General features: G+C 68.0%; 109 protein-coding genes, 1 tRNA gene and 2 pseudogenes (2 of these 112 only partly in view). 41 read left to right on the top strand and 71 right to left on the bottom strand.

Annotation, left to right across the window (positions count from 1 at the left end; all coding sequences use genetic code 11):
- The 3 genes in view from ABQF13_RS18325 to ABQF13_RS18335 are tightly spaced (at most 7 nt apart) and all read left to right on the top strand, a layout consistent with a single transcriptional unit that may run on beyond the window.
- On the top strand, positions 1-859 hold the 3' portion of the coding sequence (locus ABQF13_RS18325) for an NHL repeat-containing protein (RefSeq protein ID WP_448394199.1). The gene continues 143 nt to the left of window position 1, outside the view; only the last 859 of its 1,002 coding nucleotides appear in the window; the start codon falls outside the window, past its left edge; the stop codon is at positions 857-859.
- On the top strand, positions 856-1,113 hold the full coding sequence (locus ABQF13_RS18330; protein ID WP_448394200.1) for a DUF5703 family protein: 258 nt from the start codon (positions 856-858) through the stop codon (positions 1,111-1,113). Before ABQF13_RS18325 ends, ABQF13_RS18330 begins: the two co-directional genes overlap by 4 nt.
- 7 nt (positions 1,114-1,120) lie before the next feature.
- A complete protein-coding gene (locus tag ABQF13_RS18335) occupies positions 1,121-2,209 on the top strand; it encodes a quinone-dependent dihydroorotate dehydrogenase (RefSeq protein WP_448394201.1) in 1,089 nt (362 codons plus the stop codon).
- A 61-nt stretch (positions 2,210-2,270) separates the two neighbouring features.
- Here the strand turns inward: ABQF13_RS18335 and ABQF13_RS18340 are convergent, their stop codons facing one another.
- Complete coding sequence (locus tag ABQF13_RS18340; protein WP_448394202.1) at positions 2,271-2,807, bottom strand: YbhB/YbcL family Raf kinase inhibitor-like protein; 537 nt, start codon at positions 2,805-2,807, stop codon at positions 2,271-2,273.
- A 25-nt stretch (positions 2,808-2,832) separates the two neighbouring features.
- Complete coding sequence (locus ABQF13_RS18345; protein ID WP_448394203.1) at positions 2,833-4,167, bottom strand: M20/M25/M40 family metallo-hydrolase; 1,335 nt, start codon at positions 4,165-4,167, stop codon at positions 2,833-2,835.
- 81 nt (positions 4,168-4,248) lie between these two features.
- Between ABQF13_RS18345 and ABQF13_RS18350 the strand changes: the two genes are divergently transcribed.
- From ABQF13_RS18350 to ABQF13_RS18360, 3 genes and pseudogenes are all read left to right on the top strand, one after another.
- A tRNA-Leu gene (locus ABQF13_RS18350) sits at positions 4,249-4,337 on the top strand.
- Between the two features lie 272 nt (positions 4,338-4,609).
- A pseudogene (locus ABQF13_RS18355) lies at positions 4,610-4,894 on the top strand (type II toxin-antitoxin system Phd/YefM family antitoxin); the annotation flags it as partial.
- Between the two features lie 3 nt (positions 4,895-4,897).
- Positions 4,898-5,332, top strand: a complete 435-nt coding sequence (locus ABQF13_RS18360) for a type II toxin-antitoxin system VapC family toxin (protein ID WP_448394204.1) — start codon at positions 4,898-4,900, stop codon at positions 5,330-5,332.
- A gap of 18 nt (positions 5,333-5,350) precedes the next feature.
- On the opposite strand, the gene ABQF13_RS18365 is transcribed toward ABQF13_RS18360, so the two are convergent.
- The 4 genes from ABQF13_RS18365 to ABQF13_RS18380 form a co-directional block, all read right to left on the bottom strand.
- The gene (locus ABQF13_RS18365) at positions 5,351-9,073 is read right to left on the bottom strand and encodes a bifunctional nitrate reductase/sulfite reductase flavoprotein subunit alpha (protein WP_448394205.1); all 3,723 of its coding nucleotides are present in this window, start codon (positions 9,071-9,073) and stop codon (positions 5,351-5,353) included.
- An 8-nt stretch (positions 9,074-9,081) separates the two neighbouring features.
- The gene (locus ABQF13_RS18370; RefSeq protein WP_448394206.1) at positions 9,082-10,506 is read right to left on the bottom strand and encodes a nitrate/nitrite transporter; all 1,425 of its coding nucleotides are present in this window, start codon (positions 10,504-10,506) and stop codon (positions 9,082-9,084) included.
- 149 nt (positions 10,507-10,655) lie between these two features.
- A complete protein-coding gene (locus ABQF13_RS18375; protein WP_448394207.1) occupies positions 10,656-11,942 on the bottom strand; it encodes an HNH endonuclease in 1,287 nt (428 codons plus the stop codon).
- Positions 11,943-11,989: 47 nt separating this feature from the next.
- Positions 11,990-13,333, bottom strand: coding sequence for a TIGR01777 family oxidoreductase (locus ABQF13_RS18380; RefSeq protein ID WP_448394317.1), 1,344 nt, complete (start codon positions 13,331-13,333; stop codon positions 11,990-11,992).
- Between the two features lie 63 nt (positions 13,334-13,396).
- Here ABQF13_RS18380 and ABQF13_RS18385 point away from each other — a divergent pair, with 63 nt between their 5' ends.
- On the top strand, positions 13,397-14,074 hold the full coding sequence (locus tag ABQF13_RS18385) for a phosphoribosyltransferase (protein ID WP_448394208.1): 678 nt from the start codon (positions 13,397-13,399) through the stop codon (positions 14,072-14,074).
- Here the strand turns inward: ABQF13_RS18385 and ABQF13_RS18390 are convergent.
- The 20 genes from ABQF13_RS18390 to ABQF13_RS18485 all read right to left on the bottom strand — a co-directional run bounded on the left by ABQF13_RS18390 (position 14,071) and on the right by ABQF13_RS18485 (position 35,036).
- The gene (locus ABQF13_RS18390) at positions 14,071-14,382 is read right to left on the bottom strand and encodes a DUF308 domain-containing protein (RefSeq protein ID WP_448394209.1); all 312 of its coding nucleotides are present in this window, start codon (positions 14,380-14,382) and stop codon (positions 14,071-14,073) included. The two genes, ABQF13_RS18385 and ABQF13_RS18390, sit on opposite strands and share 4 nt — an antisense overlap.
- A gap of 34 nt (positions 14,383-14,416) precedes the next feature.
- Entirely contained in the window at positions 14,417-15,229 is an 813-nt protein-coding gene (gene wag31 / locus ABQF13_RS18395) for a DivIVA-like cell division protein Wag31 (protein WP_448394210.1), read from the bottom strand.
- A 167-nt stretch (positions 15,230-15,396) separates the two neighbouring features.
- Positions 15,397-15,687, bottom strand: a complete 291-nt coding sequence (locus ABQF13_RS18400; protein ID WP_448394211.1) for a YggT family protein — start codon at positions 15,685-15,687, stop codon at positions 15,397-15,399.
- 103 nt (positions 15,688-15,790) lie between these two features.
- Positions 15,791-16,429, bottom strand: a complete 639-nt coding sequence (locus ABQF13_RS18405) for a cell division protein SepF (protein WP_448394212.1) — start codon at positions 16,427-16,429, stop codon at positions 15,791-15,793.
- 65 nt (positions 16,430-16,494) lie between these two features.
- Positions 16,495-17,247 (bottom strand): YggS family pyridoxal phosphate-dependent enzyme, encoded by a 753-nt coding sequence (locus tag ABQF13_RS18410; protein WP_448394213.1) that lies wholly within the window; start codon positions 17,245-17,247, stop codon positions 16,495-16,497.
- Positions 17,244-17,951 carry a peptidoglycan editing factor PgeF gene (gene pgeF, locus ABQF13_RS18415; RefSeq protein ID WP_448394214.1) on the bottom strand — a complete coding sequence of 236 codons (708 nt, stop codon included), beginning with the start codon at positions 17,949-17,951 and terminating at the stop codon, positions 17,244-17,246. The genes ABQF13_RS18410 and pgeF overlap by 4 nt, the downstream gene beginning before the upstream one ends.
- Positions 17,952-17,979: 28 nt before the next feature.
- Positions 17,980-19,137, bottom strand: a complete 1,158-nt coding sequence (gene ftsZ, locus ABQF13_RS18420) for a cell division protein FtsZ (protein WP_448394215.1) — start codon at positions 19,135-19,137, stop codon at positions 17,980-17,982.
- A gap of 207 nt (positions 19,138-19,344) precedes the next feature.
- On the bottom strand, positions 19,345-20,229 hold the full coding sequence (locus ABQF13_RS18425) for a cell division protein FtsQ/DivIB (RefSeq protein WP_448394216.1): 885 nt from the start codon (positions 20,227-20,229) through the stop codon (positions 19,345-19,347).
- Positions 20,226-21,647, bottom strand: a complete 1,422-nt coding sequence (gene murC / locus ABQF13_RS18430; protein WP_448394318.1) for a UDP-N-acetylmuramate--L-alanine ligase — start codon at positions 21,645-21,647, stop codon at positions 20,226-20,228. Before murC ends, ABQF13_RS18425 begins: the two co-directional genes overlap by 4 nt.
- A gap of 41 nt (positions 21,648-21,688) precedes the next feature.
- The gene (gene murG, locus ABQF13_RS18435; protein WP_448394217.1) at positions 21,689-22,813 is read right to left on the bottom strand and encodes an undecaprenyldiphospho-muramoylpentapeptide beta-N-acetylglucosaminyltransferase; all 1,125 of its coding nucleotides are present in this window, start codon (positions 22,811-22,813) and stop codon (positions 21,689-21,691) included.
- Positions 22,810-24,288 carry a putative lipid II flippase FtsW gene (gene ftsW, locus ABQF13_RS18440; RefSeq protein WP_448394218.1) on the bottom strand — a complete coding sequence of 493 codons (1,479 nt, stop codon included), beginning with the start codon at positions 24,286-24,288 and terminating at the stop codon, positions 22,810-22,812. Before ftsW ends, murG begins: the two co-directional genes overlap by 4 nt.
- Positions 24,289-24,293: 5 nt before the next feature.
- Complete coding sequence (gene murD / locus ABQF13_RS18445; protein ID WP_448394219.1) at positions 24,294-25,712, bottom strand: UDP-N-acetylmuramoyl-L-alanine--D-glutamate ligase; 1,419 nt, start codon at positions 25,710-25,712, stop codon at positions 24,294-24,296.
- Between the two features lies 1 nt (position 25,713).
- A complete protein-coding gene (gene mraY / locus ABQF13_RS18450; RefSeq protein WP_448394220.1) occupies positions 25,714-26,793 on the bottom strand; it encodes a phospho-N-acetylmuramoyl-pentapeptide-transferase in 1,080 nt (359 codons plus the stop codon).
- On the bottom strand, positions 26,790-28,295 hold the full coding sequence (locus ABQF13_RS18455; RefSeq protein ID WP_448394221.1) for a UDP-N-acetylmuramoyl-tripeptide--D-alanyl-D-alanine ligase: 1,506 nt from the start codon (positions 28,293-28,295) through the stop codon (positions 26,790-26,792). The genes mraY and ABQF13_RS18455 overlap by 4 nt, the downstream gene beginning before the upstream one ends.
- On the bottom strand, positions 28,292-29,827 hold the full coding sequence (locus ABQF13_RS18460) for a UDP-N-acetylmuramoyl-L-alanyl-D-glutamate--2,6-diaminopimelate ligase (protein ID WP_448394222.1): 1,536 nt from the start codon (positions 29,825-29,827) through the stop codon (positions 28,292-28,294). The genes ABQF13_RS18455 and ABQF13_RS18460 overlap by 4 nt, the downstream gene beginning before the upstream one ends.
- 61 nt (positions 29,828-29,888) lie before the next feature.
- Positions 29,889-31,826, bottom strand: a complete 1,938-nt coding sequence (locus tag ABQF13_RS18465) for a peptidoglycan D,D-transpeptidase FtsI family protein (RefSeq protein ID WP_448394223.1) — start codon at positions 31,824-31,826, stop codon at positions 29,889-29,891.
- The gene (locus ABQF13_RS18470; RefSeq protein ID WP_448394224.1) at positions 31,823-32,797 is read right to left on the bottom strand and encodes a cell division protein FtsL; all 975 of its coding nucleotides are present in this window, start codon (positions 32,795-32,797) and stop codon (positions 31,823-31,825) included. The genes ABQF13_RS18465 and ABQF13_RS18470 overlap by 4 nt, the downstream gene beginning before the upstream one ends.
- Positions 32,794-33,969, bottom strand: coding sequence for a 16S rRNA (cytosine(1402)-N(4))-methyltransferase RsmH (rsmH, locus tag ABQF13_RS18475; RefSeq protein ID WP_448394225.1), 1,176 nt, complete (start codon positions 33,967-33,969; stop codon positions 32,794-32,796). The genes ABQF13_RS18470 and rsmH overlap by 4 nt, the downstream gene beginning before the upstream one ends.
- Positions 33,944-34,375: a division/cell wall cluster transcriptional repressor MraZ gene (gene mraZ, locus ABQF13_RS18480; RefSeq protein WP_448394226.1), complete on the bottom strand. Its 432-nt coding sequence runs from the start codon at positions 34,373-34,375 to the stop codon at positions 33,944-33,946. The genes rsmH and mraZ overlap by 26 nt, the downstream gene beginning before the upstream one ends.
- A 259-nt stretch (positions 34,376-34,634) precedes the next feature.
- Positions 34,635-35,036: an SCO2097 family morphological protein gene (locus tag ABQF13_RS18485; RefSeq protein WP_448394227.1), complete on the bottom strand. Its 402-nt coding sequence runs from the start codon at positions 35,034-35,036 to the stop codon at positions 34,635-34,637.
- 222 nt (positions 35,037-35,258) lie between these two features.
- On the opposite strand from ABQF13_RS18485, the gene ABQF13_RS18490 reads away from it, so the two are divergent.
- From ABQF13_RS18490 to ABQF13_RS18505, 4 genes are all read left to right on the top strand, one after another.
- The gene (locus ABQF13_RS18490; RefSeq protein WP_448394228.1) at positions 35,259-35,843 is read left to right on the top strand and encodes a GNAT family N-acetyltransferase; all 585 of its coding nucleotides are present in this window, start codon (positions 35,259-35,261) and stop codon (positions 35,841-35,843) included.
- 25 nt (positions 35,844-35,868) lie between these two features.
- Complete coding sequence (locus tag ABQF13_RS18495; protein WP_448394229.1) at positions 35,869-36,555, top strand: LppM family (lipo)protein; 687 nt, start codon at positions 35,869-35,871, stop codon at positions 36,553-36,555.
- A gap of 107 nt (positions 36,556-36,662) precedes the next feature.
- Positions 36,663-37,751 carry a bifunctional (2E,6E)-farnesyl/geranyl diphosphate synthase gene (gene idsA2, locus ABQF13_RS18500; protein WP_448394230.1) on the top strand — a complete coding sequence of 363 codons (1,089 nt, stop codon included), beginning with the start codon at positions 36,663-36,665 and terminating at the stop codon, positions 37,749-37,751.
- A gap of 4 nt (positions 37,752-37,755) precedes the next feature.
- Positions 37,756-39,348, top strand: coding sequence for an alpha-(1->6)-mannopyranosyltransferase A (locus ABQF13_RS18505; protein WP_448394231.1), 1,593 nt, complete (start codon positions 37,756-37,758; stop codon positions 39,346-39,348).
- On the opposite strand, the gene ABQF13_RS18510 is transcribed toward ABQF13_RS18505, so the two are convergent.
- Positions 39,269-39,673, bottom strand: a complete 405-nt coding sequence (locus ABQF13_RS18510) for an Rv2175c family DNA-binding protein (protein ID WP_448394232.1) — start codon at positions 39,671-39,673, stop codon at positions 39,269-39,271. The genes ABQF13_RS18505 and ABQF13_RS18510 overlap by 80 nt on opposite strands.
- Positions 39,674-39,710: 37 nt before the next feature.
- Between ABQF13_RS18510 and ABQF13_RS18515 the strand changes: the two genes are divergently transcribed.
- Positions 39,711-40,886: a protein kinase domain-containing protein gene (locus tag ABQF13_RS18515; RefSeq protein ID WP_448394233.1), complete on the top strand. Its 1,176-nt coding sequence runs from the start codon at positions 39,711-39,713 to the stop codon at positions 40,884-40,886.
- A 10-nt stretch (positions 40,887-40,896) separates the two neighbouring features.
- Here the strand turns inward: ABQF13_RS18515 and ABQF13_RS18520 are convergent, their stop codons facing one another.
- The 3 genes from ABQF13_RS18520 to ABQF13_RS18530 are packed head-to-tail and all read right to left on the bottom strand — an operon-like array spanning position 40,897 to position 43,695.
- Positions 40,897-42,303 (bottom strand): class II 3-deoxy-7-phosphoheptulonate synthase, encoded by a 1,407-nt coding sequence (locus ABQF13_RS18520; RefSeq protein WP_448394234.1) that lies wholly within the window; start codon positions 42,301-42,303, stop codon positions 40,897-40,899.
- A gap of 4 nt (positions 42,304-42,307) precedes the next feature.
- Positions 42,308-42,811: a polyadenylate-specific 3'-exoribonuclease AS gene (locus ABQF13_RS18525; RefSeq protein WP_448394235.1), complete on the bottom strand. Its 504-nt coding sequence runs from the start codon at positions 42,809-42,811 to the stop codon at positions 42,308-42,310.
- The gene (locus ABQF13_RS18530) at positions 42,811-43,695 is read right to left on the bottom strand and encodes a hypothetical protein (protein WP_448394236.1); all 885 of its coding nucleotides are present in this window, start codon (positions 43,693-43,695) and stop codon (positions 42,811-42,813) included. Before ABQF13_RS18530 ends, ABQF13_RS18525 begins: the two co-directional genes overlap by 1 nt.
- 84 nt (positions 43,696-43,779) lie before the next feature.
- On the opposite strand from ABQF13_RS18530, the gene ABQF13_RS18535 reads away from it, so the two are divergent.
- A complete protein-coding gene (locus tag ABQF13_RS18535) occupies positions 43,780-45,024 on the top strand; it encodes a glycosyltransferase 87 family protein (RefSeq protein ID WP_448394237.1) in 1,245 nt (414 codons plus the stop codon).
- Between the two features lie 5 nt (positions 45,025-45,029).
- Here the strand turns inward: ABQF13_RS18535 and ABQF13_RS18540 are convergent, their stop codons facing one another.
- The 5 genes from ABQF13_RS18540 to ABQF13_RS18560 all read right to left on the bottom strand — a co-directional run bounded on the left by ABQF13_RS18540 (position 45,030) and on the right by ABQF13_RS18560 (position 48,393).
- On the bottom strand, positions 45,030-45,755 hold the full coding sequence (locus tag ABQF13_RS18540) for a lysophospholipid acyltransferase family protein (RefSeq protein WP_448394238.1): 726 nt from the start codon (positions 45,753-45,755) through the stop codon (positions 45,030-45,032).
- Positions 45,756-45,861: 106 nt separating this feature from the next.
- Positions 45,862-46,224 carry a hypothetical protein gene (locus ABQF13_RS18545; RefSeq protein ID WP_448394239.1) on the bottom strand — a complete coding sequence of 121 codons (363 nt, stop codon included), beginning with the start codon at positions 46,222-46,224 and terminating at the stop codon, positions 45,862-45,864.
- Positions 46,221-47,495 (bottom strand): ArsA family ATPase, encoded by a 1,275-nt coding sequence (locus ABQF13_RS18550; RefSeq protein WP_448394319.1) that lies wholly within the window; start codon positions 47,493-47,495, stop codon positions 46,221-46,223. Before ABQF13_RS18550 ends, ABQF13_RS18545 begins: the two co-directional genes overlap by 4 nt.
- 1 nt (position 47,496) lies before the next feature.
- Complete coding sequence (locus tag ABQF13_RS18555) at positions 47,497-47,934, bottom strand: SRPBCC family protein (protein WP_448394240.1); 438 nt, start codon at positions 47,932-47,934, stop codon at positions 47,497-47,499.
- A gap of 69 nt (positions 47,935-48,003) precedes the next feature.
- Positions 48,004-48,393 carry a polyketide cyclase / dehydrase and lipid transport gene (locus tag ABQF13_RS18560; RefSeq protein WP_448394241.1) on the bottom strand — a complete coding sequence of 130 codons (390 nt, stop codon included), beginning with the start codon at positions 48,391-48,393 and terminating at the stop codon, positions 48,004-48,006.
- Between the two features lie 93 nt (positions 48,394-48,486).
- On the opposite strand from ABQF13_RS18560, the gene ABQF13_RS18565 reads away from it, so the two are divergent.
- Entirely contained in the window at positions 48,487-50,289 is a 1,803-nt protein-coding gene (locus ABQF13_RS18565; RefSeq protein WP_448394242.1) for an AMP-dependent synthetase/ligase, read from the top strand.
- Here the strand turns inward: ABQF13_RS18565 and ABQF13_RS18570 are convergent.
- The 4 genes from ABQF13_RS18570 to ABQF13_RS18585 all read right to left on the bottom strand — a co-directional run bounded on the left by ABQF13_RS18570 (position 50,286) and on the right by ABQF13_RS18585 (position 53,709).
- Positions 50,286-51,422, bottom strand: a complete 1,137-nt coding sequence (locus ABQF13_RS18570; RefSeq protein ID WP_448394243.1) for a glycosyltransferase family 4 protein — start codon at positions 51,420-51,422, stop codon at positions 50,286-50,288. The two genes, ABQF13_RS18565 and ABQF13_RS18570, sit on opposite strands and share 4 nt — an antisense overlap.
- Positions 51,423-51,426: 4 nt before the next feature.
- A complete protein-coding gene (locus ABQF13_RS18575) occupies positions 51,427-52,260 on the bottom strand; it encodes a peptidase (protein WP_448394244.1) in 834 nt (277 codons plus the stop codon).
- The gene (ripC, locus tag ABQF13_RS18580; RefSeq protein ID WP_448394245.1) at positions 52,229-53,308 is read right to left on the bottom strand and encodes a peptidoglycan hydrolase RipC; all 1,080 of its coding nucleotides are present in this window, start codon (positions 53,306-53,308) and stop codon (positions 52,229-52,231) included. The genes ABQF13_RS18575 and ripC overlap by 32 nt, the downstream gene beginning before the upstream one ends.
- A gap of 197 nt (positions 53,309-53,505) precedes the next feature.
- Complete coding sequence (locus ABQF13_RS18585; RefSeq protein ID WP_448394246.1) at positions 53,506-53,709, bottom strand: hypothetical protein; 204 nt, start codon at positions 53,707-53,709, stop codon at positions 53,506-53,508.
- A gap of 104 nt (positions 53,710-53,813) precedes the next feature.
- Between ABQF13_RS18585 and ABQF13_RS18590 the strand changes: the two are divergent.
- A pseudogene (locus tag ABQF13_RS18590) lies at positions 53,814-55,613 on the top strand (DEDD exonuclease domain-containing protein); the annotation flags it as partial.
- On the opposite strand, the gene trpD reads toward ABQF13_RS18590, so the two are convergent.
- A complete protein-coding gene (gene trpD, locus ABQF13_RS18595) occupies positions 55,551-56,624 on the bottom strand; it encodes an anthranilate phosphoribosyltransferase (protein WP_448394247.1) in 1,074 nt (357 codons plus the stop codon). The pseudogene ABQF13_RS18590 and the gene trpD overlap by 63 nt on opposite strands.
- A 68-nt stretch (positions 56,625-56,692) precedes the next feature.
- Between trpD and ctaE the strand changes: the two genes are divergently transcribed.
- Genes ctaE through qcrB form a run of 4 tightly spaced genes read left to right on the top strand, consistent with a single transcriptional unit; the run spans position 56,693 to position 61,040 of the window.
- Positions 56,693-57,304, top strand: a complete 612-nt coding sequence (gene ctaE, locus ABQF13_RS18600; RefSeq protein WP_427056651.1) for an aa3-type cytochrome oxidase subunit III — start codon at positions 56,693-56,695, stop codon at positions 57,302-57,304.
- A 36-nt stretch (positions 57,305-57,340) separates the two neighbouring features.
- Positions 57,341-58,147, top strand: a complete 807-nt coding sequence (gene qcrC, locus ABQF13_RS18605) for a cytochrome bc1 complex diheme cytochrome c subunit (RefSeq protein WP_448394248.1) — start codon at positions 57,341-57,343, stop codon at positions 58,145-58,147.
- A complete protein-coding gene (gene qcrA / locus ABQF13_RS18610) occupies positions 58,144-59,355 on the top strand; it encodes a cytochrome bc1 complex Rieske iron-sulfur subunit (protein ID WP_448394249.1) in 1,212 nt (403 codons plus the stop codon). The genes qcrC and qcrA overlap by 4 nt, the downstream gene beginning before the upstream one ends.
- The gene (gene qcrB, locus ABQF13_RS18615; protein ID WP_448394250.1) at positions 59,352-61,040 is read left to right on the top strand and encodes a cytochrome bc1 complex cytochrome b subunit; all 1,689 of its coding nucleotides are present in this window, start codon (positions 59,352-59,354) and stop codon (positions 61,038-61,040) included. Before qcrA ends, qcrB begins: the two co-directional genes overlap by 4 nt.
- A gap of 96 nt (positions 61,041-61,136) precedes the next feature.
- On the opposite strand, the gene ABQF13_RS18620 is transcribed toward qcrB, so the two are convergent.
- The 4 genes from ABQF13_RS18620 to ctaC form a co-directional block, all read right to left on the bottom strand.
- Complete coding sequence (locus tag ABQF13_RS18620; protein ID WP_448394251.1) at positions 61,137-61,808, bottom strand: DUF2561 family protein; 672 nt, start codon at positions 61,806-61,808, stop codon at positions 61,137-61,139.
- A complete protein-coding gene (locus ABQF13_RS18625) occupies positions 61,808-62,608 on the bottom strand; it encodes an MmpS family transport accessory protein (RefSeq protein ID WP_448394252.1) in 801 nt (266 codons plus the stop codon). The genes ABQF13_RS18620 and ABQF13_RS18625 overlap by 1 nt, the downstream gene beginning before the upstream one ends.
- A 175-nt stretch (positions 62,609-62,783) precedes the next feature.
- Positions 62,784-63,203, bottom strand: a complete 420-nt coding sequence (locus ABQF13_RS18630) for a cytochrome c oxidase subunit 4 (protein WP_448394253.1) — start codon at positions 63,201-63,203, stop codon at positions 62,784-62,786.
- Positions 63,204-63,212: 9 nt separating this feature from the next.
- Positions 63,213-64,247, bottom strand: coding sequence for an aa3-type cytochrome oxidase subunit II (gene ctaC / locus ABQF13_RS18635; RefSeq protein ID WP_448394254.1), 1,035 nt, complete (start codon positions 64,245-64,247; stop codon positions 63,213-63,215).
- 105 nt (positions 64,248-64,352) lie between these two features.
- On the opposite strand from ctaC, the gene asnB reads away from it, so the two are divergent.
- Positions 64,353-66,296, top strand: coding sequence for an asparagine synthase (glutamine-hydrolyzing) (asnB, locus tag ABQF13_RS18640; RefSeq protein WP_448394255.1), 1,944 nt, complete (start codon positions 64,353-64,355; stop codon positions 66,294-66,296).
- A 12-nt stretch (positions 66,297-66,308) separates the two neighbouring features.
- On the opposite strand, the gene ABQF13_RS18645 is transcribed toward asnB, so the two are convergent.
- Complete coding sequence (locus ABQF13_RS18645; RefSeq protein ID WP_448394256.1) at positions 66,309-67,286, bottom strand: carbohydrate kinase family protein; 978 nt, start codon at positions 67,284-67,286, stop codon at positions 66,309-66,311.
- A gap of 131 nt (positions 67,287-67,417) precedes the next feature.
- On the opposite strand from ABQF13_RS18645, the gene ABQF13_RS18650 reads away from it, so the two are divergent.
- Positions 67,418-68,071, top strand: coding sequence for an Rv0361 family membrane protein (locus ABQF13_RS18650; protein ID WP_448394257.1), 654 nt, complete (start codon positions 67,418-67,420; stop codon positions 68,069-68,071).
- 4 nt (positions 68,072-68,075) lie between these two features.
- Here the strand turns inward: ABQF13_RS18650 and ABQF13_RS18655 are convergent, their stop codons facing one another.
- On the bottom strand, positions 68,076-68,438 hold the full coding sequence (locus tag ABQF13_RS18655; protein ID WP_448394258.1) for a HesB/IscA family protein: 363 nt from the start codon (positions 68,436-68,438) through the stop codon (positions 68,076-68,078).
- 178 nt (positions 68,439-68,616) lie between these two features.
- Between ABQF13_RS18655 and ABQF13_RS18660 the strand changes: the two genes are divergently transcribed.
- Genes ABQF13_RS18660 through ABQF13_RS18675 form a run of 4 tightly spaced genes read left to right on the top strand, consistent with a single transcriptional unit; the run spans position 68,617 to position 71,562 of the window.
- Entirely contained in the window at positions 68,617-69,252 is a 636-nt protein-coding gene (locus ABQF13_RS18660) for a DUF3043 domain-containing protein (RefSeq protein ID WP_448394320.1), read from the top strand.
- 5 nt (positions 69,253-69,257) lie between these two features.
- Complete coding sequence (locus ABQF13_RS18665) at positions 69,258-69,779, top strand: bifunctional adenosylcobinamide kinase/adenosylcobinamide-phosphate guanylyltransferase (protein WP_448394259.1); 522 nt, start codon at positions 69,258-69,260, stop codon at positions 69,777-69,779.
- The gene (gene cobT / locus ABQF13_RS18670; RefSeq protein ID WP_448394260.1) at positions 69,776-70,831 is read left to right on the top strand and encodes a nicotinate-nucleotide--dimethylbenzimidazole phosphoribosyltransferase; all 1,056 of its coding nucleotides are present in this window, start codon (positions 69,776-69,778) and stop codon (positions 70,829-70,831) included. The genes ABQF13_RS18665 and cobT overlap by 4 nt, the downstream gene beginning before the upstream one ends.
- 5 nt (positions 70,832-70,836) lie before the next feature.
- Entirely contained in the window at positions 70,837-71,562 is a 726-nt protein-coding gene (locus tag ABQF13_RS18675; RefSeq protein WP_448394261.1) for an adenosylcobinamide-GDP ribazoletransferase, read from the top strand.
- On the opposite strand, the gene ABQF13_RS18680 is transcribed toward ABQF13_RS18675, so the two are convergent.
- Both ABQF13_RS18680 and gcvT read right to left on the bottom strand, forming a co-directional pair.
- Positions 71,563-72,681: a branched-chain amino acid aminotransferase gene (locus ABQF13_RS18680; protein WP_448394262.1), complete on the bottom strand. Its 1,119-nt coding sequence runs from the start codon at positions 72,679-72,681 to the stop codon at positions 71,563-71,565.
- A gap of 22 nt (positions 72,682-72,703) precedes the next feature.
- Complete coding sequence (gcvT, locus tag ABQF13_RS18685) at positions 72,704-73,798, bottom strand: glycine cleavage system aminomethyltransferase GcvT (protein ID WP_448394263.1); 1,095 nt, start codon at positions 73,796-73,798, stop codon at positions 72,704-72,706.
- Between the two features lie 44 nt (positions 73,799-73,842).
- Between gcvT and ABQF13_RS18690 the strand changes: the two genes are divergently transcribed.
- Both ABQF13_RS18690 and ABQF13_RS18695 read left to right on the top strand, forming a co-directional pair.
- Positions 73,843-74,928 (top strand): adenylate/guanylate cyclase domain-containing protein, encoded by a 1,086-nt coding sequence (locus ABQF13_RS18690; RefSeq protein WP_448394264.1) that lies wholly within the window; start codon positions 73,843-73,845, stop codon positions 74,926-74,928.
- A gap of 17 nt (positions 74,929-74,945) precedes the next feature.
- Positions 74,946-76,460: a leucyl aminopeptidase gene (locus ABQF13_RS18695; protein ID WP_448394265.1), complete on the top strand. Its 1,515-nt coding sequence runs from the start codon at positions 74,946-74,948 to the stop codon at positions 76,458-76,460.
- 159 nt (positions 76,461-76,619) lie between these two features.
- Here the strand turns inward: ABQF13_RS18695 and ABQF13_RS18700 are convergent, their stop codons facing one another.
- Positions 76,620-78,386: an SDR family oxidoreductase gene (locus ABQF13_RS18700; protein ID WP_448394266.1), complete on the bottom strand. Its 1,767-nt coding sequence runs from the start codon at positions 78,384-78,386 to the stop codon at positions 76,620-76,622.
- A 53-nt stretch (positions 78,387-78,439) separates the two neighbouring features.
- Positions 78,440-78,784, bottom strand: a complete 345-nt coding sequence (locus ABQF13_RS18705; protein WP_448394267.1) for an oxidoreductase — start codon at positions 78,782-78,784, stop codon at positions 78,440-78,442.
- A gap of 154 nt (positions 78,785-78,938) precedes the next feature.
- Here ABQF13_RS18705 and sucB point away from each other — a divergent pair, with 154 nt between their 5' ends.
- From sucB to ABQF13_RS18735, 6 genes are read left to right on the top strand one after another with little or no spacing between them, the layout of a single operon-like run.
- On the top strand, positions 78,939-80,711 hold the full coding sequence (gene sucB, locus ABQF13_RS18710) for a 2-oxoglutarate dehydrogenase, E2 component, dihydrolipoamide succinyltransferase (RefSeq protein ID WP_448394268.1): 1,773 nt from the start codon (positions 78,939-78,941) through the stop codon (positions 80,709-80,711).
- Positions 80,712-80,715: 4 nt separating this feature from the next.
- Entirely contained in the window at positions 80,716-81,618 is a 903-nt protein-coding gene (locus ABQF13_RS18715; RefSeq protein ID WP_448394269.1) for a TIGR01777 family oxidoreductase, read from the top strand.
- Between the two features lie 10 nt (positions 81,619-81,628).
- The gene (gene lipB / locus ABQF13_RS18720) at positions 81,629-82,315 is read left to right on the top strand and encodes a lipoyl(octanoyl) transferase LipB (protein ID WP_448394270.1); all 687 of its coding nucleotides are present in this window, start codon (positions 81,629-81,631) and stop codon (positions 82,313-82,315) included.
- A complete protein-coding gene (gene lipA, locus ABQF13_RS18725; protein WP_448394271.1) occupies positions 82,312-83,244 on the top strand; it encodes a lipoyl synthase in 933 nt (310 codons plus the stop codon). The genes lipB and lipA overlap by 4 nt, the downstream gene beginning before the upstream one ends.
- A 4-nt stretch (positions 83,245-83,248) precedes the next feature.
- On the top strand, positions 83,249-84,001 hold the full coding sequence (locus ABQF13_RS18730; RefSeq protein ID WP_448394272.1) for a DUF4191 domain-containing protein: 753 nt from the start codon (positions 83,249-83,251) through the stop codon (positions 83,999-84,001).
- A gap of 18 nt (positions 84,002-84,019) precedes the next feature.
- Entirely contained in the window at positions 84,020-85,822 is a 1,803-nt protein-coding gene (locus ABQF13_RS18735) for an amidohydrolase (protein WP_448394273.1), read from the top strand.
- 2 nt (positions 85,823-85,824) lie between these two features.
- On the opposite strand, the gene ABQF13_RS18740 is transcribed toward ABQF13_RS18735, so the two are convergent.
- A complete protein-coding gene (locus ABQF13_RS18740; protein WP_448394274.1) occupies positions 85,825-86,313 on the bottom strand; it encodes an RDD family protein in 489 nt (162 codons plus the stop codon).
- A gap of 158 nt (positions 86,314-86,471) precedes the next feature.
- On the opposite strand from ABQF13_RS18740, the gene glnA (ABQF13_RS18745) reads away from it, so the two are divergent.
- Both glnA (ABQF13_RS18745) and ABQF13_RS18750 read left to right on the top strand, forming a co-directional pair.
- Positions 86,472-87,908, top strand: a complete 1,437-nt coding sequence (glnA, locus tag ABQF13_RS18745) for a type I glutamate--ammonia ligase (RefSeq protein WP_448394275.1) — start codon at positions 86,472-86,474, stop codon at positions 87,906-87,908.
- Between the two features lie 85 nt (positions 87,909-87,993).
- Positions 87,994-88,476: a DoxX family protein gene (locus ABQF13_RS18750; RefSeq protein WP_448394276.1), complete on the top strand. Its 483-nt coding sequence runs from the start codon at positions 87,994-87,996 to the stop codon at positions 88,474-88,476.
- Between the two features lie 3 nt (positions 88,477-88,479).
- On the opposite strand, the gene ABQF13_RS18755 is transcribed toward ABQF13_RS18750, so the two are convergent.
- The 7 genes from ABQF13_RS18755 to ABQF13_RS18785 form a co-directional block, all read right to left on the bottom strand.
- On the bottom strand, positions 88,480-89,337 hold the full coding sequence (locus ABQF13_RS18755; RefSeq protein ID WP_448394277.1) for a TIGR03619 family F420-dependent LLM class oxidoreductase: 858 nt from the start codon (positions 89,335-89,337) through the stop codon (positions 88,480-88,482).
- Entirely contained in the window at positions 89,334-89,966 is a 633-nt protein-coding gene (locus tag ABQF13_RS18760) for a PaaI family thioesterase (protein ID WP_448394278.1), read from the bottom strand. Before ABQF13_RS18760 ends, ABQF13_RS18755 begins: the two co-directional genes overlap by 4 nt.
- Positions 89,967-89,975: 9 nt before the next feature.
- Positions 89,976-92,951: a bifunctional [glutamine synthetase] adenylyltransferase/[glutamine synthetase]-adenylyl-L-tyrosine phosphorylase gene (locus ABQF13_RS18765; protein ID WP_448394279.1), complete on the bottom strand. Its 2,976-nt coding sequence runs from the start codon at positions 92,949-92,951 to the stop codon at positions 89,976-89,978.
- Positions 92,952-92,982: 31 nt separating this feature from the next.
- Positions 92,983-94,323: a type I glutamate--ammonia ligase gene (glnA, locus tag ABQF13_RS18770; protein WP_448394280.1), complete on the bottom strand. Its 1,341-nt coding sequence runs from the start codon at positions 94,321-94,323 to the stop codon at positions 92,983-92,985.
- A 61-nt stretch (positions 94,324-94,384) separates the two neighbouring features.
- Positions 94,385-95,914 carry an alpha/beta hydrolase gene (locus ABQF13_RS18775; protein WP_448394281.1) on the bottom strand — a complete coding sequence of 510 codons (1,530 nt, stop codon included), beginning with the start codon at positions 95,912-95,914 and terminating at the stop codon, positions 94,385-94,387.
- Between the two features lie 77 nt (positions 95,915-95,991).
- On the bottom strand, positions 95,992-97,506 hold the full coding sequence (locus tag ABQF13_RS18780) for an alpha/beta hydrolase (RefSeq protein WP_448394282.1): 1,515 nt from the start codon (positions 97,504-97,506) through the stop codon (positions 95,992-95,994).
- A 45-nt stretch (positions 97,507-97,551) separates the two neighbouring features.
- Complete coding sequence (locus ABQF13_RS18785) at positions 97,552-98,943, bottom strand: WS/DGAT/MGAT family O-acyltransferase (protein ID WP_448394283.1); 1,392 nt, start codon at positions 98,941-98,943, stop codon at positions 97,552-97,554.
- A gap of 160 nt (positions 98,944-99,103) precedes the next feature.
- Here ABQF13_RS18785 and panB point away from each other — a divergent pair, with 160 nt between their 5' ends.
- The gene (gene panB, locus ABQF13_RS18790) at positions 99,104-99,937 is read left to right on the top strand and encodes a 3-methyl-2-oxobutanoate hydroxymethyltransferase (RefSeq protein WP_448394284.1); all 834 of its coding nucleotides are present in this window, start codon (positions 99,104-99,106) and stop codon (positions 99,935-99,937) included.
- On the opposite strand, the gene ABQF13_RS18795 is transcribed toward panB, so the two are convergent.
- Entirely contained in the window at positions 99,934-100,713 is a 780-nt protein-coding gene (locus tag ABQF13_RS18795; protein ID WP_448394285.1) for an enoyl-CoA hydratase/isomerase family protein, read from the bottom strand. The genes panB and ABQF13_RS18795 overlap by 4 nt on opposite strands.
- Before the next feature lie 9 nt (positions 100,714-100,722).
- Positions 100,723-102,531, bottom strand: coding sequence for a fatty acyl-AMP ligase (locus ABQF13_RS18800; RefSeq protein WP_448394286.1), 1,809 nt, complete (start codon positions 102,529-102,531; stop codon positions 100,723-100,725).
- Positions 102,532-102,649: 118 nt separating this feature from the next.
- Between ABQF13_RS18800 and ABQF13_RS18805 the strand changes: the two genes are divergently transcribed.
- The gene (locus ABQF13_RS18805) at positions 102,650-104,149 is read left to right on the top strand and encodes a CYTH and CHAD domain-containing protein (RefSeq protein WP_448394287.1); all 1,500 of its coding nucleotides are present in this window, start codon (positions 102,650-102,652) and stop codon (positions 104,147-104,149) included.
- A 376-nt stretch (positions 104,150-104,525) separates the two neighbouring features.
- On the top strand, positions 104,526-105,677 hold the full coding sequence (gene tcmP / locus ABQF13_RS18810) for a three-Cys-motif partner protein TcmP (protein WP_448394288.1): 1,152 nt from the start codon (positions 104,526-104,528) through the stop codon (positions 105,675-105,677).
- Here the strand turns inward: tcmP and ABQF13_RS18815 are convergent.
- Complete coding sequence (locus ABQF13_RS18815; RefSeq protein WP_448394289.1) at positions 105,674-106,414, bottom strand: DUF5131 family protein; 741 nt, start codon at positions 106,412-106,414, stop codon at positions 105,674-105,676. The genes tcmP and ABQF13_RS18815 overlap by 4 nt on opposite strands.
- A 152-nt stretch (positions 106,415-106,566) precedes the next feature.
- Positions 106,567-106,782, bottom strand: a complete 216-nt coding sequence (locus tag ABQF13_RS18820) for a ribosome modulation factor (protein ID WP_448394290.1) — start codon at positions 106,780-106,782, stop codon at positions 106,567-106,569.
- 96 nt (positions 106,783-106,878) lie between these two features.
- Between ABQF13_RS18820 and ABQF13_RS18825 the strand changes: the two genes are divergently transcribed.
- Positions 106,879-107,577, top strand: a complete 699-nt coding sequence (locus ABQF13_RS18825) for a hypothetical protein (RefSeq protein ID WP_448394291.1) — start codon at positions 106,879-106,881, stop codon at positions 107,575-107,577.
- 661 nt (positions 107,578-108,238) lie between these two features.
- Positions 108,239-109,045: an alpha/beta fold hydrolase gene (locus tag ABQF13_RS18830; RefSeq protein ID WP_448394321.1), complete on the top strand. Its 807-nt coding sequence runs from the start codon at positions 108,239-108,241 to the stop codon at positions 109,043-109,045.
- A gap of 153 nt (positions 109,046-109,198) precedes the next feature.
- Here the strand turns inward: ABQF13_RS18830 and ABQF13_RS18835 are convergent, their stop codons facing one another.
- From ABQF13_RS18835 to ABQF13_RS18875, 9 genes are read right to left on the bottom strand one after another with little or no spacing between them, the layout of a single operon-like run.
- Positions 109,199-109,987: a hypothetical protein gene (locus ABQF13_RS18835; RefSeq protein WP_448394292.1), complete on the bottom strand. Its 789-nt coding sequence runs from the start codon at positions 109,985-109,987 to the stop codon at positions 109,199-109,201.
- Positions 109,988-110,001: 14 nt separating this feature from the next.
- Positions 110,002-110,307, bottom strand: a complete 306-nt coding sequence (locus ABQF13_RS18840) for a hypothetical protein (protein ID WP_448394293.1) — start codon at positions 110,305-110,307, stop codon at positions 110,002-110,004.
- Entirely contained in the window at positions 110,307-110,738 is a 432-nt protein-coding gene (locus ABQF13_RS18845; RefSeq protein WP_448394294.1) for a hypothetical protein, read from the bottom strand. Before ABQF13_RS18845 ends, ABQF13_RS18840 begins: the two co-directional genes overlap by 1 nt.
- A 36-nt stretch (positions 110,739-110,774) precedes the next feature.
- Positions 110,775-111,452 (bottom strand): hypothetical protein, encoded by a 678-nt coding sequence (locus tag ABQF13_RS18850; RefSeq protein WP_448394295.1) that lies wholly within the window; start codon positions 111,450-111,452, stop codon positions 110,775-110,777.
- Positions 111,449-111,622: a hypothetical protein gene (locus ABQF13_RS18855; RefSeq protein WP_448394296.1), complete on the bottom strand. Its 174-nt coding sequence runs from the start codon at positions 111,620-111,622 to the stop codon at positions 111,449-111,451. Before ABQF13_RS18855 ends, ABQF13_RS18850 begins: the two co-directional genes overlap by 4 nt.
- The gene (locus ABQF13_RS18860) at positions 111,619-112,554 is read right to left on the bottom strand and encodes a hypothetical protein (protein WP_448394297.1); all 936 of its coding nucleotides are present in this window, start codon (positions 112,552-112,554) and stop codon (positions 111,619-111,621) included. The genes ABQF13_RS18855 and ABQF13_RS18860 overlap by 4 nt, the downstream gene beginning before the upstream one ends.
- A complete protein-coding gene (locus tag ABQF13_RS18865; RefSeq protein WP_448394298.1) occupies positions 112,551-113,000 on the bottom strand; it encodes a hypothetical protein in 450 nt (149 codons plus the stop codon). Before ABQF13_RS18865 ends, ABQF13_RS18860 begins: the two co-directional genes overlap by 4 nt.
- On the bottom strand, positions 112,997-113,215 hold the full coding sequence (locus ABQF13_RS18870) for a hypothetical protein (RefSeq protein ID WP_448394299.1): 219 nt from the start codon (positions 113,213-113,215) through the stop codon (positions 112,997-112,999). The genes ABQF13_RS18865 and ABQF13_RS18870 overlap by 4 nt, the downstream gene beginning before the upstream one ends.
- The gene (locus tag ABQF13_RS18875; RefSeq protein WP_268785757.1) at positions 113,212-113,421 is read right to left on the bottom strand and encodes a helix-turn-helix transcriptional regulator; all 210 of its coding nucleotides are present in this window, start codon (positions 113,419-113,421) and stop codon (positions 113,212-113,214) included. The genes ABQF13_RS18870 and ABQF13_RS18875 overlap by 4 nt, the downstream gene beginning before the upstream one ends.
- Before the next feature lie 107 nt (positions 113,422-113,528).
- On the opposite strand from ABQF13_RS18875, the gene ABQF13_RS18880 reads away from it, so the two are divergent.
- A protein-coding gene (locus tag ABQF13_RS18880) for a helix-turn-helix domain-containing protein (protein WP_448394300.1) crosses the window boundary here: on the top strand, positions 113,529-113,853 show its 5' portion. 167 nt of this gene lie beyond the right edge of the window; the window shows 325 of its 492 coding nt (coding positions 1-325); it begins with the start codon at positions 113,529-113,531; its stop codon lies beyond the right edge, outside the window.

The raw sequence follows: 113,853 nt of genomic DNA on the forward strand, positions 1-113,853 counted from the left end.
TGTGGTGTATCCGCTGCGCGGCGATGCGTATGCCGCAAATTTCGACCCGGTGACGGAGTCGTTGGTGGTGCTGAGCTCGGGAACGTCGGTGCTGACGGTGATGGCGTCGACGGGCGCCACCCGCGAGTTGGCGCTACCCGGTGCGGCCACGGCCATGACCGGCGACGGCGACGGCCGGATATATCTCGCGACCAAAGGCGGCTACCTCGACGTCGACCTCGCCACGGGGGCGACCACGCCGGTCAGCGTGGCAGGTCAGCAGGACACCGACTTCACCGCCATCGCCCGGCGCAGCGACGGCAGGTTCGTGCTGGGCAGCGCTGACGGCGCGGTGTACACACTGGATGCCGATGCGGGTGTCGCCGCCGAACTCAAGGCCTTCGCCCGGGTGGATGCGCTTGTCACCCAAGGCAATACGGCCATCGTGCTGGACCGCGGACAGACGTCGGTGACCACCGTGTCCGACGACGGTACCCAGGCCGGGCAGGCCCTTCGGGCCGGCGAGGGCGCGACGTCGATCGTGGCCGACCCCGTCGGCCGTGTCCTGGTCACCGACACCCGCGGCAGCGAGTTGCTGGTGTTCGGCATCGACCCGCTGATCCTCCGCCAGCGCTATCCGGTGCACGACGCGCCCTACGGGCTGGCCGGCTCCTCGACGCTGGCGTGGGTGTCGCAGACCGCGAGCAACACCGTCGTTGGCTACGATCTGGCCACCGGCATCCCCGTCGAGAAGGTGCGATATCGAACCGTGCATCAACCGAACTCCCTGGCCTACGACGAACGGTCTGGCACGCTGTATGTGGTGTCGGGCTCGGGAGCAGGTGTGCAGGTGATCGCGAATGCGGCGGTGCCCGGGTGAGTGCCATGCACCGCGGCCGGATGCCACCTGGTTGGGACCACGATCTGTCCGACGATTACGAGTGGATTCCGCTTCGGCTGCCGCCGGACGTGACCCGGGTCAGCGCTTCGATCCGGCTGTCGATCGAGGCCGAATACCGCGGGTGGGAGCTGACCCGGGTCCGGCTCTACAACGACGGTTCGCGGCGGGTGCTGCTGCGCCGAAAAAAGACACCGGCGGACCGGTTCGGTATCGCGGAGCAGCCCGCGCTGTGAGTCGCTGATGTACCGCGCGCTGCGGCGGGCGCTGTTTCTGGTCGCGCCCGAACGCATCCACACCTGGGTGTTCGCGCTGCTGCGTGGGATCACCCATCTGCGCCCGACGCGGCGGGTGCTGACGGCGCGGCTGGCGCCCCGCGATCCGGTGCTGGCCAGCACGGTGTTCGGGGTGCGTTTCGCCGGGCCGCTCGGCCTGGCCGCGGGGTTCGACAAGAACGGAAGCGGGCTACGCACCTGGGGTGCGTTGGGGTTCGGCTACGCCGAGGTCGGCACAGTGACCGCGCAGGCCCAGCCCGGTAACCCGGCGCCGCGGATGTTCCGGCTGCCCGAGGACCGCGCACTGCTCAACCGGATGGGGTTCAACAACCACGGCGCCGGTGAGCTGGCGATGAAACTGGCCCGCGACGTTCCCGACGTACCGATCGGGGTGAACATCGGCAAGACCAAGGCAACTCCGGCCGAGGACGCGGTCGACGACTATGCCGAAAGCGCGCGGTTGCTCGGGCCGTTGGCGTCGTTCCTGGTGGTCAATGTCAGCTCACCGAACACGCCGGGGCTGCGGGACCTGCAGGCGGTGGCCTCGCTGCGGCCCATCCTGGCGGCGGTGCAGGCGCAGACGTCGACGCCGGTGCTGGTGAAGATCGCACCGGACCTGTCCGATTCGGATGTCGACGAAATCGCCGATCTGGCAGTCGAATTGGGGTTGGCCGGCATCGTCGCCACCAATACCACGGTGTCGCGCGAGGGGCTGCGCAGCCCCGGCGTCGACGAGCTGGGGCCCGGCGGCATCTCGGGACCACCGGTGGCGGCGCGATCGCTTTATATCCTGCGCAGGCTCTATCGGCGGGTGGGTGACCGGTTGGTGCTGATCAGCGTCGGCGGCATCGAGACCGCCGACGACGCGTGGGAGCGCATCACCTCCGGCGCCTCGCTGCTGCAGGGCTACACCGGGTTCGTGTACGGCGGCGGCATGTGGGCCAAGCACATCCACGACGGCATCGCCGCGCGCCTGCACGACGGCGGCTTCGCGTCGCTGTCCGACGCCGTCGGCTCGGCCGTGCGGCGCGAGCCTTTTGGCCGCGAGCAGACGTGAAATCCCCCTTTTTGGCAGTGTTTTAGGGGTTTTAGCGTCTGCTCGCGGCAGCGGGGCCGGGCTATTTCTGTTCGTAGGTGCCGTGGATGACGGCGCGCGCGATCGCGTTCGAGAACAGGTTGAAGCCCAGGTACGCCGGGGTGGCGTCGCCGTCGAGCTCGAGCTTTTCCACCTTGACCGCGTGCACGGCGATGAAGTAGCGGTGCACACCGTGTCCGGGCGGCGGGGCCGCGCCGAGGTAGCGCTTCAGGCCGGCGTCGTTGGCCAGGGTCAGCGCATCACCGGGGAATCCGCTGCTGCTGCCGTCGCCGACGCCGGCGGGCAGGTCGGTGACGGTGGCAGGCAGGTTGGCCACCGCCCAGTGCCAGAAACCCGAGGCCGTGGGCGCGTCGGGGTCATAGACGGTGACGGCGAAGCTGCGCGTCTCCTCGGGGAATCCTGACCAGCTCAGCTGCGGTGAGACGTCGGAGCCGCCGGCGCCCATGATTCCGCTGACCTGATCGTTGGCTAGCGGCTGGCCGTCGGTGACTGACTCGGAGGTCAGCGTGAACGACGGCAGCTTGGGCAGGAAGTCGTAGGGGTTGTAGTCAAACGCCACGGGAAAGCCCTTTCTTTGGTTGGAATCAGCAGTTCAGCAGGAAGTGTTCGAGTACGCGGGTACCGAACTTCAACGCGTCGACGGGTACCCGTTCGTCGACGCCGTGGAACAACGATGCGAAATCCAGATCCGGCGGCAGCTTCAGCGGCGAGAACCCGAAACATCGAATTCCCAACCGCGCGAAGTGTTTTGCGTCGGTGCCGCCCGAAAGCATGTAGGGCACGGTGCGAGCTTCGGGGTCGGCGGACAGCACCGCGGCGTTCATGGCGTCGAGGAGGGCGCCGTCGAAGGTGGTCTCATACGACGGCAGGTTGGTGATCCATTCCCGGGTGACGTCGGGGCCGATGAGCTCGTCGACCTCGCGTTCGAAGGCGGCCTGCCGTCCGGGGAGCACCCGGCAGTCCACCACCGCCTCGGCCGAGCCGGGGATGACGTTGGCCTTGTAGCCGGCGTTGAGCATGGTGGGGTTGGCCGTGTCGCGCAGCGTCGCGCCGACGATCTTGGCGATCGGGCCGAGCTTGGCGATCGCCCCCTCGATGTCGGGTGAGTTGGTGTCGAAGGTGTAGCCGGTTTCCTCGGCGACGGCCGTCAGGAACTGCTCGACGGAGTCGGTCAGCACAATCGGGAACTGGTGGCGGCCCAGTTTGGCGACCGCCTCGGCGACGGCGGTGACGGCGTTGTCGTCGTTGATCATCGAGCCGTGGCCCGCGCGGCCGCGTCCGGTCAGCCGCATCCACATCATCGCCTTCTCGGCCGTCTCGATCAGGTACAGCCTGCGCTCACCGCCGTCGCGGCGCGGGATCGTCAGCGAGAAGCCGCCGACCTCGCCGATGGCCTCGGTCACGCCTTCGAAGAGGTCGGGCCGGTGCTCGACCAGCCACTTGCAGCCGTAGTCGCCGCCGGCCTCCTCGTCGGAGACGAACGCGAAGACGATGTCGCGCGGGGGCACGATGCCCGAACGTTTGAAGTGGCGGGCGACGGCGATCATCATCCCGCACATGTCCTTCATGTCGACGGCGCCGCGGCCCCACACGTAGCCGTTCTCAACCGCGCCGGAGAACGGGTGCACGCTCCAGTCGGCCGGTTCGGCGGGCACGACGTCGAGGTGGCCATGCAGCATCAGGGCCCCGCGCTGACGGTCGGCGCCCTCGAGCCGGGCGAACAGGTTGCCCCGCCCCGGCGCGCCTGCCTCGATGTATTCGGTCTGGTAGCCCACTTCCTGCAGCTGCTCGGCCACCCAGTGGGCGCACTCGGCCTCGCCCTTGGTGGTTTCCGGCTCACCCGTGTTGGAGGTGTCGAACCGGATCAGGGTGCTGACGATGTCAACTATTTCGGCTTCGGCTTGCGACGGCGCGGACACGTCACCATTCGTACCATTGTGGGGATGGGTTGGGTTTGGGTCCGGCATCGGTGATCCGATAGCCTTAGCTGCCCAGAACTGGTCCGAGTGGCGGAATGGCAGACGCGCTAGCTTGAGGTGCTAGTGCCCTATTAACGGGCGTGGGGGTTCAAGTCCCCCCTCGGACACCAGCAACCGCGCAACGTCAGGGGTGCGAAACATAGATTCGAACCTAGGGCCGACCGTACTCCCCGATGACGTTATGGAAGTCCGCGTCGCTCGGGATATTGACGGTCACGTCCGGCACTTGCGGGTACCACGGACGGTCGCCGCCTTAGTGACGCGGCTGAGCGCGTTCTCCCGCAGCGGTTTCAACCGCGGCGCTTTCGTTGACCCGTGATTGGATCATCCCAATCTCTCAGGCCCGCCGCTGCGCTCAGAATTAATATGTACAACTATATTGATCAGTGAATGTACAATTCAAGGTGTGGACGTATCTGTGACCCACTTGCGCGCGCATCTCAGCCATTGGCTCGATCGGGCGCGAGCGGGCGGTGAGGTCGTCATCACCGACCGTGGGATTCCGATCGCGCGATTGGTCGCGGTGGACAGCACGGACACCTTAGAACGTCTCACCGCCGAAGGTGTGATCGGCAAGGCCGCCGCCCGACGGCCCGTCGCTACGGGCCGGTCCAAGCCCCGACCGCGACGGCCGGTGTCGGACCGGGTCAGCGACCAGCGGCGCTGACCGGTGCCGCTCGTCTACTTCGACGCCAGCGCCTTCGTAAAACTTCTCACCACTGAGACAGGGAGCTCCCTTGCGGCCGCGTTATGGGACGGCTGCGACGCCGCGTTGTCCAGCCGCCTGGCTTACCCCGAAGTCCGCGCCGCACTCGCCGCGGCGGCCCGCAACCACGATCTAACCGAATCCGGGCTCGCCAACGCCGAGCGTCACTGGGAGGAATTCTGGGCCGCCACCCGCCCCGTCGAGCTCACCGCGACGGTCGAACAGCACGCCGGCTACCTCACCCGAGCCCATGCCTTGCGCGGAGCCGACGCCGTCCATCTGGCCAGCGCGTTGGCTATCGACGACCCGGAACTGATCGTCGCCGTCTGGGACCGACGCCTGCACGCTGGAGCCCAAGCCGCCGGGTGCCGAGTCGCCCCCGCCCAACTCGACCCCTAGTCCCCCTCGGACACCACATCAGTACACGTCGCGCACGTAGCGTTTGGTGGCCACCAGTTCGCGTTTGTAGTTGTGGGCCTGCTCGTGTGACATGCCGCCGTGGCGTTCGATGATCTTGGTCAGCGCGGCGTCGACGTCTTTGGCCATCCGGGCGGCGTCGCCGCAAACGTAGAAGTGCGCGCCGTCGGTCATCCACCGCCATACGTCGGCGCCGTAATCAAGCATCTTGTGTTGGACGTACACCGGTTTGGCCTGGTCGCGGGAGAACGCCAGATCCAAGCGGTTGAGCAGCCCGTCGCGGGCCATGTCCTCGAAATCGTCGCGGTAGTAATAGTTCTCGCGGCGGTGCCGCTCGCCGAAGAACAGCCAGTTGCGGCCGGTGTGGCCGCGGGCGCGTCGCTCCTGCAGAAACCCGCGGAACGGCGCCACCCCTGTACCCGGGCCGATCATGATCATCGGCGTCGCGCCGTCCTCGGGCGGCCGGAAATGCGGCGAGCGCTGCAGAAACACCGGCGCCGAGGCCGCCCGGTCGGCCAGATACGTCGAACAGACCCCGCCGCGCGGGCCGCCGTCGGCCCCGCGGTAGCGCACCACCGCCACCGTCAACTGCACCTCGTGCGGGCTCACCAGCGGGCTCGACGAAATCGAGTAGCTGCGCGGCGTCAGCCGCACCAGCACCTGCTGCCACTCCACCGGATCGGCATGCACGACGAACCGCTGCACTAGATCAAGCCCGTTGCGGCCCACCAGCCACTTGTCGCGCTTGTCCGCCGATGCGCGCAGCGGTTTGGCGTCGCGGCTGTGGTCGGCGATGAACCGCAGCAGATCCGGCGTGACCCGGCAGATGTCGTAGTGCGTCGTCAGCGCGTCCCGCAGGCTCATCTCGGTGCCGTCCACCTCGACGACCTGCCCGCCACGCAGCCCGGTCGCGATCAACCACGCCTCCACGACCGCCGGATCGTTTTCGGCGAACACCCCCAGCGAATCGCCGGTGGCGTAGCTGACGTCGTGCGCTGAGATGTCAAAGCCACACTGGCGCACCTCCTTCCGCGATGTGGACGCGGTCAGCAGGGTGTTGCGCACCAACGGAACGACGATCGGCTGCGCGCGGGTGAACGGTTCGGCGACCGTCGTCACCGGCGCGCTCGCCTTTCCGAGTAGCGTGCCGACGCTATCGGCCCAGCGTCGTATCGGTTCGTCGTCGTGCGCCTCGCATTCGGCGCGCTCGAGCATCCGCGTCGCCCCGAGCGCGGCGAATTTCGTGTCGATCGATTTGGCGTGCCCACAGAAGTTGGCATAGGAGCGGTCGCCGATCCCGAGCACCGCATACCGGATGCCGTCCAGCCTCGGCGCGTCCGGAGATCCGAGACGCGCCCAGAAGCCCACCCCGTTATCAGGCGGCTCCCCGTCCCCGAACGTGCTGGTGACAACAAACACGTCCCGGCCGCTCCCCAGGTGCGTCAATTCCGCGTCGTCCATGTTGACCAGGTGCGCGTCGCCGAGCCGATCGGCCAACCGGGTGGCGACCGCCTCGGCGGTGCCGGTCTGCGACGCCCACAGCACCAGGGGTCCGTCACCGGGATGCGGCGGCGCAGCGACCGTGCGGGCAGCAGGCGCCGGGCCCACCGGACGAAGGGTGACCGCGCACGCCTTGAACTCCGGTTGCAGTGAGTCGGGGTCGACGGCGTCGCTGGTCACTGCGTTGACGGTGAGCAGCTCACCTTGTTCGTCGTTCCAGTGAAACGGCGCGAAGCAGTTGCGGGGCCGCACCCGCTCGGTGATCACCGCTGGAAGCACCGCGAGGCCACGTCGCGAGATCAGCTCCACGCGTTGACCTTCCACGATCTGCAGCTCCGCGGCATCGGCGGGATGAATCTCGACGAACGGGCCGTTGTCAAGCTTGTTGAGTGCGGCGACCCTGCCCGTCTTGGTCATCGTGTGCCATTGGTGCGGCAGCCGGCCAGTGTTGAGTACGAACGGATAGTCGTCGTCGATGCGTTCGGCCGGGTCGACGTGTGGGCGGGCGCAAAACCGCGCGCGCCCCGACGGCGTCGGGAACCGCAGTGCACCGCGGTCGACGTAGCGGATCGGGTTCCGCGGGCCACCGTCCGGCGGGCATGGCCACTGCTGCGGCGTATCCCGCAGCCGCGCATAGCTGATTCCGCGCAGGTCGTATCCGGTGGCGGGGTTGGTGAAACCGCGGATCTCGTCGAAAATCTGCTCGCTGGAGTCGTAGCTGAAGTGCTCTCCGAAGCCCAGATGCGTTGCGACCTCACAGATCAGTCGCCAGTCCGGTCGGGCCTGCCCGGGCGGGGCGGTCGACCGCTGCAGCAGTGTCATGGTGCGTTCGGAGTTGACCATCACACCGTCGGATTCGGCCCACATCGCGGCGGGCAGCACGATATCGGCGTACCGGTTGGTCGCGGTGCCACGGTAGGCGTCCTGGGTGATGACGAGCTCCGCGCGCTGCAGCGCATCGAGCACTGTGCCCCGATTCGCCACGGAGGCAACAGGGTTGGTGCAGATGATCCAGCAGGCCTTGATGTCGCCGTCGGCGGTGCGGCGGAACATGTCGATGGTGCCGGTCCCGACGTCGGACCGGACGGTACCCGACGGCAGACCCCACTGCTGTTCGACGAACGCGCGGTCGGCCGCCGACGTCACCGCGCGTTGTCCGGGCAAACCCGGTCCCATATAACCCATTTCGCGTCCGCCCATGGCGTTGGGCTGGCCGGTCAGCGACATCGGGCCGCTTCCCGGTCGGCAGATCGCGCCGGTCGCCAGGTGCAGGTTGCAGATCGCGTTGGTGTTCGCGGTGCCGTGCGTGCTCTGGTTGAGCCCCATGGTCCAGCAGGTCATCCACTCCCCCGCGTCGGCGATCATGCCGGCCGCGGTGCGGATGTCGGATTCGGCCAGGCCGGTGATCGCGGCGACGGTGGCCGGTGGATAGTCGGCGAGAAAGGCGGGCATGGCGTCCCAGCCCTCAGTGTGCTCGGCGATGAACCGGTGGTCGACGTGGCCGCTTGCGACGAGAAGGTGCAGCAGACCGTTCAGCAGCGCCAGATCGGTTCCGGGTTTGATCTGCAGGAACAGGTCGGCGCGTTCGGCGGTGGTGGTGCGGCGCGGGTCGACGACGATCAGCTTGGCGCCGGCCCTCAACCGGTCGACCATCCGCAGGTACAGGATCGGATGGCAGTCGGCCATATTCGACCCGATGACGAAAAACAGTTCGGTGCAGTCGAAATCGTCATAGGAGCCCGGTGGGCCGTCGGCGCCCAGCGACTGTTTGAACCCGGTGCCTGCACTGGCCATACACAGCCGCGAGTTCGACTCGAGGTGCACGGTGCGCAGGAAACCCTTGGCCAGCTTGGTCGCCAGATACTGCGCCTCGATGGACATCTGGCCGGAGACATACAGCGCGACGGCATCGGGTCCGTGCTCATCGACGATGGCGCGTAACCGCCGGCCGGCCTCGGCGGCCGCCTCGTCGACGTCGGCCGCGACGAGCTGCTCGCCGCGGCGCATCAGCGCGCAGGTCAACCGGTCATCGTCGGCGCGCATCATCTCCGCGTGCGTGGCACCTTTGGTGCATAGCCGACCGGCGTTGGTGGGATGCAGCTTGTCACCGGTGATCCGGGCGATGACGGGTCGGCCGGTGTCACCGTCGGTCCGGGTGTGCACCTCGATGCCGCATCCGACACCGCAGTACGAGCACGCGGTGCGGGTCACGGTGTTCGTCATGGGCGCCGTCAAGTCGCGGTCACCGGCGCCGGTGCCCGGCCGGTCTGCTCGCCCGCACCGGCGCGTGCGGTCTGGATGCGCAGGAACACGAACCAGGTGACGAACGCGCAGACGAGGTAGAAGCCGAGGAACACCCAGAAGGCGTTGGTGGCCGACTTCGCGTCGCTGACGTAGGAGGCGCGCAGCACGACGTTGATGAACACGCCGCCGAGCGCACCGACCGCGCCGGCGAATCCGATCAGCGCACCGGACATGCTGCGCGACCATGCCGCCTTCTCGCTGCGCGTCCAGTCGATGCGGCCCTGGGCCTTGGCCTCGAAGATTGACGGGATCATCTTGTAGGTGGAGCCGTTGCCGATGCCGGAGAGGATGAACAAGCAGATGAAGCCGGCGACGTAGGCGATCATCTGTCCGTCGGTGGCGGCGCCGGCAGTGCGGTCGTCGAGCATGCCTGCGGTGACGAGGATTCCGGCGGCGAAGATCATCGCCACGAAGGTGTACAGGGTGATTTTTCCGCCGCCGATCCGGTCGGCCAGCCTACCGCCGAACGGTCGTGAGATGGAGCCCAACAGCGGTCCGAGGAAGGCGATCTGGGCGGCATGTAGCGAGGCCTGGGCCGGGCTGTCACCGCCGGCGAGGAAGTTGATCTGCAGCACCTGGCCGAAGGCGAACGAGAACCCGATGAACGATCCGAAGGTGCCGATGTAGAGAAAGCTCATCACCCAGGAGTGTTTAAATCGCAACGCCTCTGCCATCGCGCTGAGGTTGGACCGCTGATTGCCGAGGTTGTCCATGAACAGCGTCGCGCCCAAGGCGGCTGTCGCGATGAGGGCAAGGTAGATGGCACAGACGATTTCGGGCGCGGTGTTGCTCACCGTGGCGATCACCAACAGACCGACGAGCTGGATCACCGGAACACCGATGTTGCCGCCGCCGGCGTTCAGTCCCAGCGCCCAACCCTTGAGCCGCTGGGGGTAGAAGGCGTTGATGTTGGTCATCGACGACGCGAAGTTGCCGCCGCCCAACCCGGCGAACGCCGCGACGACCATGAACGTGGTGTAGGAGGTCTCGGGTCGCCCCATCACCCACAGCGTCATCAGGGTCGGAACGAGCAGCAGCAGGGCGCTGACGATCGTCCAGTTGCGTCCGCCGAACTTGGCGGGCGCGATCGTGTACGGGATGCGCATCGCCGCGCCGACCAGGGTGGGGATCGCGACCAGATAGAACTTGCCCGCCGCGTCGATCCGGTAGACGTCCTGCGGCATGAACAGCACCATCACCGACCAGATCGACCACACCGAGAACCCGACGTGCTCGGCGAAGATCGACCAGATCAGGTTGCGTCTGGCGATGTGCTTACCGGCGGATTCCCAGGCCTCGACATCTTCGGCGTCCCAGTGCTCGATGGTGCGCCCGCGGCTCAATGTCTTCACGTGAACAAGGCTGACGCGAAGCCATTCCGCGACCGTTGCACCGTCGTGTCGCGTACATCAACACTGCCTCATTCCGCGTGAGCGGCCGATGCGCGGTCGAGGAAACCCGCCCGAAACAATTGCGAGCCAGGTCACTTTGGGCCGCGACGTTAAGCGGCGTGGAGGTTGGCGAGTTCGATGCTGATGTGCATTTCGACTTCGCTGATTGTGATCGGCGCTGGCCCCGGCAACGGTGGCGCCTTGGAGTGATATCGCGCCCCAGTAGGCGTGATGAACTCGGCTTCATGCGCGCCGTCGACCTCACAGCCGGTCACATGCCAGCCTGGTGCTTCCTTGACGTAATTGCAGTGTTCACACGCGCCCAACCCGTTGACCGCGCTGGTGGGCCCACCCCGATGATGCGGCACCGCATGATCACGATGCCGGATCGGCGCATCACAGTAGGGGGTGCGACATCTCTGATCGCGCAACCCGATAAACAAGGCCAACGCCTTGGGAAACCGCCGTGTGCGTGACTCCATCGCCACCAGCGCCCCCGACTTGGGGTGCCGATACAACCGGCGCAACGTGGCCACCGACTTCTTGTCGGCCACCGCTGCGGCCACCACCTTGCGCGCCACCGACGCCGGAATCGGCCCATACCCGTCCACCACCGCCGGGTGCTCGTCATCACCCAGCAGGGTCTGATCGCTGATGATCATGTTGACTGCTACCGGCTCAGGCTGCTCGGCGGGCCGACCGGTGACGCGTTCGACCAGGGTGTCGGCCATCACCTGGCCCCGCGGTCGCCCGTCGAACGTGGTGTCGGCGGCGCGTCTGAGCGCCGCATACACTCCAACCCCCTGAGCCACCGGCAGCAACGCGGTCACATAAGTCATTGAATCCGGAGCTGGGCGCACGCTGACGTTGCGGTCCTTTTCGGCCTTGGCCATCCGATCGACCACCGCCTGCGGATCGAGCCGATACGCGATCTTTTTGGCCTCGGTTTCGATCCGCTTATCACCCATGCCATCCAGGGCTGCGATATCGGCACACATTTCGGCATCCAGCGTCTGCCGATCCTCGATACTCAGGCAGGCCGATTCGCGCACGATCACCGTCGCCCGCCATTCCGAAAGCGCCCCACACTCCAATGCCGCCAACGTATACGGCATTTCATGCACCAGCGCCTTGGCAAAACCCAGATGCCTACCCCCGCACGTGGGCGCCTCACGGCGGGCCAAAGCCACCTCGCTGGCCAACCCGTTACCTCTCTTGGCCCTGGGCACCCCCGCAGCCGCCTCCGCCGCACGGCGTTTGGCGTCCAACAACGCCGCCGCCCGGGCCTGACCCGCAGCCGCCGCAGACTTCACCTGCTCCAACACCGCGATCCGTTCGACCAACACAGCCTCGTCAGCATGCGGATCCACCGCGGCCAGCTCGGTCAAATCGAACATGACCCAACGATATAGCCCCCCACCGACAAGTTTTGGACTCGCGCCGCTCAGCCTCGTCCGAGTTCGTGCGCCAGCGCGGCGTCGATGCGCGGACGGCGGAACCGGTGCCCCAGCGCCTCGAGCTTGGCCGGCACCACCCGCTGGCTGGCCTCGGCGACTTCGCGGACACCCTGCTGCCCCAACAGGATCCGCGGCCCCAGCGACGGCACCGGTAACACCGCCGGGCGTCGCATTACGCGGGCAAGCGCCGCGGTGTAGTCGGCGTTGCGCACCGGGGTCGGCGCGACGGCATTGACGGGTCCGCTCAGGCGGTCGTCATACAGCGCGCGCAGATACACGTCGAGCAGATCATCCAACCCGATCCACGCCAACCACTGTTGGCCGCTGCCGAGCCGCCCACCAAGCCCGGCCGCGAACAGCGGCCGCAGCAGCCGCAACGTGCCACCGCGCGCGGACTGCACCACCCCGGTGCGGACCGTGACCACCCGCACCCCGGCCGCGTCGGCAGGTGTCGTCGCGGCTTCCCAGTCTGCGACCACGTCGGCCAGAAACCCCGCGCCGCGGTCGCTGTCCTCATCGAGCACGGCGTCGCCGCGGTCGGCACCGTAGACGCCGACCCCCGAAGCGGTGACGAACACGCGCGGGCCGCCCGCAGCCGCCACCTCGGCCAGCCGCCGGGTGGGTTCAACGCGGCTGTCGCGGATCGCGGCCTTGTGCGCCTCGTTGAAGCGTCCGGCGATCGACGCACCGGCCAGGTGGATGACGGCGTCCACGCCCGCCAACAGTTGCGGGTGCGGCCGGTCGGGATCCCACTGCCGCTCGTCGTCGGAGCTCGCCGGCCGCCGCACCAGCCGGATCACCCGGTGCCCGCCGGTGCTCAGGAACGCCGTCAGCGCAGTCCCGACCAGCCCTGACGCGCCGGTCACCGCCACCACCAGCGGTGGCAACCCGGCGGCCGCCGCGTCGCGGTGCGCGGCCAGGTCGTCGGCGAGCTGGCGGTGCCGGTAGACGAACATCGGCCGTAGCGCCGCGCCCGGAACCGGCGCCTCGACCCGGTCACAGACCCGCGTGCCGCCGGATACCTCGCTGAACTCGTGGCTGTGTGTCCACCGCCCGACCACCCTGACCGGCCACGACGTCGGGCCTTCCGACGAAAGCACGTCGACGAAGCGGTACGGCGGCGCGTAGCGCGCCGGATCGTGCTGGGCCACCCAGCGCAGCCCGCCCGGCAGGCCGAGCACCGCCTGGCCGTCAGCCAGCGACTGCGTCTCCGCGACCACCTTCATCGGCTGCCACGGCGGCACCAGGCGGCGCATCGCGCCCGGTCGGGTGTGCCAGCCGAACACCTCGTCGAGCCGGTGATCGACGAAGCTCTGGTACTCGATTCCCATGTTGAGCCATTGGATACCCAATCGTCGTAGGCTGAGAGCGTTCCCGATAGCGAAGTGGCTGCGATGAGCGGATGGGGTGGGCTCGCCCGACGGAATTCGGAGCGGGTCTTTGCGAACCGGCAGGAAGCCGGCGAGGTCCTCGGCGAGGAGTTGTCGTCCTACCGCGGCAAGGACAACGTGCTGGTGCTGGGTTTAGCGCGCGGCGGGGTTCCGGTCGGATGGCACGTGGCGTCGGCGTTGCACGCACCGCTGGACGTGTTCCTGGTCCGCAAGCTCGGAGTGCCGCACTGGCCGGAGCTGGCGATGGGCGCACTGGCCAGCGGCGGCGGCATTGTGCTCAACGACAGCGTGGTGCGCAGCCTCCGCATCAGCGACGAACAACTGCAGGATGTCATCAACCGCGAAACCGAGGAGCTGCACCGACGCGAACGCGCCTACCGCGGCGACCGTCCGCCGGTCGACGTTTCCGGGCGCATCGTGATCCTGGTCGACGACGGCATCGCCACCGGTGCCAGCATGCTCGCGGCCGTGCGCGCGGTGCGGGCCGGCGGGCCGGCGCGGCTGGTGGTCGCGGTGCCGGTGGGCGCGCCGTCCGCCTGCCGCGAGATGGCGGCCGAAGCCGACGAGGTGGTGTGCGTGACGATGCCGGCCGGGTTCGAAGCGGTCGGGCAGGTGTTCCAGGACTTCCGTCAGGTCACCGACGACGAGGTTCGCGAATTGCTCGCTACCCCAACGGTTTAGCGGTTGTTATCGTCGGCCTGTTCGACGACGGTGGTCTCCGCGTCATCCTCGGGTAGATCCCGGGGTGGTTCCGCATCGGTGTCGGGGTACTCGGCGTCGAACTGCTCCGCCTCGGCGGGGGTCTCGGCCTCTTCGGCTTCCTCGGTGCTGCCCCTGCTTCGTTCGCGCACTGCGTCGACGATCAACAGCAGGACACCGATGGCGCTGGCGGCGATACACACCCAGGCGATCAGCTCATTGCTTGTGACGACTGCGGTTACCAGCGCGGCCAGGCCGATGACGGCGAGCACGAGCGCAACGATCAGCATTGATCAACCCTAGGTGGACGGAAGCCTCGGAGCGCTAGTTATTGCCCCGATTGAATTGGTTGAAGCCGGCGCTTTCGCTATTGGCTCCGGAGTCGACCGGTGCGGCCGAGCCGCGCTGGCCGAGTTCTTCGAGCTGGGATTCCAGGTAGGTCTTCAACCGGGTGCGGTATTCACGCTCGAAGGTCCGCAGTTGTTCGAGACGGCCTTCCAACACGGTGCGCTGCTGGTTGATGGTCCCCATGATCTCGGAGTGTTTGCGTTCGGCGTCGGCCTGCAACGCGTCGGCCTTCTCCTGGGCCTGACGCAGCTGTGCCTCCGAGCGGGTCTGCGCGTCGGCCAGCATCGCATCGGCGCGCTGGCGCGCGTCGGCGACGGTGGTCTCGGCGGTCTGGCGGGCTTCGCTGACCATCGCGTCGGCCTGTGCGCGTGCGTCGGCAAGCATCTTCTCGGACTCGGCCTTGGCGCTGCCGGTCAACCGGTCGGCGGTGTCCTGCGCCAGGCTGAGCACCTTGGCCGCGCGCAGATGCTGATCCTCGGTGGACGCGGTGGACGCCGTGGCGGCGGGTGCCTCGTATACGGGCTGCGGCGCCGGCTCGGCGGGCTGTTCGTATTGCGGGACGCTCGGTGCCGCTGCTGCCTGGCCGCCGCCGTCGGCGCGGGCGGCCGCAAGCTCCTGGTCCAGTTCGGCGACGCGCTGACGCAGATCGGTGTTCTCTTCGATCAGGCGGGCCAGTTCGGCCTCGACCAGGTCGAGGAACGCGTCGACCTCGTCCTCGTTGTACCCGCGCTTCCCGATCGGTGGCTTACTGAACGCGACGTTGTGAACGTCGGCGGGTGTGAGCGGCATCGTATGCCCCCTTGGAGTCTGGACCGTCAACCGATCTCAAAGTGTAGAGCCTTGGTTTATCACTGGGCGTAACTGGCGTCCATCCTGTCACACCAGACCCGTCGGTTGCAGGCGAGGTTAATAATTAAGAACGAATTTTACCGGGGCGAAGCGGCGCGGATCGGCGCTCAGGCGGCCGCGCCGAACGCGAGCTGCATGCCGATGAACGCCAGCAGCAACAACACCATGATCGACAGATCGAACCGCACGGCACCTATTGTGAGCTGCGGAATCAGGCGCCGCAGCAGCCGCACCGGCGGATCGGTCAGGGTCATGATGATCTCGAGGATCACCACCGTCGCACCCTTGGGATGCCAGTCGCGGGAGAACGTGCGGATGAACTCGACTACGACGCGGGCAATGAGCAGCAGCCAGAACACGAACAGGACGAAGCCCAGGATCTGGAAGAACTGCGACAACGGAGCGACCTCGCTACGGACGGTGTGACGTTTGGCAAGACGGAGGCTCTCGGCTGCCACAGCCTCAAGCGCCAGGCCAGCCTACCTGTACAACGCAGCGAGCCTACTGATAGGCGTAGAAGCCCGCCTCGGCGATGCGGCGGCGCTCCTCGGCAGTGACGTCGATGTCGGCCGGCGAGAGTAGGAACACCTTGGTGGCCACCTTGTCGAACGAGCCGCGCAGCGCGAAGGCCAGGCCGGCGGCGAAGTCGACGAGCCGCTTGGCGTCGGCGTTGTCCATCGTGACGAGGTCGATGATCACCGGGGTGCCGTCGCGGAACCGCTCACCGATGGTGCGCGCCTCGCTGTAGTCCTTGGGCCGAAGCGTAGTGATCTTCGATAGCGGGCTGCCCGCCTCGAAAAGCTCCGCCATCCGGCGCGGGTCCATCGCCAGCGCGCCACGGGTCGCACCGCGCAGTGAACCGCCGAACCGCGGTGCCGGCCGGTCGAATTCACGCGGGGCGCGCAGGCGCGGCTCGAAGCGGCCCTCGTCGGCGTAACCGCCGCGGTAGCCGACCGGCGGGTCGTCGTAGTCACGGTCGTCGTAGCCCCGGCCGTAGCCGTCGTCGTCGAACCGGTCGTCTCGGGGGCGACGGGAGTAGCCGCGCATCGGGGCGCGGTCCTCTTCGTCGTAGTACTCGTCGTCGTAGTCATCCATCGGCGCCATGCCGAAGTAAGCCTTGACCTTGTGCAGTGTGCTCATCGCTCGACCCTTCTGGTAACGCAGGCTCTGGTGTCTGTGATGAAGATGTGACTAGAGTGACTACTTCAAGGGAACGTTAGAGGACGTGGCCCCAATAGCGCGGTACCGACACGCACACATGTGGAGCCGTGTTTGATCGCCGCCTCGAGGTCGTCAGACATCCCTGCCGACAGCTCGAGCCGCTGGTGATAGTGGTTTTGTACCCGCTGATGCTCGGTTTGTAACCGGCCGAATGCGGTATCGGCGTCCGCGTCGAGCGGCGGAATCGCCATCAGCCCCGCGAACTCCAGCGCCGCGGCGGCCTCGGCTGCCGCACACATTTCGTCGACGAGATCGGGGCGTTCCACGTAGACGCCGCCACGGCGTTCGTCGCCGTCGAGGCTGAGCTGGATGCAGACGCGCAAGGGTTCGGTGCGTCGCCCGTCTGCCAGCGCCTCGGTGGCAGCGCGGTCGAGTGCGTCGAGCACCTTGCGGCTGTCGACGGAGTGCGCCGCGTAGGCCCACCCGGCGATCGCGCGCGCTTTATTGCGTTGAATGCGCCCGACCATGTGCCAGCGAACCGTTGTCGCGCCCGCCATTTCACGCAGTTCCGCGATCTTTCTGGAGGCTTCCTGTTCGCGGGACTCGCCAAAAGAACGGCAGCCCAATTGCGTCAAAACAAGTACGTCGGAGGCCGGAAAGAATTTTGTGACGGGAAGCAATTCGATTTCGTTCTCAGCGCGTCCGGCCGCCTCCGCGGCATCGGTGATGCGGGCCCGCAGCGCGCTGAGCGCCTCGGCCAGTTCGAGTTCACGCGTCGTCGCCACCGTCGCCGTCATTCCATCCACACCAGCGAAGCCATCCGCCCGGTGGGGGCGTCGCGCCGGTGGCTGAACAGGGTGGTGTCCTCGACGGTGCACCGCGGATCGATGTCGACGGCGGTGATCCCCAAACCCGTGAGTTGCCGGGCGATTCCGGCGCGCAGGTCAAGGCCCGGCGTGTTTCTGGCCGTCACCGTGCGGCTGCCTGGCAGCGCGGCCTCGACCTCGTCAGCCATGACGGCGGGCACTTCGTAGTTGCGTCCGCTGACCGCGGGGCCCAGCAGCGCGGAGATGTCCTCGGCATGCGCGCCCAGGCCGAGCATCGCCTCGACCGCGCGCACCACCACTCCCTGCTGCGCGCCGACGCGTCCGGCGTGCACGGCGGCCACCACGCCGGCGCGCGCGTCGGCCATCAGCACCGGGACGCAATCGGCGGTCACCACCGCCAGCGCCAACCGCGGCGTCGCGGTCACCAGGGCGTCGGTGTTGTCGAGGGCAGCCTGGGGTGGGCCGTCGACCACCGCGACGCGGTCGCCGTGCACCTGGTTCATCCACACCACCGCGTCGTCGCCGAGGCCGATCGCCGCGCGCAGCCGCTTGCGGTTGGCTGCCACCGCGGCAGGATCGTCGCCGACGTGGTCGCCGAGGTTGAAGGTGTCGTAGGGCGGCGCGGAGACGCCGCCGGCGCGGGTGGTGGTCACGCGCCGAATGCGAACCGTCACGGTCGCCAGTATTGCGTCAAGCTCAGGCTCAGCGGCGCATGAAGGGCGGGACATCGACGTCGTCGTCGGAGATGCCGCCGTCGTCGCCGCCGATGCTGACCGTCGCGCCGTTGGTGTGCGCAGGCACGCTGGCGGGGTCGGAGGGCTCGAACAGCGAGGTGCTCACCTTGCCTGCCTTGCCCGACTCGATCGGCGGGGTCGACGTGGACGAGGAGCTCACGACCGGGGTGCGGCCCGGTCCGCTGGAGTCGAAGCCCGCCGCGATGACCGTGACGCGCACCTCGTCGCCCAGCGAGTCGTCGATGACCGTGCCGAAGATGATGTTGGCGTCCTGATGTGCGGCGTCTTGCACCAGCGAGGCGGCCTCGTTGATCTCGAACAGGCCGAGGTCGCTGCCGCCGGCCACCGACAGCAGCACGCCCTGGGCGCCTTCCATCGAGGCTTCCAGCAGCGGCGAGTTGATTGCGATCTCGGCGGCCTTGAGCGCACGCCCGTCGCCGCGTGCCGAGCCGATGCCCATCAACGCGGTGCCCGCCCCGCTCATCACGCCCTTGACGTCGGCGAAGTCGACGTTGATCAGGCCCGGGGTGGTGATCAGGTCGGTGATGCCCTGCACGCCGTTGAGCAGCACCTCGTCGGCGCTGCGGAACGCATCCATTAGCGACACGGCGGCGTCGCCCATCTGCAGCAGCCGGTCGTTGGGGATGACGATCAGGGTGTCGCAGCTCTCGCGCAGCGCCTGGATCCCGAGCTCGGCCTGGTTGCTTCGGCGCTTGCCCTCAAACGAGAACGGCCGCGTCACCACGCCGACGGTCAACGCACCGAGCTTGCGGGCGATCGACGCAACCACAGGTGCGCCGCCGGTGCCGGTGCCGCCGCCTTCACCGGCGGTGACGAACACCATGTCGGCGCCGCGCAGCAGCTCCTCGATGTCATCCTTGGCGTCCTCGGCGGCCTTTCGCCCCACCTCGGGGTCGGCGCCGGCGCCGAGCCCACGGGTGGACTCGCGTCCGACGTCGAGCTTGACGTCGGCATCGCTCATCAACAGCGCCTGCGCATCGGTGTTGATCGCGATGAACTCGACGCCCTTGAGGCCCTGTTCGATCATTCGGTTGACGGCATTGACGCCGCCACCGCCGATGCCGACGACCTTGATCACGGCGAGGTAATTGTGCGGGGGGGTCATCGATCGCCTTCCTCCCTGGTTGCCGGTGGGACGCCGAACGGCTTGAACACATCCAGTAAACTCTCAACCTCAACCAGAGGGTTATAGTTATGTCAAGTTGTTCCGCGCAACCAGAACGGTAGGACGAGGTCGCGGGGTATCCATGCAGGCGCGCCGACGCGCGTGTCGAGATTTTTCGAAACTTCTGCGGCACCGGGCGCCGCGGCGCTACTTGACCGTAGGCAAATCCGGACTGGACACGTCGTAGATGTGGCCCGGCTGGGTGAGCAGAGCCGCCAGTGTCACGGCCTTCTCTTCGGTGCGATCGGTGGTGCCCCACACCACTTCCCGCCCGTCGAGCAACTTCAACGTGATCGCGGCGACCGACGGCGCGGAGATGCGCGCGATCTGGGCGGCCACCTCCGGCGGCAACGAGGTCATCACCTGCAGCGCCGCCTGGGTGGGCGGATCGTTGGGTCCGGGCGTTTCGGTGTCGAGGTACGGCACACCGGGCGGCGGCACCTCGATGGCGAAGTCGACCCCGTCGCGGTCGAAGAGGTGCGGTCCGTCCGGATAGTCCTTCACCACGACGGGCACCCGTTCGACCACGGTGATGCGCAGCGTCGACGGGTACTGCCGCTGCACCCGCGCGCTGGCCACCCGGCGGATCATCGCCACCCGTTCGGCGACCGAGTCGGTGTCGACCTGCAGCAGCGGTGTGCCGGGTGCCACGGCGGCCGCGTCGATGACCTGTTCCTCGGGTATGGCATCCAGCCCGACGACCGCGACGTTGCGTGCCGACATGACCGGCGTGAAGTACAGCAGCAGTCCGAGACCGACCACGACGACGCTGATCAGCGCCGTCCACATCAACATCTTCAGACCCCGAACCGTGCCTTTGCCAAGCTTTTTCGTCTCTTCGACGGTCTGGCCCATGGCGCGGCGCTTGGCTTCGCGCCGGGCCTGCTCGATCGCGGTGGCGCGGGCCTGGGCGGCGCGTCGTTCTTCGCGCTCGCGCCGCGCCCGGCGCCGCGGCCCCTCGTAATCCGGTGCGGCGGCGGGCATCACCGGTTCGGCGGCCGGGTCGGTGTTGGTGTCCGTCGGTTCGGTCATCGCAGCGCCGTCCCGGATTTGCCCGGCGCGCTGCGATTGGCCTTGGCCTGCAGCGCGACGAGGATTTCCGCGCCGAGCATGGTCACATCACCGGCACCCATCGTGACGACGACGTCGGCGGGCTCGGCGAGCTCGGCGACCTGTTCGGCGACGGCGGAGAAGTCCGGGATGTATCTCACCGGCACGCTGACGTGTTCGGCGACGCTGGCGCCGCTCACCCCGGCGATCGGTTGTTCGCGCGCGGCATACACGTCGAGCACCAGCACCTGATCGGCCCCGTCCAGCGCCCTGCCGAAGTCGCGGGCGAAAGTCTCTGTGCGCGAATACAAGTGCGGCTGGAAAACCACGATCGCGCGCCCCTGCCCGGCCTGTTCGGTCGCGGTGCGCAGCGCGCTCAACGTGGCGCGGACCTCGGTCGGGTGATGCGCGTAGTCGTCGAAGACCCGCACCCCGTATGCGGTTCCCACCAACTCGAACCGCCTGCGCACGCCTTCGAATCCGGCGAGCCCGTCGAGAACCGTGTCCACCGGCGCGTCGACCTGCATCGCGGCCAGCAGCGCACCGAGTGCGTTGAGCGCCATGTGCCGTCCGGGCACCGAAAGCCGCATCACCCGCGCGTGCGGTTCGCCGGCCAGTTGGATGTGCGCGACCGCGCCGGTGTCGTGCTGCTCCCAGCTGAGCAGGGTGGCGTCCAGCGGTTGGCCCGGGTCGCTGCCGTAGCGCAGCACCCGGATGCCCAGCGCCTCGGTGCGCTCGCCAAGCGCCGCCGCGCCGGGGTCGTCAGCGCAGACCACAACTGCCCCACCGGGTTTGAGGCGTTCGACGAAATCGTCGAACACCGCTGTGTAGGCCTCGACGCTGCCGAAGAAGTCGAGGTGGTCGGCCTCGATGTTGGTCACCACGGCGACGTCGGGGGTGTACTCCAGCAGCGAGCCGTCGCTCTCGTCGGCCTCGGCGACAAAACAGTCCCCGCTGCCGTGGTGCGCGTTGGTGCCGGCCTCCCCCAGATCGCCTCCGACAGCGAACGACGGGTCAAAACCGCTGTGCTGCAAGGCGACGATGAGCATCGAGGTGGTGGTGGTCTTGCCGTGTGTCCCGGTCACCATCAACGTCGTGTGATCGGTCATCAACTTGGCGAGCACCGCCGGGCGCAGCACCACCGGGATTCCACGCTTGCGCGCCTCGACCAGTTCAGGGTTGGTCTTGGGGATCGCGGCGTGCGTGGTGACCACTGCGGTGGGCCCGCCGGGCAATAGGTCCAGCGAGGACTCGTCGTGGCCGATGCGGATCGATGCGCCGCGTGCGCGCAGCGCGAGGACGCCGCGCGATTCCTTGGCATCCGAACCCGACACCATGCCGCCACGGTCCAGCAGGATGCGCGCGATGCCCGACATACCCGCTCCCCCGATGCCGACCATGTGCACGCGCTGCAGGTCGTCGGGCAGGCTCAGGTTCGGGTTCACCTGACGGCCTTACGCTCGGCGCGCGCGATGTCGAGCGCGATCTGGGCGACCCGTTGCGCGGCGTCGCGGTGTCCGGCCAGCGCGGCGGCCGCGGTCATCGACTGCATCCGGCCGGTGTCGGTGAGCAGGCCCACCACGGTGTCGGCGACGAAGGACGGGGACAATTCGGCGTCGTCGACGATCAGCCCGCCGCCGGCGTTGACCACGGGCAGCGCGTTGAGCCGTTGTTCGCCGTTGCCGATCGGCAACGGTACGTACACTGCGGGCAGCCCGACCGCGGTCACCTCTGCGACCGTCATTGCCCCCGAGCGGCAGATCGCCAGATCCGCTGCGGCGTAAGCCAAGTCCATCCGGTTCAGGTAGGGCACGGCGACGTAGGGCGGGTCGCCGTCGGCGGGCTCGCGAAGGTCCAGCGTGTTCTTGCTGCCGTGGGCGTGCAGTACCGAAATACCCGCGGCCGCCAGGTCTTTGGCGGCCGCGGCCACCGCCCGGTTGAGCGACTGCGCGCCTTGGGATCCGCCGAAGACCAGCAGCACCTTCGCATCGTCGGCGAACCCGAAGTGCGCCCGCGCCTCGGCCCGCAGCGCGGCGCGGTCCAACGAGGTGATCGCCGCGCGCACCGGCACGCCCACCACCTCGACGTCGCCGGGTAATCCCGGGTCGGGCACCGCGGAGAGCACGCGGCGCGCCGAGCGCGCACCGACCCGGTTGGCCCAGCCCGCGCTGGCGTTGGCCTCGTGCACCACCACCGGGACGCCGCCCCGGCCGAAGCGCCCGCGCGCCGCCAGGTAGGCCGGCACCGCGACGTATCCGCCGAACCCGACGACGACGTCGGCGTGGACGTCGTCGAGCACCGCGCGGGTCTGGCGCACCGCACGGCGCAACCGCACCGGAAGTCGCAGCAGATCACCGGACGGTTTACGGGGCAGCGGGACCGGGGTGATCAACTCCAGGCGATAGCCGCGTTCGGGCACCAGCCGGGTTTCCAGCCCGCGCTCGGTGCCCAGCGCGGTGATCTGCACTGTCGGATCGAGCGCGGTCAGCGCGTCGGCGACCGCCATCGCCGGTTCGACGTGTCCCGCGGTACCACCGCCCGCAAGCACCACCGAAACCCTATTCACCCGTAACGCTGACCTTCCAATGTGCGGGACCGCCGGCCTTTCTCAGATCGGCCGCCTCCATGATGCCTTGCGCCCCGTACCGGTCGGGCAGCCGCGGGGGGTTTGCGCGCGGGTTTCTTGGCCGGTTTGCGCGCGGGTTTCTTGGCCGGCTCCCGGGTGCGCAGGCGGTCACGCAGCGCTTCGGTGCGGGTCGGCACGTACGGCGCAGGCAACGGCAACCGCAACAACCGGTTCACCCGGTCGTCGCGGCCTGCGCGCAGCGCCGCCACCGCCTCGGGTTCGTGGCGCGCCGCGTTGGCCATGATGCCGATGATGAACAGCGTTGTCGCCGTTGAGGTTCCACCGGCAGAGATGAGCGGCAGCTGCAGCCCGGTGACCGGCAGCAGGCCGACCACGTAGCCGACGTTGATGAAGACCTGGCCCATGATCCACAGCGTCGCGGTCGCGGTGACCAGCCGCAGGAACGGATCGGCCGAGCGCCGCGCGATGCGCATGCCGGTGTAGGCGAACAGCCCGAACAGGCACAGCAACCCGGCGGCCCCGACGAAGCCGAGTTCCTCGCCGATGATCGCGAAGATGAAATCGTTGTGCGCGTTGGGCAGGTAGTTCCACTTGGCGGCGCCCTGGCCCAGTCCGTCGCCGAAGAACCCGCCGTTGGCCAGCGCGAACCGCGCCTGTTTGGCCTGGTAGCCGGAGCCCTGGGTGTCCATCTGGGGGTTCAGCCACGACATCACCCGGTCGGACCGGTAGCCCTCGACCATGGCCAGCACCGCCGCCGAGGCCATCACCGCGAACAGCGAGGACACAAACACCCGCAGCGGCAAGCCGGCGTACCACAGCAGCGCCAGCAGGATGATGCCCAGCGAGACCGTCTGCCCGAGGTCGGGCTGGGCCACGATGAGCGCCAGCGCGATGACGGCGGCGGGCACCAGCGGCACCAGCATCTCGCGCAGCGAGGCCCGCTCCATGCGGCGTGCGGCCAGCAGGTGCGCACCCCAAATCGCGAACGCGATCTTTGCCAGCTCGGAGGGCTGCATGGAAAAGCCCGACACCACGAACCAGCCGCGAGATCCGTTGGCTACCTTGCCGATTCCCGGCACCAGCACCAGGATCAGCAGCACAATCGTGATGGCGAAGCCGGTGAACGCCAGGCTGCGCATCACCTGCACCCGGGTGCGCAACGCGACGTAGAACCCGATCAGCCCGACGACGGTCCACAGCACCTGCTTGCCGAACACCACCCACGGCGAGCCGTCCTGGTCGTAGGAGTAGACGCCGGAGGCCGAGAGCACCATCGTCAGCCCCAGCATGGTGAGCAGCGCGGCGACGGCGATGATCAGGTGAAACGACGTCATCGGCCGGCCCAACCAGCTGCCGAACCGGGTGCGCGGCGCCGGCTGACCCAGCGGTTGCTCGGCGGCGTCTGGGACGACGCCCACCCTGCGCTGCCGCAAGCGGGTCAGGATGTTGCTCATCGGCGCTACCTGGACAGGGCGCGCACGGCCGTGGCGAACGCGTCGCCGCGGTGCCCGTAACTGCTGAACTGGTCGAAGGATGCCCCGGCGGGCGCCAACAGCACGGTGTCGCCGGGTCTGGCCAGCTCGTGTGCGGCGGCGACCACGGCTGACATCACCGCCCGTCCCGTCTCATCTGTCCCATTTGCCCCAAGCATCCCAGAATCCTCCCCCGTCACAGGCGTAACAACGGGGACATTCGGTGCGTGTCGCGATAACGCCTCGGCAATCAGCTCGCGGTCGCGCCCGATCAGCACGGCGGCGCCCAGCCGGTCCGCCACGGCGGCCACCAGGTCATCGATCGAGGCACCCTTGAGCAGGCCGCCGGCGATCCACACCACCCGCGGATAGGCGGCAATCGACGCCTGGGCGGCGTGCGGGTTGGTGGCCTTGGAGTCGTCGACATAGGTGACGCCGTCGACCGTCGCGACGACTTCGGCGCGGTGCCTGCCGACCGTGAACCCGCGCAGCGCGGCGGCGATGGCCTCGGCCGGCACGTCGACCGCGCGGGCCAACGCGGCGGCCCCCAACGCGTCGAGCACCCCGACGGGCCCCGCGACCGGGATCGACGCCGCCTCGGCCAGCCGGACCTGGTCGCCGAACGCGTTGTCGATCAACATCCCGTCGAGCACGCCGAGTTCGCCCTCCCCCGGCTCGCCGAGCCGGAAGCCGGTGCGGATGTCTGCGGCGGCGGTGTCGAGCAGGCCCGCGGCGATGGGATCGTCGAGCCCGACGACGCCGACGCGGCCGTCGAGCACGCGGGCCTTGTCGGTCGCGTACGCCTGCAACGATCCGTGCCAGTCCAGGTGGTCTTCGGCGACGTTGAGCACCGCACCCGCATCCGGTCGCAGCGACGGTGCCCAGTGCAGTTGGAAGCTGGACAGCTCGACGGCCAGGATGTCCGACGGTTCGGCGAGCACGTCGAGCACCGGGTTGCCGATGTTGCCGCACAGCAGGGCGCGCCGTCCTGCCGTCACCAGCATGGCGTGCAGCATCGAGGTCGTGGTCGTCTTGCCGTTGGTGCCGGTCACCACCAACCAGCGGCGCGGCGGCCCGAACCGGCCCGCGCGATCCAGTCGCCACGCCAGCTCGACGTCACCCCAGATCGGCACGTTCGCCGTCGCCGCCGCGGCCAGCACCGGCGTGGTCGGCGCGAACCCGGGGCTGGTGATCACCAGCGCGTACTCGCCGATGCTCGCCTCGGCCTCGGCGGTGGTGACGACGCGGGCCGGCGTGATGAGCCGCTGCAGGGCCAGCGGGTCGTCGTCGCAGATCGTCAGCCGCACGCCGGTGGGTTCGAGCACGGCGCTCACCGAGCGCCCGGTCAGCCCGGCGCCGGTGACCAACACCCGGGCGCCCGGCACCAGCGGGGCGAGGTCGGACATCTCAGGCCCCGACGGTGGTCAGCCACTCGCTGTAGAAGAGCGCCACGCCCAGACCACAGGCGATCGCCGTCAACAGCCAGAACCGGATGATCACCGTCGTCTCGGCCCAGCCCACCAGCTCGAAGTGGTGGTGGAACGGCGCCATCCGAAACACTCGGCGTCCGGTGGTGCGGAACGCGAGTACCTGCACCACCACCGACACCACCTCGGCGACGAACAACGCGCCGAGCACCACGGCGAGCATCTCGGTGCGGCTGGTCACCGACAGCCCGGCGATGATGCCGCCCAGCGAAAGTGAACCGGTGTCGCCCATGAAGATCTTGGCCGGTGCGGCGTTCCACCACAGAAAGCCGATACACGCGCCCGCGGTGGCGGCTGCGACGATCGCCAGGTCCAGCGGGTCGCGCACGTTGTAGCAGCCGAGTCCGGGGGTGGTGGCGCAGGCGTTGCGGAACTGCCAGAACGTGATCAGCACGTAGGCCGCGCACACCATCGCCATCGCACCGGCCGCCAGCCCGTCGAGGCCGTCGGTCAGGTTCACCGCGTTGGACCAGGCGCTGACGATCAGCACGCAGAACAGCACAAAGATCAACGGCGGCAGCGTGACCGTGGCGATCTCGCGGACGTAGGACAGGTCGGCGCTGCCCGGTGTGAGCCCGTCGGCGTTGCGGAACTGCAGGGCCAGCACGCCGAAGATGACTGCGGCGGTCAGGATGCCGACGGATTTCGCGGTCTTGTTCAGGCCGAGGTTGCGCGCTCGCCTGATCTTGATCAGGTCGTCGGTGAAGCCGACCAGGCCGAGCGCGGTGGCCAGCGCCAGCACCAGCAGGCCCGAGGCCGACGGGCCCTTACCGTCCATGACGACGCCGACCAAATGGGTGCCCAGGTAGCTGGCCCAGATGCCGGCGACGATCGCCACCCCGCCCATCGACGGGGTGCCGCGCTTTTTGTGGTGGCTCGGCGGCCCGTCCTCGCGGATCTCGTGACCGAAGCCCTGCCGGGTGAACAGCCGGATGAGCACCGGGGTCAGCAGGATCGAGACCGTCAGCGCGATGCCGACGGCGATGAGGATCTGTCTCATCTGTTGGCCCCGTCAGCGGTGCCCGCCGCCAGCGCGTCGGCCAGCGGCCCGAGCCCCGCCGCGTTGGACGCCTTCACCAGCACCACGTCGCCGGGCCGCAGTTCGGCCCGCAGCAACGCCAACGCGGCGTCGGCGTCGGCGACCATGGTCGCCTCGGGGCCCCACGATCCCTCCATCACCGCACCGTGGTGCATGGCGCTCATAGCCCTCCCGGTTCCTACGACGATGAGTCGTGACACATCTAATCGCACGGCAAGCCGACCGATGTTGTCATGCTCAGATATCGCGTCATCGCCGAGTTCGGCCATTTCGCCGAGCACCGCCCAGCTGCGGCGTCTCCCGCCCACGTGCGCGATGGCGGCCAGCGCTTTCAACCCGGCCCGCATCGAGTCGGGGTTGGCGTTGTATGCGTCGTTGACGATCGTCACACCGTCGTCGCGGGTCACGACCTCCATGCGCCGTTTGGACACCGGGGCGGCGGCGGCCAGTGCGGTGGCCACCTGCTCGAGCGTGGCGCCGCATTCGAGCGCGACCGCGGCCGCGCACAGGGCGTTGGACACCTGATGGTCGCCGTGTACCGCCAGCGCGACGTCGACCTGCTGATCGGCGGCGTGCAGGCGAAACTGCGGTCGGGCCAACGCGTCCAGCGTCACCGCATCGGCCCACACGTCGACGTCGGCGGTGCCCGGTTTCCGGCTGACCCGGACCACCCGGGCGCGCGTCTGATCGGCCATCGCCGCCACCGCGGTGTCGTCGATGTTGAGGATCACCGCACCGTCAGAGGGAACCGCTTGGGGCAGTTCGGCTTTCGTCGCCGCGATGGCCTCACGCGAACCGAACTCGCCGAGGTGCGCGGTGCCGACGTTGAGCACCACGGCGATCGAGGGGACGGCGATGGCGGCCAGCGCCGCGATGTTGCCGCGATGCCGGGCCGACATCTCCAGCACCAGGAAGTCCGTGGACTCCGTCGCGCGCAACACCGTCCACGGATGGCCGAGTTCGTTGTTGAACGAGCCGGGCGGCGCGACCACCTCGCCGAGCGGCGCCAGCAGCGCAGCCACCAGGTCCTTGGTCGACGTCTTGCCCGAGGAACCCGTGATGCCGACGACTTTGAGCCCGCCGTCGACCAGTTCCGCGGCCACCGCGGCAGCCAGTTTGGCCAGCGCGGCCAGCACCGCCGCACCCGAACCGTCGGCGTCATGCTCGAACACCAGGCCACCGCGGTCGGTCGCCGAAGGTGTGGGGTCCACGACGACGGCGGGCACCCCGACCGGGCGGGCGGCCAGCACCCCGACCGCCCCGGCGGCGACGGCGGCCGCGGCGTGGTCGTGCCCGTCGGCGCGGGCACCGGGCAGCGCGAGGAACAACCCGCCGGAAGTGACTGCGCGCGAGTCGAACTCGACAGTTCCGGTGACTTTGGTGGCCGCGGCCTCCTGCACGCTGATGTCGGTGAGCCGGCCCCCGACGATGTCGGCGATCTGGGCCAGCGACAGGGCGATCATGTGCGGTGCTCCAATGCTTCCAGCGCGCCGGCCAGCACGTCGCGGTCGTCGAACGGGCGGGTCTGGCCCCGGCTGGTCTGCCCGGTTTCGTGGCCCTTACCTGCCACCAGAACAACGTCGCCTGGCGCCGCCCACGCCACCGCGTGTTCGATCGCCATGCGGCGGTCACCGATTTCGACCACCTCGGCGCTCCCACCGGCCGCACCGGCCACGACCGCCGCGCGGATGTCCGCGGGGTCTTCGTCGCGGGGGTTGTCGTCGGTGACCACGACCAGGTCGGCAAGTTCGGCGGCGACGCGGCCCATCGGGGCGCGCTTGCCGGCGTCTCGGTTACCGCCGGCGCCGAACACCACGGCCAAGCGGCCGGTCCGGTGCGCGCGCAGCGTTTCGAGCACGGCCTGCAGCGCACCGGGTTTGTGAGCGTAATCGACCAACGCAAGAAACGCCTGCCCGCGGTCGACGGCCTCGAGCCGGCCGGGCACTGTTGCGGTGCGCAGCCCGGGTGCGGCCTGCTCGGGGGAGGCGCCGACCGCGTCGAGCAGCGCCACCGCCAGCAGGCCGTTGGCGACGTTGAAGTGGCCGGGCAGGCCGATGCGCAGCCGGTGATGCACGCCCGCGGGGTCGACGGCGATGAAGTCCTGTGCGGGCGCCGCCGAGCCGGTGTCGACCGCGCGAATGTCCTCGACGCGCCAGTCGGCGTCGCGGCCGGTAGTGCTCACCGATATCGGCCGGTGCGCGCGCGCTGCCATCGCGCATCCCGCGTCGTCGTCGACGCACACCACGGAAACGTCGGCGTGCGTGGGTGATTCGGGGTCGAACAGGCGGGCTTTGGCGTCGAAGTAGTCTTGCATCGTCGGGTGGAAGTCCAGGTGATCACGCGACAGGTTGGTGAACCCGCCGACCGCGAAACGCACGCCGTCCACGCGCCCCAGCGATAGCGCGTGGCTGGACACCTCCATGACGACCGTGTCGACGCCGCCTTCGAGCATCAGCGCCAACAACGCCTGCAGATCGGGGGCCTCCGGGGTGGTCAGCACGCTGGGCTGGTCGCGCCCGTCGATACGGATGCCGACGGTGCCGATCAGCCCCGCGACCCGGTCGGCCGCGCGCAGCCCCGCTTCGACCAGATAGGTGGTGGTGGTCTTCCCGGACGTGCCGGTCACGCCGATCACGCGCAGCTTCTCCGACGGATGCCCGTACACGGTGGCCGCCAACTCGCCGAGCACCGTTCGCGGCGCGGGATGCACCAGCACGGGCACCGCGACGTCGGCGCCGATATGTGCCAACCCGTCGGGGTCGGTCAGCACGGCCGCGGCCCCGCGGGCCAACGCTTCGCCGACGAAGCGGCCGCCGTGTGAGGCGGACCCGGACAGCGCGGCGAACACGTCACCGGGCCGGACGTCGCTGCTGCGCAGCGTCACGCCGGTGATCTCGATGTCGGGCACCGGGCCCGGTGCGGCAGGTGCCGCCGCCAGCTGCTCAGCGAGCTGCGCGAGCGCGGCGCCGGCAGGTTGGCGGGGACGCAGGTTCATCGCGGATGACACAGTACCGGCCGGCCACCGGCGTCCGGCCGCAAGCGGTGCTCTGCGCAGGTCAGTCGGCGACCAGCACCAGCGGCGCGCCGGGGTCGGCTGACAGCGGCACGTTCTGGCTCTGCAGCAGCCAGGACATGATGTTGTGGAACAGCGGCGCCATCGAGCTGCCGGGTTCGCCGTCGGCCGCCCGGTCCGGGTCGTCGGCCATGACCCCCACGACGTAGCGCGGATCCTCGGTCGGGGCCATGCCCGCGAACGTGATCCAGTAGACGTCGCTGTAGTAGCAGCCGCACGCCGGGTTGATCTTCTGCGCGGTGCCAGTCTTGCCCGACACCTGGTAGCCCTCGATGGCCGCCTGCGGTCCGGTGCCCTGCTGCACGCCGCGGGGATCGCGTTGGACGGGCGCGCGCAACATGTCGCGGACGGTCTTGGCGGTCTGCGCCGACACCACCCGAACCCCCTCGGGACGCGGCTCGTTGGTACGGGTGCCGTCGGGTGCGACCGTGGTCTTGACGATCCGCGGCGGAATCCGCACACCGTCGTTGGCGATGGTCTGGTACATCCCGGTCATCTGCAGCAGGGTCATCGAAAGGCCCTGCCCGATGGGCAGGTTCGAGAATGTGCTGCCTGACCACTGGTCGATCGGCGGCACGATGCCCGCGCTCTCACCGGGCAGGCCCACCCCGGTGCGCTGGCCGAGCCCGAACTGGCGCAACAGATCTGCGAACCGCTCCGGGCCGATCCGCTGCGCGAGCATCAGCGTGCCGACGTTGGACGACTTCCCGAACACCCCGGTGGTGGTGTAGGGCATGACGCCGTGTTCCCAGGCGTCGCCGACGGTGACGCCGCCCATGTGGATGGAACCGGGCACCTGCAGCACCTCGTCGGGTTGGGACAGCCCATATTCGATGGCACCCGCCGCGGTGACGATCTTGTTGACCGAACCGGGTTCGAACGGTGCGGACACCGACGGGTTGCCCAGTTCCCGGTTGTCCTGTCTGCCGATGTCCTGGGAGGGATCGAAGGTGTTGTCGTTGGCCATCGCGAGCACCTCACCGGTTTTCGCGTCGAGCACCACGGCCGACAGGTGCTTGGCCCCGGACAGGTTCTTGGCCTGCTGCACCTGCTGTTGCACGTAGAACTGGATGTCGTCGTCGAGGGTGAGCATGACCGTGGAACCATCCACCGCGTCGTGGCGGTTGCGGTAGCTGCCCGGGATGACCACACCGTCAGAGCCGCGGTCATAGGTGATCGACCCGTCGGTGCCCGCCAGCGCCGCGTCGAGCGAATCCTCAAGCCCCAAGAGGCCGTGCCCGTCCCAGTCGATCCCGCCGATGATGTTGGCGGCCAGGGAGCCACCCGGGTACTGGCGCAAATCTTGACGCTCTGCACCGACTTCGGGGTACTCCGCCCGGATGGCCTCGGCAATGGCCGGGTCCACCGCGCGCGCCAGGTAGACGAACGTTTCGTCGCTTCGCAGCTTCTTGAGCACCGTCGTCGCGTCGGGCTTGTTGTTCAGCCGCGACGCGACTTCTGCGGCGATATCCCGCAGTCGTTCGTCGGGGTCGGGCGCATCGGAGGTCTTCGCCCTGGCCTCCTCCAACTGTTTGCGCACCTTGGCCGGTTGAAAGGTCAAGGCGCGCGCCTCGATCGTGAACGCCAGCTTGTCGTTGTCGCGGTCGACGATCGCCCCGCGCACCGCTTTGTCGACGTCGGTGACCTTGAGTTGGCTTGCGGCCTCGGCGCGTAGGCCCTCGGCGCGCGGCACCTGCAGGTGGAACAGCTGCGCGGCGGCGACGACGAGCAGCAGGAAGATCACGGCGTTTCCGGTGCGGTGCCGGAACACGAACGACGCGCTGCGCAGCCCGCTGTCGACGATGGGTGAACGGGTACGCCGCGCCTTGGCCGAGCGCTCCTGTGTGGTGGCGGTCGCACGTTTGGCCGGGCGGGGCTTGGGTTTTGCCGTTCGCCGGTTCTGGCGCTCGCCGCGGCTCATGCCGGAGCGCCGACCGCGGGCACGGGCACGGGTGCGGGTGCGGGTGCGGGTGCGGGTGCGGGTGCGGGTGCGGGGACCGGGAGCGGTTGTTGCATCCCGGGCACCGGCCCCGGCGGACCCTGCGCGGGTACGTGCGGCACGGCACCGGGCACCTGCGGCACCTGCGGTACCTGCGGCACGACGCCGGGCGTCTGCTCCGTCGTGGACGGTAACCGAACCGAGCGCTCGAGCGGTTCGACCACCCGGGGCGCGGGCGACGAGGGCGGTGGCGGCGGTGCCGCCTCCGGCAGCGGTGTGTTCAGCGGCGGCGGCGGAACGCCCTCCGCGGGTTTCGGCGTGCCGACCACGATCCAGTTACCCGCCGGGTCCTGCACCAGGTGCGCGGTGTCACGCGACGGGATCATGCCGAGTTCGCGAGCCGCCTCGGCCAACGCCGGTGCGGCCTGCGCCTCGAGCACCTCGCGTTCGAGGGCTTCCTTCTGTTGCAGGAGCGCCTGGTTGGTCTCGCGGGCGTTGCCGAGTCGATAGGAACGCTCCGCGGCGTCGGTGGACAACCACAGCGTGATGCCGAGGCCGAAGCCCAACGATCCGATGACCAGCACCACGAACGGCACCCGGGCGACCAGGGTCCGGGGGTTCAGGTCGATCGATGCGAGTTTGACGATGAGCCGCTGCCGAAGTGGTGGCCGGATAACCTTGGGCGCCTTGGCTTTACGCGCTTTGGCTCGGGCCTTGGCTTGGCTGGTGTTCTTCGGCCGGGCCGGTCTCGAGACCGGGCGCCGGATCGGACCGGTTTGCGGCGCCGAGCGGGCGGCGCGCTGCTCGCGAGGCGGTTTGCGCCGTGGCGGCGCATCGGCCGTGCGGCGCTGCGGATTGCGCGCGTTACGTGGTTCGCGCGGGTTGCGCGGATCCCGCCGACCCTTGTCGTTGCCGCGCACCGGCGCTTTACGCTTGGCCTGCTTGGGTTTCACGCCGCTCCCCTCACCTTTTCCAGTGCTCGTAGCCGAACAGATGCACTACGCGGGTTCAGTTCCACCTCCGCAGGCGCTGCGCGTTCGGCGCCGCGGGTCAATGCGACGAACTGCGGTTCGTGCCCGGGCAATTCGACGGGTAGACCGGGAGGTGTGCGCGACGCCGTCGCGGCGGTGAACGCATTCTTGACGATGCGGTCCTCCAGAGACTGATAGGCCATCACCACGATCCGCCCGCCCGGCGCCAACGCGGATAGCGCCGCGGGCAGCGCCGCGCGCAGCGAGTCCAGTTCGCCGTTGACGACGATGCGCAGCGCCTGGAAGGTGCGCTTGGCCGGATGGCCGCCGGTGCGCCTGGCCGGCGCCGGGATCGCCTGATACAGCAGTTCGACGAGATCACCTGTGGTGGCAAACGGTTGCCGAGCGCGACGGCGGACGATCTGGGCGGCGATGCGACCGGCGAAGCGCTCTTCGCCGAATTCGCGCAGCGCGCGGGTCAGCGACTTCTCGTCGTAGGTGTTGACGACCTCGGCGGCTGTCAACGTGGCGTCGGGGTCCATCCGCATGTCCAACGGTGCGTCGGCGGAATAGGAGAACCCGCGCTCGGTGCGGTCGAGCTGCATCGACGACACCCCGAGATCGAACAGGATGCCTTGCACGAGCATGGAGTCTTTGCTTGTCCAATAACCGGTTTCACCCAGAACGCCTTCGATGCCGTCGTAGCGGGTGCGCACCAACATCACCCGGTCGCCGAACGGGGCCAACCGTTCCCCGGCGATCCACAGCGCGTCGGGGTCGCGGTCCAGCCCGATCAACCGCAGACCGGGAAACTGTGTCAGGAACCGTTCGGCATGTCCGCCCGCGCCCAGCGTGGCGTCGACCAACACGGCGCCGGTGCCGTCGGAACTGTGCCGGGTCAGCGCCGGTTCGAAAAGTTCGACACAGCGGTCGAGCAGGACCGGCACGTGACCGTGAGCTTCCGGGGCCATCGCAATACCTCTCGCATATGCCCTTTTCCGACCGAGCAGCGGGCCCGCTGCACCGGGGTCCCTGTCCGAGAGCACGGACCTGGCGTTGGGGAAGTACGCCAGGGCCGGTTCGGGCAGAGGCCGCGATGCACGGGCCGCATGCCGGTCAGCCACCGAATCAGATGATGTCGTGCAGAGCTTCATCGGTGGCCGCGGAGAAGTTCTCTTCGTGGGTCTGCTGGTACTCCTGCCATGCCGTGGAATCCCAGATTTCCAGGTAGTCAACCGATCCGATCACCACGCAGTCCTTGGACAGGTTGGCGTAGCGGCGATGATCGGCGGACAGCGTGATACGGCCCTGCGAATCGGGATGCTGTTCATCGGTGGCAGCGGCCAGGTTGCGCAGGAACGCCCGCGCCTCCGGGTTGCTGCGCGAGGCCTGCGACGCCCGTCGCGCCAGCTTTTCGAACTCGGCGCGCGGGTACACGGCCAGGCTGTGATCTTGGCTCTTGGTGACCATCAACCCTCCTGCCAGCGCGTCGCGGAACTTGGCGGGCAGCGTGAGCCGCCCCTTGTCGTCGAGCTTCGGCGTGTAGGTGCCGAGAAACATCTCGCCAACCTCCAACTGCCCGGCCTGTCAACAGAGCCCCGGTCGCTCCGTTGTCCGCCACTTTACCCCACAATCCCCCACTTTGCCCCCAATGCAGCGTGTCAATGTCGCGACTTCCCCACCCAACGCCACGAGCACCGGTCGGCGGTAACCCCGCGAACAGCAAAACGGCAGGTCGTAGCGGGTGGGGTGAAGTGGGGGCGAGCGGGGCACGAAAAAAGGGGCAGCCCGGGCGGGCTACCCCTTCTTCGGTGTCAAACTATTCGTCGAAGCGGCGGCGGAAACGGTCTTCCATACGGCTGGTGAACGAGCCGCCGGCGCCCTTGGCCTTCTTCTGCCGCGGTGCGCCCGGCTCGGGAGAGCGGTCACGGCCGCCGACCACCCGCGGGCCGGTGATGGCGAACACCACCCCGCCGAACATCACCATGAAGCCGATGACGGACAGAACCGGAAAGCCGCTGATCTGGGTCGCGGGGAACGCAACACCGGAGACCAACAGCGCCAGACCGACCACGAAGAGCGCGGCGCCCTGGAGGCGACGCCGCGCCGAGGGAGCGCGCAAGGTGCCACCACGAACGCTGGACGCGAACTTGGGGTCCTCGGCGTAGAGCGCGCTCTCGATCTGGTCGAGCATGCGCTGCTCATGATCGGAGAGTGGCATTCGTCCCTCCCTCGAAACCCGGGGCCGACCCGGCCATCTCAAAAACTAAACAGTCGCACCCGCCGCAACGGGCACCTAACAGTCATGATACGAGGTCTACCTGAGCCGTACCACCTTGTTGGACCCCCGATTGTATGACGTGCGCCGCCGCTGGGAAGCAGCAGCATGTCACCGAATAATGGAACCAGACCCCGCACCACCCCTCGGAGAAGGCGAGAACAGTTGGCGACACATCTCATCGATCTGTCGCCGAGCGATATGCAACGCCGGCTCGGTGACGCCCTGGCGGTGTACGTCGACGCCATGCGGTACCCCCGCGGCACCGAAGCTCAGCGCGCCTCGATGTGGCTGGAGCACACCCGCAGACAGGGCTGGAAGGCCGTCGCCGCCGTCGAAGCCGCCGACAACGACGCCGAGGCGGTTTCGCAGGCGCCGATGCTCGGCATCGCCTACGGCTACTGCGGCGCACCCGACCAGTGGTGGCAGCAGCAGGTGGTGTCCGGTCTGCGCCGGGTGGGCGCGGACCGCTCGCGGATCTCGGAGCTGATGACGAGCTACTTCGAGCTCACCGAGCTGCACATCCACCCCCGCGCTCAGGGCCGCGGGCTCGGTGAAGCGTTGGCGCGCAGGCTGCTCGCCGACCGCGCCGAGTCCTACGTGCTGCTGTCGACACCGGAGATCAACGGCGAGTCCAATCGGGCCTGGCGGTTGTACCGACGGCTCGGCTTCACCGACATCATCCGCGGCTACCACTTCGCCGGAGACCCGCGCGCCTTCGCCATCCTGGGCCGGTCGCTGCCGCTTTGACGTGTCGATCTGGCACGATGACCACGTGCCGGCCCTCTTCAAGCGCGGCAGCAGAACCCGGCTGCTGGCTGTTGTTCTGGTGTTGCTCGTGGTGTTGCCCACGGCTGTGGGGTGTGTGCGGATCCGCGCGTCGATCACCGTCTCCCCCGACGACCGGGTATCCGGGCAGATCGTCGCGGCAGCCATTCCGCGCAACGCCGACGACAAAGGCCCGCAACTGCTCAACAACCTCCCGTTCTCCAACAAGGTGGCGGTGTCGGAATACGAACGCGACGACTACGTGGGCTCGCGGGCGGTGTTCTCCGACTTGACGTTTGCCGAGGTCCCGCAGCTGGCCAACATGAACCGCGACGCCGCGGGCGTGGACATCTCACTGCGCCGCGCCGGTGACCTCGTGATCCTCGAGGGCCGCGCCGATCTCACGTCCCTCAACGATCCGGAGGCCGACGTGTCGTTGTCGGTGTCGTTTCCCGGAGAGGTGACCTCGACCAACGGTGATCAGGTCTCCGCGGAGATCGTCCAGTGGAAGCTGCGCCCCGGCGTGGTCAGCACGATGAACGCCCAGGCGCGCTACACCGATCCCAGCGCCCGCTCGTTCACCGGCGCCGCGATCTGGCTCGGGCTGGGCTCGCTGGCGGTGGCCGGCCTCATCGGCGCGCTGGCGTATCTGAGCCGCGACCGGTCGCCCCGCGTCGGCGGCCCTGCGCCGTAACCGGCGACGGCCACCGCCTGAGTTGCTAATTGCCCAGCTGCAGGCTCTACTCTGAATGCGACTCGGGCCGGGGTAGAAACGCACAGCGAAAGGGGCGCCCTCTGAGCGTGCACACTGTGGCACCGTCAGCCGTCGAGTTGGCCGGCGCCGTCACCGAACAGCTGCGTGAGGTGCTGGCCGAACGCGCCGAAGACGGCGCCTACATGGGCCCCGCCTACGCTGAGCTGACCGCCGCGCTGGAGGAATTTGTGCTGCGCGGCGGCAAACGGCTGCGGCCCGCGTTCGCCTACTGGGGCTGGCGCGCGGTCGCCGACCACGACGCGGACCCACTCGACCCGCAGGCGCTGCGGCTGTTCTCCGCCCTTGAGCTGCTGCATGCCTGCGCGCTGGTCCACGACGACGTCATCGACGCCTCGGCGACGCGGCGCGGGCTGCCCACCGTGCACCGGCTGTTCGCCGACCGGCACCGCGCCAACGCCTGGCACGGGCCTTCGGAACAGTTCGGGGTATCAGCGGCCATCCTGCTGGGCGACCTCGCGTTGGTGTGGGCCGACGACATCGTTGCGACGGTGGATCTGCCGGCCGAAGCCCATCGGCGGGTGCGCCGGATCTGGGCCGCGATCCGTTCGGAGGTCCTCGCCGGCCAGTACCTCGACATCGTCTCCGAGGCCAGCGGCGCCGAAGCGGTGGAGTCCGCGATGACGGTCAACATCTACAAGACCGCGTCCTACACGATCTCGCGTCCGCTGCAGTTGGGTGTCGCCGCGGCCGCCGACCGGCCCGAGGTGCTTGCGGCGTTCCACGAGATGGGCAATGACCTGGGCGTCGCGTTCCAGCTGCGCGACGACGTTCTCGGCGTGTTCGGCGACCCCGCCGTGACCGGTAAACCGTCCGGTGACGATCTGCGGTCGGGCAAGCGCACGGTGCTGCTGGCCGAGGCGATCGAATTGGCCGACAAGAACGATCCCGCGGCCGCCAAACGGTTGCGCGCCGCCATCGGCACCGAGCTCTCCGACGCCGCGGTGAAGGACCTGTGCCAGATGATCGAGTCGGTGGGCGCGTTGGCCGCCGTCGAACAGCGCATCGCGGAACTGGCCCAACGAGCCCTGCACACACTGGACGCGGCACCGATCGACGAACACGCCAAAGCCGGGCTGGCCGAGCTCACCAGATTGGTAGCGAACCGGTCCGCCTAGAGACATGACGACCTCCCTGGTACAACACCTTTCGCGACTGACGTCGTTCGCGACATCCCCGCAGGCACAACCCGCCCGGCTGGGCTTTCTGGGGGCCCTGTTGATCGCGGCAGGCGGGCTGGGCGCCGGCAGCACCCGACTGCACGATCCGCTGCTGGAGTCGATGCACGTGTCGTGGCTGCGCTTCGGGCACGGGCTGGTGTTGTCTTCGGTGCTGATGTGGGCCGGCGTGGCGCTGATGCTGGTGGCGTGGCTGTGGCTGGGCCGTCGTGTGATCGCCCGCACCACAACCGAATACACGATGGTCGCCACCACCGCGTTCTGGCTGGCTCCGCTGCTGCTCAGCGTTCCACTGTTCAGCAGGGACACCTATTCGTACCTGGCCCAGGGCGCGCTGCTGCGCGACGGCTTCGACCCCTATGCCGTCGGCCCCGTCGACAACCCGAACTCGCTGCTGGACAACGTGAGCCCGATCTGGACGACGACCACCGCGCCGTACGGGCCCGGCTTCATCCTGATCGCCAGGTTCGTCACCCAACTGGTCGGCGAGGACATCGTCGCGGGCACGTTGCTGCTGCGGCTGTGCATGCTGCCCGGTCTGGCGCTGCTGATCTGGGCCGCGCCGCGGGTGGCCAGACATGTCGGCGCCGACGGCTCGACCGCGCTGTGGATCTGCGTGCTCAACCCGCTGGTGATCATCCACCTCATGGGCGGCGTGCACAACGAGATGCTGATGGTCGGGCTGATGATGGCGGGTATCGCGCTGGCGTTCTCCGGCCGCCACGGCTGGGGTGTGGGCCTGATCGCCGCCGCCGTCGCGGTGAAAGCCACCGCGGGGCTGGCGCTTCCGTTCATGGTCTGGGTGTGGGCCCGTGACCTGCGGAGCCGACGCGGCTACGGCGCGGCCAAGGCTTTCGTGATCGCCACGGTGGCGTCCGCGGCGCTGTTCGTCGTGGTGTTCGCGATCCTCTCGCTCATCGCAGGCGTGGGCCTGGGCTGGCTGACCGCGCTCGCCGGCTCGGTGAAGATCATCAACTGGCTGACCATCCCGACCGCGGCGGCCAACCTGATCAACGTCATCGGCGGCCTGTTTGGCGCGGTCAACTTCTATGCCGTGCTCGACGTCACCAGGATCATCGGCATCGCGATCATCGCGATCGCACTTCCGTTGCTGTGGTGGCGTTTTCGCCATACCGACCGGGAGGCGCTGGTGGGGATCGCCTGGGTGATGGTCGTGGTGGTGCTGTTCGTGCCCGCCGCATTGCCCTGGTACTACACCTGGCCATTGGCAGTGGTTTCCGCGCTGGCGCAGACCCGGTCGGCGATCGCGGTGATCGCCGGGCTGTCGACATGGATAACCGTGGTGTGGAAGCCCGACGGGGCGCACGGAATGTACTCGTGGACGCACGTGCTGCTGGCCACGGCGTGCGCGGTGGTGGCGTGGTATGCCCTGTACCGGACGTCGGGGACGACCGAGCTCAATAAGCGGGCGGTCAATAAGCCACGACCGCGGGCGGTCAATAGGCCATCGCCTGGGCCCGACGGACCACCTCGCGAGCCTGGTGGGAATGCAGCGCATCAACCGGCCGAGCATTGACCTGATTTTCGGTGCTGCCGTCGCGGCGGATGGTCAGCGATGGGTCCGGGGTGAACAGCCACCGCATGATCTCGGTCTCGTGATATCCCCCGTCCTGCAGGACGACGAGCAGACCGGTCAGGCTCTTGACCACATGTCCGGTGTCGTCGAAAAAGACCTTGGGCACCACCACCTCACCGTTTCGGCGCACGGCGATCAGGTGGCCCTCCTTGAGGTGCTGATGCACTTTGGACACCGGTACGCCGAGCAAGTCGGCGACCGCGGGCAGGTCGTACACGGCCTCATCGGGATCGAGAACATCTTCGGCGGCCGGAATGGTGCTCACCACATCGAGTCTAAGTCGAGCGGGCCGTCTCGTTAACATGTCTTCGGTGGAAGCCAACCAGCAATTGGATCCCCTGGGCGGGACCGTGCTGGATGGCCGCTACCGGGTGGACACGATCATCGCCACCGGTGGCATGTCGGCGGTATACCGCGGCCTGGACCTGCGGCTCGACCGGTCCGTCGCGGTCAAGATCATGGATTCGCGCTACGCGGGTGACACCCAGTTCCTCACCCGCTTCCAGCGCGAGGCGCGCGCGGTGGCCCGGCTGAAGGATCCGGGCCTGGTCGCCGTCTACGACCAGGGTATGGACGGTCAGCAGCCCTTTCTGGTGATGGAGCTCGTCGAGGGCGGCACGCTGCGGGAACTGTTGCGCGAACGCGGCCCGATGCCGCCGCACGCCGCCGCGGCGGTGCTGGCGCCGGTGCTCGGCGGGTTGGCCGTCGCTCACCAGGCCGGGCTGGTCCACCGCGACATCAAACCCGAGAACGTGCTGATCTCCGACGAGGGCGATGTCAAGATCGCCGACTTCGGCCTGGTGCGCGCGGTGGCCGAAGCCAAGATCACTTCCACCAGCGTCATTTTGGGTACGGCGGCCTATCTGTCGCCCGAGCAGGTCAGCACTGGCAACGCCGGGCCACGCAGCGATGTGTACTCGGCCGGCATCCTGCTCTACGAACTGCTCACCGGCGCCACACCGTTCACCGGCGACAGCGCACTTGCCGTGGCGTACCAACGGATGGACAACGACGTTCCCATGCCGAGCTCGGTGATCGCCGGTGTCCCAGCACAATTCGACGAGCTGGTGCTGCACGCCACCGCCCGCGACCCCGCGCAACGCTACGCCGACGCCCAGCACATGGCCGACGAACTGGACGCGATCGTCCACGAGCTGGGCCTGCCACCGTTCCGGGTGCCCGCGCCGCGCAACTCGGCACAGCACGCGTCGGCGGCGCTGCACCACAGCCGGCACCCATCACCGGCGCAGCCCCCGCCTCAGCACACCCGCGAGTTCACCCGCGACGACATCGCACCCGAACCCGAATATCGGCCTGCCACAGGGACTTTCGCAGGTGTCGATATCGACGAGTTCTACTGGGCGCGCCAACGCACCAGACGGGCGGGATGGTTCTGGTTTCTCACGGTGCTGACCCTTACCGGCCTGACCGCCGCAGGCGCGTGGACGCTGGGCACCAACATCAGCGTCCTGCTGTAGCGGCCGGACTCTAGTCGCGCAGCATCTCCGCGACCAGGAACGCCAACTCCAGGCTCTGCTGGGTGTTGAGCCGCGGATCGCACGCGGTTTCGTAGCGGCCCGCCAGATCGGTGTCGGAGATGTCCTGCGCGCCACCGAGGCACTCCGTCACGTCCTCACCGGTGATCTCGACGTGGATGCCGCCGGGGTGAGTGCCCAGCGCCCGGTGCACCTCGAAGAAGCCCTGCACCTCGTCGACGATCCGGTCGAAGTGGCGGGTCTTGTACCCGTTGGACGACTCGTGGGTGTTGCCGTGCATCGGATCGCACTGCCAGATCACCTGGTGGCCGGTGGCCTGCACCTTCTCGATGATCGGCGGCAGGGTGTCGCGAATCTTGTTGTTGCCCATCCGGGTCACCAACGTCAGCCGGCCGGGCACGTTATTCGGGTCGAGGCGTTCGACGTACTCGACGGCCAGTTCCGGCGTCATCGTCGGGCCGATCTTGACGCCGATCGGGTTGGCGATCACTTCGGCGAACGCGATGTGGGCGCCCTCGAGTTGGCGGGTCCGCTCCCCGATCCACACGTAGTGCGCCGACAGGTCGTAGAGCTTTGGCTTGTGCTCCCCCGTCATACCTTCGGCGTCCTCGGTGGACAGTCGTAGCATCGCGCGCTCGTAGTCGAGCACCAGCGCCTCATGGCTGGCGTAGATCTCCGCGGTCTGCAGGTTGCGGTCGTCGACGCCGCAGGCGCTCATGAACGTCAACGCGCGGTCGATCTCACCCGCCAGCGCCTCGTAGCGCGCACCCGCGGGCGAGATGCGGACGAACTCGCGGTTCCAGTCGTGCACCTGGTGCAGGGACGCCAGACCCGACGCCGTCAGCGCGCGCACCAGGTTCATCGCGGCGCTGGCGTTGGCGTAGGCGCGCACCAGACGTGACGGGTCGTGTTCGCGGACGGCGGGATCCGGCGCGAAGCCGTTGACCATGTCGCCGCGGTAGGACTTCAACCCGAGCGCGTCGATGTCCGACGAGCGGGGCTTGGCGTACTGGCCCGCGATCCGGGCCATCTTGACCACTGGCACGCTGGCGCCGTAGGTCAGCACCACCGCCATCTGCAGCAGCGTGCGGATGTTGGCGCGGATGTGGGGTTCGGTGTTGTTGACGAAGGTCTCGGCGCAGTCCCCGCCCTGCAGCAGGAACGCCTCGCCGCGGGCCACGTCGGCCAGGAGGCCCTTGAGTCGCTCGACCTCGGCGGGCACCGTCACCGGCGGAACGCTCTCCAACACCGTCCGCATGGTCTTGGCGTGTTCCGCATCCCAGCTGGGCTGTTGCACCGCCGGCTTGGCCAGGGCGGCGTCCAACCGCTGCCGCAGCTCATCGGGTAGCGGCGGCAGCGGGGGCAGCTGGTCGATGGGTACGTCGACGGTCCAGTTCACCCAATCATGGTAACGACCCCGCGGCCTCGGGACCCTCGGTGATCAGCCAGAACCGGAATAGGTTGTGGCGTGCGTCGACCAGCGCGTCGTGGCTGTCGTCGGGACGCGGCGGCATCCGCGGCGAACCGCGCTCTTCCCACAGTTGGCGCAGTTCACGGGTGAAGCGTGGCATCGCGGGCGGTAGCTCGGTCATCGGGCCCCACAGCTGACACAGCACCACGTGGTCGTAGGCGCCCACCCAGGCCCACAGCTCGATCGGCTCATTGCCGTCGACGCCGAAAAAATCCTCCAGCTCCGCGCGGATCTGCCGACGCGAACGCCACACCGCAGCCCCCGGCGACGGCAGTTTGGGCAGCACGTGCCTGCGCACCCAACTGCCCGCGCGTTCCGGATCGAATTCGGTTGAGACGGCGTAGTACTCACGCCCGTCCTCGGCGACGACACCGATCGAGATCAACTCGATGGTGCGGCCATCGTCGATGAACTCGGTGTCGTAGAAGTAGCGCACTAAACATGTTCCTTGTCGAGTTGCCTGGTGTGCGCGCGCTCACCCGGTGCCGGGGCGGCGCGGATCTCGCGGTCGAGTTGTTCGTCGACCTTGGCGTCGTCCGGAAACTTCGGCATCCCGGCGATGGCATCCTGCAGCCACAGCTTGGCCTGCACGACGGGTCGCCGCAGCCATCTTTCCCGTTCCAGCGCACGATGCATCTTGTGCGGGCGGTTGGTGTAGCGCCAGCGCGCCCACGGCGCGTGCGGCCGTGACAGCCGCACCGCGCCCACCACCAGCAGCGGGGTGATGAACATCCCGACCAGCCCGGTCCACACCTTGCCCTTGAGCAGCACGATGACCGCCAGCGCCAACGTGAACACCGCGATCGCGACGACGCTGGCCCGTGCGGCGAAGCTGTGGTCTTCGCGCCAGATCCCGATGTCGAAGAACGACAGCGGGTTGAATCCCAGGATCAGCAGACCCGCGACGGCCACCGCGACGAACACCGCATCGACCGACGTGCGTCCGTCCTCGGCCCAGTACACGTCCTCCAGATGCAGGATCAACGCGAACTCGTCGAGCACCAGCGCGGCCCCTATTCCGAAAATGATTGCTGCCGCCGTGAATTCGGGTACTCCCCCGTCGACCGCCAACGTCACCATCGTCACCCCGGAGATCATGACCAGGATCACACCGATAACCACGTGGTGGATGTGCAGCCCGCCCGTGCCGATATTGCGCGGCTGCCACCACTTGCGCGGCGCGTCGCTGTCGGCGTGGCTGCGGATGTACCGCACGATCGTGCGGGTGACGAAGAACGTCAGGATGAACGCGATCAGGCAGAAGGCCAGCGGTATCCGTTCCGGCGGGATCGCGAAGTCGAAGTTCAGGTCGGCGGGCACCCAGAAAACTTACGCCGACGTGCACGTGACACGGTCGGGATACCGGCAGACGCGCCGATGCGCCCCGATAGTCTGGGGCCCAACATGAGGATCTGGGGCTGGCGGCTGTTTCAGCTGCTCACCGTAGCGGCGTTGGGCTGGGCGGGCTGGCGACTGCTGGGCGGGCTGCCCTACCGCATCGACGTCGACGTGTACCGGATGGGCGGGCAGGCCTGGCTCGACGGCCGCCCGTTGTACGCCGACGGCGCGATGTTCGCCACCCAGGGCGGGCTGGATCTGCCGTTCACCTATCCCCCGCTGGCCGCACTCGTGTTTTCTCCGTTGGCCGTGCTGTCGCTGGAGGCCGCCGGTGTTGCGATCACCCTCACCACGCTGATCCTGCTGATCGTCGCGACCACGATCGTGTTGAGCGGGCTGAACGTGTGGCCGCAGAGTTCGGTGACCAACGAGCCGGTGTGGCTGCGCCGGGCCTGGTTGGCGACCGCGATGGTCGCGCCGGCGGTGGTCTATCTGGAGCCGATCCGGTCGAACTTCGACTTCGGCCAGATCAACGTGGTGCTGATGACGTTGGTCATCGCCGACTGTGTGCCCCGCAAGACGCCGTGGCCGCGCGGCATGCTGCTCGGCCTGGCGATCGCGCTCAAACTCACCCCCGCGGTGTTTCTGCTGTATTTCCTGCTGCGCCGGGACACCCGGGCGTTGCTCGTCAGCGCCGCATCCGCGGTCGCCGCCACGCTGGTCGGCTTCGGGTTCGCCTGGCGCGACTCCCTCGAGTACTGGACCGAGACCGTGCGCAACACCGACCGCATCGGCACCGCGACGCTGAACACCAACCAGAACATCGCGGGCGCGCTGGCCCGGCTGGGGTTGGGCGAGGGCGTCCGGTTCGTGCTGTGGACGCTGGCGTGCTTTGCGGTGCTGGCGCTGACGGTGTGGGCGGCGCGACGGGTACTCAAGGTCGAGCCGGTGCTGGCGTTGATCTGCGTGGCGTTGTTCGGGCTGGTGGTCTCGCCGGTGTCGTGGTCGCACCACTGGGTGTGGGCGCTGCCGACCGTGTTGGTGGCCACGGTGGTGGCCTACCGCCGACGCCATGCCGCGTTGGCGGTGCTCGCCGTGGCGGGTCTCGCGCTGATGGTGTGGACTCCGATTCCGCTGATGCCCGAACACCAGGAGACCGCGGCACCGCTGTGGCGCCAACTGGTCGGCGGCTCCTATGTGTGGTGGGCGATCGCGGTGATCGCGGCGGCGGGCACGGTACCGGCGCGCTCGAAAACCGACGATCCGGCGCCGACCAACCCGGCGCATCGGCCGGTGCCTGCGGTGAACTAGCCGGCTCAGCCGGCGGCCACCTCGGGCATCCGCGCCGACGGCTTGGTGGTGGTGTCTGCCTTGCCGTCTTTGATGTCGGCGGCGTACAGGTCGACGTACTCCTGCCCGGACAGGCGCATCAGCTCGTACATCACCTCGTCGATCACCGCGCGTTCGATGAACCGGTTACCGGCCAGGCCCTCGAACCGGCTGAAGTCCATCGGCTTACCGAACTTGACCTCGACCCGGCCGAACCGCCACATCTTGGTGCCGGGCGGGTTGACGACATCGGTGCCGATCATCGCCACCGGAATCACCGGAACACCGGTCTCCAGGGCCAGCCGCGCCAGGCCGGTCTTGCCCTTGTAGAGCCGCCCGTCGGGCGACCGGGTGCCCTCGGGGTACATTCCGAGCAGCTTGCCCTCATCGAGGATGCGCGCGGCGGTCGTCAACGCGGCCTGCGCGCTGTCCGCGTCGGTCCGGTCGATCGGCACCTGCCCGGCCACCGTGTAGAACCACCGGGTGAACCATCCTTTGATGCCCGTTCCGGTGAAGTACTCGGCCTTGGCCAGAAAGGTGATCCGGCGGCTGACTACCAGCGGCAGATAGAAGCTGTCGGCGACGGCGAGGTGATTGCTCGCCAGGATGACCGGACCGGAATGCGGAACATGTTCGAGGCCTTGCACTTTGGGCCGACCCAGCAACGACAGCACGGGTCCCATGAAGACGTATTTGAACAGCCAATACCACATGGGCCCTCCCGGTGACCGAACACCGGCCGGTGTTCTGGGACAACTTTACCTACGCGTTGTGGATGCGACCACAACGCCGGTGCACTGACGTGGCCATCACGTGTGCTCATTCTTCGACGTCGACCGGAATGTGCTGATAGTGGCCCGGCGTTGCGCCGTTCGGATTTGCGCTGTCCGGTGCCGGCGGGCTCGGCGGCGGCTCACCCGGTCCTGCACTGTTGTCGAGGACGGCGCGGACCACCGCCAGCAGCGCGACGCTGTGTTCGGCGATCACCGTCAGCAGCGGATGCTGCTCACCGGCCACCAGCGCCGCCAGCGCACACACCGGACACCACACCTGCTGGCACCTGCCTGCACCGTCCGCGAGTGCCCGCGCTGCGGCCAGTTTCACGGCAGGGTCGAGCCGGTCCAGGATGGTCTGGGCCAGCTGGCGCAGCTCCGGACCCAGCTCGGGATGTGCCCCACTCACTTCGGCCACACCTCCGGATTCGGTCGAAACCGCACTGTCAGTTCACACCCGCGCAGCTGCGCGTCCACCACGGTGCACCGGCGCAACACGGACGCCAGCCGAACCCGGCGGCGCAGGCCGCCGGCACCGATGATCAAGTCGTCGTCGACCCGACCCAGTGTCAGGGCCGCAGAATCGACCTGCGGCAACTCTAGCCGCATTCGGTAGATCGCTTCGAGGCCCGAGCCCGATTCCCGATCCACGATCGGCCGTAGCGGTCCCGGCGGCGGCGCCCCGTCCCTGTGCCTGGCGTTGTCGAGGAGTTCGCCCAGCGCTTTGGCTCCGATCGGTTCACCGGCCAGGTGGGGCACCATGACCAGTTGCACATCACCGATCGTGGTGTCGAGTTCCTCGAAGACGGCCTGCTGCTCGGCGATGCGTTCGGCGTACCAGTCGAACGCGGGATGATCGGGCAGGTTGCGGTATTCGTAGGAATCATCTTGCACCAGAAGCTGATTCACGATCAGCTCTTCGACCCGCACACCCATAAGCGCCAGCGAACCCAGTGTGCGCACCGCCTCGGCGGCCACCACCCGCTCGGGCGTCATCACCAGGTGCGCGCTGACCCTCGACTCGTCGGCGAGCATCGCGCTCAGCTCGTCGGTGCCAGCGGCGATGCGCTCGAGCACGCCGACCACCGCGGCCGTGCGGGCGTTGTCGGCCGCGCCGGCCAGCCGCCGGTGCCGCGGCCACGCCCGTTCCAGGTACATACCGAACGTCGCGGGCAACGTGAGCATGCGCAGCGCATCGGCCGTCGACGCGCAGTCGACCACCACCCGGTCCCACTGCCCCGAGGCGGCCAACTCGCCGACCTCGTGCAGGCCGAGCACCTCCTGGACGCCGGGCAGAGCCGAGAGTTCTTCCGGGGCAATGTTTCCCAGTTCAGAGTCGGGAAATCTGGCCGAGATCAGCGCGGCGACGTCGCGCCAACGCGTCTCCAGCAGCGCCAACGTGTCCAGCGCCAACGCGTCGAGGAAACCTCCGCCACGGTCGGCTGTGCCGGTTTCCAGGTCGGCCAGCACCCGGGTCGGCTCTCGCCGCCCGGTCGGGGCGACCGTGGTGCCCAGCACGTCGCCGATCGAGTGCGCCTGGTCGGTCGAGATGAGAAGCACCCGAAGGCCCACACGGGCCTCGCGTACGGCGGTGGCGGTCGCCAACGTCGACTTGCCTACACCGCCCTTTCCGACGAACAGGCTGATACTGGCGGCAGCCGCTTCGGCGGGATCCCTCAGCTCACTCAGCCTCGACTCGTTTCTTCAGGTCCTTCAACGCGGTGTCTGTCAGGCGCCGTTCAGCTTTGCGCTTCAGCAGCCCGATCATCGGGATGATCAGATCGACCGCCAGCTCGTAGGTGACGTCTGTCCCGGATCCCTTGGGGGCCAGCCGGTACGCCCCGTTCAACGATCTGAGCAGCGAGCTCGACACCAGGCTCCACGTCACCGACCGGCGGTCCGGCGGCCACTCGTAGGTCAACACCATCGTGTCTTTGAGAACGGCGGCGTCGAGCACCAGCCGGGCCGTCTTGGGGTAGCCCTGCTCGTCGGTCTCCAGGACCTCGGTTTCCTTGTACTCGGCGACCCAGTCCGGATAGGAACCGATGTCGGCGATGACGTCCATCACCGTCGAGGGGTCGGCATCGATGTAGATCGTCTGCGCCGTCTTGTCCGCCACTGCTTCTTTCCTGGTGAAATTTGTCGCTGGCCAAAAATTTACCCTCCCCGCCCGGGGATGGCCGAACTATCAGGCCAGGCGCGATACGCCCACCGGGCGGGTGGCCTCGAGCCGCTGCTTGACCTCGAACGCCATGTTCTTTCCGGCCACCCGGCGTTGATGGTTCATCTTGGCCAGGTTCATCTTGGCCAGCTGCCACGCCGCCGCCCCCGACGGTTCGGCGTGCAAGAAGTAGTGCAGGATGACGCCGTCGAGGGCGGGCTCCAGCCAGACCTCCATCGTGCCGGTGAGCGCCCCGGTCACGCTCCACCGGTGCCCCAGCTCACCGCGGTCCTCCACCACGGTGAGTCGCAGGTCGGGCCACCAGCGCCGCCAGCTCGTCGGGTCGCCGACCGACCGTCCCACCTCGACGGGGTCGGCGGCCACGAAGGTCTGGTCTGCGACCTGGATGCTATTCATGACCTACCAGCTTCACATATGCATCCGGTTTCGCCGGCCGAGGCCGACTAGGCTGGGTACGGCAGAGTTGCCGAATGTCGAAAGGCCAGCACCGTGCGTGAGTTCAGCAGTCCCGCTTCGTTCACCGTAGGCGAGCACGACAACGTCGTACAAAGTGTCTTCGACCATGAGCGTGACGACCCCGACCATGTGATCTTCCAACGTCTGGTCGACGGGGTGTGGACCGATGTGACCTGCAAGCAGGCGGCCGAACAGGTTCGGTCGACGGCATTGGGTTTGATCGCGCGCGGCGTGAATCCCGGTGACCGCGTCGCGTTGCTGGCGGCGACCCGCTACGAATGGCCGATCATCGACTTCGCGATCCAGGCCGTCGGCGCGTTGACCGTGCCGATCTATGAGACCAGCTCCGCCGAGCAGGTGAAGTTCGTGCTGGCGAACTCCGGTGCGGTGCTGGTCTTCGCTGAGACCGACGAGCACGCCGACAAGATCGACAACCTCGTCAACGAACTGCCTGCGCTGCGCGAGGTGCTACGCATCGACGGCTCGGGTACGCCTGCGCTGGAGGCGCTGGCCGAGGCGGGTAAGTCGCTGGATGCCAGGCAACTCGAGGACCGGCTGGCCGGGATCAAGGTCACCGACCCGGCGACGCTGATCTACACCTCCGGTACGACAGGCACGCCGAAGGGCTGCCAACTCACCCACTCCAACCTGGTCTACGAGATCCGCGGTGCGAAGGACTGCTTCCCGGCGCTACTGGACAAGGGCGAGAAGATGCTGGTCTTCCTGCCGCTGGCACATGTGCTGGCCCGCGCGATCACGCTGTCCGCCTTCGCCAACAAGGTCACGCTCGGCTTCACCAGCGACATCAAGAACCTGGTCCCCACCTTCGCGGTGTTCAAGCCGACGCTGGTGGTTTCGGTGCCGCGGGTGTTCGAGAAGGTGTACAACACCGCCGAGCAGAATGCCCGCAACGACGGTAAGGGCCGGATTTTCGAGATGGCCGCCCACACCGCCATCGACTACAGCAGGGCCCAGGACACCGGTGGTCCCGGCTTGCTGCTGCGGGCGAAGCACGCGGTGTTCGATCGGCTGGTCTACGGCAAGCTGCGGGCCGCGCTCGGCGGCGAATGCCACGGCGCGATCTCCGGTGGCGCAGCGCTGGGCGAGCGGCTCGGCCACTTCTACCGCGGTGTCGGGCTGACCATCTACGAGGGCTACGGCCTCACCGAGACAAGCGCCGCGATCACGGTGAACCGGATCGACGACGTGCGGATCGGCTCGGTCGGAAAGCTGTTGCCCGGCAACAGCATGCGCCTCAACGAGGATCATGAGCTGCTGGTCAGGGGCGGCGTCGTGTTCGACGGCTACTGGCGCAACGACGAAGAGACCGAGAAGGTGTTCACCGACGGCTGGTTCCACACCGGTGACCTCGGCGCCATCGACGACGACGGGTTCCTGACCATCATCGGCCGCAAGAAGGAGATCATTGTCACCGCGGGCGGCAAGAACGTCGCCCCGGCGATCCTGGAGGACCAACTGCGCGCACATCCGCTGATCAGCCAGGCCATGGCGGTCGGGGACGGGAAGCCGTTCGTCGGCGCGTTGATCACCATCGACCCAGAGGCCATCGAGGGCTGGAAGCAACGAAACAGCAAGGGCGCCGACGCCTCGGTGGGTGACCTGGCCACCGACCCCGATCTGGTCGCCGAGATCGATCTGGCCGTCAAGGAGGCCAACCAGGCGGTGTCGAAGGCCGAGGGGATCCGCAAGTTCCACATCCTGCCGGTCGACTTCACCGAGGACACCGGCGAGCTGACGCCGACGATGAAGGTCAAACGCAAGGTGGTGGCCGAGAAGTTCGCCGCCGAGATCGAGGCGATCTACCAGACCGGCTAGAGCAACGCCGACAACCGCGCAGCCTGGGTGCGCCACTGCCAGTTGTCCACCACCCAGCGCCGGCCGGCCGCGCCCATCCGGGCCGCCCGGTCGGGATCTGCGAGCAGGTCGCTGACCGCTGCCGCGATGGCGCCGACGTCCCAGCCGTCGACCACTACGCCGGTTTCGCCGTCGCGCACGGTTTCCGGTGCGCCGCCCGAACGGCCCGCCACTACCGGGACCCCCGTCGCCGACGCCTCCAAATACACGATCCCCAACCCCTCGACGTCCAGGCCCGCGCCGCGGGTGCGGCATGGCATCGCGAACACGTCGGCCACCGCGTGATGGGCGGGCAGTTCGTCGCCGGGCACCCCGTCGGTGAAGAACACGTGCGACGCCACGCCGAAGCTGTGCGCCAACCGGCGCAACGACGCCCGGTACGGCCCGCCGCCGACGATGAGCAGCGCCGCGCCGTGGACGCGCTGGCGGATCGCGGGCAGCGCCCGGATCAGCATGTCCTGGCCCTTGCGCGGCACCAACCGCGACACACACGCGACCACCGGACGGTCGCTCAGTCGGTAGCGGGCGCGCAGTTCGGCACGCGCCACCTCGTCGGGCGCGAACCGGTCGGTGTCCACGCCCGGCGGCAGGTGCTCGAGCGCGGCGTCGGGTCCGAACGCCGACGCGAACCGGCTTCTGGTGTAGTCGCTGACGTAGGTCACCACGTCGACGCCGGATCCGATGCGCCGCAGCGCCGTTCGGGCCAGCGGTAGCATCGACCAGCCGACCTCGTGGCCGTGTGTGCTGGCCAGCACCCGTGTTGCGCCGCTCTGCCGCGCCAGCGGGGCCATCAGCGCCAGCGGCGCCGCTGCACCGAACCAGACCGTATCGGTCCGGTGGCGTTCGATGAGCCGGCGCATACGCATCATCACCGACGGTTCCGGCAGCATCAGGGTGCCCGGATGGCGCACCACGGTGTAACCGATCGCCGCGGCTTGTTCATCGAAGGCGTCGCTGTCCTTCCACTTCGGTGCGTAGACGGTCAGCGTGTGCTCACCGGTGGCGACCAGGTGGTTGACCAGCTCCTGCAGGTAGGACTGGATACCGCCGCGGCGCGGCGGAAAGTCGTTGGTGACCAACAGGACCCGGCTCAAACCATCACATCCGCTGCCGCCATCGCGCCATGATGGCGTCGGGGTTCTGGCCCAGCACTTCACGCAGCGCTGTCGCGGTGTCGGGGTGGCCGTGGCCGCAGGCGCGCAAGTACAGCTCGCGCAGTTTGCCGACCCCGTACTCGTCGGCGACAAACCGGCTGAACAGCCAGGCACGGTCGTAGGCCGCCGAGCGCTGCGGGCCCGCCAGTTCGGCGTCGGTGGGCAGCGTCGCGGCCACGCCGTCGGGGCGCGGCGTGACCGGGCGCGCCACGAAATCGGCGACCCCTTCGGTGAGCCACTGCGGGGCGTCGGCGGCCGTCTCGGCGCGGGCCGCGTAGTGAAACAGCTCATGCCGCAAGACGATTCGCAGCGCGGAGTCGCTCATCGTGTCGGCGGCTGGAGCGAACATGATCCGCTCGGCGGTGGTGGTGGCCGCGGTGTGGGGGCCACCGCCGCCGATCACCGCGAACTGCTCATCGGTGCCGGCGGCCACCACGACGATGTCGCGCGGCCAGTCCGGGCCCCAGAACGCGGTGACCGCGGCCGCGGCGTCGTCCATCTCGGCGGCGATCCGCGACAACAGCCGCGTCGTTCGCTGCGCTCCCATGCCGACCAACTGCACGGTGCGGCCGTCGCGCAGAACCTGGCTGCTCGATGCCGTGGTGGGAGTCGTCACCGACGCCGGTGTGGCCACCACCGGGCCCGACGCGGTGTCGAACCGTCCCACCAACAGCAGCGCGCTCAGCAGTTCGGCAAGAAGAACCGCGAACAGGGTCTTTCGGCTTCTGGCGCGTAGCGCCAGACGGTCAGTAGCGGCGGACGTTGTAGATCGGCGCATTGTTCACCGGGGCGACTCGCACCGGCGTGCCATACGTGGAGGCGTGCACCATCATTCCGTCACCGATGTAGATCGCCGAGTGCGACGCGTCGGAGTAGTAGTTGACCACGTCGCCGGGCTGCATCTGGTCCACCGACACCGATTGACCGCCTCTGGCCAGCGCCTGGCTGGAGTGCGGCAGCGAGATGCCGGCCTGTTGGAACGCCCACATCACCAGCCCGGAACAGTCGAACGCGTTGGGTCCGGACCCGCCCCACGAGTACGGCGATCCGATGCGGCTGAGCGCGGCCTGGATGACGGTCCCGGAATGCCCGCCCGTCGGAGGTGCCAGATCACCGGGCGGGATGGCGCCGGGCGCAGGCGGCGCGGCGATGATCGCGGGATCGCCGCCGGGCGGCAGCGGCGCGGGCACCGGAGGCGTCGGCGGCAGCGCGGCGAGCTCCTGACGCTGGTGCGGGGTCAGGGCCTCGTATTGGGCCTTGACGACGGCGATCTGGATCTGCAGCTGGCTCTGCTTGGCCTGCAGCTCGGCGCGCACCGCGGCGGCCTGTTCTGCGGCGGTCTTGGCGTCCGCGGCGGATTTCGCCGACGCTTGTTCGGCCAGCGCGGCCTTGGCTCCGGTTTCGCGGAAGTTCTTCATCTGGGCCGACATCTCGGCGGCCATCACCCGCTGCACCGACAACTGGTCGATGAGCCCCTGCGGTGAGGCGGCGGTCAGGATCGCGTCCATACCGTCGGTCCGGCCGCCCATGTATTCCGCTGCAGCAACCTTGTTGACCGCGGATTGAAAGGTTGCCAGCTGGGACCGGGCCGCTTCGAGCGCCGCCACGTCCCCGGCGTGCTTGGCCTCTGCGGCATGCTGCACTGCCAGCTTGTCATCCAAATCCAGCTGCGCCGAATGCATTGCTTCAGTGGCCTGCTCGGCCTGCCGAGAAAGTTCGTGAAGCTTTGCCAGCGCATCCTCGGCGGGATCGGCCTGCACACTGCCGGCCAGCATGCCGATGAGAAGCGCCAGGCTCGCTATCACGCCTACGGCCGGTCTACGCATTCGCGAAAAGACACGCGCGGGCAACTGATTGCGATGGAGCCTCAAGATGTGCGTCCTTCAAACTTCCGAGACGAAGCCGCTACGAACTGCTCTTAGGTCTCAAACAGGTTACGAAACGGCAACGGGCTTGTCCAACGAAGACGCCAATTTAGCAGCTGCACCAAGGTAATCGTTCGCCGCCTACAGGCGCGTGTCCGCTAGGCCACTCCAGGATCGCCGCGGCGACGGATCGGTACCAGCCGAAGCCGCGGCGCCATCCCCGCGTCGGCGAGGACCTCCAGTGCCCGGCGTTCGTCGTCGAGCAGGGTCTCGGGGGTGCCGAGCAAGACGCTCACCACACAGTCCCCACATCCGGGGCCGCGTACCGCGCAGTCGTCGCAGTCGATCTTCACCGTGCCCATGAACACTCCTCTCGGTCGGTGTTGCGCTGACGGTATCGGCGAGCACCGACATTTCCGGCGGGTCGCAACCCGATGCTGTCGGTGCCCCTGCCTACCTTCAGCGCATGGGCCAGCTGAGCTTCGCCGACGTGGATCCGCTGGCCGACCTGTCGTTGCACGACACCACGTTCGTGGTCGTGGACCTGGAGACCACCGGTGGACGCGCCAGCGGAGACGGGTACGACGCGATCACCGAGATCGGCGCCGTCAAGGTCCGCGGCGGCGAGGTGCTCGGTGAGCTGGCCACCCTGGTCGACCCCGGCCGCAGCATTCCGCCGCAGATCGTGGCGCTGACCGGGATCACGACGGCGATGGTGTGCGACGCCCCGAAGATCGACTCGGTGCTGCCCACGTTCTTCGAGTTCGCCCGGGGTGCGGTGCTGGTCGCCCACAACGCGGGCTTCGACATCGGTTTCCTGCGTGCGGCCGCCGAACGCGCCGACATCACCTGGCCGAAACCGCCGGTGCTGTGCACGGTCAAGTTGGCGCGCCGGGTGCTGAGCCGTGACGAGGCGCCCAGCGTGCGACTTTCGGCGCTGGCGCGGCTGTTTCAGACGTCCACCACCCCGACCCACCGGGCGCTCGACGACGCCCGTGCCACCGTCGACGTCCTGCACGGGCTCATCGAGCGCGTCGGCAACCAGGGCGTGCACACCTACCCCGAGTTGCGCACCTACCTGCCCGACGTCACGCCGGCGCAGCGGCGCAACCGTCACCTCGCCGCCGCGCTGCCGCACCGGCCCGGCGTCTACCTATTCCGCGGTCCGGCGGCTGAAGTGCTCTACGTCGGAACCGCCGTCGATCTGCGTCGCCGCGTCGGCCAGTACTTCAACGGGGCCGACTCCCGCACCCGCATCAAGGAGATGGCGTCGCTGGCCACCGCGGTGGACCACGTCGAGTGCGCCCATGACCTCGAAGCCGGCGTGCGTGAACTTCGGCTGCTCGCCGCGCACGCACCGCCCTACAACCGACGCTCGAAGTTCCCGCACCGGTGGTGGTGGGTGGTGCTCACCGACGAGGCGTTCCCACGCTTCGCCGCGGTGCGCGCTCCCAAGCACGACCGCGCGGTGGGGCCGTTTCGCGCCCGCGCCGACGCCGTGTCCACCGCGGCGTTGCTGGCCCGGTTCACCGGCGTGCGCACGTGCACCACGCGGCTGGGCCGCAGCGCGCTGCACGGCCAGGCCTGCCCCGAACGTGAGGTGTCGCCGTGTCCGGCCGCGCGGGGCGTCGACGCGACCGAGTACGCCGAGGCGGTGCGCCGGGCCGTCGACTTGATCGCGGGCTGTGACAACCGCACCCTGGCCCAGATCGTCGCCCACATCGGCGATCTGGCCGCCCGCAACCGCTACGAGACGGCCGCCCGGTTGCGCGATTCCGCGGCCGCCGCCATCGACGTGCTGTGGCGCGGTCAGCGGCTGCGCGCGCTGGCCGCCGTCGCCGAAATGGTGGCGGCCCGCCCCGACGGCGCGGGCGGGTGGCACCTGGCGGTGCTGCGCCACGGTCAGCTGGCCGCGGCGGGCACCGCGCCGCGCGGCGTGCCGCCGATGCCGGTGGTCGACGCGTTGTGCGCGGGCGCGCAGACCGTGATCGGCGCGCCAGCCCCGCTGGGTGGTGCGCTGGTGGAGGAGGTGGGGCTGGTCGCGCGCTGGCTGGGCAGGCCCGGGGTGCGCATCGTGCGGGCCGAACCCGGTTACTCCTCACCGGTCGGTGCGGCAGGACAGTGGGCCGGTTGGGCCGCCACTGCGCGGTCGGCACGACTGGCCGCCGAACAGAGCCTGGCGCCCAACGGGTTCGACGAGGGCTCAGAGCTTCTGCGAGAACCGCACCCAACGCGCGAGCAGCTGTTCGGCCGCTCCCGAGTCGATCGCCTCGGCGGCGCGGGCCAGCCCGGACTCCCACGCCGGCACCCATTTGGCGTCGCTGGCTAGTCCGGCGTGGGCCACCATCGCCCCAGCGGCGTTGAGCACCACGGCATCTCGCACCGCGCCCTGGGCGCCGCCGAGCACCGCGCGCACCTCGGCGGCGTTGGTTTCCGCGTCGCCGCCGACCAACTCGGACAGCTCGGCGCGGGCGAACCCGAACGCGGCCGGGTCGAATGTCAGCCGCTCCACGGTGCCGGCCTGCACCCGCCAGATGGTGCTCGTCGTCGTGGTGGTCAACTCATCGAGGCCGTCGTCGCCGTGCACGACGAGCACGCTGGCGCCCCTGGTGGCGAACACCCCGGCCATCACCTCGGCGAGGTCAGCCCACGCGCAGCCGATCAGCCCCGCCCGCGGTGAGGCCGGGTTGGTCAGCGGGCCAAGCAGGTTGAACACGGTCGGCACGCCGATCTCGCGGCGCACCACGCTGGCGTGCCGGTACGACGGATGGAACTGCGGCGCGAACGCGAACCCGATGCCGACCTCGGTGACGCTGCGGGCGACCTCGTCGGGTCCGAGGTCGATGCGCACCCCGAGCGCCTCGAGCGTGTCGGCCCCGCCCGACAACGACGAGGCCGCGCGGTTGCCGTGCTTGACCACCGGCACGCCCGCCGCGGCCACCACGATCGACGCCATGGTGGACAGGTTGACGGTGTTGGCGCCGTCGCCGCCGGTGCCCACCACATCGACGGTGTCGGTGCCGATCACATCGGTAGGCACCCGACGCGCGTGGCTGAGCATGATGTCGGCCAGTTCAGTCACCTCAGCCGACGTCGGGCGCTTCATCCTCATCGACACGCCGAAGCCGGCGATCTGTGCGGGGGTGGCCGCGCCGGTCATGATCTGGTCCATCGCCCAGCCGGCCTGACCCGGTGCGAGCGCTTGACCAGTGGTCAGCCGGCCGAGGATCAGCGGCCACGTCGGGGATTCAGATGACTGCGCTCGAGAAGATGTCACCGCCAGATTATGCCCAATACGTCGACCCGGGTGGAGTTCGACAACTACAAAGCGTCATACTTGCTTCTGTGACGAGTGCTGTAGGTAGCTCCGGGACTGCAATCACGTCGCGAGTACATTCGCTGAACCGGCCGAACATGGTCAGTGTCGGCACCATTGTGTGGCTTTCCAGCGAGCTCATGTTCTTTGCTGGGCTGTTCGCAATGTACTTCACGGCACGCTCGCAGGCGGGCGGCGAGTGGCCACCCCCGCCGACCGAGCTGAACCTGGTGCAGGCGGTGCCGGTCACCTTGGTGCTGATCGCGTCGTCGTTCACCTGTCAGATGGGCGTGTTCGCCGCCGAGCGCGGCGACGTGTTCGGCCTGCGCAGGTGGTACTTCGTCACGTTCCTGATGGGCACGTTCTTCGTGCTGGGTCAGGGTTACGAGTACATCCACCTCGTCCAGCACGGCACGACGATCTCCAGCAGTGCCTACGGTTCGGTCTTCTACCTGGCCACCGGCTTCCACGGGCTGCACGTGATCGGCGGCCTGATCGCGTTCATCTTCCTGCTCGCCCGCACCCGGATGAGCAAGTTCACCCCGGCGCAGGCCACCGCGTCGATCGTCGTGTCCTACTACTGGCACTTCGTCGACATCGTGTGGATCGCCTTGTTTGCGACCATCTACTTCGTACGATGACCGGCTCCGCCGATGTCCGATGAGAAAAGGGGTTCGATGACCGACAAGTCGCGCCGTCGGCTGCGCCGGCGCCTGTCCGGGGGCGTACTGCTGCTGCTCGGACTTGCCGTCGCCGGTGGGCTCGCCGCAACGCTCACGCCACAGCCTCAGGTGGCCGTTGCCGATGAGTCGCAGTCGGCCCTGCTGCGCACCGGCAAGCAGTTGTTCGACACGTCTTGTGTCACCTGCCATGGCGTCAACCTTCAGGGGGTGCCCGACCGCGGGCCCAGCTTGATCGGCGTCGGCGAAGCGTCGGTGTACTTCCAGGTGTCGACTGGCCGGATGCCCGCGATGCGCGGCGAGGCCCAAGCCCCGCAGAAGCCGCCGATGTTCGACGAGGCACAGACCGACGCGCTCGGAGCGTACGTACAGGCCAACGGCGGCGGACCGGTTGTCCCGCGCGACGAGAACGGCGAGGTCGCCCAGGAGTCGCTGATCGGCGACAACGTGGCACGCGGCGGTGACCTGTTCCGGCTGAACTGCGCGTCCTGCCACAACTTCACCGGCAAGGGCGGCGCGCTGTCGTCGGGTAAGTACGCCCCCGATCTGGGTGGCGCGAACCCGGCGCAGATCTACACCGCGATGCTCTCTGGCCCGCAGAACATGCCCAAGTTCTCCGACCGCCAGCTGACGCCTGAGGAAAAGCGCGACATCGTCGCCTACGTGCGCGGATCGGCGGAAGAGCCCAGCTACGGCGGGTACGGGCTGGGCGGGTTCGGTCCGGCGCCGGAAGGCATGGCGGCCTGGATCATCGGCATGGTGGCCCTCATCGCTACGGCCCTCTGGATCGGAGCACGCACATGACCGACGCAGAAAACATGCCCAAGGGCACCGACGCCCCCGGCCACGCCGGGGAGCCCGGCCAGCCCACCGACGCCGAGCTGGCGTCGATGTCACGCGAGGAGCTGGTCGCTCTCGGCGGCAAGCTCGACGGCGTCGAGACCGTTCTCAAAGAGGACCGCTGGCCCGTCAAGGGCACCAAGGCCGAGAAGCGCTCCGAACGTCTGGTCGCGTATTGGCTTATGCTGGGCGGTCTTTCGGGTCTGGCACTGCTGCTGGTGTTCCTGTTCTGGCCGTGGGAGTGGCAGCCGACCGGCTCCGAAGGCGCGTTCATGTTCAGCCTCGCCACCCCGATGTACGGGCTGACGTTCGGTCTGTCCATCCTGGCCATCGGTGTCGGCGCGGTGCTGTACCAGAAAAAGTTCATCCCGCAGGAGATTTCGATCCAGGAGCGCCACGACGGCGCCTCCCCGGAGTTGCACCGCAAGACCGTGGTGGCCAACCTCACCGATGCGCTCGAGGGTTCGACGGTGAAGCGGCGCAAGCTGATCGGGATGTCCCTGGGTGTCGGGCTTGGCGCGTTCGGACTCGGCACGCTGGTGGCGTTCGCCGGCGGGTTGATCAAGAACCCGTGGAAACCGGTGGTGCAGACCGCCGACGGCAAGAAAGCGGTGCTGTGGACGTCGGGGTGGACGCCGCGCTACGACGGCGAGACGATCTATCTGGCGCGTGCGACCGGCACTCCCGGTGAGTCACCGTTCATCAAGATGCGTCCGGAGGACATCGACGCCGGCGGCATGGAGACCGTGTTCCCGTGGCGCGAATCCGACGGCGACGGCACCACCGTCGAGTCGGCACACCACCTCGCCGAGATCGCGATGGGCGTGCGCAACCCGGTGATGCTGATCAGGATCAAGCCGCAGGACATGCCCAAGGTCGTCAAGCGCAAGAACCAGGAGAGCTTCAACTTCGGCGACCTGTTCGCCTACACCAAGGTGTGCTCTCACTTGGGTTGTCCCTCTTCGCTTTACGAGCAGCAGACGTACCGCATCCTGTGCCCGTGTCACCAGTCGCAGTTCGATGCGCTGCACTTCGCGAAGCCCATATTCGGTCCGGCCGCGCGAGCGTTGGCGCAGCTGCCGATCACCATCGACCAGGACGGGTATCTGGTGGCTAACGGCGACTTCATCGAGCCCGTTGGTCCGGCCTTTTGGGAACGGAGGACAGAATGAGTCCGAGCTTGCCGAAACCTCCGAGCATGGCCGAATTGGCCGCCAGACAAGGCGACGACATCGATTCGCGCTACCACCCCTCGGCGGCGGTGCGGCGCCAACTGAACAAGGTGTTCCCCACCCACTGGTCGTTCCTGCTGGGCGAGATCGCGTTGTACAGCTTCATCGTGCTGATCATCACCGGCGTGTACCTGACGCTGTTCTTCGACCCGTCCATGGCCGAGGTCACCTACAACGGCGTTTACCAACCGCTGCGCGGCATCCAGATGTCGAAGGCCTACGAATCCACGCTCGATATCAGCTTCGAGGTGCGCGGCGGCCTGTTCGTGCGGCAGGTACACCACTGGGCCGCACTGCTGTTCGCCGCGGCGATCATGGTTCACCTGGCCCGGATCTTCTTCACCGGCGCGTTCCGGCGTCCACGTGAGGCCAACTGGGTGATCGGCTCGCTGCTGCTGATCCTGGCGATGTTCGAGGGCTACTTCGGCTACTCGCTGCCCGACGACCTGCTCTCCGGCATCGGCCTGCGCGCCGCGCTGTCGTCGATCACGCTGGGCATGCCGGTGATCGGCACCTGGCTGCACTGGGCGTTGTTCGGCGGCGACTTCCCTTGTGGCGGCGTGGGCTACATGTGTACCCAGGACGGCTTCTGGATTCCCCGCATGTATGCCCTGCACATCCTGGTGCTACCGGGCATCATGCTGGCGCTGATCGGGCTGCACCTGGCGCTGGTGTGGTTCCAAAAGCACACCCAGTTCCCCGGACCCGGCCGCACCGAGACGAATGTCGTTGGCGTGCGCGTGATGCCGGTGTTCGCGGTGAAGTCGGGTGCGTTCTTCGCGATGACTGTGGGCATCCTCGGTCTGATGGGCGGTCTACTGACCATCAACCCGGTGTGGAACCTAGGGCCATACAAACCGTCGATGGTGTCGGCGGGTAGCCAACCGGACTTCTACATGATGTGGACCGAGGGGTTGGCCCGTATCTGGCCGCCGTGGGAGTTCTATATCGGCAACTACACGATCCCGGCGTCGGTGTGGGTGGCGGTGATCATGGGGCTGGTATTCGTCCTGCTGATCATCTACCCGTTCATCGAGAAGAGGCTCACCGGCGACAACGCGCACCACAACCTGTTGCAGCGGCCACGTGACGTTCCGGTGCGTACCGCGCTCGGTGCGGCGGCGATCTCGCTGTATATGTTGTGGACGCTGTGCGCGATGAACGACATCATCGCGTTCAAGTTCCACATCTCGCTGAACGCGACGACGTGGATCGGCCGTATCGGCACGGTGGTGCTGCCGGCGATCGTCTACTACGTCACCTACCGGTGGGCCGTCGGCCTGCAGCGCAGCGACCGGGCGGTGCTCGAGCACGGCATCGAGACCGGCATCATCAAGCGGCTGCCGCACGGTGCCTACATCGAGTTGCACCAGCCGCTCGGCCCGGTCGACGAACACGGTCATCCGATTCCGTTGGAGTACCAGGGCACCGCGGTGCCCAAGCGGATGAACAAGCTCGGCTCGGCAGGCGAGCCCGGCAGCGGCAGCTTCCTGTTCGCGGACCCGATGTCCGAGCACGAGGCCCTGGCCGAGGCGGCACACGCCTCCGAACGCCGGGCGCTCACCGTGTTGCGCGAGCACCAGGAGGAGCTCGACGGGCACAACGGGCAGAACGGGCACCATTGATCAGCTAGCCCTGCCAAACACGAAGGTCCCCAACACACTCGCGGTGTGTTGGGGATGTTCGTATCAGGGCACCGGTGCGCTGTGCATGCGGGCGCGTCAGCGCTCGGTGACGGTGTTCAGCTCGCGCAGGAAGTACCACGGGACTGCCGGCATCCCCGCGGTTACGAGGCCCGCCACGACGTATAACACCCACGCGGCCACGGTGTTGTCGACGGCCATCAGATAGGTCGCCACGCCGATAGCCACCATCGCCACGCCGATCGCACAGCCCATCACCGCCGCGTAGCGCAGCCACAGCCGGTCGACGGCCGCTTCCAGCGGGCTCGGGGCCGACGTGCGCTGCATCCGCGGCGCGGCGTAATCCGCGGTGGTGGCCGCACTGAGCGACTGGAGCTTCTCCGTCGGCGCCTCCGTACCGCGGTCGGGCGTCGTGGCCGCGCTGGCGGCGGGCGGCTCGGCGGCGGGTGGGGCGTCGCTCCGCGTCTCGCGGCGGGCGCGCAGCAGCAGCGGTACGGCGCCGGCGATCACCAAGGCCGACACGGCGATGATGGCGTATAGAACCCAGGGGGTACCGGAATCGCCGGTGGAGTCGGCTCCCCCGCGGCCCAGGTCGATCAGGGCCATGGTGGCGGCGACCGCGACGCCCAGCGCGATCAGCCAGATGGCTGCGCACGCCCCGAGCAGGATGCGGTCGATGGGATCGAGCTCGGCGGGGTCCAGCCCTGCGGTCAGGCCCGAGCGGCCCGCCGAATCGGTGTCATATGTCATCAGCAGCTCGTCTGTGCAGCGTTGTTGGTGTTGGAGGACAGCACGGTGCCGTCACTGGTGGTGATCGAACAATTGAGCCTACTGACCAGAAACAGGCTCGACGCCTGCACCGAGCCGACCTCGGACTGCGAGATCGGCGTCACGGTCAGCGACCACGGGATGTAGACGTTGCGCTGGGTTCGGCTGCGCCCGGCGGCGTCGATGTAGGTGACCGTGATGATGTCGCCGGGGGCCTTGGTGCCCGTCACCGAATAGGTGACCTGCCGCGGGCCCGCCTGCGTGGTCGTCGGGGGCGGCGGCGGGGGCGGCTCACTGGTCGCCGGCGGCGGCGGTGGGGGCTCCTCGGGTGCGGGCGGCGGCGGTGGCGGCGGCTCCTGGGTGATCGTCACGGTTTCCGGCGGCGGTGGGGGCGGCGGCGGCTCCGTCGTCGGCGGTGGGGGCGGGGGCGGCGGCGGCGTGGTCGTGGTGATCTCGTCCTGCACCGGCGGCGTCGTGGTGGTCGACGGGGCCGGAGTGGCCAGGTTGCTGGTGTCGGTGCGGGTCACCAGCACGGACACCGAGGCGACCAGCGCGACGGCGGCGATGATGGCCGCCACGCCCACCACCCAGGGCCACCGCGGCGGCGGCGGCTGGTCAACCTGCTCGGTCTGCTCATAGCTGTCGTAGTCGTAGAGGGAGGCGTCGGCGGGTACGTAGGGGCCGCTGCTGAACTGCTCAGACTCTGGTGCGGAATACGCGCGCGCCGGCTCTTGACCTTCGAGATCCGAACCGTCGTTATCCGGGGGATTCGGCCCGCTCATGTACGCCTATCCTTCTCGACTACTCAACCGGCGCGGGGTTCTTCCGACCGTAAGCGGCTCGACCGTGCCTCGGTAACACTACCCAAAGCCATCACCCCGAGATGTCTGACGCCGCGGTTTACCGGCGAAGTGGTGGCCCGATTGTGACCTTCTCGGTCCGGTCGGCCAGCGCGGGTCAGTGCCGTTCGGGGCCGGTGTAGTACTCGAACACCAGGCCGCCCGCGGAGGCGATCACGAAGCAGACGCCGGCCACGATCAGCCACGGCAACCAGAGGGCCAGGCCGACGGCCGCGATCGACGCCGACAGCGCGATCATCACCGGCCACCAGCTGTGCGGGGCGTAGAAACCCAACTCCCCCGCGCCGTCGCTGATCTCGGCGTCCTCGTAGTCTTCGGGCCGGGTATCCAGACGTCGGGCCACGAACCGGAAGAAGGTGCCGATGATCAGGGTCAGGCCGCCGGTCAACACCAGCGCGGTGGTGCCCGCCCACTCCACGCCGCCCTGGGCGAACATGTGGGTCAGCACCCCGTACACCGCCGCGGCGATGAAGAAGAACGCGGTCAGTAACTCGAACAGCCTGGCTTCGATATGCATCTATGACCCCTACCTGGTGGCGTCGGTGATCGGCGGCGCCTGCTCGCCGCGGCGGGCCTCGAACGGGAACGTGGTGACCGCCGTCGGTGGCTGGTTGATCGCCCGCAGCGCCTCGGCGTTGGTGGCACCGTCGATGCGCTGCTGCATGTACGCCTTGAAGTCGTTGGGCTCCACGACCCGCAGTTCGAAGTTCATCATCGCGTGATAGGTGCCGCACATCTCCGCGCAGCGACCCACGAACGCGCCGGTCTCGTTGATCTCGCTGACCTGGAACGAGCGGTCGGAGTTGTTGGCCTCCGGGTCGGGCATCACGTCCCGCTTGAACAGGAACTCCGGAATCCAGAACGCGTGGATGACGTCGGCCGAGGCGATCTGAAACTCGATGCGCTTGCCGACGGGCACCACGAGAACCGGGATCTCGTAGGTGGTTCCGAGCGTCTCGACCTTGTTGTAGTTCAGGTAGGTGCGGTCCGCGGGGTGCTTGCCCGCGATGGTGCCGTACTCGCCGCCGTGCTCGCCCTCCAGGCCCGAGGGGCCCGAGGCCACCGCGGCCTGGCGCTCCGGATCGGCGCCGTCGTAGGTGAAGGTGCCGTCGGCGAAATCGATCTTCTGGTAGCCGAACTTCCAGTTCCACTGGAACGCGGTGACGTCGACCACGACCTCGGGGTTGGGCTCCTCGTGCAGCATCCGCTCCTGCACCACGACCGTGAAGTAGAACAACACCGAGATGATCAGGAACGGCACAACCGTCAGGATCAGCTCCAGCGGCATATTGTAGCCGAACTGGCGCGGCAACTCGGTGTCGGTCTTCTTCTTGCGGTGAAATGCCGCGGACCAGAAGACCAGCCCCCACACGATCGCACCGACGACCAGCGACGCGATCACCGAACCGATCCACAACTCCCGGTTCAGGTGCGCCTCCGGGGTGATGCCGTTGGGCCAGCCCAGACCTAGAATTTCTGACCAGCTGCAGCCGCTGAGCAGCAACGCCGTGCCACCCAGGACGACCGACAGCGCCGCCACCCGGAACACGCGAGGTGTCACGCTGGAGCCTCCCTAAGAGATCGTGAGCCAGGCCGAATACTACGCAGCGTAGACCACGACCGGGTACCGGTCTCGAAGCACCTCGCTATTCGGCATACTGGCGCCGTGTGCGGACTGTTGGCCCTGGTGCGAGATCCGTCCGCCGATGCGTCATCTGGTCTGGTCGAAAGGGTTTCTTCGGCCACTCACCTGATGCGCCACCGCGGGCCCGATGAGCCGGGAACGTGGGTGGACGATTCGGCGCACCCGGTCAGCGTTTTCGGGTTCAACCGGCTGTCGATCATCGACATCGCACACAGCCATCAACCGCTGCGCTGGGGCCCGCCCGAGTCCCCTGACCGTTACGTGCTGGTGTTCAACGGCGAGATCTACAACTACCTGGAACTGCGTGCGAACCTACGCGCTGAATTCGGCGCGGCGTTCGCCACCGACGGCGACGGTGAAGCCATCGTCGCCGCCTACCACCATTGGGGCACCGACGCGCTGAACCGACTGCGGGGCATGTTCGCGTTCGCGCTGTGGGACACCGTGGATAACGAGTTGTTTTGCGCGCGAGATCCGTTCGGCATCAAACCGCTGTACATGGCGACCGGGCCGGGCGGCACCGCGTTCGGCAGCGAGAAGAAGTGCCTGCTGGAGTTGGCCGATGACCTCGGCATCGACCGGACGCTGGATCGGCGCGCGCTGCAGCACTACACCGTGTTGCAGTACGTGCCCGAGCCCGAGACGCTGCACAGCGGTGTGCGCAGGCTGGAGTCGGGCAGCTATGCGCGCGTAAGTCCCGGACAGCCGCCGCAGGTGACGCGTTACTTCACCCCGCAGTTCACCCCGGTGCCGGTCACCCCCGGCGAGGAACAAACCCGCTACGACGAGATCACCGCGGTGCTCGAGGACTCGGTCGCCAAGCACATGCGCGCCGACGTCACGGTCGGCGCATTCCTGTCCGGCGGTATCGATTCCACCGCGATCGCCGCGCTGGCGATGCGGCACAACCCGCGGCTGATCACGTTCACCACCGGGTTCGAGCGGGAGGGCTTCTCCGAGGTCGACGTGGCGGTCGCATCGGCGGAGGCGATCGGCGCCCGGCATGTGACCAAGGTGGTGACGCAGCCCGAGTTCGTCGCGGCGCTTCCCGAAATCGTCTGGTATCTCGACGAACCCGTCGCCGATCCGGCGCTGGTGCCGTTGTTCTTCATCGCGCGGGAGGCCCGCAAACACGTCAAGGTGGTGCTGTCCGGCGAAGGCGCCGACGAATTGTTCGGCGGTTACACGATCTACCGGGAACCGTTGTCCTTGAAGGCATTCGACTACCTGCCCCGGCCGGTGCGGCGCTCGCTCGGCAAGGCGTCACGACCCCTGCCCGAAGGGATGCGCGGCAAGAGCCTGCTGCACCGCGGCTCGCTCACGCTCGAGGAGCGCTACTACGGCAACGCTCGCAGCTTCTCCGACGAACAGCTTCGCGCGGTGCTGCCCGGCTTCCGCCAGGAGTGGACGCACACCGACGTCACCGCGCCGCTTTACGCCGCGACAGAAGGCGCCGACCCGGTGGCACGCATGCAGCACATCGACCTGTTCACCTGGCTGCGCGGCGACATCCTGGTCAAGGCCGACAAGATGACCATGGCCAACTCGCTGGAACTGCGGGTGCCGTTCCTGGATCCCGAGGTGTTCGCGGTGGCGTCGCGGCTGCCCGCCGAGCAGAAGATCACCCGGGCCACCACCAAGTACGCACTGCGGCGCGCCTTGGAACCGATCGTGCCCGCGCATGTGCTCAACCGGCCCAAGCTGGGTTTCCCGGTGCCGATCCGGCACTGGCTGCGCGCCGGCGAGCTGCTGGACTGGGCGCACGCGATGGTCGGCTCGTCACAGGCCGGTGAGCTCATCGACCTCACCGCCGTGCGCACCATGCTCGACGAACATCGCAGCGGGACAAGCGATCACAGCCGCCGGCTGTGGACGGTGCTGATCTTTCTGCTGTGGCACGCGATCTTCGTCGAAGGCAGCGTCACCCCGCAGATCAGCGAGCCGACATATCCGGTGCAGCTCTAAACGAGCCCCTGGCTACGTGGCGAGGGCCTTGTTGATCTCCTGAGCCGCCTCGGCGCCGTAAGCGTCGCTGAGTCGCTGCACAGCCTCGTCACGGTTCCACGTCCATTCCTGGGGCCCGGGCGCCTCGAACACCAACACGGCGACCAGCGACGCCAACTGTGCCGAGCGCTCCAAGCTCAGCCCGGCGCTGCGGCCGGTGAGGAAGCCGGCCCGGAACGCGTCGCCGATGCCGGTCGGATCGGCCTGGCACTTCTCGGGGACGACGTCGACGTGGATGAACTGACCGTCGGAGCTGACCAGGTCGACGCCCTTGGGGCCCAGCGTGGTGACGCGCATGCCGATCTGGTTCATCACCTGCGCCTCGCTCCAGCCGCTCTTGGCCAGCAACAGATCCCATTCGTAGTCGTTGGTGAACAGGTAGGTGGCGCCGTTGATCAGCTTGCGGATCTCCTCACCGTCGAGCCGGGCCAGCTGCTGGGACGGGTCGGCAGCGAACGCCAACCCGAGTTTGCGGCACTCCTCGGTGTGCAGGAACATCGCGTCGGGGTCGTTGGCGCCGATGATGACCAGTTCCGGGGTGCCGACCCGCTTGACCACGTCGGCGAGGGAGATGTTGCGGGCCTCGGACATGGCCCCGGGGTAGAACGACGCGATCTGGGCCATGTCGTCGTCGGTGGTGCACACGAACCGCGCGGTGTAGGAGGACTGCGAGATCAGCACGCTGTCGCAGTCCACGCCCGCCTGCGCAAGCCAGGCGCGGTATTCGTCGAAGTCTTGGCCCGCCGCGCCGACAAGGGCGACGTCGCCGCCGAGCACACCGACCGCGTAGGCCATGTTGCCTGCGACGCCGCCGCGGTGAATCACCAGATCGTCGACGAGGAAGCTCAGCGACACCTTCTGCAGGTGATCGGCCAGCAGCTGCTCGGAGAACCGGCCAGGAAAGCGCATCAAATGGTCGGTCGCAATGGATCCGGTCACCGCAATGGTCACGTAGCGTCACCCTTCATTAGTTCACGGTTGTTGTCGTCGGACACCGTCAGACTTGCGCTAACCTGCCTACAAGTGTCCGCTCGGTCACTGTAGACGGCACATTCCTACGCACATCCCCGGGGAGAAAATTTATGGCTGGTCCGTATCCGCCCGAATACGGCGCTGGTCCGGCAACCCCGCAAATGTACCCACAACCGTATCCCGGAACCGGGGCGCAACCGTATCCGGACAACGCTCCCCCGGTGTATCCGGGCATGATGCCGCCGCCGGTGCAGTACGGAAAGAAGCGCCGGTGGCCGGTGATCGTCGGCGTGGTGCTGGCGGTGGTGGTGATCGGGGCCCTGGTGACCGCGCTCGTATTGGCCGGCCGCGACGACAGCGCGTCGGCCACGGCTTCGGGGATGCTCACCGAAGCGTCGGCCAAGGAAGCCCTTCAGGAGTATCTGGACGCCCTTTCCGGCGGCGACGATGAGACCGTGGCCCGGCACACGCTGTGCGGGCTGTTCGACGCGGTCAAGGAGCGGCGTTCGGACCTGGCCCTGGCCGGTCTGTCCAGCGACGCGTTCCGCAAGCAGTACAGCCAGGCCCAGGTGGCGTCCATCGACAAGATCGTGCGGTCCTCACCGCATCAGGCGCAGGTGTTGTTCACGATGACCGTCACTCCGGCCAGCAGCGGCCGGCGCGGTGAACCGCGCCCGACCGAGCAGCAGGCCGTCGCGCAGCTGCTGTCCTATGACAACGACGTGCTGGTGTGCTCGTATCTCCCGCGTACCGGGCAGTACTGAGCCGTCAGTTGAACGAGTCGCCGCAGGCGCACGAACCGCCGGCGTTGGGGTTGTCGATCGTGAAGCCCTGCTTCTCGATGGTGTCGACGAAGTCGATCACGGCACCCTGCACGTAGGGCGCGCTCATCCGGTCCACGGTCAGGTTGACGCCGCCGAACTCGGCGGTCAGGTCGCCGTCGAGGGACCGGTCGTCGAAGAAGAGGTTGTAGCGCAGCCCGGCGCAACCGCCCGGCTGAACGGCGATACGCAGCGCCAGGTCGTCGCGGCCCTCCTGATCGAGCAGCGCCTTGGCCTTGGCTGCTGCAGCATCGCTGAGGGTCACGCCGTGGGTGGCGGTTCCGGTGGCCGACTCTTCCTGAACTGTCATTTACGTCTCCTGTAATGCCTCAGCTGGTGGGGCGTACCCAAACAACGGTACCCCCTCTGTCCGCTATTCCCGAGTTAGTCCACCGCTCGTCGCAGCACCCCGGCGCCACGGAAGTAACCTGGCAGACGTGAACCTGCTGGGCCGCAAGAAACGCGACGACGAAACACCGGAATCAGATGTGTCCGAAGACACCGCCGACGGTCCGGACGCCGAAAACACCTCAGACAGCCCACCACGCACCACCCCGCCCAAGGGTCGCCCGACCCCCAAGCGCAACCAGTCCAGCCGCAAGCGCGGTCCGGTGGCGCCCGCCCCGATGACGGCCGCCGAGGCGCGGCGGCGCCGCAAGGAAATGCGCAGCAAGCTGACGCGCGAGGAGCGCAAGGCCGAGAAGCTCGAGCGCCGCGCCCATATGGCCGAACGCCGCGAGAAGATGATGGCCGGCGAGGACGCCTACCTGCTGCCGCGCGACAAGGGCCCGGTGCGCAAGTACGTGCGCGATGTGGTCGATGCCCGCCGCAACATCCTCGGCCTGTTCATGCCGTCCGCGTTGGCGCTGATCTTCGTCATGCTGTCGGTGCCCTCCGTGGAGGTGCAGCGCCTACTCTCCCCCGCAATGCTGTTGCTCGTGCTGGTCATGGTGATCGACGGGTTCGTCCTCGGCCGCAAGGTCAACCGGCTGGCCGACCAGAAGTTTCCGGACAACAACGAAACCGGATGGCGGTTGGGCTTCTACGCGGCCAGCCGCGCCTCCCAGCTGCGCCGGATGCGCGCACCCCGCCCGCAGGTCAACCGCGGCGACAAGGTCACCTGAGCGCGGTGCGCACGCTGGTGCTCGGCGGGATCCGGTCGGGCAAGTCCCAATGGGCCGAGTCGGCCGTCGCCGAGGCCGGACCGGTCTGCTATCTGGCCACCGGCCCTGCACCCGACGGGGATGCCGAATGGGCGGCCCGGGTGGCCGCCCACCGCAACCGCAGGCCGCGCTCGTGGTCGACGGTCGAGACCTCCGACGTCGCCGCGCAGCTGCGCTCCACCTCCAGCGCGACGCTGGTCGACGACGTCGGCTCCTGGCTGACGACGGCGATGGACCGCGCCGGCGCGTGGACCGGTGGCTCGGTGACCGCCGACGTCGACAACCTGCTCGATGCAGTCCGCGAGTTTGCGGCGCCGCTGGCGCTGGTCAGCCCGGAGGTCGGGTTGACCGTCGTGCCGCCGACCGAGGCGGGACGACGCTTCGCCGACGAGCTGGGCCTGCTCAATCAGCGGCTGGCCGCCGTGTGCGAGCGGGTGGTGCTGGTCGTCGCCGGTCAGCCCGTCACGGTCAAGGACACCGGCCGGTGACCGACTTTCCCGCCGTCCAACCGCCCGACGAGGAAGTCGCCGCGGCTGCGCGCGCCCGGCAGGACCGGTTGATCAAACCGTCCGGCTCGCTGGGCCGGCTCGAGGACCTGTCGGTGTGGGTGGCCGCCTGCCAGGATCAGTGCCCGCCGCAGCCGTTTCAACGGCCCCGGGTGGTGGTGTTCGCCGGCGACCACGGGGTGGCCGCGGCCGGTGTGTCGGCGTATCCGACCGAGGTCACCGCGCAGATGCTGGCCAACTTCGACGCCGGCGGAGCGGCGATTAACGTGCTGGCCGGGGTGGCCGGGGCGACGGTGCGGGTGACCGACATCGCGGTGGACGTGGCCGAGCCGCTGTCGCCGGCGATCGGCAAGTACAAGGTGCGCCGCGGCAGCGGCAACATCGCCGTCGAGGATGCGCTGAGCGGCGAGGAAGTCGCCGCCGCGCTGCAGGCCGGTCGGCAAATCGCCGACGAGGAAGTCGATTCGGGCGCGGACCTGCTGATCGCCGGTGACATGGGCATTGGGAACACCACGCCGGCGACGACATTGATTGCGGCGCTGACGGATTCGGAACCGGTCGCCGTCGTGGGCAGGGGCACCGGCGTCGACGACGCCGGCTGGGCACGCAAGACCGCGGCGATCCGCGATGCGCTGTACCGGGCGCGCGCAGCTGCGGGCGATCCTATTGCGCTGCTGCGGATCTGCGGCGGCGCCGAGGTGGCCGCGATGGCGGGGTTCTGCGCGCAGGCCGCGCTGCGCCGCACCCCGGTGCTGTTGGACGGCCTGGTGGGCAGCGCGGCCGCGCTGGCGGCCGAGCGGCTGGCCCCGGGCGCGCGGCAGTGGTGGCAGGCGGGTCACCGCTCCGCCGAACCGGCGCACGCGGTGGCGCTGCAGCGCCTGCAACTGGAGCCGATCGTCGACTTGGGGATGCGGCTGGGTGAGGGCACCGGCGCCGCGGTGGCGCTGCCGATCCTGCAGGCGGCGGTGGCGGCGCTGGCGTCGATGGCAACGTTCGACGAAGCCGGGATCAGCCGCGGCCCCGAGGAGCGGTAGCCGCGGTGTTCGGTTCGGTCGCCGCGGCGTTCGCGTTCGGCAGCATCGCGCCGGTGCGCACCTCTGTCGCCGTCGGGCGCGGTGCGCTGACCGCGCTGCCGCTGGTCGGCCTGGCGCTGGGGGCGCTCGCCGCCGGCGCGCTGTGGCTGGCCGACGTGGCGTTCGGCGCGGGCAGTGCGCTGGGCGGTGTGGCGGCGGTGGCGGTGTTGTTGGTCGCGACCCGCGGGCTGCACATCGACGGGCTGGCCGACACGGCCGACGCGCTGGGCTGCTACGGGCAGCCGCAGCGGGCGCTCGAGGTGATGCGCGACGGCTCAACGGGCCCGTTCGGCGCGGCGGCCGTCGTCGTGGTGATCCTGGCCCAGGCGTTCGCGCTGACCGAACTCAGCGCGGTCGGCGTGATCGTCGCGGTGACGGCCGGGCGGGTGGCCGTCGTCGCGGCGTGCCGGCGCGCGGTGCCCGCCGCGGCGGGTAGCTCGCTTGGCGCCCGGGTCGCGGGCACTCAGCCGTTGGCCGTGGTGGCGCTCTGGGCGCTCGCGGTGGCGGGTCTGGCGGTTCTGGCCGGCCCGCGGCCGTGGCAGGGCCCGGTGGTGGTCGTCGTCGCCCTGTTGTGCGGCGTGCTGCTGGTCGCGCACTGTGTCCGGCGGTTCGGCGGCATCACCGGCGACGTGCTCGGCGCGACGGTCGAGGTCACCACGACGCTGACCGCGGTCGGTCTGGCGATCGGCTGATCAGTTCAGCCGGGCCATCCAGCCGTGCGTGTCGGCGAAGGTGCCGCGCTGGATCCCGGTCAGCGTGTCGCGCAGCGCCATCGTGATCTCGCCCGCGCCGCCGTCGGCGATGGTGAACTCGCCGTCGGCGTGCTTGACGTGGGCGACCGGGGTGATGACGGCGGCGGTGCCGCAGGCGAACACCTCGGTGATCTCACCCGCGGCGGCTTTCTTCTGCCACTCGTCGACGTCGATCTTTCGTTCCTCGATGGTGAAGCCGGCGTCAGTTGCCAACTGCAGCAAGGAATCTCGGGTGACGCCGGGAAGTATGGACCCGCTCAGCTCGGGGGTGACCAACCGCGCCGACCCGCCGCTGCCGAACACGAAGAACAGGTTCATCCCGCCCATCTCTTCGATGAAGCGGCGTTCGGCGGCGTCGAGCCACACCACCTGGTCGCAGTTGTTCTCGATGGCTTGCGCTTGGGCCAGCAGCGATGCGGCGTAGTTACCGCCGAACTTGGCCGCGCCGGTGCCGCCGGGACAGGCCCGCACGTACTCCGTCGACAGCCACACGCTGACCGGTTTGACGCCGCCCTTGAAATAGGCGCCCGCCGGACTGGCGATGACCATGTAGCGGTATTCGCTCGCCGGGCGCACCCCGAGACCGGGTTCGGTGGCGAAGATGAACGGCCGCAGATACAGCGACTCCTCCCCGCCCGCGGCGGGAACCCACGCCTCATCGAGCGCGATCAGCTGGCGCAGCGACTCGATGAACACCCCTTCGGGCAGTTCGGGGATGGCCAGCCGACGTGCTGAGGTGCCCAGCCGGCGCGCGTTGGCTTCGGGCCGAAACGACACGATCGACCCGTCGGCCCACCGGTAGGCCTTCAGACCCTCGAACACCTCTTGGGCGTAGTGCAGCACGATCGCCGACGGGTCCAGTTCGATGGGCCCGTACGGGATCACGCGGGCGTTGTGCCAGCCTTTGCCGTCGGCCCCGTCCTTCCGCCAGTCGAGCGACACCATGTGGTCGGTGTGGTACTGGCCGAAGCCGGGATTGGCCAGAATCGATGCCCGTACCTCATCGCTCGCCGGGTTTGCGTTGCGCTCAACCGTGAACTGGAGGTGGCCATCAGTCATGAAGCGATTGTATATGCGCTGACTACCGAGTTTTCGCCTCCACGAACGGCGTCTCGACCACCTCGCATTCGATGGGACGACCGCGCACGTCGACGGTGACGCGGTGCCCGTCGGCAATCTCGGCGGCGGTGTCGATCAGCGCCAGCGCGATGCCGACTTTCAAAGTCGGAGAAAAGGTTCCCGACGTCGTCGTCCCCACTGGGCGGTCACCGTCGAGCACGGTGAGGTCGGCGCGCAGTACCCCGCGCCCGACGGCCTTGAGCCCGCGCAGCAGCCGGGCGGGCCCGGCCTCCTTTTCGGCCAGCAGCGCCTCGCGGCCCCAGAACGCATCCTTTTTCCAGCCGATGGCCCAGCCGCAGCGGGCCTGCAGCGGCGACATCTGCTCGGAGAGTTCGTGACCGTGCAGTGGATAACCCATCTCGGTGCGCAGTGTGTCGCGTGCGCCCAGCCCGGCCAGTTCACCGTCATGGGCGCGGACCTGCGTGAGCAGCGCGTCGAACACCGTCTGCGCGCGGTCCCACGGCGGCAGCAGTTCGTAACCGTGCTCACCGGTGTAGCCGGTGCGGCATACCCGCAGCGGGATGCCGTCGAATTCGGCGTCGACGTAGCCCATGTAGTCCATGTCGGTCGGCAACCCCAGCGCGGCGACTACATCGGTGGATTTGGGGCCCTGCACGGCGAGCACGGCGTAGGAGCGGTGTTCGTCCGTGACCATGACGCCAGCGGGCGCGTGCTGCTGCAGCGCGGCCACCACCGCGGCGGTGTTGGCGGCGTTGGGCACCAGGAAGATCTCGTCGTCGGAGACGTAGTAGGCGATCAGGTCGTCTACAACGCCTCCGGATTCGGTGCAGCACAACGTGTACTGCGCCTTGCCCGGAGCGATGCGGCGCAGATCGTTGGTGAGCGCGGAGTTGACGAACTCGGCCGCGCCCGGCCCGCGCACCAGCGCCTTGCCCAGATGGCTGACGTCGAACAGAGCGACGGCGTTGCGCGTTGCGGTGTGCTCGCTGACCGTGCCCGCATACGACACCGGCATCAGCCAGCCACCGAATTCGGCGAAGCTCGCGCCGAGTTCGCGGTGACGGTCTTCCAGCGGCCCCTTCGATATCTCGCTCACGCCGAACCACCCTAATGTGCCGCTGACCTTGTCACACTTGTGTGGTGGTCGATCTCGACGCGCTGCAAGAAGCGGGCATCGCCGACGCGCACCGTCGAGCAGCCTTGATCGAGTATCTCGACGGGCTGGGGTTCAGCGCCGACGAGATGGTCGAGGCCGAGCGCCGCGGACGGCTCTTCGGGCTCGCCGGTGACGTGTTGCAGCAGTCGGGTCGGCCGGTATACAGCTACCGGAGCGCCGCCGAGGCGCTCGGCGTGTCGCTAGACGAGCTCATGCGTGCGTGGGCCGCGCTGGGGCTCGGCGTCGCCGAACCCGACGATGTGGCGCTGAGCGAAGCCGACCTGGAGGGGCTGTCGGTGTGGGTGGGGGTCAAGGCGACGGTCGGAGCCGAGGCGGCGCTGGCATTTCTGCGGGTGCTCGGCACGTCGATGTCGCGGCTCGCCGAGGCCGGCTCGACGATGGTGCGCATCGCGGCGCCGGACATCCAGATGACCCACACGCAGGACGAGCTCACCACCGCGAAAGCATTCCGCGCAGTCTCCGAGGCCACGCAGCGGTTCGGCGTGCTGATCGAAACCGTGTTCCGCCAGCACATCGTCAGCGCGCGCGCCCATTTCGAGCACGTCATCAGCGACGACACGGCCACCGTAAGGTGCGGCGTCGGGTTCGCGGACCTGACCGGTTTCACCGCCCTGACCCAGCGGCTGACGCCGACCGAGTTGTCGGATCTGCTTGTCGATTTCGGCGGCGTGGTCAGCGATCTGGTGCACGTCGACGGTGGCCGGGTGGTGAAGTTCATCGGCGACGAGGTGATGTGGGTGACCTCGACGCCGGAACTGCTCGTGAAGGTGGCCGTCGACCTGGTCGAACATCCGCGGGCGCGGGAGGCCGGTCTGCAGGTCCGCGCGGGTCTCGGCTACGGCGCGGTGCTGGCCGTCGGCGGCGACTATTTCGGCAATCCGGTCAACCTGGCCGCCCGGCTGGTCGCGGCCGCGGCGCCCGGGCAGATCCTCGCCGGCGACGATGTGCGCGATCAGCTGGGCGACTGGCCGGCGGTGGCGCAGGATGCGTTGTTGCTCAAGGGTTTCGATACTCCCGTGCAGGCCTACGACCTGCGGGTCGGCCGCTGACGACTAAGGTTAGGCCCGTGAGCCCTGCAAACGTCGGCTACCAAGCCCCCAGCGTCTCCGTCAGTTCGTCCCTGCCCAAGCGCAAGCTCGATTCGTCTGTGCTGATCGTGCCGGTGGTGAACGGGGACGACGACCGGGCGGCGCCGAGCGTCGTGGCCAACCCGTTCCTCGGCGCCAAGGCCGTCGGAGACATCGAGGTCGCCCTCGAGGCGCTCGGCGCCAAGGGCGGCGCCGAGCAGGTCACCCGCGTGGTGGTGCCGTCACTGCCGGTAAGCAGCGTGTTGGCGGTCGGGCTCGGCAAGCGGCGGGACGAGTACGACGCCGATGTCATCCGCCGCGCGGCCGGGGTGGCGGCGCGCTCGCTGAACGGCGCCGAGACGGTGTCCACCACGCTGTCGGACATCGATCTGGACGCGACGGTCGAGGGGCTGATCCTCGGCGCCTACCGGTTCACCGATTTCCGCAGCGACAAGACCGCTCCCAAAGACCCCGGGCTGCGGGCTATCACTGCGCTGAGCACCAGCGCGAAGAAGGACGCCGCGCAGCGCGCTGCCGATATCGCCACCGCGGTGGCGACCGCACGTGATTTCGTCAACACTCCGCCGAGTCACCTGTTTCCCGGCGAGTTCGCCAAGCGTGCAAAGGCTTTGGGTGAATCAGCCGGACTTGACGTCGAGATCCTCGACGAGAAGGCGCTCGAGAAGGCGGGTTACGGCGGCATCATCGGCGTCGGCAAGGGGTCGTCGCGCCCGCCGCGGTTGGTGCGGTTGACGCACAAGGGCGCCAAGCGCAAAGGCAAGCGTGTGGCGCTGGTGGGCAAGGGCATCACGTTCGACACCGGCGGTATCTCGATCAAGCCGGCAGCCAACATGCACCACATGACCTCGGATATGGGGGGCGCGGCGGCCGTCATCGCGACGGTAGTGCTGGCGGCCAAGCAGAAGCTGCCGATCGACGTCACCGCCACGGTGCCGATGGCCGAGAACATGCCGTCGGCCACCGCGCAGCGGCCCGGTGACGTGCTGACCCAGTACGGCGGCATCACGGTCGAGGTGCTCAACACCGACGCCGAAGGGCGGCTGGTGCTGGCGGATGCGATCGTGCGGGCCGGCGAGGACGAGCCCGACTACCTGATCGAGACGTCGACGCTGACCGGCGCGCAGACCGTGGCGCTGGGCGCCCGCACGCCCGGGGTGATGGGCAGCGACGAGTTCCGCGACCGGGTCGCCGAGCTGTCGCAGCGGGTGGGTGAAAACGGCTGGCCGATGCCGCTGCCCGAGGAGCTCAAGGACGATCTCAAGTCGACGGTGGCCGACCTGGCCAACGTCAGCGGTTCACGCTTCGCGGGCATGCTGGTCGCGGGCACCTATCTTCGGGAGTTCGTGCCCGAGGGTGTGCAGTGGGCGCACATCGACATCGCGGGCCCGGCCTACAACACCAGCGGTCCGTGGGGTTACACCGGCAAGGGCGGCACCGGGGTGCCGACGCGCACGATGTTCGCGGTCTTGGAGGACATAGCCGCGAGCGGCTGATTAGGCAGACGCCGCGAGCGGCTGATTAGGCAGACGCCGCGAGCGGCTGATTAGGCAGACGCCGCGAGCGGCTGATTAGGCAGATGCCCACCGCCGAGACTGACGTAATGGTCGATCTCGCGCGATCAAATCCGCCAAAACGTCGGTTTGGGCCGGCCGCTACAAAACGCGGCCGCGAGCGGTGCTTCGCATTGCCTGCGGCAGCAGATGGGCCGCGCCGTAGACGAAATAAGCCTCGGGCGCGACGGGTCGAATCGGCTTGTTCTTCTTGACCGCCGACACGATCGCCTTGGCCGCCTTCTCCGGACCGTATCGGCGCAGCGCGAACAGCTTCTCGAGCTGCGCGCGCCGCGCCTCCACACCATCCTGCTTACCTGCGGGCGCGTTGAAGCGGGTGGTGTGCACGATGTTGGTGTTGATCACGCCGGGACACACCGTGGTCAGCCCGACGCCGGCCTGAGCCAGCTCGGCGCGCAGGCAGTCGCCGAACATGAACACCGCGGCCTTGCTCGTCGCGTAGGCGTTCATCGCCTGCTGCGGTGCGTACGCCGCCATCGACGAGATGTTGACGATGTGCCCGCCCATACCACGCCCGACGAGTCGACGCCCAAAAGACCTGCAGCAGTTGACGACTCCGCCGAAGTTGATGCTCAACACCCGGTCGTACTCGTCGCGCGGGGTGTCCAGAAACATCCCGGAGTGCCCGACGCCTGCATTGTTGACCACTACGTCGGGCACGCCGTGCGCGGCGCAGATCTGCTCGGCGAAGCGCTCCACCGCGTCCGCGTCGGACACATCGAGGCGGTACGCGTGTGCTATACCGCCGCGCGCAGCGATCTGGGCGGCGGTCTCCTTGGCGGCGGCCTCGTCGATATCGCTGACCACCACCTCGGCGCCCTCACCGGCGAACGCCAACGCGGTCTCGCGGCCGATGCCGCTGCCCGCGCCGGTCACCGAAACCAGCGTGTCCCCGAAGTATTTGCGCGACCTGCCGACCTGTGCCCGCAACAGGCCGCGGCTCGCCGGTCTCCCGTCGAGATGGTCGACGAGCTCGTGCACCGATTGCGCGATCAGCTGCGGATGAGACATCGGCGACCAGTGCCCGGCGTGCACGTCACGGCGCCACAGCCGCGCCACCCACTTCTCGGTGTCGTCGTAGACGAACGGTCGCACGTGCGGATCGTTGACGTTGACGATCAGCTGCACCGGAACGTCGACGTAGTGGTCGGTCCTCGCGGTGCTCAGCGACCGAAAGTAGTTGGCGGGGTACACCTTCAGGCTGTTGACGGCGTCGGCCGCGACGTCGGCGGAATGGCGGATCTGTTCGCCGACGATGCCCTCGCGCTGTAATCGCCGCCCCATGACCCCGGCGCGGAAGCCGCGCCGCACGACCGCCCGCCCCACGACCGGGACGGAGAACAGTCCCATGTACCAGAACGCCGTCAGCTGCCGCAGCGCCCGCATGAACCGCCGCGGCCGGTACGGACGTTTGAGGTTGTCCATCACGTAACGGTTGAGGTGATCGGCGCTCGGGCCCGAAACCGAGGTGAACGACGCGACCCGGTCACGCGCCTCGGAGCGGGACAGGTACTCCCACACCGCCGTCGAGCCCCAGTCGTGCGCCAGCACATGCACCGGCTCACCGGGGCCGACTTTGTCGAGAACGGCGGCGAAATCGTCTGCATAGCAAGACATCCGGTAATCGGAAATCTTCTTCGGCACCGAGGTCTTGCCGACGCCACGATTGTCGTAGCGCACGATGCGGAACCGGTCGGCCAACAACGGCACCACGCCGTCCCATACGACGTGCGAATCCGGCCAACCGTGCACCAGGACCACCGTAGGACCGTCGGGGTTGCCTTGTTCATATACCGCGATCCGGACACCGTCAGCGCTGTCGGCGAACCGCTCCGTGATGTCGCCCATCACACCTCCACCCGAAGTTAGTGGGACCGCCGGTAACGTAGCAGGCCCGTCGGTCAGGAGTCCTCGAGTTCCTTGCGCAGCGCGCGGCGGCGTTCGATGCGGCGACGTTCGTCGAAGTCACGCATCCGCTGGGGGTAGCCGACCTTCTGCACGTCGTAGACCGGGATGTTGAGCCGTTGTGAGAGCCGTCGTGCACCGGCTTCTCCCCCGGTCGTGCGTCGCGTCCATTCGCCGTCGGCGGCGACCAGCACGACGGTGACGTCGGTGACGGTGGTCTTGGGTTCGACGAAAGCCTCTACCCCGTAATGGTCGGCGACCCACTGCCGCAGGTATTGCAGATCGGCGGCTTGGCCGCTTTTGGTGCGCGCACCGCGCCGGAATTTGCCGAACAATCGCACTCGGGTCGCACTCCCTTCGTCTACCTCCCAAGATAGTGCCAGAGCAAACGGTCGACAGGTCTGAGGCAAACCAGATGCGCAGACGTGAAAGGATGGGTTACGACGATCGACCGAGCAAGAGACTGACCGTTCCAGGGAGCGAGGGAGTCGATACATGGCCATCTCCGTTGAAATGCCCGCACTCGGTGAGAGCGTCACCGAGGGCACCGTCACCCGTTGGCTGAAGCAAGAGGGCGACACGGTCGAACAGGATGAGCCGCTGCTGGAGGTGTCCACCGACAAGGTCGACACCGAGATTCCCTCCCCCGCCTCCGGGGTGCTGAAAAAGATCATCGCCCAGGAGGACGACACCGTTGAGGTGGGTGGCGAACTGGCCGTGATCGGCGACGCCGACGACGACGATTCCGGTGGCGGTGGCGCGGAGCAGGAGCAGCCCGCCGAGGAAGAAAAGCCGGCCGAACAGCCCGCCGCGCAGTCCGAACCGGCCGCCGAAGAGCAGGAGGAGCCGGCCGAAACCCCATCGCCCCCGGCCGATGACAGCGGCGACGGCGGCGGAGACTCCAAAGATGCGACGCCGGTCCTGATGCCCGAACTCGGCGAGTCGGTGACCGAGGGCACCGTGACGCGGTGGCTGAAGAAGGTCGGCGACTCGGTCGAGGTGGACGAGCCGCTGCTCGAGGTCTCCACCGACAAGGTCGACACCGAGATTCCCTCCCCGGTGGCCGGCACCCTGCTGTCGATCACCGCCGAAGAAGACGACACCGTCGAGGTCGGCGGCGAGTTGGCCAAGGTCGGTGCCGCCGGCGCCGCTCCCGCCAAACAGGAATCGAAGCCCGAACCCGAACCTGAGCCCGAGCCCGAACCCGAGCCCGAGCCCGAGCCGAAGCAGGAGCCCAAGTCCGAGCGCAAGCCGGAACCGAAGCCCGAACCCAAACCGGAGCCGAAGGCCGAACCCAAGGCGCAGCCCACCGGCGACTCGACACCCTACGTCACGCCGCTGGTGCGAAAACTGGCCGCCGAGAACAACATCGACCTCACCACGGTGGAGGGCACCGGTGTCGGTGGCCGAATCCGCAAGCAGGACGTGTTGGCCGCGGCGGAGGCCGCAAAGGCCCCCGCCGAGCCGGCCGCCCAGCCGTCCGCGGCGCAGCCAGCCCGACAGCCGGCCCGACAGCCGGCGACACCGGCACCGGCCCTGGCGCATCTGCGCGGCAGTACGCAGAAGGCCAGCAGGATCCGCCAGATCACCGCCAAGAAGACACGTGAATCTTTGCAGGCCACAGCGCAATTGACGCAGACCCACGAGGTCGACATGACCAAGATCGTGGCGCTGCGGGCAAAGGCCAAGGCCAGCTTCGCCGAACGCGAGGGCGTGAACCTGACGTATCTGCCGTTCATCGCCGTCGCGGTGGTCGACGCGCTCAAGGCGCACCCGAACGTCAACGCCAGCTACAACGAGGACACCAAGGAGATCACCTACTTCGACGCCGAGCACCTCGGCATCGCGGTCGACACCGAACAGGGTCTGCTGTCCCCGGTGATCAAGAACGCCGGCGACCTGTCGTTGGCGGGGCTGGCCCGCGCGATCGCCGACATCGCCGCGCGCGCCAGGTCGGCTGACCTCAAACCCGACGAGCTGTCCGGTGGCACGTTCACCATCACCAACATCGGCAGCCAGGGCGCGCTGTTCGACACCCCGATCCTGGTGCCGCCGCAGGCGGCGATGCTGGGCACCGGCGCGATCGTCAAACGGCCGCGGGTGATCGCCGATGAGTTCGGCAACGAGTCGATCGGTATCCGGTCGGTGTGCTACCTGCCGCTGACCTACGACCACCGGCTGATCGACGGCGCCGACGCCGGACGCTTCTTGACCACCATCAAGCGCCGGCTCGAAGAGGGCGCGTTCGAGGCCGACCTGGGTCTGTAGGCCGATGTCCGTTGTCGCGATCGCCGGTTCGTCCGGCCTGATCGGCACGGCGCTGGTGTACGCACTACGCGCCACCGACCACCGGGTGCTGCGGATCGTGCGCAGGGCCCCGTCCAACGTCGACGAGGTGTTCTGGAACCCCGACACCGGCGAGTTCGATGCCGGTGTGCTGACCGGCGTCGACGCCGTGGTGAACCTGTGCGGGGTCAGCCTCGGCGCCAAACGCTGGTCGGGCGCGTTCAAGCAGAGCCTGCGCGACAGCCGCATCGCGCCCACCGAGGTGCTGGCCTCGGCGGTCGCGGCGGCGGAGGTCCCGACGCTGATCAACGCCAGCGCGGTCGGCTACTACGGCGACACCGACAGCCGCATCACCGACGAGTCCGCCCCGTCCGGCGACGGGTTTCTGGCCCAGCTGTGCCAGGACTGGGAGGAGGCCACCATGGCCGCCCAGCAGGCGGGGGCGCGGGTGGTGCTGGCCCGCTCCGGGCTGGTGCTGGCCCCGTCCGGCGGCATCCTGGGCCGGCTGAAGCCGTTGTTCTCGCTCGGGCTGGGCGCGCGGTTGGGCAACGGCCGCCAGTACATGCCGTGGATCAGCCTGGAGGACGAGGTACGCGCGCTGATGTTCGCGATCGCCCACCGCGACCTGTCCGGTCCGGTCAACGTGACCGGGCCCGCGCCCGTCACCAACGCCGAGTTCACCGCGGCGCTCGGCCGGGCGGTCAACCGTCCCACCCCGCTGGCGGTGCCGGGCTTCGCGGTGCGCGCGCTGCTCGGCGAGTTCGCCGACGAGGGCCTGCTCGGCGGCCAGCGCGTTATTCCGGCGGTGCTGGAGGCGGCGGGTTTCCGGTTTCACCACAACACCATCGGCGAGGCGCTGGCATTCGCCACCGGCGGCAACCACACGTAGATTTCTATCCATGGCGGCAATGTCGATCCGGTCGGTGCAGTCACCGGTTGACGTGCGCCGACTGGGCACCGTCGACTACGAAACGGCCTGGCAGCTGCAGCGTGAGCTGGCCGATGCCCGCGTCGCCGGCGGGCCGGACACGTTGCTGCTGCTCGAGCATCCGCCGGTGTACACCGCGGGCCGGCGCACCCTGCCGGAGGAGCGTCCACTCCCCGACGTCTCGGACACCCCGGTCGTCGACACCGACCGCGGCGGCAAGATCACCTGGCACGGGCCGGGACAGCTGGTGGGCTATCCGATCGTCGGGCTCGCCGAACCGGTCGACGTGGTGAACTTCGTTCGGCGCATTGAGGAATCGTTGATCAAGGTGTGCGCCGACCTCGGGCTGGCCACCGGCCGGGTGGCGGGTCGCTCCGGGGTGTGGATGCCTGGTGACGGGGCGCGCCCGACGCGCAAGGTCGCCGCCATCGGCATCCGGGTGTCGCGGGCCACGACGCAGCACGGGTTCGCGCTGAACTGCGACTGCGACCTGAGCGCCTACGACGCGATCGTGCCGTGCGGTATCGCCGACGCCGGGGTCACCTCGCTGAGCGCCGAGTTGGGCCGCCGGGTCGGCATCGACGAGGTGCTGGGCCCGGTGACCGAGGCTGTTTGCGACGCGCTCGACGGCCGGCTGTCAGTAGCATTGACGACGTGACCGTCACACCGGAAGGCCGTAAGCTCCTGCGTCTGGAGGTGCGCAACGCCGAGACTCCGATCGAGCGCAAGCCGCCGTGGATCAAGACGCGCGCCAAGATGGGCCCGGAATACCAGGAGCTCAAGGCCCTGGTCCGGCGCGAAGGCCTGCACACCGTCTGCGAGGAAGCCGGTTGCCCCAACATCTACGAGTGCTGGGAGGACCGCGAGGCCACCTTCCTCATCGGCGGCGAACAGTGCACCCGGCGCTGCGACTTCTGCCAGATCGACACCGGCAAGCCCGCCGAACTGGACCGCGACGAGCCGCGCCGCGTCGCCGAGAGCGTGCACACCATGGGGCTGCGCTACTCGACGGTCACCGGGGTGGCCCGCGACGATCTGCCCGACGGTGGCGCCTGGTTGTACGCCGAGACCGTGCGGGCCATCAAGGCGCTCAACCCCGACACCGGCGTCGAACTGCTGATCCCCGATTTCAACGGTGAACCCGCGCTGCTGGAGCAGGTCTTCGAGGCACGCCCAGAAGTGTTGGCGCACAACCTGGAAACGGTGCCGCGCATCTTCAAGCGGATCCGGCCCGGGTTCCGCTACGACCGCAGCCTGCAGGTGCTGACCGCGGCGCGCGCGTACGGGCTGGTGACCAAGTCCAACCTCATCCTCGGGATGGGCGAGACGCCCGAGGAGGTGCGCGAGGCCCTGCGCGAGCTGTACGACGCCGGCTGCGACATCGTCACGATCACCCAGTATCTGCGCCCTTCGGTGCGGCACCACCCGGTGCAGCGGTGGGTCAAGCCCGAGGAGTTCGTCGAGCACGAACAGTTCGCAGCAGAGCTCGGATTCGCCGGGGTGCTCGCCGGGCCGCTGGTGCGGTCGTCGTATCGGGCCGGCCGGCTGTATGCCCAGGCGAAGGCGACATCGGACTCCGTATCCTGAACGCATGGCGAAAACCCGCAATCCCGCAGCCGTGAAGGCCGCGAAAGCCGAAGCCAAGGCGGCCCGTAAGGCGGCGTCCAAGCAGCGCCGCACGCAGCTGTGGCAGGCGTTTCAGGTCCAACGCAAAGAGGACAAGCGCCTGCTGCCCTACATGATCACCGCGTTCGTGGTGATCGTGGGCGCGTCGGTGGTGCTGGGCTTGATGGCCGGCGGGTTCAGCACCTACATGATGATTCCGCTCGGCATAGTGCTGGGAGCGCTCGTCGCCTTCATCATCTTCGGCCGGCGCGCGCAGAAGTCGGTCTACCGCAAGGCCGAGGGGCAGGCCGGCGCGGCCGCGTGGGCGCTGGAGAACATGCGCGGTAAGTGGCGGGTGACCCCCGGCGTCGCGGCCACCGGCCACTTCGACGCAGTGCACCGGGTGATCGGACGACCGGGCGTGATCTTCGTCGGCGAGGGCTCCGCGACCCGGGTCAAATCGCTGCTTGCCCAGGAGAAAAAGCGCACCGCCCGGTTGGTCGGCGACATCCCCATCTACGACATCATCATCGGCAAGGGCGAGGGTGAGGTCCCGTTGGCCAAGCTCGAACGCCATCTCAACAAGCTGCCTGCCAACATCACCGTCAAGCAGCTGGACTCGCTGGAGTCCCGGTTGGCCGCGCTGGGCACCAAGGTCGGCCCCGCCGCCATGCCCAAGGGTCCGCTGCCTGCCCAAGCCAAAATGCGCGGCGTGCAGCGCACCGTCCGGCGACGCTGACGTCGAGTCGCCGGCCAGATGTGTACAGCATGTGAATGGGCGCCGGCTTTCACGGCAATCACCACCCGCCGCACGGTGTTGCGCACCGCGGGGCTCGTGCTCGCGGCGACGGCGCTGACCGCCTGCGCGCCACGCTCACAAGACCCCCAACCGACGGCGTCGCCAGGCGCTGATGATCGCGCAGACTACGTGTTCCGCAACGGCCCGATCTACACCGTCGCGGGCGCGGACCCGTGGGCGCAGGCCGTGGCCGTGCGCGGCAACACGATCATCCATGTCGGCGACGAGGACGGCGCGATGGCGCTGGCCGGTCCGGGCACCCGAGTGATCGACCTGGCCGGCCGGCTGCTGATGCCGGGTTTCGTCGAGGGCCACATCCACCCGTTTCTCGGCGCGTTCCTCACCTCCGGCGTCGACCTGCAGGTGCCGACGGGCGCCGACGCGCTGGCCGCGATCGAGGCCTACGCGCAGGAGTATCCGACCGGACCGGTACGCGGATTCGGTTGGCGCGTGGACATGTTCGGGCCCGAGGGCCCGACCCGCGCCGACTTGGACCGCGTCCTACCGGACCGGCCCGGGTTCTTCTTCGCGATCGACGGGCACAGCCTTTGGGCCAATAGCGAGGCCCTCGAGCTGGCCGGTGTCGACCGCGACACCGAGGATCCGGTTCCCGGGTTCAGCTATTACGCCCGCGACCAGAACGGCGATCCGACCGGATACGTGCTGGAGGTGAACGCGGCGCTGAGTCTCGTCGATGCCATCGAGCCGATCTCCGCCGAAACCATGGGGCGGCTGCTGGAGGAATGGACGCCAAAGGCGTCCGCGGCGGGCATCACGTCGGTGTTCGACGCCGGCGTGCCACCCATCGGCGCCGATCAGGGCGCGCTCATCAGCCTGTATACCGACGTCGAACAACGCGGACAGTTGCCGTTTCGGGTGGTGGCCTCCTACAGCGTGAAGTCCGCGCCTGCCGATGACGTCGTCGCGCAGATCACCGACATCCGCAACCGGTTCTCGACGGATCTGGTGCGCGCCGACGTCGTCAAGATCGTTGGCGACGGCACCCAGGGCGGCTACACGGCCTGGCTGATCGAACCATATGCGGACAAACCGGACTCCACCGGCGGATCACCGTTCACCGAGGAACAGTGGCACCGCCTGATCGGTGAGGTCGACGCCGCCGGCTTCGACGTGCATGTGCACGCCTGCGGTGAACGCACGACGCGCGTCGCCCTCGACGCGATCGAGCGCGCCGTGGCCGCCAACCCCCCGCGCGACCGCAGGCACGCGATCGCCCATCTGGTCTACGTCGAGGACCCCGACAACGGTCGCTTCGGTGACCTCGGCGTCGTCGCGCAGTTTTCGGCGAACTGGATGTCGCCGGATCCCGACACCATGCAAAACATGGTGGCGCGCTACGGCCCGCCGCGAGCCGATCTGCTGTATCGGCCTCAGGACGTGCTGAGGTCCGGCGGGCGCATCTCCATGGGCACCGACTGGCCCGCGGCGGGATACTTCTCCACCTACAAGCCGCTGGACGCGATCCAGATCGGGGTCACCCGCCAGCTGATCGGCCAGCAGGGCGACGCGGTGCTCGCGCCCGCGGACCAACGGTTGTCGGTCGCCGAGGCGGTGTACGCCAACACGATGGGTGCGGCCTACCAGCTGCGGATGGACGACCGGGTGGGCTCGCTGGAGGTCGGCAAGCTCGCCGACATGATCGTGCTCGACGAGAACATCCTCGACGTCGACCCGAACGACATTGCGAAGGCGACCGTGGCGCTGACGATGATGAACGGGCAGATCCGCCACGAGGTGTGACGTCAGCGGCGTACGACGGCGGTGTTGGTGAAGCGGTCCTGGTAACCACGGAAATCACCGTCGGTGAACAGCGCGGGGATGACGAAGAACACCAGCAGGCTGCGCACGGTGGCGCGCCCGAGGCCGACGTGCATCCGGTGGTCGATCGACGCCACCCGCAACCCGAGCGCGTACTGGCCGGGGGTGAAACCGTACAGCCGCACCGAGATGATGCCGAGCACCACCCAGACCAGCGCGATCGACGTCGACCCCAGCGGGGTGTACAAAAAGTCGTCGCGGCTGACCAGCCCGACGCCCACGGCCAGCCCCACCAGCCCGTAGGCGATGAACCAGTCGATCAGCAGCGCACCGATGCGCCTGCCGAACCGGGCGATCGAGCCTGGCCCGGTCTCGGGCAGACCGAGTCGCTGTCCCGGGTAGTCGTTGGGTCCCAGATCACTGCTCGGTCCCGATAACCAGGACCCCAGCCGAAAACCATCTGCGCGGGCCATAGTGACAGGATATGTGTGACCCCGCCGGGGCCACCGGCCGCCAGCAGCAAGTCACCGAGGGACATTGCGTAACTTCGGCGCAACATCCGGTTGACGACCGTGCAACATCGTGTCCTTAGCGTCAACGCGCGGGTTACGAAATATAAGGAGAGAACTCAGTGGCAGAAAAGACCGCCGACGACATTCTCAAGCTGATCAAGGACCAAGACGTACAGTACGTCGACATTCGGTTCTGCGATCTGCCCGGCGTCGTTCAGCACTTCTCGATCCCGGCTTCGGCCTTCACGCAGGACGTCTTCGAAGACGGCTTGGCCTTCGACGGCTCGTCGGTGCGCGGATTCCAGTCCATCCACGAATCCGACATGATGCTGCTGCCGGATCCCGAGACCGCACGCATCGATCCGTTCCGCGCCGCCAAGACGCTGAACCTGAACTTCTTCGTGCACGATCCGTTCACCCGCGAGGCCTATTCGCGTGACCCGCGCAACGTGGCCCGCAAGGCGGAAAACTACCTGGCCAGCACCGGTATCGCCGACACCGCGTACTTCGGTGCCGAAGCTGAGTTCTACATCTTCGACTCGGTGTCGTTCGACTCGCAGATGAACAGCACGTTCTACGAGATCGACTCGGTGGCCGGGTGGTGGAACACCGGCGAGTCGGTGGAGTCCGACGGCAGCGCCAACCGCGGCTACAAGGTGCGCCCGAAGGGCGGCTACTTCCCGGTCGCGCCATACGACCACTTCGTCGACCTGCGCGACGAGATGTGCACGAACCTGCAGAACGCCGGCTTCATCCTGGAGCGCGGCCACCACGAGGTCGGCACCGCCGGCCAGGCCGAGATCAACTACAAGTTCAACACGATGCTGCACGCAGCCGATGATCTGCTGCTGTTCAAGTACATCATCAAGAACACCGCCTGGCAGGCCGGCAAGACCGTGACGTTCATGCCCAAGCCGCTGTTCGGTGACAACGGCTCCGGGATGCACGCGCACCAGTCGCTGTGGAAGGACGGTCAGCCGCTGTTCCACGACGAGTCGGGCTACGCCGGGCTCTCCGACACTGCGCGCCACTACATCGGCGGCATCCTGCACCACGCGCCGTCGCTGCTGGCGTTCACCAACCCGACGGTGAACTCCTACAAGCGGCTGGTGCCCGGCTACGAGGCGCCGATCAACCTGGTGTACAGCCAGCGCAACCGCAGCGCCTGCGTGCGCATCCCGATCACCGGCAACAACCCGAAGGCCAAGCGTCTGGAGTTCCGTTGTCCGGACAGCTCGGGCAACCCGTACCTGGCGTTCGCGGCGATGCTGATGGCCGGCCTGGACGGCATCAAGAAGAAGATGGAGCCCCTGGCGCCGGTCGACAAGGATCTCTACGAGTTGCCGCCGGACGAGGCCGCCAGCATCCCGCAGGCGCCGACGTCGCTGTCGGCGGTCATCGACAAGCTCGAAGCCGACCACGAATACCTCACGGAGGGCGGCGTTTTCACTGAGGACCTGATCGAGACATGGATCTCCTACAAGCGTGAGAACGAGATCATGCCGGTGCAGATCCGGCCGCACCCCTACGAGATCGCGTTGTACTACGACGTGTAAGTACTACGACGTGTAAGTCAGCGCTGACCAGTTCGGGCCGGGCGACTTTGGCGCGCCCGGCCCGAATCGGCGTTAGGGTCTTTCAATGACGACCCTGAACAACCGCCTGAACACGTACTCGCCGGCGGCGCTGACCGCCTTCCGCGTTATCTTCGGTCTGCTGTTCGCCATCCATGGCTCATCGAAACTGTTCGGCTGGCCGCTGGGTACCTCGGTCCCCTTCGGCAGCTGGCCCATGTGGTGGGCCGGGGTGATCGAACTGGTCGCCGGCCTTCTGATCACCGTGGGATTGTTCACCCGCATCGCCGCTTTCATCGCCGCCGGCGAGATGGCCGTCGCGTACTTCTGGCAGCACTGGCCGCCGCTTGAAGGCGAGCCGCAGAGCTTCTGGCCGATGGCCAACGGCGGCGAAGCGGCGCTGCTGTTCTGCTTCGGTTTCCTGCTGCTGGCCACCATCGGCGCCGGCGCCTACTCCATCGACGGCAGACGCCGCCCGGTAGCCGCCACCACGACCAGAACCACAACCGCTGCACCCCGCCGCGGTCTGCTCAGCCGCTTCCGGCGGTAGCGCTCAGTCGAGCGCGAGGTCCTTGCGGAACTTGCGCATGCCGTCGATCTTCTCGGCCAACGACGCCTGCGGTCCGCTGTAGAACATCCACGGCATCGTGATGATGCCGGTGATGCCGTTGGCCGCCGCGTGCTCGTAGTGCTCGGGGGTGAACGCGTCGGTCAGCGGGGTGATCACCGTGAAATCGTCCATCGACAGCCCGTTTTCGGCCCGATGCTGCCTCAACCGCTGGACGCGTTCGATGGCGCGCTCGGTGGTGATCAGGTCGCCGATCCAGCCGTCGTGGCGCGCCGCGCGGCGTAACGCGATGTCGGACAGCCCGCCGACGTAGATCGGGATCGGCGGCGGCGACGGCTCCATCTCCAGCCGGGGCGTCTGATAGAACTCCCCGTCGAACTCCGTATAACCGGGCTTCCAGAGTTCCTTCATCAGCGTCAGCATCTCGTCGGTGCGCTTACCGCGCCGCGCGAACTGCTGGCCCATCAACGTAAATTCCTCTTCACACCAGCCGACGCCGACGCCCAACTCCACGCGGCCCTCGGCCAGCACTGCTGCCGTGCCGATCGACTTCGCCGCCGAGTACGGGTCGCGCATAGCGGGCAGATACACCGTGGTGACGAACCGCACCCGCGAGGTGACCAGGGCCAGCGCGCCGATCAGCACCCACGCGTCCGGCCAGTCGGTGAACGGTTCCCACCTTCGGCGTCCGTCCTTGGTGTACGGATACGGCGTCTTCAGTGTCTCGAGGTTGACGACATGGTCCGGCACACCCAAACCCTCGTATCCGAGATCGTCTGCAGCCTTGGCGATTTCGACGGCCTCACGGGTGTCGAGAAAGGCCAGGCTGACATAAAAGTTCATCCGGCGTCCCTGGCCCACGCCGGCACGATGAAGATGCCTTCGGCCTCCACAGTGGTGCCCTCGGCGGCGCTGAGCGAGCCGCGCGCATAGGTCTTGGCGCCCTCGACCCTGTCGACGTACGCTTCGGCGCGCACCGGCCCCAGCGGGGTCCCGCGCAGGTACCGCAGCGTGATGCTGCCGGTGAACTTCGGTTTGACGAGCGCGTCGGTGGCCGCTTCGCCGAGGATGTGGTCGAGCACCAGCGCGCAGATGCCGCCGTGCACCCAGCCCGGCGGCCCCTCATAGGCGATCCCCAGATTGAACTCGCTCCAGCACCGCCCGTCGTCCTCGTGGTGGATCTCCATCGGCGGAGCGATCGCATTGTGAAGTCCGACGGCGGGATTGGCCAGCGGCAGCGGTCGACCGGTGCTCTCGTCCATCAACGTGGTGGCGGAGCGCTGCTTGCGTTCGAGCATCTCGGTGGCGGCTTCGATCGCCGACTGCGCGTCGCGCACGGTGTTCTCGTCGACGTCGGTGTGCACGCCCGCGGAGATGAGTCGGCGCAGCGACTCGGCCAGCGGTCCGTACAGCGAGCGCAGCCGATCGTACTCCTGCGCGGTCACGACGTCGTATCGGAATTCCATGCTCATCGGCGCTGCCTATCCATCAAAGACCTTTCGTACCACTGCTTTTGCCCGGCGGGTCACCCGCAGGTAGTTGTCCAGGAACTCACCGCCGTCGTCGCTGTCCCAGCCTGCGGCCACCGCGACGGCGTTCAGCTGCCTGCCGGGACCGGGTAGTTGGTCGGTCGGCTTACCGCGCACCAGGACCAGCGCGTTGCGCGCGCCGGTGGCCGTCAGCCACGCCTGCCGCAACAGGTCCACGTCGCCTTCGGCGATCAGCTCGGCCGCGCCGATGGCGTTGAGCGCCTCCAGCGTCGAGGTGGTGTGCAGGCTGGCAACCTCGTGCGCGTGCCGCAGTTGCACAAGCTGCACCGTCCACTCGATGTCGGCCAGCCCGCCGCGACCCAGCTTCGTGTGGGTGTTGGGGTCCGCACCGCGCGGCAACCGCTCGGCGTCCACGCGGGCCTTGATCCGCCGGATCTCGCGGACGTCCTCGGCGGACATCCCGCCCGCCCGATACCTGATCTTGTCGACCATCAACAGGAACCGCTCGCCCAGATCGAGGTCGCCGGCGACCCGATGGGCGCGCAGCAGCGCCTGCACCTCCCACGGCTGCACCCACTGCGAGTAGTACGCCTCATACGACGCGAGCGTGCGCACCAGCGCACCGTTGCGGCCCTCCGGGCGCAGTGCGGCGTCCACCTCCAGCGGCGGGTCGGCGCTCGGTGAGCCCAGCAGGGCCCGCAACTGTTCGGCTACCGTCGTCGCCCAGCGCACGGCGACCGAATCCTCAACTCCTTCTTCGGCTTCGCATACGAACAGCACGTCGGCATCGGAGCCGTAGCCCAACTCCGCACCGCCCAGGCGACCCATGCCGATCACCGCGATGCGTGCAGGCGCCACACCGTCGCGCGTATTCGCGCGCATCACCGACACCAGCGCGGACTGCAGCACCGCCACCCACACCGAGGTCAGCGCCGCGCACACATCGGTCACCTCGAGCATGCCGAGCAGATCCGCCGAGGCGATCCTGGCCAGCTCGCGACGACGCAGGGTGCGTGCGGCGGCGATCGCCCGCTTCGGGTCGGGATGCCTTCCGGCAGAGGCGATCAGCGCGCGCGCCACCCCCTCGGGGTCGACGTCGCACAGCTTGGCTCCGTTCGGGCCGTCGGCGTATTGCTGGATGACCTCGGGTGCGCGCATCAACAGTTCGGGGATGTAGGCCGAGGTGCCCAAGACCTTCATCAGCCGCTTGGCGACGGCACCTTCGTCGCGCAGCGTCGCCAGATACCAGCGGTGCTCGACGAGCGCCTCGGAAATCCGCCGGTAGGCCAGCAGCCCACCGTCGGGGTCCGGTGTGTCGGACAGCCAGTCCAGCAGCGTCGGCAGCAGCACCCGCTGCACCTGACTGCGCCGCCCGCCGCCTGCGGTCAGCGCCCCGAGGTGAGCCAGCGCGCTCTGCGGGCCTTCGTAACCCAGTGCGGCAAGCTGACGTTCGGCGGCCGCGGGCGTCATGCCTTCCTCGAGACCGGGTGCCGCTCCGCTGACCGACTCCAGCAGCGGTTGGTAGAACAGCTTGGCGTGCAACCGCGACACCCGCATGCTCTGTCGCTTGAGCTCTTCGCGCAGCACCCCCAGCGCGTCATGTCTGCCGTCGGGACGGACGTGCGCGGCCCGGGCCAGCCAGCGCAGCGACTCGTCGTCGTCCTCGTCGGGAAGCATGTGGGTGCGCTTGAGACGCTGCAGCTGCAGCCGGTGCTCGAGCAACCGGAGGAACTCGTATGAGGCGGTCAGGTTGGCGGCGTCGTCGCGGCCGACGTACCCGGCGGCGCCCAGCGCCGCCAACGCGTCCACGGTCGAGGCCACCCGCAGGGATTCGTCGTTGCGGCCGTGCACCAGCTGTAGCAGCTGCACGGCGAACTCGACGTCGCGCAGGCCCCCAGTGCCGAGCTTGATCTCGCGGGTGCGCACCCCGGCGGGCACCAGCTCCTCGACGCGTCGTCGCATGGCCTGCACCTCGGACACGAAATCCTCGCGCTCGCAGGCGGTCCACACCATCGGCATCAGCGCGTCGACGTAGGCCTGGCCGAGTTCGGCGTCGCCCGCGGCGGGTCTGGCCTTCATCAGCGCCTGAAACTCCCAGGTCTTGGCCCAGCGCTGGTAATAGGCGATGTGGGAGTCCAGCGTGCGCACCAGCTGGCCGTGTTTACCCTCCGGCCGCAGCGCGGCGTCGACTTCGAAAAAGGCGTCCGCGGCAAACCGCATCATCTCTCCGGCGACCCGGGTGGCAGCGGCGAGGTCCGTTTCGTCGTTGGCGGACACGAAGATGACGTCGACGTCGCTGACGTAGTTCAGTTCGCGCGCACCGCATTTGCCCATCGCGATCACGGCTAGCCGCGGCGCCTCGTTCGGGTCCAGGCCCACCGCGGCGATCCCTACCGTCAACGCGGCGCCCAGCGCGGCGTCGGCCAGATCCGACAGGTGCGCCGCGACCGTCGTGAACGGCAGTACGGGTTCGTTCTCCACGGTGGATGCGAGGTCTAGGCCAGCCAGCACGAGCAGCCGGTCCCGGTACAGCGTGCGCAACGGTTGCAGCGCAGCCGTTGTGTCCGTGAGCTTTTCGGCCAGCGACCCGAATTGGTGGCGCAGTTGCTCGGCCGTCGGCAACGTCACGTCGCCGGCCAGCAGCCGCCAGGAGTCCGGGTGGGCGACGAGGTGATCGCCGAGCGCAAGCGACGACCCCAGGATGCTGAACAGCCGGCCGCGCAGGGCACGGTCGGTCAGCAGCTGCTCGTTGAGTTCGGCCCAGCCGACCCGCACCGCGTCGGCCAGCCGCACCACCGCCTTCAGCGCCGTGTCGGCGTCGGGTGCGCGCGACAGCGACCACAGCAGATCGGTGTGCCCGTCGGTGTTCCAGCCCAGCCGATCCAGATCGGCCGGCGCGGACGGTTCGACCAGTCCTAGCCGGCCGACGCTGGGCAGCTTCGGACGCTGCGTCGCTGGTTTGGCCACGGCTTGACGTTAGCGCAAGCGCGTTGAGCAGCTACAGGGACAGATACGACTTCAGCTCATACGGCGTGACGTGGCTGCGGTAGTTTTCCCACTCGGCGTGCTTGTTGCGCAGGAAGTAGTCGAAAACGTGCTCGCCCAACGCTTCTGCGACCAGCTCGGAGTTCTCCATCTCGGTCAGCGCCATGCCGAGGCTCGATGGCAGTTCCTGGTAGCCCATGGCGCTGCGTTCCTCAGAGGTCAGTGTCCAGACGTTGTCCTCGGCCTCCGGGCCCAGCACGTAGTCCTTTTCGATACCACGCAGCCCGGCGGCCAGCAGCACCGCGAAGGTCAGGTACGGGTTGCACGCGGAGTCGGGGCTGCGCACCTCGACGCGTCGCGAGGACACCTTGTGCGGGGTGTACATCGGCACCCGGACCAGCGCCGAACGGTTGGCCGCACCCCACGACGCCGCCGTCGGCGCTTCGCCGCCGTGCACCAGCCGCTTGTAGGAGTTCACCCACTGGTTGGTGACCGCGCTGATCTCGTTGGCGTGCTCGAGGATGCCCGCGATGAACGATTTGGCCACGTTGGACAGCTGCAGCGGATCTTCGGGGCTGTGGAACGCGTTGACCTCGCCCTCGAACAGGCTCATGTGGGTGTGCATGGCCGAACCGGGGTGTTCCCCGAACGGTTTGGGCATGAAGGTGGCGCGCACGCCCTCGCCCAGGGCGATCTCCTTGACGACGTAGCGGAACGTCATGACGTTGTCGGCCATCGACAGCGCGTCGGCGTAGCGCAGGTCGATCTCCTGCTGGCCGGGTGCGCCTTCGTGGTGGCTGAACTCCACCGAGATGCCCATCTGCTCGAGCGCGTCGATGGCGTGGCGGCGGAAGTTGGGGGCGGCGTCGTGCACGGCCTGGTCGAAGTAGCCGCCGTTGTCGGCGGGCACCGGCGGGCTTCCGTCGTTCTCACCGGGTTTGAGCAGGAAAAACTCGATCTCCGGATGCACGTAGCAGGAGAAGCCCAGGTCACTGGCCTTCGACAACTGCCTGCGCAGCACGTGGCGCGAGTCCGCCCACGACGGTGAGCCGTCGGGCATGGTGATGTCGCAGAACATCCGCGCCGAATGGTGATCGCCCGAACTGGACGTCCACGGCAGCACCTGAAACGTCGACGGGTCCGGGCGGGCGACCATGTCGGCCTCCGACACCCGGGCGAAGCCCTCGATCGCCGAACCATCGAAGCCGATGCCCTCTTCGAAGGCCCCCTCGAGTTCGGCGGGCGCGATGGCGACCGATTTGAGGTATCCGAGCACGTCGGTGAACCACAACCGGACGAAGCGGATATCGCGTTCTTCCAGCGTGCGCAGCACGAATTCCTTCTGCCGATCCATGTCCGCAGCGTAGGTCCGAGCTGTTAACTCTGTGTTACACGGGCGCTGCGGATGTGCGCGGTCAGCACCGCAGGCCGTCGGGCGGGACCGTCAGGTCGACCAGGTAGTTCACCACCGCAGTGTCCACACACGCGTCGCCGTTGAACACCACTGTGTGCTGGGTGCCCTCGAACGTGATCAACGGCGCCTGCAGCTGACGCGCCAGGTCGACGCCGGCCTGGTACGGCGTGGCCGGATCGCCGGTGGTCGACACCACCACGGCCTTGCCGGGGCCGGGTGTGGACGCGGGCCGCGGCGACGACGTCGGCGGCACCGGCCACATCGCGCACAGATCACGCGGCGCGAACCCGGTGAAGGCGCCGTAGGCCATGAACGGCGCCACCTGCCGGATCTGGGCGTCGGCCGCCACCCAGGACGCGGTGTCGGTCGGGTACGGCGCATCGACGCAGCGGATGGCCAGAAACGCGTCCTGCTGGTTGCTGTAGTGCCCTGACTTGTCGCGGCGGTGGTAGTCGTCGGCCAACAGCAGCAGATCACCGGCGTCGGTGCCACGCGCCAATCCCAGCAGCCCGCTGGTCAGATACGTCCAATACCGCTGGGAGTAGAGCGCGTTGACCGTTCCGGTGATCGCGTCGGCGTAGCTCAGGCCGCGTGGATCCGAAGTGTAGGCCGGTCGCTGCGCCAACGGGTTCACCAACTGGCGGTAGCGGGCGACGAACTGCGTCGGGTCGGTGCCCAGCGGACAGCCCGCCGACTGCGCGCAGTCCGCCGCATACTTCTCGAAAGCCTCTTGGAAACCGGCCATCTGGCGGATCCGGGCGGCGATCGGGTCCAGCCCGGGGTTGACCGCGCCGTCGAGCACCATCGTGCGCACCCGGTCGCCGAAGTGTTCGGCGTAGGCCGTGCCGAGCTGGGTGCCGTAGGAGAAGCCCAGATAGTTGATCGCGTCTTCGCCGAGGGCGGCGCGCACGACGTCCATATCGCGTGCCGCCGACGCGGTGCCGACGTTGGCCAAAAAGTCGGTGCCCATCTTGTCGACGCACATCTGCGTGAGCTGTGCGTACAGCTGCTCGATGCGTGCGACGCCCGCCGGGCTGTAGTCGACCATCGGTTCGCGGCGGAAGGCGTCGAACTCGGCGTCGGTGCGGCAGCGCAACTGCGGGGTGGAATGCCCGACGCCGCGGGGGTCGAAGCCGACCAGATCGAAGTGCCGCCCGATTTCACTGCCGGCCAGGGCGGCTCCCATCCCCGCGACGGTGTTCACTGCCGACGCGCCAGGACCGCCGGGGTTCACCATCAGCACGCCGATCCGGTCGCCGCTGGCCGGTATTCGGATCACCGCCAACTGCGCTTGGGCCGCTTGCGGATTGGCCGCCTCATCCCAGTCGACGGGCACCGCGACCGTGGCGCACTGCGCGGTCGGGATCGCGCTGGTGTCGGTCACCCACTGCTGGCAGCCACCCCAGACGGGCGACTGCCCGTAGTGCGCGGCGGTCTGACCCGGCGGCGCCGCCGAGGCGTTCGGGCACGCCAACATCGCCGTCAGCACAGCAACGCCCAGCAACCGGCCCACCCGCCACATGGCAGCCATCGTGGCATGGCGGCGGGGCGACGATCGCAGCCGCGATCCAACGGTGACCGTGATGTGATCTGGTGGGGCCCCCCGGATCAGGAACAGCGGGCACCTTCTGGTGGCAGCTCCAGGTCGATCAGGTAGCGGGCGGCGATGTCGTCCACGCACTTGTCACCCTGAAACACCACCGTGTGCTGGGTGCCCTCGTAGGTGAGCATGGTGCCGCCGAGCTGTTTGGCCAGCTCCTCACCCGCCTCGTACGGTGTGGCCGGGTCGTTGGTGGTCGACACCACCAGCACCGGGGGCAGCCCGTCGACCTCGATCTCGTGGGGTTCGCTGGTCGGCGGCACGGGCCAGAACGCGCAGGTGCTCAGCGGGGCGTGCCCGGTGAACTCGCCGTAGCTCAAGAACGGTGCTGCCTCGCGGACCCGCCGGTCCTCCTCGACGACTTTGGCCCGGTCGGTCACCGCGGGTTTGTCGACACAGTTGACCGCCACCCGCGCGTCGGTCGAGTTGTTGTAGTGGCCGTTTTGGTCGCGGCCCATGTAGAGGTCGGCCAACGCCAGCATGGTGTCGCCGGTGCCGTCCTCCAGCTCGCTGAGCGCCTGGGTCAGGTGACGCCACAGGTTCGGCGAGTACAGCGGCAGGATCGTGCCCACGATCGCATCGGAGTAGCTCAGACCCCGCGGGTCGCGGGTCTCGGCCGGCTCCTGCACCAGCGGGTCAACCAGGCTGTGGTACACCTCGTTGGCCTTGGCGGGATCGTCGCCCAGCGGGCAGTCCGGTCCGGTGGCCGCGCAGTCGGCGGCGTAGTCGTCGAACGCGGTCTGGAAGGCCTTTGCCTGGCGGACGTTGGCCTCGACAGGGTCGGCGTTGGGGTCGACGGCTCCGTCGAGGATCATCGCCCGCACCTTGTCCGGATAGTTCTCGGCGTACGTCGCGCCGATCCGGGTGCCGTAGGAGTAGCCCAGGTAGGTCAACTTCTCGTCGCCGACGGCTTCGCGGATGGCGTCGAGGTCCCTGGCCACGTTGTCGGTGCCGACGTTGGCGAGGAACTCCTCGCCCATCTTGTCCACGCAGCGCTGTACGAACGCCTTGGTCTCCGCCTCGATTTCGGCGACGCCCTCCTCCGAGTAGTCGACCTGCGGGTCGGCGCGCAACCGGTCGTTGTCGGCGTCGGAGTTGCACCACAACGCCGGCGTGGAGTTCGCCACCCCGCGCGGGTCGAAGCCCACGATGTCAAAGCGTTCCCGGACCGACTCCGGCAGCGACGACGCGACGCTGGCGGCGGCCTCAACCCCGGACTCCCCAGGGCCGCCCGGGTTGATGACCAGCGAACCGATCTTGTCGCCGGTGGCCGGAAACCGGATCAGCGCGATCCGGGCGACGTCCCCGTCGGGTTTGTCGTAGTCGACCGGCACCGACAACATCCCGCATTCGGCGCCCTGGGGCACCCGTGACTCCGCGCCGCCCTCCAACTGGCACGGCTCCCACTGCACCGGCGTGCCGGGCCTGGGCACCGCGATGACGGCGCGTCCGTCGACCGTCGTGCTGCATCCGGCGACGAGGAGCAGCGTTGCGGTCGCGAGGACCCCGATCCTGAGTCTCATGGCACAACATGCTGCCATGACCCCGAATATGTCCTGGCTGGACGGCTATCGGGTGGCGGCGAGCAACTCGTCGAGCGCGGCCTTGAAATCATCAGCCATATCCCACAGCTCGGGCAGCAAGTCGGGGCACGACACGATGCCGACGTCGAGCTTTCCGGTCAGCGACATCACGGTGATGTTCAACCCGGAGCCGTGGAAGATCGGCCCCAACGGATACATCGCTTTGGCCTCACAGCCCAGGTAGTACAGCGGCACCTGAGGGCCGGGCACGTTGGAGACGACGAGGTTGTGCACCGGCCGGGCCCCGCTGAGTCGGCTCGCGGCGTACACCCGCATCGCCGCGCCGAACACCGCAGGGGCGGCGAACTGTGTCCAGTCCTGCAGCAGCGTTGCCCCGATCGCCGAACTGTGTTGTTTGGCAACCGAATTGGCCTCGGCAATGGACTTGAGCCGTTCGGCTGGGTCCTTGATGTGGGTTTCCAACCGGGAGAACAGGCCCGACACCTGGTTGCGGCCCGGCCGGTCGGATTTCTCGTGCACCGAAACCGGCACCATCGCCACCAACGAATGCTCCGGCAGCGCGCCGCGGTCGTCCAAGAACTTGCGCAGCACACCGGAGACCAGCGCCAGCACCACGTCGTTGACCTTGACCTCGAAGTGGTTCTTCACCGTCTTGATGTCCTCGAGGTCGAGTTCGGCGAACGCGATGTTGCGATGCGCGGTGACGTTGGCGTTGAAGACCGTCCGCGGGGCCGAGAACGGGGTCGCCATGGTCAGCCCGGAGCGGGCGCGCCGCACGGTGTCCACCACCGACGTCACCGTTTCGGGCACCGCGTTGACGAGCTTGAGCGGCCGGGTGGCGAAGCGGAGCGCGCCGCTGACGGCGATCTCGAGTCCGCTGGCGTCACCGGATCCCTCGACGGGCTCCGGCGCGGGTGCGTCGGGTTCGGTGCTGCACAGCTGCGACATCATGCTGGCGCCCGTCACCCCGTCGACGCCGGCGTGGTGCACCTTGGTCATCACCACCAGGCGCCCGCCCTCGTACGGGTCGGTGCCGTCGATGTTCTCGATCACCCACTTCTCCCACAGCGGTCGGCTGCGGTCGAGCGGCAAAGACGCGATGTGGCCGCAGATTTCGGCGAGTTCGCGGCGTCCACCCGGTCCGGGTAGGCCGATGCGGTGCAGGTGGTGGTCGACGACGAAATCGCGGTCCTCCACCCACACCGGGTGGTCGAGGTTGAACCGGCTGTCGGCCAGCTTCTCGCGGAACTGCGGCATCGCCTTGATCCGCTCGCTCAACTCCTCGCGGAACCGCTCGAACGTGTAGCCGCCCGGCATGGTCGACGTATCGAGTTCCAGGATCGAGCACACATGCAGTGGCTGTGTGGCGGTTTCGAGATAAAGGAAGCTGGCGTCGAGGCCGCTGAGCCGCTGCATGCCGCCGATCGTAGGCCGGTCAGGGACGGGTGTGAGGAAATCCACTCAACCCGTCTTTTAACTTTCCGCGCCCGCAGTGGCAGACTGACAGGGTCAGACGAAACCCGGGGACCGTTTCGGCCTCGAGGATTCGACCCGACCCACCCACTAGGGGACAACGATGTCTGAGCAGACCGTGTACGGCGCTGCCTCCGCACCGCGGACCAAAACGCGCATTCACCACCTTCAGAAGTGGAAGGCCGAAGGCCACAAGTGGGGCATGTTGACGGCCTACGACTACTCCACCGCAGCCATATTCGACGACGCCGGCATCCCGGTGCTGTTGGTCGGCGATTCGGCGGCCAACGTCGTCTACGGCTATGACACCACCGTGCCGGTGACCATTGACGAGCTCATCCCGCTGGTGCGCGGCGTGGTGCGCGGCGCCCCGCACGCGCTGGTGGTCGCCGACATGCCGTTCGGCAGTTATGAGGAAAGCGCTTCCCTGGCCCTCCAGAGCGCCACCCGGTTCCTGAAAGAGACCGGCGCGCACGCGGTCAAGCTCGAGGGCGGTGAACGCGTGGCCGAGCAGATCGCGACGATCAGCGCGGCGGGCATCCCGGTGATGGCGCACATCGGTTTCACCCCGCAGAGCGTCAACGGGTTGGGCGGCTTCCGCGTTCAAGGCCGCGGCGACGCCGCCGAGCAGACCATCCACGATGCGATCGCGGTGCAGGAGGCCGGTGCGTTCAGCGTCGTCATGGAGATGGTGCCCGCCGAGTTGGCCACCCAGATCACCGGCAAGCTGACCATCCCCACCGTCGGTATCGGCGCCGGACCCAACTGCGACGCCCAGGTGCTGGTCTGGCAGGACATGGCCGGGCTCACCAGCGGCAAGACGGCCAAGTTCGTCAAGCGGTTCGGCGAGGTGGGTGCCGAATTGCGCCGCGCCGCAACGCAGTACACCGACGAGGTGGCCAGCGGAGAGTTCCCCGCCGACGAGCACTCGTTCTAGGCGAACTCCGCTTTCCGTTTAGCAAGGAACGCGTCGACACCTTCGCGGCCGTCGGCGGACCCGGCCCGTTCGGCGATCAGCCGGCTCTCGTGCTCCATCTGCTCCTCGAGGCCGTTCTTGAAGGTGCTGAGCAGCAGTTGTTTGACTCCCCCGTTTGATCCGGCGCAGGTGGCGGCCATCTGCTCGGCGAGCTGCGCTGTCCGGTCGGCCAGTTCGGCGTCGGCGACGACCTCCGTGACCAGACCCCACTGCGACGCCTCCTGCGCGGAAAGCGTGCGGTTGGTCAGCATCAACTCCTTGGTCTTGGTGATGCCGATCAGCCGCGGCAGGAAATAGGAGGCGCTGCCGTCGGGGCTGAGCCCGACGCGGGTATAGGCCATCGTGAACGACGCGGACTCGGCGGCCAGGACCAGATCACCGGTAACGGCGACGGAGAACCCGGCTCCCGCGGCGGTGCCGTTGACCGACGTGATCAGCACGGCGTTCATCCGCGCGAAGCTCGAGATGGCGCGGTGCAGGTCGTCGGCGACACCCTTGACGTGCTGAGCGCGGTCGGGCGCGGTGGCGAAGTCCTTCAGATCGCCTCCGGCGCAGAAGAAACGTCCCGACCCGGTGAGGACCACCACCTTGGTGGCGTCGGTGTCACAGCGTTTGGCGACGTCAGCCAACTCGCGAGTCATGGTCCCGCTCATGCCATTTGCCGCGTCGGGCCGGTTCAGCGTGATCTGGGTGATGGCCCCGGACTGCTCGAACTTGATGGTCTCGTATTCGCTCACCCCTGGACTTTAACCGGCAACGGGTCCCAGCTTGCCGTCCAGGTACTCGGTCCGGCACGCGCGGCGCGCCAGCTTGCCGCTGGTGGTCCGCGGAATTGTGCCTGCCGCAACCAGTTTCACATCTGCCACCCGCAGCGCGTGATGGCGTGACACGGCTGCGCGGATCGCCTCGACGATCGGTTCCGGATCGGCCTTGCCGGCGCCGGGGGCGCGCTCCGCCACGATCACCAACCGTTCACCGGTCCCGTCGGGCACCCCGAACGCGACCACAAAACCGGCACGCACCGCAGGCGATACCGCCGCCGCGGTGGCCTCCAGATCCTGCGGATAATGGTTGCGGCCGTCGACGATGATCATGTCCTTGATGCGCCCGACGATGAAGAGCTCACCGTCGAGGTACATGCCCAGATCCCCAGTACGCATCCAGTACGCGCCCGCCGGAGCGCCTTCGGCGTGGCTGGCATCCAGCCGCGACTCCAGCTTGTTCTGGAATACCGATTGGGTCTGGTCGGGACGGCCCCAGTAGCCGCGACCCATGTTGGCGCCCTGCAGCCAGATCTCACCCACGTGACCGTCGGCCAACTCGGCGCCCGTGTTCGGGTCGACGATGACGGCCCACTGGCTGCGCGCCACCCGGCCGCACGATACTTGGGGCACCGCGTTTTCGGCGTCTGCTGCCACTTCGACGGCACGCCCGTCGCCCAGGTGCTCACGGTCGAGGTAGACCACCTTGGCCTCGGCCTCGGGGTCGATCGTGGAGACGAACAGGGTGGCCTCGGCCATGCCGAAGGACGGCTTGATGGTGGTGGGCGCCAGACCGTAGGGGCCGAAGGTTTCGTTGAACTTCTCGATCGAGCCGATGCTGACCGGTTCGGAGCCGTTGATCAACCCGCCGACGTTGCTCAGGTCGAGATCTTCACCTTTGGGCGGACGGCCGCGCTGCGCGGCGAGCTCGAAGGCGAAGTTCGGCGCGGCGGCGAACGTGCGACCGTACTTGGACTCGGCGGCGAGCTCGCGGATCCAGCGGTAGGGCCGACGCACGAACGCCATCGGTGACATCAACGTGAGCTGCCCGCCGCACAGCGCCGGGAACATCACCATCAGCAGGCCCATGTCATGAAACAGCGGTAGCCAGCTGACGCTGCGGATGTCGCGGTCCAGCCCAACCGACAGGATCATCTGCACGACGTTGGTGCACACGGCCCGGTGGGTGATCTCCACACCGGCCGGTGTGCGGGTGGAGCCGGAGGTGTACTGCAGGTACGCGATGTCGTCGGTGCCCGCGGCGACGGGCGCGAACAGCTCGCCCACGGAGTCGGGCAGCGCGTCGACGGCGATGACACGGGGCCGCCGGTGACGCGAGACCGTCTCCAGGGACTGGTGCACGGCTTCTGCGCCCTCGGTGGTGGTCAGCACCACCGTCGGTTCGGAGTCGCTGATCACCGCACGCAGCCGTTCGGCGTGTCCGGGCAGTTCGGGGGCGAACAGCGGCACCGCGATATTGCCTGCGGCGATCGCCGCGAACAGGCCGACCACGTAGTCGACACCCTGAGGCGCCAGGATCGCCACGCGGTCCCCTCGTTCGGTGACCTGCTGAAGGCGTGCTCCGACGGCGCGCAGCCGGACGCCCAGGCGGTTCCAGCTCAACTCGATTGGCCTGCCGTCGGGATTCCCGCGGTAGTCGAGATACCGGAAGGCGACCGAATCGCCCAGATCGGCGATGTTGCTCTCGAGATATGACGTCAGCGTGGCGCCGTCGGGAACGACAATATGGCCCTCGGAGTCCAGGTATTCCTCGATCGATCCTCCAAGTTTCATAAGCACAGTCTAAGACTGTAAACATGCTCTAAGGTCCATTTGTCTGTGAAGGCTGTCACGGATACCCCGCTGCGGGACGTAGACGCGCAGGTCACGCCGATATGGCACGCTGATCGGTGTGGCAGCCAAATCCGACCGCTACACCGAGGTCGAGCGCAAGTTCGACGTCCGCGAATCGACGGTTTCGCCGTCTTTTGACGGCCTGGCGATGGTCGCGCGTGTCGAGCGCAGGCCGGCGCACACGCTGGACGCCGTGTACTACGACACGCCGGAGCGCGCTCTCGCGGCGCGCCGGATCACCCTGCGTCGGCGCACGGGCGGTTCCGACGAGGGCTGGCACCTCAAGCTGCCTGCAGAGAAGGGGGCGCGCACCGAGGTGCGCGCACCGCTGGGCGCGTCCACCGACGAGGTGCCCGATGAACTGCGCGACACGGTGGCGGCGATCGTGCGCGACCGCCCGCTGGCGCCCGTCGCGCGGATCACGACGAACCGAGCGGTCGATTACCTCGTCAGCGCAGACGATGCGGTGATCGCCGAGTTCTGCGACGACGACGTCACTGCGTGGGCGGCCGGGAGTGACGATGAACAGCGCTGGCGCGAATGGGAGATCGAACTGGCCGAAGGCGCTGGGGACGACGGCTCCGACCTGCTCGACCGGCTTGCCAACCGGCTGCTCGACGCCGGCGCGGAGCCGGCGGGACACGGCTCGAAGTTGGCACGGGCACTCGCCAGCGCCCAGCCCCACGACGACGAGCACACCGACGACCGGGGTGCACGCGATCCGCTGCACCAGGCGGTCGCCGAGCAGATCGAGCGGCTGCTGGTGTGGGACCGCGCGGTGCGCGACGACTCGTACGACTCGGTGCACCAGATGCGGGTGGCGACGCGCAAGATCCGCAGCCTGTTGCAGTCGGCCAAGGATGCGTTCGGTGTCGCCGACGGCGCACCGAACGCCTGGCTTCTCGATGAGCTCAGGGCGCTGGCCGGGGTGCTCGGCGTGGCCCGCGACGCCGAGGTGCTGGCCGAACGCTACGAGCGCGCACTCGACGACCTGCCCGAGGAGTTGGCGCGCGGACCGGTGCGCGAACGGTTGGTCGAAGGCGCCAGGCGCCAGTACCAGGCGGGTCTGCGGCGCTCGCTGCTGGCGATGCGCTCACCGCGTTACTTCAGGCTGCTCGCGGGGCTGGAGGAGTTGGTGGCCGCCGAACCCGCACAAGACGGTGCTGAGCAGAAGCCCGCGACCACCATAGACGCCGCGTACAAACGTGTCCGCAAGGCGGCCAAGGCGGCTCGCAAGGCGACCGAGGACGACAAGGATGAGGCACTGCACCGAATCCGCAAGGGCGCCAAGCGTCTTCGCTACTCGGCGGCCGCCACGGGTGCCGACAAGGTGTCCGACCGCGCGAAGGCCATCCAGTCCCTGTTGGGCGATCACCAGGACAGCGTCGTCAGCCGCAACCATCTGAGCCGCCAGGCCGACGCCGCGCACGCCGCAGGCGAGGACACCTTCACCTACGGTCTGCTGTTCCAGCAGGAGGGTGAACTGGCGCGTCGCTCACGCGATCAACTCGACGATGCGCTGAAGAAACTGGACAAGGCGGTGCGCCGGACGCGCTGACCCCGCAGGGCGGATGAGTTGGCCTGTAAGCCGGATTATGACCCCTTGGCGTTTGCATTCGCGGGCTGTGTTGGTTGATCCGAAAAGGGCAGTTCAGAGTGTTGGCTCTGTTGGTGGTCGGTGACGGCTGCTGGACTTACTGCGGACGGCCTGCGGACGACTACCGGTGCCCCGCACCTGCACCCAGAAGGTTTCGCCCTGTCGCTGAACGTCGCCGCCCGACCCGCCCGTTCAGCACCGCTGCTGGCCAACTCTTCGACACGCGGAACGCAGTCTCGGCATCTACGCGCAGTCGTCGGCGGCGGCGGTAGGATTTCGGCGTCGAACTCGCGGCCGATGAGTGACCGCCGAGACGCGCGTAGGCCAAGGATCGCGATTGCCCACCGGAACGGATGCCGGGCTGCTTGAAAGCCCCCGGCCACAGTCGGTCTTCAAGCACGCGATCCTTGAGCAGTACGTCATCAGATTCGCGACGATGACGGCGAGCAAGCTCAACCCGAGGCGGGCGGTCTTGTTTGACGGATTTGCCGGCCGTGGCCGCTTCGACACTGGTGAAGCGGGATCTGCCGAGCACATGATGCTTGCCGCGCAGAAGGCTAAGGGCACCACACAGATTGACCTTCTGCTGGTCGAGAAGAACCCGACGGACTACACGTCACTCAACGCTGTGGCCGACGAGTACCGCGCCAGAGGAATCCACATTGACAGTCACAAGGGTGAGTGCGGAAACTACGTCGGAGAGGCGTTGCAGCTGGCCGCCGGTGCCAGCCTGTTCGTTTTCCTCGATCCGTGCGGGGCGGTGCTCCCGATGGACTCCATCAAGGGCATCCTCCGTGCGCGGGGACGTTGGCCGCGGACCGAGGTGTTGCTCAATTTCAGCGCAGACCTGATCAGGCGAGCGGGTGGCCAGTACAAGAAGGGCCTACTCAACCTGGGTGGAGTCGCCAAGGCAGACACCGTGTGCGGCGGTGATTGGTGGCGCGACGTGGCGTTGCGATCTCATCAGGCATCCGGCGGCCAGGACTGGGAATCGGCTGCCAGAGACGTGGCGATCGGATACGCCAGGCATCTCACCGACGGCACCGGGTACGGCTTCGTCGTCGCACCAGTACGGCGGCAGATCCACCATCAGCCGGTCTACTACCTGATATTCCTAACCATGGACACGCACGGCCACTGGATGTTCGGCGACGCTGGTGCCAGGGCTCGCGAGAAGTGGATCGACTTCCTCGGGCCAGACCCAGACGAGCGAGAAGGCATGCTGTTCGACACGGTGAGCGCCCAGTTCGATAGGGAGCACGCGAACGCGATCGCCCACATCACCGACAACCTGCGACGGCTAACTGAGGACGGATTGCAGAAGGAAGTCGTTCGTCATGTCAAAGAGGTATTCGGAGACGTGTACGGCGAAGCGAAGGAGACCGCGTACACGGCTGCGGTCCGGGCGCTGGTGAAGTCGGGCGAAATCGAACATGTAACCAAGACGGCCAAGCCGCACCAGCACGTCATCCGCAAGGTAGTGCGCTAGACCGCGGCCGGCATCTCGTCCCAGCGCCGGCCGTCAAGTTCCCGCCCTTCGGCCTTCGGCGTGCGGCCACCCCACTGCTTGAAGAAGAACGCGACGCCGGCGTCCTGGCACACGTCCCGGATGCCGCGCACCCACTCGCCGTCGACCGGACGATGATTCGCGCCGGACTCGCCGCCGGCGATCACCCAGTGGATGCCGTCGAGGTTGAGCCCTTCGAGCGGTCCTATCAGTGGCTCACACGACAGGAAGCGCACGGCTGCGGGCACGTCGCGCAGATGGTCGACCCGCGGCAGCGCGTCCGCGTTCTCGACAGACACACCCATCCACAGATTGCTTGGCCAGTCGAGACTTTCGCCGAGTCGGCGCAGCCGCAAGCTGCGCTTGGTGAGCACCTGGTACGTGTGCTGAGGCGTATCGCGGCAGACGTCGAACACGTCGCGGATGAAGCTGACCGGCACGCGGGCGTGGAACAGGTCGGACATTGAGTTCACGAAGACGACGCGCGGCTGGCGCCAGCGGCGCGGTTCGTCGAGTGCCTGCGGATGGACGGTCACGCCGAAACCCGGTCCTGATGTGCGCGGGTCACCGTCGTTCTGGTACTTCGCGGATCCCATGGCCTTCAACCGTTTTGCCAACGTCATAGCGTAGCAGTGGTCGCAGCCGGCGGAAACGCGATCGCAGCCGGTGACGGGGTTCCAGGTGGCCTCTGTCCATTCGATCGCCGATCGGTCAGCCATGCGCCCACCCTCACAAGTCCGTTGCGCTCACCCTAGGTCACTGCGATTGGTCGTCACGTCAGGACCGCCAACCGTGTTGTTGCAGATCGACGCAACGCACAAGGTATCGGCCGGGTCCGACACCCGGCCGCGGCGAGCACGGCGGCGCACCGTCATTCAGGCAGGTCTTCCGCTGCGGCACGCGCGGCGCGGTATCGCGCCATCGCCGGACCGGTCTGGACGCGGACGCGCAGCATCCGCATGTACCCGCGCATCCACAGTTTCGGCAACACCAACGACTCGCCGCCGGCGTACGGGTTGCGGTCGCCGGGTTCAGCGAGCGACCCGGAGTAGAGCGCGAACATGTACTCGGCGCGCTTCGACGTCACCCGACAAGCATGCAGCCCTTCGAGACCAGTCGGGTGGATGCCACGCCGACGACCAGGACGACCTACCGAGCCAGCGGGCTGCAACACTGAGCAGTTGTGTCGACCGATGACAACACCGACTGGCGCGATCGGATCGCTAGGTTCCTCAGCACTCGCAGCCACTGGTTTTGGGCAGTTACGATCACGGTCCTGTGCGTTGGCGCGCTGTTCGTAGCCAGCCAAATTGCGCGCAACCTTGGGCAGTCCGTCGACTGGTACACAGGCTTCGGGCAGTGGCTCGGGGCGCTCGGAAGCTTCGTTGCCGCCGGCGCCGCGCTCTGGATTTCCACGACCGATCGCCGCCGCGCCGATGCGGCGCGGCAGCGAATGGAGGACCAAGAAGAGGCTGACCTTGAACGGCAAGCCGGTCTTGTGCGAGTCACAGCCGAAATGCTGGGTCAAAGGCAGGCCGTCGGCCCTGCGCTGGCGATGGGATCAGTGGGCATCCGGAACCGCCGTGCAGATCGAATCTTCGACGTCGAGGTCGTGAAATTCGTTCACCACGGTCAAGAGATGGATCTCGACATCGACATGGTGAACGGGTTTGCCGTGTTTCCCCGAAGGCCCGAACACGAGGACCGCTTTCCTTTCAAGTCTGAACTGGATGGCATCACACTCGAACCTGACGAATGGCTTGTGCTCTACCAGCAAGACTCCTTGCCCGGCACGCCGGCTGACTACGCAGCGGTGAGATACACCGATACCGCGGGGAGGCGGTGGCAAGTGGACACCGAAGGAGCGGTCACCCGCATCTGAACGTTGGCGCGCCATGCTTGCGCGCATGCGGGCGCGCCGCTTGCGCAACGCCACCAGAGGCCGACACACACACTCAGCAGTCGCGCTTACGGGTCGCCGAACGCGTCTCCGGGAACGTCGGGGACTTGCCCCGCCCCTTGCGTCGGTATTTCGAGCGCAAGCCGGCGCCAGTGCGCTCGCGGTACTCAGCCCGATACTTCCGAGCCCTCTTCGCGGCCCACGCGCGGCACTCATCGCAGCGGCAGCCCTCCCGCCGGTATCCCGTCCGCGTGCCGTGCCGCCACGGCGCCGCGTCGGCCTTGACGCACCGCCCGCAGCGACGGCGATCGGCCGGCGCGCTGTCGGGATACGTCGGCACCAGCCGGCCGCACCGAGTGCACGCAACGTCAGCACGACGGGGCACTGGCCCACTCCGATCCAGGGGTTTGTTTTTTTGTGGGAAACCAGGGGGGGCAACGCCTAAGCCACGAGGGGCGCCGCCTTTCTTCTCGACGGGTCATCCCCCCTGGTCTGCTTGAGTGGGATCCGGTCGAGTTGCGCTTCCAAACAACGTCAGGTGGGAAGGCGCCGAAGTACCCCTCCCTCGCAATTTGCGGGATTCGTTTACGAATGGCGTGCCAGGCTTGATGATCTTGTGATGGAGCAGTTTGGTCGCGGCGACATGGCCTTTGACGTCTTGGACGCTGGGGCGGCAGACGCGCCCGTCGTCGTGTTGCTGCACGGCCATCCGCAGACGAATCTGGCGTGGGGCGAGATAATTCCACGCCTAACGAGTTCGGGTTACCGATGCTTGGCACCCAACCAGCGAGGTATCTCACCCGGTGCACGACCCACCCGGCGCCGCGATTATCGGATGTCTGAGTTAGTGGAAGACGTGGGCGCGCTGGTGGAGGCAAGCGGGGCGGACCGCGTGCACTTGGTCGGGCATGACTACGGCGGGTTGGTCGCCTGGAGTTTCGCGGCGAAGTATCCCGACCGGGTTTGGACGTTGTCGTCGCTTTCCAGCCCGCACCCGGCGGCGCTACAAGACGCGATGTTGACGAGCAGACAGGGCCTGGCTTCGTGGTACGCCTACTTCTATCAACTGCCATTGGTCCCGGAGTGGTACTACCTCGGCGCCGCCCGGAGCGGTAAGAGGTTGGCCAAGATGTTGAGGTCTGGGGGTCAACAGCCGGACCTCGCCGATCGCGACGCAGAGGATATGACGAAGCCGGGTGCCTACACTGCGGCACTCAATTGGTATCGCGCAGCACCATGGTCGGGCCGTGTCGGAAAGGTTGCCGTTCCGGCACTGGTGATCTGGAGTGATGGTGATAGCTACATCCTCGAAAGCGCCGCCCGTCGGTCCGAGCGTTACGTGACGCAAGATTTTCGATTCGAAGTAGTTCGCGGATCACACTGGATTCCAGACGAACAACCCGACGCAGTCGCGGAAAAGTTGATGGACTGGTTCGCGCAGTGGGCATAGCCGACGGTGTTGTGGTCGAGTAACACTCTGTCACGCCCTGGTCCTCGTCGTCGTGGTGGTTGGCCGTACGGCCGGCGCGTGCCCCGGCGTCGCACCGGGCGGCGCCATGGCGCTCCCGATGCGCCGGCCGCACGGCTGCTTGTGACCGGCTAACTAGGTCTGAGCGACCCGCTGCTTGCGTTGCTCGGCCTGCTCGGCTTGGACGGCCTCGCGTTGCCGCTCGTAGTTGGCGACACGTTCGGCGAACCCGGTAATCGTGGCCAACTCGACTGGGATGCCGTGCCGCGCAAGCAACCACGGCGTCACTTCGGTTCGCTCGCGGACGGCCTCGTCGCGGATCGACGCGAACTCAAGAAGCCCGATGTCGGGCGTGATGCTCAACGGCCGAGTGTGACCGTTGAACGACGGCCCCGCCGTCTTCACCAGAACGCCGAACCCTTGAATGGCGGCAGCCCACAGCTTCACGGCGATCTGGGCGTTGCTCAGGTGCTTCATGCCCTCGACGGTGAGCGTCGCGACCTGTTGGGTGTTGGCCAGGTCGTGGCTGGGCAAGGCTTCGGCGGCGTCGGCTAGGGCCTTGGCGTGCGGCCGCAGAAACTCTGCCCATGAGGCGAGTATGTCGTCGGCGTAGTCCAGGAGCGCGGCGTGGCTGATTTCTTTTCTGCGCTGGTCGGCGTCTATTTCGATGCCGCCGGCAACGAGGTTTCGGTCGAACATCATCCGCTGCACGATCGTGTCGGTGTGGACGTCGCGGCCGGCTTCGATCGCGTCGAGGACGGCGGAGTTGAGTTGGCTCGCGGAGGTTTCGCGGAATCGTTCGGCGCCGGCGACGATGGCGCGCGCTCGGTCGAGTTCGGCGATGTAGCCGGCGGGTAGTGAAACACCAAGTGTTTCAGCGGTTTTAGTGACGACGATCAGGGTCGAGCGGAGGGTGATGTCCATGTGGGCTGTGCCTTTCAGGTGGGTTGGTTGGTGCTCTGGGGTTCGGGTGGCCCGCCGTGGGCGTGGCTTAGCAGTTGACGGAGGAAGGCACGGTCGTCCTCGACGCCGCCGCTGGCTGGGCGGGCGGCGGAAAGCCGGTCGAGGGTTTCGGCGAGCCAGTTATTGGGTTTGGCCGAGAGGCGGCGGAGGAATTGCCGTTCCGCGTCGCCGGCGTAACCGTCGTCGTCGGGCGGTGCAGCATCGCTGGCGCGGGCGCGCAGGGCGCTCAGTTCGTCGTCGGTCAGACTCGCGATGAGTCGGGCTTGCTCTCTCTGGTCCATCAGGTCCTTTCCAGGTGCTCTCGTAGTGCCGTCTCGTCGACGAACCAACGTCCGGCCTTGCGGCCGGCCAGCTTCGGTGCGATCCGGCGCGCGTGCCTGGTCGAGATACCGAGACGTTCGGCAGCGGCTTCGAGCGGCACTGTCGGCGCGGTCGGGTGCATGTCCGCAGTGTCGCGGATCGCGGTTTCAGACCTGACCGTTTGGCCGCTGGCGGACATGGCTGTGGACATGGCGGCGTGTACCTCCGCAGCTAGACCCTCGAATTGGTCGGTTGGTAGCCCGGACATTCGGCGGTGCTTGACCGCGATCAGGGCCGCTTGAAGCGTGGTCCGCAGGGCTGGCCCGGTGAGCACAACGGCGCCGGCGCGGATCAATCCCTCGGGGGGGCGGACGGCGGTTCGCCACTCGTCGTCTTCACGCGCCGCGGTCATGTTGTCGCCTTCTGGGTGTCGCGCCGGCGCCGGCGGCTACGGCCGGCAGGGTGGCTGGCCGGCGTCCTGGTGCTCGACGACGGCCGGCCGCGGCTGGGCTTCGCCGTGCGGTCGACGGGCACGACGCTGTGAATGCCGATACACAGCGGGCCGCACGGCGTTAGGTGGGGCCTGGGCCTCGCGTGCTTCCTCGACGTCGGCCCACAACGTCCATTCCGCGGTGAAGTCGCCGCTGTCGGCGCGGTGGCAGATGAGCGCGGCGGCGTTCTGGGCGTCGACCCGTTCAGTGGCTCTGTGAGCGTTCGGGGACGCCTCTCGGGCATCCGAATGCCATCGGTGTGATTCGGTGCGTCCTGGGCGCGGCTGGGCGGCGCGCTGGGCGTCGTCCTGGTCCTCGACGACGGGGTGGGTTGGCGTCCTGGTCTTCGCGGGCAGCCCGGTCGACGTGATCACCAGGCCGGCGATGACCCCGCGGGGACGCTGCGACATCGGCAAGCCTTGCAAGTACGCGCGGCACTGGCGCAGCGCCGGACATTCGGAGCAGATCCGCAGGGCCGCGCATCGGGCGGACTCGAGTTCGGTCGTGGTGAGGCGGCCGGTCATGCGGTGCTCGCCGTTGGTCCGCTCGTACAACTCGGAGCGGTTTTTGCAACGGGCGCCGTCCAGGGCGGGGATGCCTTCGAGGAGTGCGCGCGCGCTGTCCCAGGTGCTCACAGGACTACGACCGTCGCCCGGAGTTCCTGCGTCGCCGGATCCGTGCTGATGTCGAACAGACCGGTGGAGCGGCCTTCGCTGTCGTCGGGAAGGGCGCCCCCGCACGACAACGGCTTCTCTGAGGCGGGATCCGGTAGCCACACATGGCTGGCGTCGCGACGGCGGATCATGCCGACTCCTGGTCGCCCGCGGCGGGCGAGAGGTTCGGGTGCCGGCAGTTGGCGACGCCGGCCGCGCCGTGGTCGATCTGGCCGTACTCGTCGCAGTCTGGGCAATCGGCGATTGCGTCGCGGCGCGCCTGGCGCTCGACGCGCGAGCGTTCGGCAGCAGCCGCCTGTTCGGCTTCGTCGGCTTCTCGCGCATCACGGCAGCCGGGACACTTCGGCGGGTCCGGGTTGTTGACGTGCTTGTGACACCGCGGCCCGTAGGGTCCGCGAACCCACGGCGCCATTTCGTCGCTCGCCGTTGCGCTGTTCCTGGATGACTCTTCGGGTGGGAGAGCGTTGGCCGGGTCGGGAACGGCCTCCGCGTCGAGGGGTTCGGGCTCGGCCGGCGCCGCGCCTCCCTCTAGACCTTCATATAGAACTTCATTAAGAACTACGTGGCGCCATTCTCGCTGCTCAGAAGGCAAATCCGCGGCCTGAGTCGTCACCACTTCTTGACCACCGGCGTCACCACTTATGGCCACCGGCGTCACCACTTCTTGACCACCGGCGTCACCACTTCCGTAAGTGGTGACGCAATCGTCACCACTTCCGACCTTCGGAAAGTCGTCACCACTTCCGTAAGTGGTGCCACCGGAGTCACCACTTCTGACGTGGGGAAACCGCAACCGCCATGTGTCGCCGCTGAGATAGCCACGACCTCGTTTCCCGGCCGCGACCCATTCGATGTAGCCCGCGAGTTTCAGTGCGGCGTATGCCCGCTTGACGGATCGCACGTCGCGACCCAGGCGCTCGGCGACCGTCTTCTGACGCACACAGAACGTGCCGTCGTCGATCGACGTCGAAGTGCTCAGGTCCATCGCCACGCGGGCGTAGGAGTCGTCCAGGCACTTGTCCCGAGCGACCGCCCGTAGCCATTCGTGCTTGGGAAAACTCATGGGACACCACGGTTCTGCTGCTGCTGCTGTTGTGGTGTCCAATGCCGGTCGGGGTGGCATCCAAAGCAGCCCCAACCGCCGGACTGGTGGTACATGATCTGCCCGCAGCCGTCACACCGAGGCTTGCGGTGAACGTCGCAGGCTTCGCCGTGGTTGGCGACCTTCATTCGGCACGGCCGTCCCGCTGCCGTCGGCCGGCCGCAGCGGGGCGCCGGCGAGACGCGCTCACGTATGCCGGCCGGTAGCCGGCCGAGTTTCTCGTGCGGCTGGTTGGCGTCACCGTGCGCCGGGTGCCCGCTGTCGAGTTCGGACCTGCTGACCAACCACAGCACTTCCTCGCCGGTGGCCGTAACGCACACTGCGGCGAAGTAGTTGGGGGCGCCAACATCACACAGGCAGGCCAGCCGCCGTGCGTCGATGATGACGGCCGGGTGGTCGTCGGTCACGGCGCGCCCGGAGTGCGTGCGTCCTCGGCGACGCACTGGATGACGGCCCGGTATCCGCGCTTGGCGCGGCCGAGTTGATCTGTGACGACAACCGTGATGACGTCGCCTTCCGCGCTGACGCGCGCGGTCGAATCCCAGTCGTCGGTCTTCTTGATCGGGAACACTTCGCTTGCCGACGCCAGGCGGGCAGCGATCTGGTGCGCTTCGGTGGTCACGAAGCTGCACCGGACGCCGTGCTGGCCTCCTGCTCGGCGAGCCAGCGGTCGACTTCGGACGTGCGCCACGCTCGGCGCTTGCCGATTTTGAACGAGCGTGGCCCGTAACCGGTGGAGTCCCAATACCGAATGGTCCCGAGGGGGATGCCGCCGAGTTTGGTCGACAGTTCTGGCGCGAACATGATCGGATCTGGCAGTTCTGCCATGACCGGTTCCCTTCTGCTGGTGAAGTTACATCGGTGTGCTTCTGGTGAAGCTGCCGCCAACGTAACTACCGCTTGTCTTCACGTCAAGCACCGTGCAACATGTTCGTGTGGAGAACATCACCAACCAGCAGGTCGGCGCGCGAATCGCCGCCGTGCGCGGCGAGATGAAGATGACGCAGGCCGAACTTGCGTCAGAGATGACTGCTCGCTTGGGGCGCGAAATTCGCCCCCTCACCGTCACCCGACTTGAGGGCGGCAAGCGGCCGATCAACGTCGATGAGTTGGCCGCGGCTGCCGCGGCGCTCCGCATCAATCCCGCCGACTTCTTCGCCGACGACCTACCGATGGGCAGTGTGCAGATCGTCAGCGCGTTTCAGGCCGTGACGCGAGCTAGCAATCAGTTGAAAGTTGCTGTGCGGCAATACGATTCTG

Source organism: Mycolicibacterium sp. XJ879 (assembly GCF_053483935.1).

Bases quoted from the DNA above. Each gene is read 5' to 3' on its own strand.
- ABQF13_RS18335 (WP_448394201.1), top strand. From the start codon at position 1,121: ATGTACCGCGCGCTGCGGCGGGCGCTGTTTCTGGTCGCGCCCGAACGC.
- ABQF13_RS18365 (WP_448394205.1), bottom strand. From the start codon at position 9,073: ATGACGAACACCGTGACCCGCACCGCGTGCTCGTACTGCGGTGTCGGA.
- ABQF13_RS18375 (WP_448394207.1), bottom strand. From the start codon at position 11,942: ATGTTCGATTTGACCGAGCTGGCCGCGGTGGATCCGCATGCTGACGAG.
- ABQF13_RS18380 (WP_448394317.1), bottom strand. From the start codon at position 13,333: ATGGGAATCGAGTACCAGAGCTTCGTCGATCACCGGCTCGACGAGGTG.
- ABQF13_RS18385 (WP_448394208.1), top strand. From the start codon at position 13,397: ATGAGCGGATGGGGTGGGCTCGCCCGACGGAATTCGGAGCGGGTCTTT.
- ABQF13_RS18390 (WP_448394209.1), bottom strand. From the start codon at position 14,382: ATGCTGATCGTTGCGCTCGTGCTCGCCGTCATCGGCCTGGCCGCGCTG.
- wag31 (WP_448394210.1), bottom strand. From the start codon at position 15,229: ATGCCGCTCACACCCGCCGACGTTCACAACGTCGCGTTCAGTAAGCCA.
- ABQF13_RS18405 (WP_448394212.1), bottom strand. From the start codon at position 16,429: ATGAGCACACTGCACAAGGTCAAGGCTTACTTCGGCATGGCGCCGATG.
- ABQF13_RS18410 (WP_448394213.1), bottom strand. From the start codon at position 17,247: ATGACGGCGACGGTGGCGACGACGCGTGAACTCGAACTGGCCGAGGCG.
- ftsZ (WP_448394215.1), bottom strand. From the start codon at position 19,137: ATGACCCCCCCGCACAATTACCTCGCCGTGATCAAGGTCGTCGGCATC.
- ABQF13_RS18425 (WP_448394216.1), bottom strand. From the start codon at position 20,229: ATGACCGAACCGACGGACACCAACACCGACCCGGCCGCCGAACCGGTG.
- murC (WP_448394318.1), bottom strand. From the start codon at position 21,647: ATGGTCGGCATCGGGGGAGCGGGTATGTCGGGCATCGCGCGCATCCTG.
- ftsW (WP_448394218.1), bottom strand. From the start codon at position 24,288: ATGAGCAACATCCTGACCCGCTTGCGGCAGCGCAGGGTGGGCGTCGTC.
- murD (WP_448394219.1), bottom strand. From the start codon at position 25,712: ATGTCCGACCTCGCCCCGCTGGTGCCGGGCGCCCGGGTGTTGGTCACC.
- mraY (WP_448394220.1), bottom strand. From the start codon at position 26,793: ATGAGACAGATCCTCATCGCCGTCGGCATCGCGCTGACGGTCTCGATC.
- ABQF13_RS18455 (WP_448394221.1), bottom strand. From the start codon at position 28,295: ATGATCGCCCTGTCGCTGGCCCAGATCGCCGACATCGTCGGGGGCCGG.
- ABQF13_RS18460 (WP_448394222.1), bottom strand. From the start codon at position 29,827: ATGAACCTGCGTCCCCGCCAACCTGCCGGCGCCGCGCTCGCGCAGCTC.
- ABQF13_RS18465 (WP_448394223.1), bottom strand. From the start codon at position 31,826: ATGAGCCGCGGCGAGCGCCAGAACCGGCGAACGGCAAAACCCAAGCCC.
- rsmH (WP_448394225.1), bottom strand. From the start codon at position 33,969: ATGAAGCTCTGCACGACATCATCTGATTCGGTGGCTGACCGGCATGCG.
- mraZ (WP_448394226.1), bottom strand. From the start codon at position 34,375: ATGTTTCTCGGCACCTACACGCCGAAGCTCGACGACAAGGGGCGGCTC.
- ABQF13_RS18485 (WP_448394227.1), bottom strand. From the start codon at position 35,036: ATGCCACTCTCCGATCATGAGCAGCGCATGCTCGACCAGATCGAGAGC.
- ABQF13_RS18505 (WP_448394231.1), top strand. From the start codon at position 37,756: ATGACGACCTCCCTGGTACAACACCTTTCGCGACTGACGTCGTTCGCG.
- ABQF13_RS18515 (WP_448394233.1), top strand. From the start codon at position 39,711: ATGTCTTCGGTGGAAGCCAACCAGCAATTGGATCCCCTGGGCGGGACC.
- ABQF13_RS18535 (WP_448394237.1), top strand. From the start codon at position 43,780: ATGAGGATCTGGGGCTGGCGGCTGTTTCAGCTGCTCACCGTAGCGGCG.
- ABQF13_RS18540 (WP_448394238.1), bottom strand. From the start codon at position 45,755: ATGTGGTATTGGCTGTTCAAATACGTCTTCATGGGACCCGTGCTGTCG.
- ABQF13_RS18560 (WP_448394241.1), bottom strand. From the start codon at position 48,393: ATGAATAGCATCCAGGTCGCAGACCAGACCTTCGTGGCCGCCGACCCC.
- ABQF13_RS18575 (WP_448394244.1), bottom strand. From the start codon at position 52,260: ATGCGCCGATCTACAACGTCCGCCGCTACTGACCGTCTGGCGCTACGC.
- ripC (WP_448394245.1), bottom strand. From the start codon at position 53,308: ATGCGTAGACCGGCCGTAGGCGTGATAGCGAGCCTGGCGCTTCTCATC.
- ABQF13_RS18585 (WP_448394246.1), bottom strand. From the start codon at position 53,709: ATGGGCACGGTGAAGATCGACTGCGACGACTGCGCGGTACGCGGCCCC.
- qcrC (WP_448394248.1), top strand. From the start codon at position 57,341: ATGACCGACAAGTCGCGCCGTCGGCTGCGCCGGCGCCTGTCCGGGGGC.
- qcrA (WP_448394249.1), top strand. From the start codon at position 58,144: ATGACCGACGCAGAAAACATGCCCAAGGGCACCGACGCCCCCGGCCAC.
- qcrB (WP_448394250.1), top strand. From the start codon at position 59,352: ATGAGTCCGAGCTTGCCGAAACCTCCGAGCATGGCCGAATTGGCCGCC.
- ABQF13_RS18620 (WP_448394251.1), bottom strand. From the start codon at position 61,808: ATGACATATGACACCGATTCGGCGGGCCGCTCGGGCCTGACCGCAGGG.
- ABQF13_RS18625 (WP_448394252.1), bottom strand. From the start codon at position 62,608: ATGAGCGGGCCGAATCCCCCGGATAACGACGGTTCGGATCTCGAAGGT.
- ABQF13_RS18630 (WP_448394253.1), bottom strand. From the start codon at position 63,203: ATGCATATCGAAGCCAGGCTGTTCGAGTTACTGACCGCGTTCTTCTTC.
- ABQF13_RS18650 (WP_448394257.1), top strand. From the start codon at position 67,418: ATGGCTGGTCCGTATCCGCCCGAATACGGCGCTGGTCCGGCAACCCCG.
- ABQF13_RS18655 (WP_448394258.1), bottom strand. From the start codon at position 68,438: ATGACAGTTCAGGAAGAGTCGGCCACCGGAACCGCCACCCACGGCGTG.
- ABQF13_RS18680 (WP_448394262.1), bottom strand. From the start codon at position 72,681: ATGACTGATGGCCACCTCCAGTTCACGGTTGAGCGCAACGCAAACCCG.
- ABQF13_RS18700 (WP_448394266.1), bottom strand. From the start codon at position 78,386: ATGGGCGACATCACGGAGCGGTTCGCCGACAGCGCTGACGGTGTCCGG.
- sucB (WP_448394268.1), top strand. From the start codon at position 78,939: ATGGCCATCTCCGTTGAAATGCCCGCACTCGGTGAGAGCGTCACCGAG.
- ABQF13_RS18715 (WP_448394269.1), top strand. From the start codon at position 80,716: ATGTCCGTTGTCGCGATCGCCGGTTCGTCCGGCCTGATCGGCACGGCG.
- lipB (WP_448394270.1), top strand. From the start codon at position 81,629: ATGGCGGCAATGTCGATCCGGTCGGTGCAGTCACCGGTTGACGTGCGC.
- ABQF13_RS18730 (WP_448394272.1), top strand. From the start codon at position 83,249: ATGGCGAAAACCCGCAATCCCGCAGCCGTGAAGGCCGCGAAAGCCGAA.
- ABQF13_RS18735 (WP_448394273.1), top strand. From the start codon at position 84,020: ATGTGTACAGCATGTGAATGGGCGCCGGCTTTCACGGCAATCACCACC.
- ABQF13_RS18740 (WP_448394274.1), bottom strand. From the start codon at position 86,313: ATGGCCCGCGCAGATGGTTTTCGGCTGGGGTCCTGGTTATCGGGACCG.
- ABQF13_RS18750 (WP_448394276.1), top strand. From the start codon at position 87,994: ATGACGACCCTGAACAACCGCCTGAACACGTACTCGCCGGCGGCGCTG.
- ABQF13_RS18755 (WP_448394277.1), bottom strand. From the start codon at position 89,337: ATGAACTTTTATGTCAGCCTGGCCTTTCTCGACACCCGTGAGGCCGTC.
- ABQF13_RS18760 (WP_448394278.1), bottom strand. From the start codon at position 89,966: ATGAGCATGGAATTCCGATACGACGTCGTGACCGCGCAGGAGTACGAT.
- glnA (WP_448394280.1), bottom strand. From the start codon at position 94,323: ATGGATCGGCAGAAGGAATTCGTGCTGCGCACGCTGGAAGAACGCGAT.
- ABQF13_RS18775 (WP_448394281.1), bottom strand. From the start codon at position 95,914: ATGGCTGCCATGTGGCGGGTGGGCCGGTTGCTGGGCGTTGCTGTGCTG.
- ABQF13_RS18780 (WP_448394282.1), bottom strand. From the start codon at position 97,506: ATGAGACTCAGGATCGGGGTCCTCGCGACCGCAACGCTGCTCCTCGTC.
- ABQF13_RS18785 (WP_448394283.1), bottom strand. From the start codon at position 98,943: ATGCAGCGGCTCAGCGGCCTCGACGCCAGCTTCCTTTATCTCGAAACC.
- panB (WP_448394284.1), top strand. From the start codon at position 99,104: ATGTCTGAGCAGACCGTGTACGGCGCTGCCTCCGCACCGCGGACCAAA.
- ABQF13_RS18800 (WP_448394286.1), bottom strand. From the start codon at position 102,531: ATGAAACTTGGAGGATCGATCGAGGAATACCTGGACTCCGAGGGCCAT.
- ABQF13_RS18815 (WP_448394289.1), bottom strand. From the start codon at position 106,414: ATGGCTGACCGATCGGCGATCGAATGGACAGAGGCCACCTGGAACCCC.
- ABQF13_RS18830 (WP_448394321.1), top strand. From the start codon at position 108,239: ATGGCCTTTGACGTCTTGGACGCTGGGGCGGCAGACGCGCCCGTCGTC.
- ABQF13_RS18835 (WP_448394292.1), bottom strand. From the start codon at position 109,987: ATGGACATCACCCTCCGCTCGACCCTGATCGTCGTCACTAAAACCGCT.
- ABQF13_RS18840 (WP_448394293.1), bottom strand. From the start codon at position 110,307: ATGGACCAGAGAGAGCAAGCCCGACTCATCGCGAGTCTGACCGACGAC.
- ABQF13_RS18845 (WP_448394294.1), bottom strand. From the start codon at position 110,738: ATGACCGCGGCGCGTGAAGACGACGAGTGGCGAACCGCCGTCCGCCCC.
- ABQF13_RS18855 (WP_448394296.1), bottom strand. From the start codon at position 111,622: ATGATCCGCCGTCGCGACGCCAGCCATGTGTGGCTACCGGATCCCGCC.
- ABQF13_RS18860 (WP_448394297.1), bottom strand. From the start codon at position 112,554: ATGAGTTTTCCCAAGCACGAATGGCTACGGGCGGTCGCTCGGGACAAG.
- ABQF13_RS18875 (WP_268785757.1), bottom strand. From the start codon at position 113,421: ATGGCAGAACTGCCAGATCCGATCATGTTCGCGCCAGAACTGTCGACC.